Annotated in this window: 86 protein-coding genes, 3 pseudogenes and 2 riboswitches (1 of these 91 only partly in view); of the genes and pseudogenes, 40 read left to right on the plus strand and 49 right to left on the minus strand. The window is 59.5% G+C overall.

What is annotated here, in order from left to right; all coding sequences use genetic code 11:
* Both BLJAPNOD_RS34440 and BLJAPNOD_RS34445 read left to right on the plus strand, forming a co-directional pair.
* On the plus strand, positions 1–980 hold the 3' portion of the coding sequence (locus BLJAPNOD_RS34440) for a PLP-dependent aminotransferase family protein (protein ID WP_115423081.1). It extends 418 nt beyond the left edge of the window; 980 of the gene's 1,398 nt are visible here — the last part of the coding sequence; its start codon lies off the left edge, out of view; it ends in the stop codon at positions 978–980.
* 187 nt (positions 981–1,167) lie between these two features.
* Positions 1,168–1,578 (plus strand): DUF983 domain-containing protein, encoded by a 411-nt coding sequence (locus tag BLJAPNOD_RS34445; RefSeq protein ID WP_115423083.1) that lies wholly within the window; start codon positions 1,168–1,170, stop codon positions 1,576–1,578.
* A gap of 249 nt (positions 1,579–1,827) precedes the next feature.
* Here BLJAPNOD_RS34445 and BLJAPNOD_RS34450 read toward each other — a convergent pair whose 3' ends face one another.
* From BLJAPNOD_RS34450 to BLJAPNOD_RS34480, 7 genes are all read right to left on the minus strand, one after another.
* Positions 1,828–2,433 carry an alkylhydroperoxidase domain protein gene (locus BLJAPNOD_RS34450; protein WP_115423085.1) on the minus strand — a complete coding sequence of 202 codons (606 nt, stop codon included), beginning with the start codon at positions 2,431–2,433 and terminating at the stop codon, positions 1,828–1,830.
* Between the two features lie 19 nt (positions 2,434–2,452).
* Positions 2,453–3,070 carry a CMD domain protein gene (locus tag BLJAPNOD_RS34455; protein WP_077498957.1) on the minus strand — a complete coding sequence of 206 codons (618 nt, stop codon included), beginning with the start codon at positions 3,068–3,070 and terminating at the stop codon, positions 2,453–2,455.
* Between the two features lie 48 nt (positions 3,071–3,118).
* Positions 3,119–4,162: a putative FMN-dependent luciferase-like monooxygenase gene (locus BLJAPNOD_RS34460; RefSeq protein WP_115423087.1), complete on the minus strand. Its 1,044-nt coding sequence runs from the start codon at positions 4,160–4,162 to the stop codon at positions 3,119–3,121.
* A 29-nt stretch (positions 4,163–4,191) separates the two neighbouring features.
* Positions 4,192–5,841, minus strand: a complete 1,650-nt coding sequence (locus tag BLJAPNOD_RS34465) for an ABC transporter ATP-binding protein (protein ID WP_115423089.1) — start codon at positions 5,839–5,841, stop codon at positions 4,192–4,194.
* Positions 5,838–6,722 carry an ABC transporter permease gene (locus BLJAPNOD_RS34470; protein ID WP_115423091.1) on the minus strand — a complete coding sequence of 295 codons (885 nt, stop codon included), beginning with the start codon at positions 6,720–6,722 and terminating at the stop codon, positions 5,838–5,840. Before BLJAPNOD_RS34470 ends, BLJAPNOD_RS34465 begins: the two co-directional genes overlap by 4 nt.
* Positions 6,719–7,663, minus strand: a complete 945-nt coding sequence (locus tag BLJAPNOD_RS34475) for an ABC transporter permease (RefSeq protein WP_077498965.1) — start codon at positions 7,661–7,663, stop codon at positions 6,719–6,721. Before BLJAPNOD_RS34475 ends, BLJAPNOD_RS34470 begins: the two co-directional genes overlap by 4 nt.
* Positions 7,664–7,732: 69 nt before the next feature.
* Positions 7,733–9,373 carry a TIGR04028 family ABC transporter substrate-binding protein gene (locus BLJAPNOD_RS34480; protein WP_115423095.1) on the minus strand — a complete coding sequence of 547 codons (1,641 nt, stop codon included), beginning with the start codon at positions 9,371–9,373 and terminating at the stop codon, positions 7,733–7,735.
* A 310-nt stretch (positions 9,374–9,683) separates the two neighbouring features.
* Here BLJAPNOD_RS34480 and galE point away from each other — a divergent pair, with 310 nt between their 5' ends.
* On the plus strand, positions 9,684–10,670 hold the full coding sequence (galE, locus tag BLJAPNOD_RS34485) for a UDP-glucose 4-epimerase GalE (RefSeq protein ID WP_115423096.1): 987 nt from the start codon (positions 9,684–9,686) through the stop codon (positions 10,668–10,670).
* 39 nt (positions 10,671–10,709) lie between these two features.
* On the opposite strand, the gene BLJAPNOD_RS34490 is transcribed toward galE, so the two are convergent.
* The 4 genes from BLJAPNOD_RS34490 to BLJAPNOD_RS34505 form a co-directional block, all read right to left on the minus strand.
* Positions 10,710–11,711 (minus strand): acyltransferase, encoded by a 1,002-nt coding sequence (locus BLJAPNOD_RS34490; protein WP_077499081.1) that lies wholly within the window; start codon positions 11,709–11,711, stop codon positions 10,710–10,712.
* 14 nt (positions 11,712–11,725) lie between these two features.
* The gene (locus BLJAPNOD_RS34495) at positions 11,726–13,009 is read right to left on the minus strand and encodes an O-antigen ligase (protein WP_115423097.1); all 1,284 of its coding nucleotides are present in this window, start codon (positions 13,007–13,009) and stop codon (positions 11,726–11,728) included.
* A 110-nt stretch (positions 13,010–13,119) separates the two neighbouring features.
* Positions 13,120–14,391, minus strand: coding sequence for a polysaccharide biosynthesis/export family protein (locus tag BLJAPNOD_RS34500; RefSeq protein ID WP_115423098.1), 1,272 nt, complete (start codon positions 14,389–14,391; stop codon positions 13,120–13,122).
* A 76-nt stretch (positions 14,392–14,467) separates the two neighbouring features.
* Entirely contained in the window at positions 14,468–15,148 is a 681-nt protein-coding gene (locus BLJAPNOD_RS34505; RefSeq protein WP_077498975.1) for a sugar transferase, read from the minus strand.
* Positions 15,149–15,917: 769 nt separating this feature from the next.
* Here BLJAPNOD_RS34505 and BLJAPNOD_RS34510 point away from each other — a divergent pair.
* Together BLJAPNOD_RS34510 and BLJAPNOD_RS34515 are read left to right on the plus strand one after the other, a co-directional pair.
* A complete protein-coding gene (locus BLJAPNOD_RS34510) occupies positions 15,918–16,202 on the plus strand; it encodes an exopolysaccharide production repressor protein (RefSeq protein ID WP_077498977.1) in 285 nt (94 codons plus the stop codon).
* 154 nt (positions 16,203–16,356) lie between these two features.
* Complete coding sequence (locus BLJAPNOD_RS34515; RefSeq protein WP_115423198.1) at positions 16,357–17,370, plus strand: glycosyltransferase family 2 protein; 1,014 nt, start codon at positions 16,357–16,359, stop codon at positions 17,368–17,370.
* 45 nt (positions 17,371–17,415) lie between these two features.
* Here BLJAPNOD_RS34515 and BLJAPNOD_RS34520 read toward each other — a convergent pair whose 3' ends face one another.
* Entirely contained in the window at positions 17,416–18,366 is a 951-nt protein-coding gene (locus tag BLJAPNOD_RS34520) for a polysaccharide pyruvyl transferase family protein (protein WP_115423099.1), read from the minus strand.
* 83 nt (positions 18,367–18,449) lie between these two features.
* Positions 18,450–19,415 carry a glycosyltransferase family 2 protein gene (locus BLJAPNOD_RS34525; RefSeq protein WP_077498981.1) on the minus strand — a complete coding sequence of 322 codons (966 nt, stop codon included), beginning with the start codon at positions 19,413–19,415 and terminating at the stop codon, positions 18,450–18,452.
* A gap of 123 nt (positions 19,416–19,538) precedes the next feature.
* Here BLJAPNOD_RS34525 and BLJAPNOD_RS34530 point away from each other — a divergent pair, with 123 nt between their 5' ends.
* From BLJAPNOD_RS34530 to BLJAPNOD_RS34570, 9 genes are all read left to right on the plus strand, one after another.
* Positions 19,539–21,023: a lipopolysaccharide biosynthesis protein gene (locus tag BLJAPNOD_RS34530; RefSeq protein ID WP_115423199.1), complete on the plus strand. Its 1,485-nt coding sequence runs from the start codon at positions 19,539–19,541 to the stop codon at positions 21,021–21,023.
* A 410-nt stretch (positions 21,024–21,433) separates the two neighbouring features.
* Entirely contained in the window at positions 21,434–22,549 is a 1,116-nt protein-coding gene (locus tag BLJAPNOD_RS34535; RefSeq protein WP_115423100.1) for an acyltransferase, read from the plus strand.
* Positions 22,546–23,334 carry a glycoside hydrolase family 16 protein gene (locus BLJAPNOD_RS34540; RefSeq protein ID WP_077499087.1) on the plus strand — a complete coding sequence of 263 codons (789 nt, stop codon included), beginning with the start codon at positions 22,546–22,548 and terminating at the stop codon, positions 23,332–23,334. Before BLJAPNOD_RS34535 ends, BLJAPNOD_RS34540 begins: the two co-directional genes overlap by 4 nt.
* 105 nt (positions 23,335–23,439) lie before the next feature.
* A complete protein-coding gene (locus tag BLJAPNOD_RS34545; RefSeq protein WP_077499089.1) occupies positions 23,440–24,642 on the plus strand; it encodes a glycosyl transferase family 1 in 1,203 nt (400 codons plus the stop codon).
* Positions 24,639–25,637 carry a glycosyltransferase family 2 protein gene (locus BLJAPNOD_RS34550; protein ID WP_077498985.1) on the plus strand — a complete coding sequence of 333 codons (999 nt, stop codon included), beginning with the start codon at positions 24,639–24,641 and terminating at the stop codon, positions 25,635–25,637. Before BLJAPNOD_RS34545 ends, BLJAPNOD_RS34550 begins: the two co-directional genes overlap by 4 nt.
* Complete coding sequence (locus BLJAPNOD_RS34555; protein ID WP_115423102.1) at positions 25,634–26,581, plus strand: glycosyltransferase family 2 protein; 948 nt, start codon at positions 25,634–25,636, stop codon at positions 26,579–26,581. Before BLJAPNOD_RS34550 ends, BLJAPNOD_RS34555 begins: the two co-directional genes overlap by 4 nt.
* Complete coding sequence (locus BLJAPNOD_RS34560) at positions 26,578–27,594, plus strand: glycosyltransferase family 2 protein (protein WP_115423103.1); 1,017 nt, start codon at positions 26,578–26,580, stop codon at positions 27,592–27,594. The genes BLJAPNOD_RS34555 and BLJAPNOD_RS34560 overlap by 4 nt, the downstream gene beginning before the upstream one ends.
* Positions 27,595–27,598: 4 nt before the next feature.
* Positions 27,599–28,504 carry a UTP--glucose-1-phosphate uridylyltransferase gene (locus tag BLJAPNOD_RS34565; RefSeq protein WP_115423105.1) on the plus strand — a complete coding sequence of 302 codons (906 nt, stop codon included), beginning with the start codon at positions 27,599–27,601 and terminating at the stop codon, positions 28,502–28,504.
* 68 nt (positions 28,505–28,572) lie between these two features.
* Positions 28,573–30,930 carry a polysaccharide biosynthesis tyrosine autokinase gene (locus BLJAPNOD_RS34570; RefSeq protein ID WP_115423107.1) on the plus strand — a complete coding sequence of 786 codons (2,358 nt, stop codon included), beginning with the start codon at positions 28,573–28,575 and terminating at the stop codon, positions 30,928–30,930.
* A gap of 35 nt (positions 30,931–30,965) precedes the next feature.
* Here BLJAPNOD_RS34570 and BLJAPNOD_RS34575 read toward each other — a convergent pair whose 3' ends face one another.
* On the minus strand, positions 30,966–32,420 hold the full coding sequence (locus tag BLJAPNOD_RS34575) for a TrkH family potassium uptake protein (protein WP_115423108.1): 1,455 nt from the start codon (positions 32,418–32,420) through the stop codon (positions 30,966–30,968).
* Between the two features lie 271 nt (positions 32,421–32,691).
* Here BLJAPNOD_RS34575 and BLJAPNOD_RS34580 point away from each other — a divergent pair, with 271 nt between their 5' ends.
* A complete protein-coding gene (locus BLJAPNOD_RS34580) occupies positions 32,692–32,934 on the plus strand; it encodes a hypothetical protein (RefSeq protein WP_077498997.1) in 243 nt (80 codons plus the stop codon).
* Between the two features lie 251 nt (positions 32,935–33,185).
* Here BLJAPNOD_RS34580 and traA read toward each other — a convergent pair whose 3' ends face one another.
* Positions 33,186–37,775, minus strand: coding sequence for a Ti-type conjugative transfer relaxase TraA (gene traA, locus BLJAPNOD_RS34585; RefSeq protein WP_343215847.1), 4,590 nt, complete (start codon positions 37,773–37,775; stop codon positions 33,186–33,188).
* 164 nt (positions 37,776–37,939) lie between these two features.
* Here traA and BLJAPNOD_RS34590 point away from each other — a divergent pair, with 164 nt between their 5' ends.
* Genes BLJAPNOD_RS34590 through traG form a run of 3 tightly spaced genes read left to right on the plus strand, consistent with a single transcriptional unit; the run spans position 37,940 to position 40,388 of the window.
* Positions 37,940–38,185, plus strand: coding sequence for a TraC family protein (locus BLJAPNOD_RS34590; protein ID WP_244611207.1), 246 nt, complete (start codon positions 37,940–37,942; stop codon positions 38,183–38,185).
* A gap of 49 nt (positions 38,186–38,234) precedes the next feature.
* Positions 38,235–38,447 carry a conjugal transfer protein TraD gene (locus BLJAPNOD_RS34595; protein WP_115423111.1) on the plus strand — a complete coding sequence of 71 codons (213 nt, stop codon included), beginning with the start codon at positions 38,235–38,237 and terminating at the stop codon, positions 38,445–38,447.
* 18 nt (positions 38,448–38,465) lie between these two features.
* Positions 38,466–40,388 (plus strand): Ti-type conjugative transfer system protein TraG, encoded by a 1,923-nt coding sequence (traG, locus tag BLJAPNOD_RS34600; RefSeq protein ID WP_115423112.1) that lies wholly within the window; start codon positions 38,466–38,468, stop codon positions 40,386–40,388.
* Between the two features lie 9 nt (positions 40,389–40,397).
* Here traG and BLJAPNOD_RS35775 read toward each other — a convergent pair whose 3' ends face one another.
* The 14 genes from BLJAPNOD_RS35775 to BLJAPNOD_RS34675 all read right to left on the minus strand — a co-directional run bounded on the left by BLJAPNOD_RS35775 (position 40,398) and on the right by BLJAPNOD_RS34675 (position 52,061).
* Positions 40,398–40,544, minus strand: coding sequence for a hypothetical protein (locus BLJAPNOD_RS35775; protein ID WP_171986780.1), 147 nt, complete (start codon positions 40,542–40,544; stop codon positions 40,398–40,400).
* Between the two features lie 352 nt (positions 40,545–40,896).
* Positions 40,897–41,241, minus strand: coding sequence for a DUF2958 domain-containing protein (locus BLJAPNOD_RS34610; RefSeq protein WP_077499007.1), 345 nt, complete (start codon positions 41,239–41,241; stop codon positions 40,897–40,899).
* Positions 41,242–41,309: 68 nt separating this feature from the next.
* On the minus strand, positions 41,310–41,633 hold the full coding sequence (locus BLJAPNOD_RS34615; protein WP_115423114.1) for a DUF736 family protein: 324 nt from the start codon (positions 41,631–41,633) through the stop codon (positions 41,310–41,312).
* A gap of 510 nt (positions 41,634–42,143) precedes the next feature.
* Positions 42,144–42,353 (minus strand): dodecin, encoded by a 210-nt coding sequence (locus tag BLJAPNOD_RS34620; RefSeq protein WP_077499011.1) that lies wholly within the window; start codon positions 42,351–42,353, stop codon positions 42,144–42,146.
* A gap of 346 nt (positions 42,354–42,699) precedes the next feature.
* Positions 42,700–43,695, minus strand: coding sequence for a P-type DNA transfer ATPase VirB11 (gene virB11 / locus BLJAPNOD_RS34625; protein ID WP_115423116.1), 996 nt, complete (start codon positions 43,693–43,695; stop codon positions 42,700–42,702).
* A gap of 10 nt (positions 43,696–43,705) precedes the next feature.
* Positions 43,706–44,878: a type IV secretion system protein VirB10 gene (gene virB10 / locus BLJAPNOD_RS34630; RefSeq protein WP_115423117.1), complete on the minus strand. Its 1,173-nt coding sequence runs from the start codon at positions 44,876–44,878 to the stop codon at positions 43,706–43,708.
* Positions 44,875–45,735: a P-type conjugative transfer protein VirB9 gene (gene virB9, locus BLJAPNOD_RS34635; protein WP_115423119.1), complete on the minus strand. Its 861-nt coding sequence runs from the start codon at positions 45,733–45,735 to the stop codon at positions 44,875–44,877. The genes virB10 and virB9 overlap by 4 nt, the downstream gene beginning before the upstream one ends.
* A 29-nt stretch (positions 45,736–45,764) precedes the next feature.
* A complete protein-coding gene (locus BLJAPNOD_RS34640; RefSeq protein WP_077499019.1) occupies positions 45,765–46,436 on the minus strand; it encodes a virB8 family protein in 672 nt (223 codons plus the stop codon).
* 326 nt (positions 46,437–46,762) lie between these two features.
* Complete coding sequence (locus BLJAPNOD_RS34650; protein ID WP_115423121.1) at positions 46,763–47,683, minus strand: type IV secretion system protein; 921 nt, start codon at positions 47,681–47,683, stop codon at positions 46,763–46,765.
* A gap of 72 nt (positions 47,684–47,755) precedes the next feature.
* Positions 47,756–48,451, minus strand: coding sequence for a P-type DNA transfer protein VirB5 (gene virB5 / locus BLJAPNOD_RS34655; protein WP_115423122.1), 696 nt, complete (start codon positions 48,449–48,451; stop codon positions 47,756–47,758).
* Positions 48,448–50,814: a VirB4 family type IV secretion system protein gene (locus tag BLJAPNOD_RS34660; RefSeq protein WP_115423124.1), complete on the minus strand. Its 2,367-nt coding sequence runs from the start codon at positions 50,812–50,814 to the stop codon at positions 48,448–48,450. Before BLJAPNOD_RS34660 ends, virB5 begins: the two co-directional genes overlap by 4 nt.
* Complete coding sequence (locus tag BLJAPNOD_RS34665) at positions 50,807–51,154, minus strand: type IV secretion system protein VirB3 (RefSeq protein WP_077499027.1); 348 nt, start codon at positions 51,152–51,154, stop codon at positions 50,807–50,809. The genes BLJAPNOD_RS34660 and BLJAPNOD_RS34665 overlap by 8 nt, the downstream gene beginning before the upstream one ends.
* On the minus strand, positions 51,151–51,447 hold the full coding sequence (locus BLJAPNOD_RS34670; protein WP_115423125.1) for a TrbC/VirB2 family protein: 297 nt from the start codon (positions 51,445–51,447) through the stop codon (positions 51,151–51,153). Before BLJAPNOD_RS34670 ends, BLJAPNOD_RS34665 begins: the two co-directional genes overlap by 4 nt.
* Positions 51,444–52,061, minus strand: coding sequence for a type IV secretion system protein VirB1 (locus BLJAPNOD_RS34675; protein ID WP_343215845.1), 618 nt, complete (start codon positions 52,059–52,061; stop codon positions 51,444–51,446). Before BLJAPNOD_RS34675 ends, BLJAPNOD_RS34670 begins: the two co-directional genes overlap by 4 nt.
* Here BLJAPNOD_RS34675 and BLJAPNOD_RS35780 point away from each other — a divergent pair.
* Positions 52,039–52,266 carry a hypothetical protein gene (locus tag BLJAPNOD_RS35780; RefSeq protein WP_199566104.1) on the plus strand — a complete coding sequence of 76 codons (228 nt, stop codon included), beginning with the start codon at positions 52,039–52,041 and terminating at the stop codon, positions 52,264–52,266. The two genes, BLJAPNOD_RS34675 and BLJAPNOD_RS35780, sit on opposite strands and share 23 nt — an antisense overlap.
* Before the next feature lie 515 nt (positions 52,267–52,781).
* Entirely contained in the window at positions 52,782–53,078 is a 297-nt protein-coding gene (locus BLJAPNOD_RS34685) for a MarR family transcriptional regulator (protein WP_327795905.1), read from the plus strand.
* 11 nt (positions 53,079–53,089) lie between these two features.
* Here BLJAPNOD_RS34685 and BLJAPNOD_RS34690 read toward each other — a convergent pair whose 3' ends face one another.
* From BLJAPNOD_RS34690 to BLJAPNOD_RS34700, 3 genes are all read right to left on the minus strand, one after another.
* Entirely contained in the window at positions 53,090–53,485 is a 396-nt protein-coding gene (locus BLJAPNOD_RS34690) for a hypothetical protein (protein WP_115423130.1), read from the minus strand.
* Positions 53,472–54,749 (minus strand): aminotransferase class I/II-fold pyridoxal phosphate-dependent enzyme, encoded by a 1,278-nt coding sequence (locus BLJAPNOD_RS34695; protein WP_115423132.1) that lies wholly within the window; start codon positions 54,747–54,749, stop codon positions 53,472–53,474. The genes BLJAPNOD_RS34690 and BLJAPNOD_RS34695 overlap by 14 nt, the downstream gene beginning before the upstream one ends.
* Positions 54,750–54,935: 186 nt before the next feature.
* Positions 54,936–55,646 (minus strand): response regulator transcription factor, encoded by a 711-nt coding sequence (locus tag BLJAPNOD_RS34700; RefSeq protein WP_115423134.1) that lies wholly within the window; start codon positions 55,644–55,646, stop codon positions 54,936–54,938.
* A 588-nt stretch (positions 55,647–56,234) separates the two neighbouring features.
* On the opposite strand from BLJAPNOD_RS34700, the gene BLJAPNOD_RS34705 reads away from it, so the two are divergent.
* A complete protein-coding gene (locus BLJAPNOD_RS34705) occupies positions 56,235–56,468 on the plus strand; it encodes a hypothetical protein (RefSeq protein WP_115423135.1) in 234 nt (77 codons plus the stop codon).
* Positions 56,469–56,680: 212 nt separating this feature from the next.
* On the opposite strand, the gene BLJAPNOD_RS35530 is transcribed toward BLJAPNOD_RS34705, so the two are convergent.
* Complete coding sequence (locus BLJAPNOD_RS35530) at positions 56,681–57,028, minus strand: hypothetical protein (RefSeq protein WP_158556221.1); 348 nt, start codon at positions 57,026–57,028, stop codon at positions 56,681–56,683.
* A 222-nt stretch (positions 57,029–57,250) separates the two neighbouring features.
* Between BLJAPNOD_RS35530 and BLJAPNOD_RS34715 the strand changes: the two genes are divergently transcribed.
* Positions 57,251–57,439: a hypothetical protein gene (locus tag BLJAPNOD_RS34715; protein WP_077499047.1), complete on the plus strand. Its 189-nt coding sequence runs from the start codon at positions 57,251–57,253 to the stop codon at positions 57,437–57,439.
* 247 nt (positions 57,440–57,686) lie between these two features.
* Here BLJAPNOD_RS34715 and BLJAPNOD_RS36325 read toward each other — a convergent pair whose 3' ends face one another.
* The 6 genes from BLJAPNOD_RS36325 to BLJAPNOD_RS34750 form a co-directional block, all read right to left on the minus strand.
* Entirely contained in the window at positions 57,687–58,004 is a 318-nt protein-coding gene (locus BLJAPNOD_RS36325; RefSeq protein ID WP_077499049.1) for a hypothetical protein, read from the minus strand.
* A 268-nt stretch (positions 58,005–58,272) separates the two neighbouring features.
* Positions 58,273–58,968: a response regulator transcription factor gene (locus BLJAPNOD_RS34730; RefSeq protein WP_077499051.1), complete on the minus strand. Its 696-nt coding sequence runs from the start codon at positions 58,966–58,968 to the stop codon at positions 58,273–58,275.
* A gap of 38 nt (positions 58,969–59,006) precedes the next feature.
* On the minus strand, positions 59,007–59,777 hold the full coding sequence (locus tag BLJAPNOD_RS34735; protein WP_115423138.1) for an SDR family oxidoreductase: 771 nt from the start codon (positions 59,775–59,777) through the stop codon (positions 59,007–59,009).
* Positions 59,774–61,483 carry an acetolactate synthase catalytic subunit gene (locus BLJAPNOD_RS34740; RefSeq protein WP_115423140.1) on the minus strand — a complete coding sequence of 570 codons (1,710 nt, stop codon included), beginning with the start codon at positions 61,481–61,483 and terminating at the stop codon, positions 59,774–59,776. The genes BLJAPNOD_RS34735 and BLJAPNOD_RS34740 overlap by 4 nt, the downstream gene beginning before the upstream one ends.
* Positions 61,483–62,838, minus strand: a complete 1,356-nt coding sequence (locus BLJAPNOD_RS34745) for an aspartate aminotransferase family protein (RefSeq protein ID WP_115423142.1) — start codon at positions 62,836–62,838, stop codon at positions 61,483–61,485. The genes BLJAPNOD_RS34740 and BLJAPNOD_RS34745 overlap by 1 nt, the downstream gene beginning before the upstream one ends.
* Positions 62,839–62,940: 102 nt before the next feature.
* On the minus strand, positions 62,941–63,639 hold the full coding sequence (locus tag BLJAPNOD_RS34750) for a GntR family transcriptional regulator (protein WP_115423143.1): 699 nt from the start codon (positions 63,637–63,639) through the stop codon (positions 62,941–62,943).
* Between the two features lie 280 nt (positions 63,640–63,919).
* Here BLJAPNOD_RS34750 and BLJAPNOD_RS34755 point away from each other — a divergent pair, with 280 nt between their 5' ends.
* The 11 genes and pseudogenes from BLJAPNOD_RS34755 (at position 63,920) to BLJAPNOD_RS36335 (ending at position 72,815) form a co-directional block, all read left to right on the plus strand.
* Complete coding sequence (locus BLJAPNOD_RS34755; RefSeq protein ID WP_077499061.1) at positions 63,920–65,032, plus strand: ABC transporter ATP-binding protein; 1,113 nt, start codon at positions 63,920–63,922, stop codon at positions 65,030–65,032.
* Positions 65,029–65,928, plus strand: coding sequence for an ABC transporter permease (locus BLJAPNOD_RS34760; RefSeq protein WP_115423145.1), 900 nt, complete (start codon positions 65,029–65,031; stop codon positions 65,926–65,928). Before BLJAPNOD_RS34755 ends, BLJAPNOD_RS34760 begins: the two co-directional genes overlap by 4 nt.
* A gap of 85 nt (positions 65,929–66,013) precedes the next feature.
* Positions 66,014–66,781: an ABC transporter permease gene (locus tag BLJAPNOD_RS34765; protein WP_077499093.1), complete on the plus strand. Its 768-nt coding sequence runs from the start codon at positions 66,014–66,016 to the stop codon at positions 66,779–66,781.
* Positions 66,782–66,829: 48 nt separating this feature from the next.
* A complete protein-coding gene (locus tag BLJAPNOD_RS34770; protein WP_115423149.1) occupies positions 66,830–67,900 on the plus strand; it encodes an ABC transporter substrate-binding protein in 1,071 nt (356 codons plus the stop codon).
* Between the two features lie 480 nt (positions 67,901–68,380).
* On the plus strand, positions 68,381–68,557 hold the full coding sequence (locus BLJAPNOD_RS35785; RefSeq protein ID WP_199566100.1) for a hypothetical protein: 177 nt from the start codon (positions 68,381–68,383) through the stop codon (positions 68,555–68,557).
* A gap of 158 nt (positions 68,558–68,715) precedes the next feature.
* A riboswitch (TPP riboswitch) is annotated at positions 68,716–68,847 on the plus strand.
* Between the two features lie 221 nt (positions 68,848–69,068).
* A complete protein-coding gene (gene thiO / locus BLJAPNOD_RS34775) occupies positions 69,069–70,064 on the plus strand; it encodes a glycine oxidase ThiO (protein ID WP_115423150.1) in 996 nt (331 codons plus the stop codon).
* The gene (gene thiS / locus BLJAPNOD_RS34780) at positions 70,054–70,251 is read left to right on the plus strand and encodes a sulfur carrier protein ThiS (protein ID WP_115423152.1); all 198 of its coding nucleotides are present in this window, start codon (positions 70,054–70,056) and stop codon (positions 70,249–70,251) included. The genes thiO and thiS overlap by 11 nt, the downstream gene beginning before the upstream one ends.
* A 2-nt stretch (positions 70,252–70,253) precedes the next feature.
* Entirely contained in the window at positions 70,254–71,027 is a 774-nt protein-coding gene (locus tag BLJAPNOD_RS34785; protein ID WP_115423153.1) for a thiazole synthase, read from the plus strand.
* Entirely contained in the window at positions 71,024–71,641 is a 618-nt protein-coding gene (locus BLJAPNOD_RS34790; RefSeq protein WP_115423154.1) for a thiamine phosphate synthase, read from the plus strand. The genes BLJAPNOD_RS34785 and BLJAPNOD_RS34790 overlap by 4 nt, the downstream gene beginning before the upstream one ends.
* A gap of 213 nt (positions 71,642–71,854) precedes the next feature.
* Positions 71,855–72,125, plus strand: a pseudogene (locus tag BLJAPNOD_RS36330) (hypothetical protein).
* A 441-nt stretch (positions 72,126–72,566) separates the two neighbouring features.
* A complete protein-coding gene (locus BLJAPNOD_RS36335; protein ID WP_158556222.1) occupies positions 72,567–72,815 on the plus strand; it encodes a hypothetical protein in 249 nt (82 codons plus the stop codon).
* A gap of 43 nt (positions 72,816–72,858) precedes the next feature.
* Here the strand turns inward: BLJAPNOD_RS36335 and repC are convergent.
* Positions 72,859–73,059, minus strand: a pseudogene (repC, locus tag BLJAPNOD_RS36340) (replication initiation protein RepC); the annotation flags it as partial.
* A 486-nt stretch (positions 73,060–73,545) separates the two neighbouring features.
* Here repC and ugpB point away from each other — a divergent pair.
* The 4 genes from ugpB (at position 73,546) to BLJAPNOD_RS34825 (ending at position 77,728) form a co-directional block, all read left to right on the plus strand.
* On the plus strand, positions 73,546–74,865 hold the full coding sequence (gene ugpB, locus BLJAPNOD_RS34810; protein ID WP_115423157.1) for a sn-glycerol-3-phosphate ABC transporter substrate-binding protein UgpB: 1,320 nt from the start codon (positions 73,546–73,548) through the stop codon (positions 74,863–74,865).
* A 71-nt stretch (positions 74,866–74,936) separates the two neighbouring features.
* The gene (ugpA, locus tag BLJAPNOD_RS34815; RefSeq protein WP_115423158.1) at positions 74,937–75,818 is read left to right on the plus strand and encodes a sn-glycerol-3-phosphate ABC transporter permease UgpA; all 882 of its coding nucleotides are present in this window, start codon (positions 74,937–74,939) and stop codon (positions 75,816–75,818) included.
* A gap of 9 nt (positions 75,819–75,827) precedes the next feature.
* Positions 75,828–76,676: a sn-glycerol-3-phosphate ABC transporter permease UgpE gene (gene ugpE / locus BLJAPNOD_RS34820; protein WP_115423159.1), complete on the plus strand. Its 849-nt coding sequence runs from the start codon at positions 75,828–75,830 to the stop codon at positions 76,674–76,676.
* Positions 76,676–77,728 carry a sn-glycerol-3-phosphate import ATP-binding protein UgpC gene (locus BLJAPNOD_RS34825; protein ID WP_115423160.1) on the plus strand — a complete coding sequence of 351 codons (1,053 nt, stop codon included), beginning with the start codon at positions 76,676–76,678 and terminating at the stop codon, positions 77,726–77,728. Before ugpE ends, BLJAPNOD_RS34825 begins: the two co-directional genes overlap by 1 nt.
* 124 nt (positions 77,729–77,852) lie before the next feature.
* On the opposite strand, the gene BLJAPNOD_RS34830 is transcribed toward BLJAPNOD_RS34825, so the two are convergent.
* From BLJAPNOD_RS34830 to kdsA, 9 genes are all read right to left on the minus strand, one after another.
* Positions 77,853–78,782: a nucleotidyltransferase and HEPN domain-containing protein gene (locus BLJAPNOD_RS34830; RefSeq protein WP_115423161.1), complete on the minus strand. Its 930-nt coding sequence runs from the start codon at positions 78,780–78,782 to the stop codon at positions 77,853–77,855.
* A gap of 151 nt (positions 78,783–78,933) precedes the next feature.
* Positions 78,934–79,935: a TRAP transporter substrate-binding protein gene (locus tag BLJAPNOD_RS34835; protein WP_115423162.1), complete on the minus strand. Its 1,002-nt coding sequence runs from the start codon at positions 79,933–79,935 to the stop codon at positions 78,934–78,936.
* 21 nt (positions 79,936–79,956) lie between these two features.
* Positions 79,957–81,843 (minus strand): TRAP transporter large permease, encoded by a 1,887-nt coding sequence (locus BLJAPNOD_RS34840; protein ID WP_115423163.1) that lies wholly within the window; start codon positions 81,841–81,843, stop codon positions 79,957–79,959.
* Positions 81,833–82,642, minus strand: coding sequence for a bifunctional hydroxymethylpyrimidine kinase/phosphomethylpyrimidine kinase (gene thiD / locus BLJAPNOD_RS34845; protein WP_115423164.1), 810 nt, complete (start codon positions 82,640–82,642; stop codon positions 81,833–81,835). The genes BLJAPNOD_RS34840 and thiD overlap by 11 nt, the downstream gene beginning before the upstream one ends.
* The gene (gene thiE, locus BLJAPNOD_RS34850) at positions 82,639–83,301 is read right to left on the minus strand and encodes a thiamine phosphate synthase (protein WP_115423165.1); all 663 of its coding nucleotides are present in this window, start codon (positions 83,299–83,301) and stop codon (positions 82,639–82,641) included. Before thiE ends, thiD begins: the two co-directional genes overlap by 4 nt.
* Complete coding sequence (locus tag BLJAPNOD_RS34855) at positions 83,288–84,028, minus strand: hydroxyethylthiazole kinase (protein WP_115423166.1); 741 nt, start codon at positions 84,026–84,028, stop codon at positions 83,288–83,290. The genes thiE and BLJAPNOD_RS34855 overlap by 14 nt, the downstream gene beginning before the upstream one ends.
* Positions 84,025–84,906, minus strand: coding sequence for an ABC transporter substrate-binding protein (locus tag BLJAPNOD_RS34860; RefSeq protein ID WP_244611219.1), 882 nt, complete (start codon positions 84,904–84,906; stop codon positions 84,025–84,027). The genes BLJAPNOD_RS34855 and BLJAPNOD_RS34860 overlap by 4 nt, the downstream gene beginning before the upstream one ends.
* A 100-nt stretch (positions 84,907–85,006) precedes the next feature.
* The gene (locus tag BLJAPNOD_RS34865) at positions 85,007–85,750 is read right to left on the minus strand and encodes an ABC transporter permease (RefSeq protein ID WP_115423168.1); all 744 of its coding nucleotides are present in this window, start codon (positions 85,748–85,750) and stop codon (positions 85,007–85,009) included.
* Positions 85,751–85,890: 140 nt separating this feature from the next.
* Positions 85,891–85,993, minus strand: a riboswitch (TPP riboswitch).
* A gap of 291 nt (positions 85,994–86,284) precedes the next feature.
* Positions 86,285–87,139, minus strand: a complete 855-nt coding sequence (gene kdsA, locus BLJAPNOD_RS34870) for a 3-deoxy-8-phosphooctulonate synthase (RefSeq protein ID WP_115423169.1) — start codon at positions 87,137–87,139, stop codon at positions 86,285–86,287.
* Positions 87,140–87,609: 470 nt separating this feature from the next.
* Here kdsA and BLJAPNOD_RS34875 point away from each other — a divergent pair, with 470 nt between their 5' ends.
* The 3 genes and pseudogenes from BLJAPNOD_RS34875 to BLJAPNOD_RS34885 form a co-directional block, all read left to right on the plus strand.
* On the plus strand, positions 87,610–88,182 hold the full coding sequence (locus BLJAPNOD_RS34875) for a dTDP-4-dehydrorhamnose 3,5-epimerase family protein (RefSeq protein WP_244611208.1): 573 nt from the start codon (positions 87,610–87,612) through the stop codon (positions 88,180–88,182).
* Entirely contained in the window at positions 88,176–89,321 is a 1,146-nt protein-coding gene (locus BLJAPNOD_RS34880; protein ID WP_115423170.1) for a glycosyltransferase family A protein, read from the plus strand. Before BLJAPNOD_RS34875 ends, BLJAPNOD_RS34880 begins: the two co-directional genes overlap by 7 nt.
* Before the next feature lie 13 nt (positions 89,322–89,334).
* Positions 89,335–89,526 (plus strand): annotated as a pseudogene (locus BLJAPNOD_RS34885) (transposase domain-containing protein); the annotation flags it as partial.

Consider the following 89,526-nt stretch of genomic DNA (forward strand, 5'->3'; position numbering starts at 1 on the left):
CGGCGGGCGGCGCACAGCATAATCGGACGGTCGGCGCGACCTGGCTACGACCGCGCCTTGGTGACATCCCGGCCGAGCGGGTGCTCATCTGCGCTGGCGCACAAAGCGCTCTGCTGGCCGTCGTCAGCAGTCTTGCCGGGGCTGGTGAGGCGATCGCGGCGGAGGCCATTGCCTATCCCGGCTTGCGGGCGCTTGCCGCTCATCTCAGCATCGAACTCGTCGGTATTCCAATCGACGAAAATGGGATGATCCCGGAACAGCTTGAGGCGATCTGCAAAACAAGAAGATTAAGAGCGCTCTATTGCAACCCCACGCTCCACAATCCGACCACCTCGACGTTGCCGCTGGAGCGCCGCAAGGCGATCGTTGCCATTGCGCGGACCCATGGCTTGGCCATCATCGAAGACGATGCCTATGGCGCGATACCGGCCGCAGCCCCGTCACCCTTGGCATCCCTTGCACCGGATCTCGCCTACCACATCGCAGGCCTCGCCAAGTGCCTTTCGCCAGCACTGCGGATCGCCTATCTCGTCGTTCCCGATCGCCAAAGCTCCGTTCGCATGGAGGGCGCGATCCGTGCGACGAGCGGCATGGCGCCACCCTTCAACGCCGCAGTTGCGACACGCTGGATCGAAGACGGAACAGCAAGCGAAGTCCTCCGCGCCATTCGCCGGGAGGTGACGATCCGGCAGGCCATGGTCAGCCGGTTGCTGCCGAAGGACATTGTCCAGACGGACCAGGAAGGCTTTCACCTGTGGCTGCACCTGCCGCCACCGTGGACGCGTGGTGATTTTTCCGGCCGGCTCAGGGCGTCCGGCATCAGCGTCGTTGCCAGCGATGCCTTCGCGCTAGGCCCGGCGCCGGAGGCCGTGCGCCTTGGTCTTGGCGCGGCACGAACGCACGAAGAATTGCAGCGCAGCCTCATGACGATTGCGGATCTACTGCAGCAGACGCCAACGGCATCGAGCCTGGTCGTTTGAGGCGCTCCATCGGTGAACGGCGAAATTGTCGCAGTAATGTATGCATACAATAAATTGACAATGTACGGATTTGAGCGCACTAATTTGCGCAGGCCTGAGGCGGCACAGGACATTCGTTGACCGCACCCAGGCAACTCGGCTGGCGCACCGGCAAAGGCTGCGCCGCAGACGCCTGAAAGGAACGCATATGTCTACGGATCATGACTGGCCGCCCATCCCTCCCATGCAAACCGGATTGCGCGGCCGTTGTCCGCGTTGCGGCCAGGGGCATCTGTTTGAAGGCTTCCTGAAGATGCGCAAGACGTGCGAAGTCTGCGACCTCGACTACTCCTTCGCCGACCCCGCCGACGGACCAGCCTTCTTCGTCATTTGTTTTGGCTGCGTACCGAGCGTGCTGCTCGGTGTCTGGCTGGAGGTGCAATACAGCGCACCGCTGTGGATGCACCTGCTGGTGACCGGACCGTTCATGTTGCTGACGTGCATTCCGCCGCTTCGGCCGCTCAAGGGATGGTTGGTCTCAAGCCAGTTTTTCTACAAGGCGGAGGAAGGAAAGCTCGTGCGCAGACAGGTCGAGCCGCCGCTCGCTCCAACGCAATAGCCGTCGACGGCGTGACACTGGGGTCCAATTCGCCAGCCTCCTGGCGGCGCCCGATAGCGAATACCGACATGGCGCGGACAATGCCCGCGCCATATTCTGCTTGCCCCGAACGAGGTTGAGCAATGCTGCATGGCCTTACCCCCGAGGCCATGACCCGAATTTCGCGGCACTGGTTCTTAACCACGAAACTGCGGTGGTGCCATGCGCCGGTGCAGTGCATCATACCTGCGCCGACCTCTCAATCTCAGATCATTGCACTGCGGGCGTTGGCTCACCGAGCGAAAGCATCAAACGGTTCGCCCAGTTGAAGAAAGCGGCGCCGTGGATGACGTCGGCGATCTCAAGTTCATCGAGGCCGGCTGCGGACAGGCGCTCGATATGTTCGTCATCCAAAGTGGGTGGCGTCGCCGTCAGCGCCACCGAGGCCGCAATGATCGCGTTCCAGCGATCGCCGAGATCCACCTCCACGCCTTCGTCGAGCAACTTCTGCACATCGTCGCCGCGCTTGGAGTGGTGCGCGGCGAAACGCGAATGCACGGAGGCGCAGAAGATGCAGCCGTTCGACCGCGATGCAGCCGTTGCCGCAAGCTCGCGCTCGGCGCGCGGCAGGCCCGTTCGAGTGTTGTAGAAGATGTCCTTGTCCGTCTTCGTGCGGGCCTCAAGAACCTGGGGATCGCGAACGAGCAGACGGAAATAGGGTGACTTGGCGCGCGACGCCTCGACGAGGCCGGCAAGATGCGCCTCCGTCAGATCGTCTTCCGCAAGCGGCTTAAGCCACGGTGTCCAGCCGATCTCGGCCTGCGTGAACGCCACTGGCCGATTTTCGATCGCGGGCGTGATGATGTGGTCGGTCATGACAAACTCCTTGTGACGGTCAGGCGGCTGCGCGTCGGGCAGAAGCGGCCAGCAGGCTGAGCCCGGCGATCACCCGGATCTGGAATGCGACGAATGAAACGAGCTGCGACAGCGTCACGATACCGTCTGTCGTCCAGCCCGCATCGAGGAGCGCCTGCAGCGCCTTGGAGCTTGCATCACGGGGGCGGAAGACAAGCAGGTGCGCATGCTCGAGCGCAGCTGCAAGCTTTTCGCCAAGCGCCTCATGGCCGGCCTTAGAGACCTGGTAGATCAGGCCTTGCGCGTTCTCGACGCTCAACGGGCCGGCCGGATATTGGCCGTATGGCCCGACGGCCTGGGCTGCACCGATCTCGGCCTTCAGCACCTCGACCAACCAGCGGTTCTCCTCGCTGTCCCCAAGCGGGTTGACGTAGAACTCAAAGATATCGGGTTGCCGATGCAGGCCTGCGACGAAGCTGGCGATGGCCTGGCGTTCGACCAGCGAAACATCGCCGATCGTGTCGGGCACGAAAAGCGCAAGATAGCTTTTCTGCGCCTGCTCGCGCGTCTCCGGTCTCTGGGTGCGAATACGATCGAGCGATGAGCCCGGCTTGATGCCTGCGAGCAGGTCGATGATATCGGGTGTCGATGTGGTCACGTGAAGTCTCCTTCCTTGAATTGAGCGACGCCGCTGGCGTCGAGAATGTCAGCCGACGGCTCCAAGCCTGCGGGGGGCGAATTTCTCTTCCGGCGCCCACCCCAGCGCCGGCGCGACCTTGGTCGCGATCAGCTCTATGGAGCGCAGGATCAGCGGGTGCGGCGGATCGATGGAGTGAACCTGGAAGACGAGGTCTGTGACCCGATCGAGTGTCGTATCCGCACGCAGACTTTCGATGACGTCATCGGCTGTGCCGACATGGACGTCGAAAGCGGCGATCAAATCGGCGAGCGAGTTGCCCGCCGGCTTCAGACCTGATGCAATCAAGCGCTCAGCGCCACGGCGCAAACCGACCTCGGCCAGGCGCAACGCCTCATCGCGGCTGTCGGCCACGAACAGGCTACGCGAACCCAGAATTCGCGGCGCGCGGCCCACTGGCAATGCCGCGAGGTAGGCGTCGATGATCGGGTTCTGCAGCTCTGCGAGCGGCGCATTCGGGCGGTCCGCGGACCGAGGCTGGGTGCGCGACAGCATCAAGCCGTCGCCGGCGCGCCCTGCCCGCTCGCCGCCTGCGACGGAGAACGTCGCCTGCCAGATCCGGTCGAGCAGTTGCGGTGCAGTCGGATAAAGCTGGTCGCCGCCCGCGAGGCTGCGCCCGGCCCACGCGTCGAGAACAACGCGCAGGTGCCGGCTGAAAATATCACCGCGCTCGGCACTCTCAAGGCCGAACGCAGTGAAGGACGACGGTGTGCCGCCGGTGCCGAAGCCGATCTCGACACGCCCGCAGGAGAGAAGGTCAAGGACCGCCGCGTCCTCGGCAACCCGGATCGGGTTTTCGAGCGGCAGGGTGATGACGCCAGTGCCGAACCGGATCCGCGAGGTCTGCGCGGCGACATGCGCCAGGAAGACGAGCGGCGCCGGCAGACCACCCTCGTCGGCATGGAAGTGATGCTGGGCCACCCAGGCGGTATCGAAGCCGAAACGCTCGGCTGTGGCGATTTGCTCTGCCGCATAGTGATAGCGCGCGCCGGCGGGGACGTCGTCGAGGAGGCGTGTAAAGAACCCGAGGCGCTTGCGTAGCGTCTTTGTCATTGTCTGTCCTGTCATTCATTCCCGCGTCGTCAGACGAGGGCTGCTCTTTTTTGTCCGGGGATGGCGTTGATGAGTTCGCGGGTGTAGTCGCTGCCCGGGCGCTCGAAGACGTCCTCGACCGATCCTCCATCAACCAATCGGCCGTCCTTCAGCACGGACACCGTGTCCGAGATCTGCCGCACGACCGCGAGGTCATGGGACACGAACAGATAGGTCAGCCCGAGATCGCGCTGGAGTTCATCGAGAAGATCGAGGATGCGGGCCTGCACCGTCACATCGAGGGCCGAGACCGCCTCGTCGAGAACGACGACGTCAGGATCGAGCACGAGTGCGCGGGCGATCGCCACGCGCTGTCGCTGGCCGCCCGAAAGCGCATGTGGTCGGCGGTCGAGCGCCACTTCCGGCAGGCCGACGCGGCTGAGGATCGCCCGGACTTTCTCGTCGCGTGCCGGGCGGGCGAGCCTGCCAAAATTCAGGAGTGGTTCGGAAACGATGTCGAACACCGTCTGGCGTGGATCGAGGGAGCCGTACGGGTTTTGATAGACCAGCTGGATCTTGCGCCTGAACTGGCGCAGTGTTTCGCCACGGAGCTCAGACAGGTCGGTGCCATCGATCTCAATGCGCCCAGCCGTCGGCTTCTGGAACCCGACAATCGCGCGAATGGTCGTGGTCTTGCCGGAGCCGGATTCGCCAACGATGGCATGCGTTGTGCCACGACGGACGCGGAAACTGAGGTCATCGACGGCGCGAAACGATTTGCCGTTGCCATCCGTCCGCACGAAGTCCTGCACAAGCCCATCGACAATGACGACATCATTGTCCGAAGCCGCGGGCACCGCACGCGCGGTCGCAGGCGCCTTGCGCACGACGGCCGAGAACGACGGCGCGTCGGCGATCAATTGCCGGGTGTAGGCGCTGCGCGGTGCGGCAAGCACGACCTTGGTAGCTCCCGTTTCCTGGACACGCCCGCCTTGCAGGACGACGAGCCGGTCGGCTCGGTCCGCTGCCACACCGAGATCGTGCGTCACCAGCAGCACCGACGTCCCGTATTCCGTGCGCAATTCGTCGATCAGGTCGAGGATGCGCTTCTGTACCGTCACATCGAGCGCGCTGGTCGGCTCATCGGCGATGATGAGCTGCGGCTTAAGCGCGACGGCGATGGCAATCAGCACGCGCTGGCGCATGCCGCCCGAAAGCTCGTGCGGATATTGCCGCGCCCGGAGTGCGGGCTCGCTCAAACCGACGCGCTCCAGAAGCGAAATCACCTGGGCCTCCAGGTCGCGACCGCTTGCGACGCCATGGATGCGGAGAATCTCACCGACCTGCGCGCCGATCGTCTTGACGGGATTGAGCGAGCTTGCGGGATCCTGCGGTATCAGGCTGATCTTGGCGCCGCGCACCGCATCAAGCTGGCGATCCGACCAGCGCGAGATGTCCGTGCCGTTGAGCCTGATGCTGCCGCCGTCGATGCGGCCATTGGCATGGAGCAAGCCGATGATCGACTGCGCCGTCGTTGTCTTGCCAGAACCGGACTCGCCGACCAGCGCTACGACCTCACCGGGATCGATCCGGAAGGAGATCTCGTGCACGACGCCGCGATGCGCAGTGCCGTCATGATAGGCGATCGACAGGTTCTCGACCTCCAGCACTGGCGGATGGGGAACGTTGGAGCCGCTCATGCTGCCACCTTGCCGAAGGATTGGCTGACGCGGTTTGCAGCGAGAACCACCAGGACGACGATGACACCGGGTGCAGTGGTGAGCCACCAGGCCGTCGAGATGTAGTTGCGACCTTCGGCAATCAGCAGCCCCCACTCTGGCGTCGGTGGCGGAGCGCCATAGCCCAGGAACCCGAGCGTAGAGATCTGCAGCACGGCCGACCCGAACTGCAACGCCGCAATAGCCAGAACCGAGGTCAGGGAGTTCGGCAGCACGTGCCGCCAGAGGACCGCCGCGAATGTGCCGCCGCTGCCAAATGCCGCCTCGACATAGTCGCTGCGCCGGACACGAACGACTTCCGAACGCGACAGACGGGCGAAGCGCGCAACCGAGGTGACGCCAACGGCAATAGCCGCGTTGACCGTGCCGAAGCCGAGCAGGATGATGATGCTGAGCGAAAGCATGAGTGGCGGTATCGATAGCAAGACATCGACGAGACGCATGATGGCATCGTCAACCCGCCGCCGGACCGATCCCGCGATAACCCCAATGCTGGTGCCGACGACAAGACCGAGTGCCACGGCAACAAATGCGCCAGTCAGCGAATGTACCGCGCCATAAACGATGCGTGCGTAAACATCGCGCCCCAGCGCATCGGTGCCAAGCAGATGGCTCGCATCGGGCCGGCGCAACTGTTCGCCACCGACCCCTTCGAGCGGATTGTAGCTAGTGAAAAGCCACGGAGCGACGGCCCAGAGAAAAGCGATGGCGAGAACCAGCCAGGACAGTGCGAGACCCATTGGCAACCGTCGGATGAATTGGGGGAGCGAGAAGCGCCTGCCCGCCCGCTGTCCATGCCTAGACGCGATGGCGTCGTCGTGGATCGTATCGAACGTGGTCATGCCGTGGCTCCTGCTTTTGTACGAAGGCGGGGATCGAGCACAGGAAAGAGCAGATCCACGATGAGATTGATGGTGACGAAGGCGAGCGCCGAGAGCACGACGATCGCCTGGAGCACGGCGGCGTCCTGACTGCCGACGGCCCTTCCCGTGAGGCCGCCGATGCCATTGAGGCCGAACACCGTTTCGGTAACGACCGCACCAGCAATGAGTTCGCCGAAGAGGACGCCGGCGATCGTCAGCGTCGGCAGCAGCGCGTTCTTGGCGACATGCCGCAACAGCACCCAATGGCGAGTGGCACCCTTGGCGCGGGCAACAGCGACGAAGGGCCGTGTCAGCACGTCATCGATATTGCGCACCAGCACCTGGGCAAGCGGAGCGGAAATTGGCACCGCCAGCGTGATGACGGGAAGGATCAGCTCCTGCCAGGGACCGGGGTTGATCACCGGCACGAGCTTCAGCCGAAACGAGAAGATCTGGATCAGCATGATGCCGAGCCAGAAGGTCGGGATCGAGATGAAGAGCGACGGCACGGACTGGATCGCGCCACGCAACCAGGCGAAAGGCGTAAGGCTCGATAGGAAGGCGATGACGACGGCAAGGACCGCGGCCAACAGGAAGCCGAGCGACGCAAGTTTCAGTGTCGCCGGCAGATGAGCGGCAAGCATCGTGCTGACGGGAACGCCCACCTGAACGGAATAGCCGAAATTGCCGGTAAGGAACCGACCGATCGTCTGGATATATTGTACCCAGATGGCGCTGTCGGCAGCATAGGACGCGCGGATTTCGGCGATCTGTTGCGGGTTTAACCCAAGCTCCGGGTTCTGGAACTTGATGAGGATGGCGTCACCGGGCATGGCCTGCAGCAACACGAAGGAGATGGTGAAAGCCGCCCAAAGGACGAACAACGCCTGCCCCAGGCGATTGAGCAAGTATCCGGACATCAGCCGTTCCTCTGCTTGGTCTCATTGCGAAGACCGGCCACGGCAATGCGCGTGGCCGGTTGGACGGCATCAGTGGTCGGCGAGCCAGGTGCTGTAGAAGCTCGGGCGGCCAACCGCCTCGAAGGCGATGCCCTGGACATAGGGAGCACCGGCGAAGGCTTGCGGCTCCTCGAAGATCGGGATCGCATAGGCCTGGTCGACGACGTAGTCCTGAACCTCGCCGGCGATAGCAAACCGCTTCTCGCGATCCGGCTCCGAGGTCAGCGCCTCGAGCAGACCATTCAGCTTGTCATCGGCAAAACTCTGGACCTTGTCGCTCTGTCCGCCCTTCTGGCGCAGCACGTCACGGTTCTTCGGGTAGTACTGGCTCTTGATCACGTCAGGATCGGCGCGGCCGACCATGGCCGGGGAAACCGGCGTCTTCAACGGATCGAGATCGTCGACGATCCTGCTGCCGCTGTCTCCGGCAAGCACGGTCAGCTTGACGCCAAGCTTGCCCCATTGCTGGGCCACGAGCTGCAGGGTTTCCTTGTTCTGCGGTTGGGGCAGGGATTCGTACGCTGTCAGCACCAGTTCCTTGCCGTCCTTCTGGCGCAGGCCATTGGCGCCCACCGTCCAGCCGGCTTCATCGAGCAGCGCTTTCGCCTTTTCCGGATCGAAGGCGAGCTTCGCCGAAATGTCGCGGTAACCAAGCGCCGTCGACGCGATGATCGAGGTCGCCTGCGGGTAGTTTGCCGAAAACAGGGTCGTGACGATTTCCTTGGCGTCGGTCGCGTGCAGCAACGCCTTGCGCACCCGGACGTCGGCGACCAGCGGATTGTCGGGCCGGAAGACAACGCTGTTGTTCACGCCGCGCGTCGATGGCGCGTAGATCTGGTAATCCTGAGCCTCGACCTGCTTTTCGTCATAGGCCTGGACCTGCCGGATGAAATCGGCCTGACCTGCGAGCAGCGCGCCGATGCGCACGCTGTCTTCGCCAGTGATGATATATTTGATGCCGTCGAGATGGGCTCTCCCTTGATGGTCCAGCTTTGCCGGACCCCAGGCATACTCCTCGCGCGCCTTCAGGTTCAGCTCCTTGCCAATCGTTTCGCTGTCGACGACAAACGGACCGGAACCGATGATTTTGGTGGCGTCACCCAATTGTTCGAAGGGAAGCGCCAGCGTGCTTGCGGCGACGAGACCTGAACCGATGACCGAGGTACCCTGCAGGAAGCCCGGCGACGGCTTCTTGAAGTAGAACTTGACCGTCTGGGAATCGACGACCTCACTGCGCTCGTAATTGTTGATCACCTCCGACACCGGCTGTTTCAGTGCCTTGTTGCCGAGCCCGAAGACGTCGTAATTCTTGGCCACGGCTGCGGCATCGAGCGGCGTGCCGTCGGAGAAGGTGACACCCGGGCGGATCTTGAACGTGTACTCGGTCGCGTCAGCGTTGACCGTCCAGGATTCCGCGATCCAGGGCTCGATCTCAAGCGTCTTCGGGTTCTGATAGGTCAGCTTGTCGGTGATCTGGTTGAGAATGCCACCGTTCGGATAGAACCCGCCGGCCGGCGGGTAGAGATTGGTGTGGGCCTGCTGCTCGAGATAGATCAGCGTCCCACCCTTCACCGGGTCTCCTGCACCTTCTGCAAAAGCGCCAGGCAGGAAAAGGCCGGAGGCGGTCAGTGTCGCCAGCGTCAGCGCAAGCCGTTTCAGTTTCGTCGTCATGGGGAGCCTTCCTTCAAATGTCTGAAGGCTATCGTACGAGGAAGCGCCGGATCATCAACTAAATCTAGTAAATTAATATGCTATATGTTTCGAGCGAAGGGAAAGAAGCATCTCCGTGTCCGAGCCGATGGAGATATTTCTCCCGAGGCCGTCTCCCTGCCTTCTTTTTCTGGTCTTAAGCGACATGCGGATCAGGGCGCAGAAAGGGCGTATCTTATCGTGGGCGAAACGCTTCACGAGCCATTGACAATTCGAGCCCTATTCATTGAAAACTTTGCCAATTCCTTCCAAGCCCGAGATTGAGATATTCATGACAAATAACAAGGTTCTTGTCGTCGGCGGCGCCGGCTATATCGGCTCGCACACCTGCCTTCAGCTGGCCTCCAAGGGGTTCGAACCCGTGGTTTACGACAACCTGTCGAACGGCCATGAGGAATTCGTCAAATGGGGTGTCCTGGAAAAGGGTGACATCCGCGACCGGCAGCGGCTGGACGAGGTGCTGGCACGACACAAGCCGCGAGCGATCCTGCACTTCGCCGCGATGATCGAGGTCGGCGAATCCGTCAAGGATCCGGTCTCCTTCTACGACAACAACGTCATCGGTACCTTGACCCTGTTGTCGGCAGCACTCTCGGCCGGCATCGAGGCTTTCGTGTTTTCGTCCACCTGCGCCACCTATGGTCTGCCGGAAAGCGTACCGATCGACGAACAGCATCGCCAGGCGCCGATCAACCCCTATGGCCGCACAAAGTGGGTCTGCGAGCAGGCACTGAAGGACTACGGGCAATACAAGGGTCTGCGATCTGTCATCCTGCGCTATTTCAACGCCGCCGGAGCCGACCCGGAAGGGCGGATCGGCGAGTGGCACGAGCCTGAGACCCATGCGATCCCGCTGGCAATCGACGCCGCCCTCGGCCGCCGCGACGGCTTCAAGGTCTTCGGCACCGATTACGATACGCGCGACGGCACCTGCGTGCGTGACTACATCCACGTGCTCGATCTCGCCGACGCCCATGTGCGCGCCGTCGTATATCTGCTTGAAGGTGGCGACAGCGTCGAGCTCAATCTCGGCACCGGTACGGGCACGACGGTCAAGGAGCTTCTGAACGCCATTACCGAGGTCTCCGGACGCACGTTCGGCATCGACTATGTCGATCGCCGCGAGGGCGATTCGACCACGCTCGTCGCCAACAACGACAAGGCCCGCGAAGTGCTCGGCTGGGAGCCGCAGTATGACCTGGCGGCGATTACGCGCACGGCCTGGAACTGGCATTCCCGCCGAAACCAGGGTGCCTGAGATCAGGCACCTCGACTGACCGCATGCCTGGCTCAACGGTCAGGATGCCTGGCGTACCCGGTTCAGAGGCGATCTGGAGCGGGTACGTTGCGTGAGCGGGCGCTCGATCAGAAGATAGGCCACGATGCCGGCAATCGTGCCGGCAGCCAACGCGCACAGCAGCGTCAGAGCTGAATTCAGGGCCACCATCGCAGCAGCCTTGACGACGACCGATATGGCGAAGGTGTGCCAGAGGTAGATCGAATAGGAGGCGTCACCGAGCAAGGTCGGCAATGCCCATTTTCGAAACCAGCCGGCCGCTTCAAGTGCGAGCGTGCCAACCACAAGCATGACCGCCAGCGGGCCCAGTATCCTTTCGTCAAACGGCAGGCGCAGGACGGCAAGGGCCGCGAACCCCAGGAATGCACCGACGACAAGCACGATGCCGACACGTGGCCCGGCAATCCGGCCCCGCAGCCAGAACTCGGCGACAATCATGCCAGCGACAAATTCGAAAATGACCGGACGCGTGTAGGTCAGAAACAGAGCGTTCTGCGTATCGATGGCGAGCCCCGCCACGACCAGCGATAAGAAAAACACTGCCATCACCGCCAATCGGCGATGCCTGGGCAGCATCAGCGAGGCTGCGAAGACGGCATAGAAGAACATCTCGAAATTCAGCGTCCAGCCCTGCACGAGCACCGGCCAGATTTCGCCGCTGCTCGGCGAGCGCGCCGGGATGAACAGCAAGGATGCGACAACGTGTTCGACCGACAGGACGAGGTTGGGAAAGAGACCGGCAACGCCTCCAGCGATCATCACCATCGTTGCAAGCCAATAGATCGGCGCGATCCGGCGCAGCCGTTCCTTGAGGAAGGCAAGCGGTGCTACCGGGCGACGATCACTGATCACCCACATGATGAAGCCGCTGATGACGAAGAAGACGTCGACGCCAGCCGCACCGATCGCGAAATGGTATCCCGTCCGCTCGGCCGCGTGAAAGAGCACGACGCCGAGCGCGGCAGCCGCGCGCAGATACTGGATACCGTGGATGGTTTTCATCGGCGTAGCGGTCATCAGGACCTCAGCTGCGGGTGGTGGCTCGCCAGCACCCTGCCCTCGGCCAACCGACGCTCGCTGACGAACTGCCGGCCCTGCCTGATCGTAAGCCTGCCTGCTGCGAAGTAGAGCAGGAAAGAACCGACGTGATAGGGGTTCATGATGTCGATTTCGACGAACGCCCGCACAAGAAGCAGCATAGCCACGCCGAACAGCACCGAGGATTCGGTGTGATGGTCATAGGCAAGCAGGCGCATGATATGGCCGAAGACGGTCACCAGGAGTACGGTGCAAAGCAATACGAGGCCGATTGCACCCGTCTCCACCATCGCCTCGATGAAGGTGTTGTGGAAATGGAAGCCCGAGCGGGTGGCGATGAAGAACTCCTCCCACAACCGCTCCGGTTCGGAGAAGCCCTGGACCCAATAGGCCTGGTAGCCCACGCCCACGACCGGCGAGGAGAGCGCAGCCTCAATGCCCTGTTGCCAGAGATAGGTTCGACCGGTCAGCGTCGAATCCTTGCCGAAAAGGCCGAGAACGAGATCGACGCCACCACCATAAACAGCCGCAAGAGCCGCGACGCCACCGACGACGACTGCGGCTAAGAACAGGCCCTTGCGATGACCGGGCGACAGCATGCCGACGGCGCGCATGCCGAGCCAGCAACAGACGATAGCGACGGCCGTCAGGACCGACGTGGCCGATTGCGAGGAAAACAGCGAATAGGCCGATATCAGCCCGACGGCGCCTGCGGCGCCGAGCCAGAGCCCGCGCTCCCCAAGTGCAACAGGCGCAATGAAGGCAAAGTAGATCCCGAGGGACGCATAAAAACCAAGCTGGTTCTTCGAGGCGAAAGCCCCGACGAAGCTATAGGTGCCGTCGAGCGGATCGAGGTGGTAGACGCCAAACAGCAACGAATAGACGAGCACGATACCGACCCCGGCGAGAGCACCGCGGACGAGCGTACGGATGTCGATCGTCCGCATGGCGATCAAGGCACAGACGACATGGGAGAGATACTGCACCCCCGTCCTAACCGTTATCCCGGGCGCAGCCGACCAGAAGACCGACAGGCAGGCAAAGACGGCAAAGCCGAGAATCCAGATGTATCTGCCATAGTTGCCGAGCACCCTTCGATAATCGACGAGCACCAGCGGCAGCCACAGCCCATAGTAGACAAGGATCGACGCCTGCCCGAACCGTGAGGAATAGGCAAAGACGAAAAACGAAATCGCCAGCGCAAACGTGCCGTATGCCTGGTTTGAACCAGGAGAAACGAGGCTTGCCTTGGAAATCCTCATACCGATCCTTCAGAGCGTTTCTCGATTGAACGGCATCAAGGAAACGCTCTATCTCCTTGTTTCCAGGCATTTCTCATCGAAAAACCTGTTCGCCCTATTCCTACCAATGCTCAGCGCATCGCCAGATTGGCTTCGACCTTGATCACGTCGCCTGGCAGCACCGGCGTGTTCTCGTCGGCGGCGATTTCAAGCGCCTTGCCATCGTTCTCGCGGACAATCGAATAGCTGATGACAGCCTCCGACGTGTTGTCCTTGGATTGCGCGGCCTCGGCCGATTGCAGCAGCGCCTCGGTCATCAGGTCGCGACTGGTGCCCAGCTTGATCGCCAGCGTATCGAGTTCGGCCTCGGTGTTCTGCAGGTCCTGGGCAAGCTGGGCATCCCAGTCGTTGCGCAGGTTGGTGTCGTCCTGCGTCGCCTTGCTGACGTCCTGCTTCGCCTTCAGGGACGCGGTGTCGATATCGAGGACCGCACCCTGCAACTCGGCGACGCGCTGCTCCAGTGCGAGCTTTCGTGCAGCCAGCGCCAGCCCCTTTTCGGCGAGCCCCTCGATCTTGTCCCGGTCTTCGATCACCAGGTCCAGTTGGCGGTTCTGGGTTTCGGACTTTTTCGCCAGCGCCTCGATTTCGTTTTCGAGCAGGGACTTCAGATCGGCGAGCGATGCCAGCTGTCGCTTCTGCCTTTTGTCGCGCGAGACCATCAGTGCAGTCTCGCTATCGAGCAGGCCGGCGACGTCGGGCGCGTCCTTGAGCTCCTTCGGCAGCTCGATCTTGTCCTTGCCGGCGATCTCCGCCTGCAGGCGCGCGCGCCGGATCAACAGCCGGTTGCGCTCGGAGACCTGCACGCTCGAATCACCGCGGGCATTGATGTAGTCGCGGGCAAAACGCTGGCCGCTTTCCGAACGTCTCAATCCCCCGCCAAGGCTGACGGCCTTCAGCACCGTCAGGTTTGGTGCATACGGGTACTCGCCGGGCTTCTGCACTTCGCCAGCGAGATAGAGCGGACGATACTGGGCGAGCTCGACCGAAGCCGATGGCCGGTCGCGCAGGCCGAACAGCGTCTGCATCTTGAGGCCGATCGCCTCGCTCATCTCGGCAGTCGTCTTGCCTGCCGCCGGCAGGTCGCCGATGAAGGGAATGGAGACCATGCCGGATGCGCCGACGGTATAGTCGCCGCTGACCACCGACCAGTCACGCACCGCACCTTCGGCGGTTTGCCACTCGGCAACGCGGATCTTGAGTTTGTCCATCACGCCGAGATGGTATTCGTCGGCATGAGCCGGCAGCGTGCCGAACACGGTTATGGCCGCCAGCATGGCGACCTTGAGAGAATATGGTTTTCGCAGGGAGATCCGTGATCTCCCGTTGGCAACTTGATGTGTCATTGCGGTTTCCCGGTTGCTGGTCGCGCGCGCCGGCGTCCAACGACTGACGTCGTCAGGCTCCGTGGCGCAGCGTTCGTCAGTAGCTGCCGCGAGAAAAGCAGACTGCGGGGATCGTCTTGAAGACGATGGAGACGTCGCGGATCAGCGACCAATTCTGCACATAGTGCGTGTCGAAGGCGACGCGTGTTGCATAGGAAACGTCATTCCTGCCGCTGATCTGCCAAAGGCCCGTCAGGCCTGGGCGGGATTGCAGATAGAAGACGGCTGCAGCGTCATAGAGCTCGAGTTCGTCTTCCACGACAGGTCGCGGGCCGACGATGCTCATTTCACCGCGGATGATGTTGATCAACTGCGGCAGTTCGTCGAGGCTGAGCTTGCGCAGCACGCTGCCGACCACAGTCACCCGCGGGTCTTCCTGTAGTTTGCGTGTCGCTCTCCACTCCTCGTAGGCGGCGGGATTGTTGCGGAGGTGATCCTGCAAGAGGCGATCGCCGTCAGCCCGCATCGTGCGGAACTTCAGGCAGCGGAATGAGCGGCCGTTATGGCCGATACGGCGGTGGCCGTAGAAAACGGATCCGCCGTCTGAAAACTTGACGAGCATCATCAAGAGCAGGAAAAGCGGACTGAGAAAGACAAGAGCCAGCGAAGCGGTAAAGACGTCGAAGCCACGCTTCGAAATTCCTCCTACCGGACGATATGCTCCCGACTCTGCGGTACTGAAAAACGGCGAATTGGCCGATCGAGTCGCAGACTTCATAGAGAAGACTCCATTTACGTTGGCGATTGGTCGGTCCCCTTGGGGCGCACTCGTATCCAAGAATGAGTGTATGGTTAGGATTTGCTTTTTAAAGGCGAAAAGATGACCGGCACCGCGCGCACCTCCCGCAGACGTATATCATCGATTGCGAATATGTAATATTTCCTCGAGAACGAAGATCATCTATTCATGGGAGATTAAGTGTATTCCTGAAGATGTCGATGTAATTTCCGGATGGATCGAAATTACTCATGAAATAATCGACCTTACCTTGATATCAGGATGTTTGCTTTCGTCTTGCATCGGAAGATTTGGCCTCTCCGTAAATTGAAATCCCTCATTTTTGTCGACGCATCTTGCAGTGCAGCAATTTTTTGCATTGCACGCACGAAGCCACCACCGACGCGAATCTTGTAACAAAAGTTGATAGTGACAGCAGATCGAAGGCCAACCCCGAGACGAACGAAACAAGGCGAAACCACAGTGGGTGGAAAACGGGACGCTCGGTCCGCTCGTGGCCAGCCTCAATTCGGCCGGCACAAATCGATTCCTTCGGCCTGTCCCGAAAGCCAAATCAACGGAATTTGATTGGCGCCGGCCTGTTCTAAAGGCGACATAAACATTTTGGGGGCTATAGCGGCTTATATTGCATGTGCGGCTATTGTCGGTTGAACCGGGGCGTAACCGCCAATATATTGAAACTCTGTGGTGGGAAGGGCCTTGGCTCCGATGGAGACACCAACAACAGATCCGAAAGCTAGGTAGCGCGATGTTCGCACCCCGCGTCTTTGCGAGCATGATTGGCGCCTTGACGGTCTTTGGCATCGTCACTTACCTGCTGAACGGTTCCCTGACCTCGACCCTGATCCAGACCTTGATCTGCGCGGTGCTGATGCAGGTTGGCTATTTCCTGGCCGTCGTCTTCCTTGTGTGGAAGAAGGCGCGCGAACGCGACCGGCAGGCGGCCGAGAACGCACGCACGGCGACAGAAGAAAAGCAGGCCGGCAAGGTTTCGACCGGGCGCTTGAACAGGCCGGGCCACTTCAATCCCTGACGCGCCCAAGGCGGCTTCCGCTCGCGGCTAATGATACCAGCGACAAAAATGTCAACGTTTTGACGCGGTTGCGACACGATCCTGTTGCATCTTGCGGCGAGCCAGCGAAGCAACAGCGATGCCGGCCATGCCCGACGTAACGCTGGAGGCCACAATGACCGCAGCTGCAACGATGGACGTCTGTGTCATCATCGCCGCAAAAAATGCCGCCGAAACGATTGCAAGGGCCGTCGCTTCGGCGCTTGCCGAGCCTGAAACCGCCGAGGTCGTCGTCATCGACGACGGCTCGACCGACGGCACCGCGTCGTCTGCCTTATCGGCTGCCGATGATACAGGGCGGTTGAACATCGTGCGCTTCGAGAACAATCGCGGCCCGGCTGCAGCGCGCAACCACGCGATCGCAATCAGCCGCTCGCCGATCCTCGCCATCCTCGATGCCGACGATTTCTTTCTGCCCGGCAGGCTCGCCCGACTTCTCGATGTGCCCGACTGGGATTTCGTTGCCGACAACATTGCCTTCATGGACGAGGCGGCCGCCGCCAGCGCCGCGGCCGACGTCGGCCGGTTCCAACCGGAGCCACGCCTTCTCGATCTGACGGGATTCGTCGAGGGTAATATCTCACGCCGTGGGGTCCGACGCGGCGAGATCGGTTTTCTCAAGCCGCTCATGCGGCGCGAATTTCTGTCCGCCCACCAACTCTCCTACAATGAGAAGCTTCGGCTGGGTGAAGACTACGACCTCTACCTGCGGGCGCTTACCAAATGCGCGCGCTACAAGATCATCCATAGCTGCGGCTACGCCGCGATCGTGCGCGAAAATTCGCTGAGCGGCAGTCACCGCACGGAGGACCTGAAGAGGCTTTATGAGGCCGACCGGGTCATTCTCGCGAACAATCGATTGAGCGCAAAGGCGGCCGATGTCATCCGCCGGCACGAACGCCATATCCGTGGGCGCTACGAACATCGGCGCTTTCTCGACCTGAAACGCGAAGGCGGCCCGATCGCCGCCATCACCTATCTGCTCGGCAAGCCGAGCGCAGTTCCCGCGGTTGCCGGTGGTATCTTTGCCGACAAGACCGAGCGTATGCGACCGACCGAGCCACTTGCCGAACGCGGCAACTCGGGTCGACTGCGCTATCTGCTGCCGGCCTACGCTGAACCCAGCTGATCGCCTTCAACGGCGCCCGCATGGGGCGCCGTCGAATTTCTCCCTCTAGAGATAATCGCGACGGACCGTATCGAGAACGTCGCGGAACTTCGCCTTGCGTTCGGCAAGGATACGGTCTTCGCTCAGTTGCGGCTCGGCCCTGCCCGCCTGCCACAATGCGAGCGTCGACGGCGCCGCCAACAGCTGCTTGGCCGCACCACGCAGGAAGGTCTGCCTCGGCGGTGCCGCATCGACGATCAGATCGCCGTCGATCTGCCACCGGTTCGGGTCTTCGCCATCAGTCTCCTGCACTTCGAATCCCATGCCCCAGAATCGGGTCCCCTTGATCATCGCCTCAGCGCGGCTTGAAACCGGGACATGGCGCGGACGATAGGTGACCCCGACCGTCTGCGCCCAGTCATTCCACTTGAAACTGTTGATGCTGTCCGATGTCGAGACCGCTACCCACGGGACGCGAAATGCATCGGCCAGGATTGCGCCGTGCATCGATTCCGCCACGATCAGCTCGGATTGGGCGATCTCCCGGATCACGGCTCCTGCCTCGCCGCGCGGGTCGATGTAGTGAAGACCGACCGTGCCGCAGGTGATCGGCCACATGCCGGCGATCGCGCTTTCCCAATGGGGAACGAAACTGCGCTTGTGGATCTTCGGCAGGTTCCGGAATTCCGGCATCTCGGCAACCATGACCGCCGGATCGATGATGCCAAGTTCGGGCGAAACTCCGACCTTCTCGGCCGTCAGCGGGCCACGCACACAGCGAACATCCCATTCCGTCTTGTCGCGCATGTCCGGCAACGTCCCGTAGCCGAAGCCGCTGCCCAGCACGAGTTTTCGCATGCCGTCGGGCAATAACGCTCGGTTAAGCACCGTCCCGACGCCAACGAGCAGGATGTCGTCATGGCTGTCGCGGAAACCAGGCAAGAGGAAATCCCAGAGCCAAAGATTGAGGTCGTCTCCGAAATTTCCGTGATGTGATTCCCAATAATAGGGCTTCATGAGCGGTCCCTTCTCTCAAATGAGATGTATCCGGCGCCGCAAGCGGCGTCTCTGTTCCCTCCTCAGGGATGCTGTCTTTACGATCAGCGTTGCGGTGATAGTTTGCCGACGGCCAGTTGGAGGGCGCTTTGCAGCAATTTTGGATCGCGCCACACCCAGCGCGCCAGAAGCCTCAGCTGGGGGGCTTGCTTGCGACGCAACCGCCGCGCCTGGCTCCACAACGCCTGTCGGCGAGCCGTGTGCTGATAGGAGCGAATCGAGGCGATTTCCTGCGGCCGGCGCGAAAACCGGCTCTCGAGCGTTTCAAGCGCCACGAAAGTGTTGAACTGCTGCTGCAAGAATTCCGGCGAATCGTTGTCGATCGAATGGAAGATGTTGATGCCTTCGCCGCGCTCGGCACCGGCCGCATCGCAAAGCACCACGCGCCTGGCCGCAAGCACGCAGTCGCAGAAGAACAGCACGTCTTCGGCTGCCAGCCGCAAGGCCGCATCGAAGCGGATATTTTCGAACAGCGCGCGCCCGATGACCATGCAGGACAGATGGAGGAAGCTCCAATTCCTCAGCATCGCCTGGGACAGATCGGGAATTTCGACCACCAGCGGCCTCTCCTGCAACCGGATGCAGGTGTCGCTCTTCAGGAGGTCGGCAATGCCGAAGTGATAGTAGAAGGCATCGCCGCCCGAGATCGATGCCCAGTAGCAATCGGCACCGAAGCGCGTCAGGCTTTGATAGGCGTTCTTCAGGTGATCTGGCGTCCAGATGTCGTCGGAATCGAGGAACGCCACGTATTCCGCATCATGAGGAACATGGTCGAGCCCGGTGTTGCGTGCGCCGCCTGGCCCCTGGTTGGCCTGGCGCACAACGGTGATGCGTTCGCGCATGATTTCGCTGAGCGGCGCCAGCTCCTCATCGACAGGATAAGGTGACTGATCGTCGACAACCAAGACGTGAAAGTCCTGAAATGTCTGGGCGAAGACGGACTTTAGCGCCCGCCGAAGAATGCCCGGCTCCTTCTGATAGTAAGGGATAATAATCGTAAGCTTTGCCATCTTTTCGCCCCTGCGGTTTCTCTACAAAGAGTCTTGCGTGGTCACCTCCCACCGGGTCGCGGCCGTATATCTATTGCTTGTCCTTTGTCACTCATGCTTCAAAGGGCTCACGGGATGTTCGCCTTGCCCTCAACCGTCAATGTCAAATCCGTCACCCGCAACGTCGGCTGGAGCGTGCTCTCAAAGACAGGCACATTCGGGCTGAAATTTGTCACCGTGCCCATTCTTGCGCGCATCCTGACGCCGGAAGAGTTCGGAACGGTGGCCGTCGCGCTCACCGTCGTGCAGTTTCTGGCGATGATCGGAGGCGCGGGCCTCGCCTCCGCGCTGATCATTCAGCGCGACGAGGAAATGGAGCTCGTTCACTCGGCCTTCTGGGCGAATCTGGCCATTTCCATGGCTATGGCGCTTGGCCTTTTCGTCTTTGCCGCGCCGCTCGCAACGCTGCTCGGCGCGCCTGATGCCACTTATCTTCTGCAGATCATGAGCCTGCTTATTCCGCTGCAGCTTGGCGGCGATGTCGCCTATGCGCTTCTGGCCCGGCGAATGAATTTCAGCAAGGATGCGGCCTGGAGCATGATTTCGGAAACGGTCGGGGCACTCGTCGCCGTCGTCATGGCCCTTACCGGTTTCGGCGTCTGGTCGCTGCTCGGGCAATTGTTCATTTCGGCGCTGATTCGGCTCGCGGGCCTCTATGCGGTTTCCGGTTATGTGCCGAGGCTGGTGTTTTCGTTTCGCCGCGTCTTCGCCTTGAGCCGCTTCAGCCTCGGCATGATGGGCTCGGAAATCGCCAATTTCATTACCTTCCAATCGCCGATGGTGATCATCTCCCGCTATCTCGGTCTTTCCGATGCCGGCGCCTATTCTGCCGCCAACCGCTTTTCCAGCATTCCCAACCAGATCGTGCTTTCAGCCGTCATGGGCGTGCTTTTCCCCGCCTTCAGCCACATGGGCGAAGATCGCCAGCGCCGCTCCCAGGCGCTCATGCTGAGTACGCAGGTGACGACGGTGCTGCTTGCGCCGATGATGTTCGGGCTGTGGGCGCTCGCTAAACCAGCAATGCTCGTGCTCTTCGGCAGCCAATGGGCAGCGGCATGGCCGGTTCTTGGCCTCCTGGCGCTGTCCAAGGGTATTCTGACCCCCTGCAGCACCTACGTGCCCTATCTGAAGGGCATCGGCCAGGGGGCGGTTCTGTTCTGGTGGGCGGTGATCCGCGCGGTCGTCACCACCGGCGCCGTCGCCTATGGCGCCATCAACGGCTCGCTGATCGAGACGATGATCTCCCTTTGCATCGTCAACGTCCTGACGCTCGTCGGGTACTCCTGGGTGGTCTTTCGCGCTGACGGCATGCCGTTCTTCAGAGGTTTCTTCGTCTCGACCAGACCAATGTTTGCAGCCTTTGCCATGGCGCTTGCGGTGCGCTTGTTCCTGGAGCGCTTCGGTTCGCACATTCCCAATGCCATCATGCAGGTGCTCGTCGGCGCTGCGATTGGCGGCGTCATCTACCTCATTCTGATGGTCCTGACGGAGCGCAAACTGCTGGTAAAGCTGCAGCAAATGGTCCGTCAGCGCGGCGCAGCGGCACCGGCTCCAGAACCTGCGGAATGATAGGGGTTGGCGAACTGCGCAGTGCCTCACACTCGCCGCAATTCCCACCGTTGGAGGCAAAAAACCTCGAATTGACAATGGTCAACGAAAAAAATTCTGCCATTTTTGCTGGCAATTATCTGACAACAACTCAACCCAAGGATACGCTTCATTAGAATATGAGCATGTTGCGCAACATTCGACAAGCGGTGCGCTTTTGAGGATTGCAGCAGTCAATTCGCTTTCAATTTGCGGTGAATTCGAAATGTGGCGAATGCTGCATTGCAACAAATCATGGCCGATTCTTTTGCTGCAGCGCCATATTTTCAGCCACGCCCCTGCCCTAGCTTAAGTGATGCGGGCTCTAGTCTGCTCTGTTGAAACGGCGCCGAAAATGGCGCTGGCAGATAGGAGTGACGGATATCGTGGCTATGGACGCGAACATTTCCTCGCGGATCAATCTGATGCGCATCGTGCTGATCTCCGGCATCGTCTTCGTACATGTGCCGCATGATCCGCAGACGAGCCCATTCCTCGGCACCTATGGGTTCTGGGACTGGCTGCGCGTGTTTCTGGGCGACAGCCTGTTTCGCGTCGGCGTTCCATGCCTCAGCGCGATCTCCGGCTACCTCCTGTTCCGCCGCGGTCTGGAGACGTTCGATTACAGGAAGACGCTTCGAACCAAAGCGCGCACGGTGTTGCTTCCCTTCCTTCTGTGGAACCTCTCCTTTCTGGCACTCGTCTATCTCGCGCAGCTCAAGAATATCGGCTCCGGCTACCTTCCGGATGTGGTGAATGCCAGCCCGCGAGAATGGCTAAGCCTGGCTTTTGCGCTCGAGGGTCTGCCGATCAATGTCCCGCTTTACTTTCTCCGCGATCTTCTTTTGTGCATCCTGCTCTCGCCAGTGCTCGCCTGGCTGATCAAGCGCTATCCGCTGCAAGCGCTTGGCCTGCTGCTTGCTTATGCCGTGCTTCCGCTGCCGAACGGCATCTTCCTGAAGAAATCGATCCTGTTTGGCTTCTCAACCGGCATCTATCTGAGCCTGCACCGCATCGACGTGAAGCGGCTCGATCCCTATGCCCGATCGATCACCGGCGTCTTCCTCGCCGCTGCCGTGGCGTTGTCGATCGTTCTCTACCAGACGGGACCTGAGTTCCCAGTCTGGGTCGATATCCTGCGCAGCCTGACGGCCCTTTCCGGCATCGTCGGTTCCTGGGCCGTTTCGGCGCTTCTCATGCGCACCAAGTTCGCCGGACGGCTGGCGCGCACCGGCGGCCTCAGCTTCTGGATCTTCTGTGCCCACTACCCCCTGCTCATTCCTTTCTGGATGGTGTGGAACCGTACCGGTTTCACCGACTACCGCCTGTTCTACTTCGCGATCCCCTTCATCACGATTGCGCTTCTCGTTGCCGCGCATGCTTTTGCCAAGCGCCTCGCACCGGGTTTCACCGCCGTCCTGACCGGCAGCCGCACCGGCGCCTCCCGAGGCAATGCGCGCCCGGACACAGGACATCGCTCCGACTACTCCTCTCAGCAAAGGACCTGACCATGAGATCGATCAGACCTCACCGCCTCGCCCTGCTCACGATCCTCGTCGCCGGCATTGCCGGCTCGGCATACGCGCAGCAAGGCGCCGCCGGCACCTCGTTCCTCGACAATTTCGACACGCTCGATACTGCCCACTGGTATGTCTCCGATGGCTGGAACAACGGCCCGCACCAGAACTGCACCTGGTCAAAGGAACAGGCGGTGGTCGTCGACGGCATCCTTGAGCTCAAGTTCGAGGAAGGCAAGAAGGGCGAGCGCAACTATGCCTGCGGTGAAGTCCAGACCCGCAAGCGCTTCGGCTACGGCACCTATGAAGCCCGCATCAAGGCAGCCGACGGATCCGGTCTGAACTCGGCTTTCTTCACTTACATCGGTCCCGCCGACAAGAAGCCGCATGACGAGATCGACTTCGAGGTGCTCGGCAAGAACCCGGCCAAGGTGCAGCTCAACCAATATGTCTCGGCCAAGGGCGGTAACGAAAAGCTCGCAGACGTGCCCGGCGGCGCCAATCAGGGCTTCAACGACTACGCCTTCGTCTGGGAGAAGGAGCGGATCCGTTACTACGTCAATGGCGAACTGGTCCACGAGGTGACCGATCCCTCCAAGATCCCGACCAACGCGCAGAAGATCTTCTTCAGCCTGTGGGGCACCGACACGCTCAGCGATTGGATGGGCACCTTCAATTACAAGGGGCCGACGGCGCTGCAGATCGACCGGATCGCCTTCACCGCGCCCGGTGACAAGTGCCAGTTCGCCGAATCCGTCGCCTGCAAACTGGACTGAGGACACCACAGCACCGCCGCATCCGTGCATCGCGCCTCCAATGTCGCGATGCACGATTTCTTGAATGACGCTTGGCTCAGGCTGAGCAGAAAGACGGACGTTTTCATGCTGAAGATACTTTATCTGGCACAGGATCTGGCTGACCCCGCGGTGCGCCGTCGTGTCCTGATGCTGGAAACGGGGGGTGCACGCGTAACACTCGCTGGCTTTCGCCGGGGCGCAAACGCGCTGGCGGCGATCGAGGGCATCGACCCGATCGAACTCGGTACGACCCGCGATGGCCGCTTCGGCCAGCGGATCGCAGCGGTCGCCAAGGCATGTCTGTCCCTGTCGGCCAAGTTGCGTGCGGTCGACCGACCCGACGTGATCATCGCACGTAACCTCGACATGCTCGCCGTCGCCAACAAGGCAGTCGGCATGTTTGGCGGCGCTGTTCCTGTCGTCTATGAATGCCTCGACATCCACCGCCTACTTCTGCGCGACGATGTGGCCGGGCGTGCGGTGCGTGCCAGCGAAGCCTACCTCGGGCGCAATGCGCGGCTTTTGATCACCAGCTCGCCCGCCTTCGTCGAGCATTATTTCCGCCCGCTCTCCGGGCTGGAGACGCCGGTCATGCTGCTTGAGAACAAAGTGCTTGAGCTTGGCGAGCGCGGTGATCCGCCACTTGCAACAGTCACCACACCGCGACCGGACGGACCCTGGCGGATCGGCTGGTTCGGTGCGCTGCGCTGCCGCAAATCACTCGCCCTGCTTTCCGCCTTTTCCCGGCGTATGGACGGCCGCTTCGAAATCGTCCTTCGCGGCCGGCCGGCCTATTCCGAATTCGACGATTTCGACGGCTTCGTGCGAGATGAACCGCACATGACCTTCCACGGCCCGTACCGCAGCCCGGAGGACCTCGGCGCCATCTACGACGAGGTCGACTTCACCTGGGCGATCGATTTTTTCGAGGAAGGCCAGAACTCTCGATGGCTGCTTCCGAACCGCCTCTACGAGGGCTGCCGTTACGGTCGGGTTCCGATCGCCATGCGTGGGACGGAGACAGCGCGCTTTCTCGCAATCCGCGGTCTCGGCTTTCTGCTCGAGGAAGCCGAGCCGGACAATCTCGTTTCACTTCTCGGCGCCGTCGACGCTGGCAGCTACGCCGAAGCGTCTGATCGCGTGCGCGCCTGCAATTCCGACACCTGGGTCTTTGGTCGCAACGATTGCGAGAACCTCGTCAGGCGCCTTTCGGCAATCACCCCGACCGCTCCGGAGCCTGCAACGCCCCTTTCCCACGTCCGTCAAAACGAAGGTGGTTTGTCATGAACACAACAGATCTCACGTCGACGCGCAGCCTGATCGTCATCCCCTGCCTCAACGAGGCGGCCCATATCGAAACCCTGGTGGACAAGCTTCGTCCGTCGCTCAAGCCGCTCAACGCTGTCATCCTGATTGCCGACGGCGGCAGCACCGATGGTACACGCGAAATCGCGGCGCGGCTCGCACAGAACGATCCGGCCGTCCTGATGCTCGATAATCCCAGACGCATCCAGAGTGCCGCGATCAATCTGGCGGTCACTGAATTTGGCGGCTCCTTCGATTTTCTGATCCGAATCGATGCGCACGGCACCTATCCTGACGATTATTGCCAGCGGCTGGTCGAAGACGTGATCGCCACCGGCGCCGACTCCGTCGTCGTTGCCATGGAGACCGTCGGCTTCACGCCCTTTCAGAAGGCAACCGCATACGCCCAGAATTCCAAACTTGGAAACGGTGGCGCCAAACACCGGATCGGAGCCACAAGCCATTGGGCCGACCACGGCCATCACGCCCTGATGCGGATAGCAGCCTTCAAGGAAATCGGCGGTTACGACGAAAGCTTCAGCCACAACGAAGATGCCGAGTTCGACTATCGCTTCCGCAAGGCCGGCTACCGCATCTGGATGACCGACCGGACGAGCATGGTCTATTACCCGAGAGCGAAGGTCGGGCCGCTGTTCCGACAATATTTCAGCTATGGCCGAGGACGCGCCCGCAACGTGCTGAAGCACCGCGTCGTGCCGAGCCTCAGGCAATTGCTACCGCTTGCGGTCGCACCGGTGGCAATCGGCGCCTTGCTGGCCGTTATCAACTGGGTTGCCGCAGTCCCCGTGGTGCTCTGGGCCGCGGCCTGCATTGGCTACGGTGCCTGGATGGCACTCGGGCAGAAAAACCCGTACGGGCCGCTCGCTGCGATCTCGGCCATGGTGATGCATTTCGCCTGGTCGGCCGGGTTCTGGCGCGAGTTGCTCGACCTTCGCAACAGGCGGTTCGCACCATGATTGAGGCAGCTACCGAAAAGTCCGAGGATGTTCGGGTCGATATCGCGATCTGCACCTTTCGCCGGCCCGAGCTTGCCGAAACCCTGCGCTCTCTGGCGGCCATCAGGGTACCCGAAGGAACGGCGATCAGGATCATCGTCGCCGACAACGACGTCGAGCCAGGCGCTGCCGGGCTTGTCGACGCGTTGCGGCCGGAGGTTCCCTTCGAGATCGACTATGTGCATTGTCCTGCAAGCAACATCTCGGTCGCGCGCAACGCCTGCCTCGACACTGCCACGGGCGACTACCTTGCCTTCGTCGACGACGACGAAACCGTCTCGCGCGACTGGCTCGTGCGCCTGCTCGAAACAGCCATCGCTACTGGAGCAGAAGCAGTGCTCGGTCCGGTCCGCGCCGGGTACGACCTAGACGCGCCCTCCTGGATGCGTCGCGGCGATTTTCATTCGACGCGACCGGTCTGGGTCAGCGGCCAGATCGTGACGGGCTACACCTGCAATGTTCTGCTCGATCGCAAAAGCGCCTCCATCGCCGGCCGGCGTTTCAATCTGGCGCTTGGCAAGACCGGCGGTGAGGACACTGAGTTCTTCACCCATATGCACAAGGATGGCGGCCGCCTCGCCTATGCGCCGGATGCCCTCGTCTACGAGATCGTGCCGGAAAAGCGCGCCAGTTTCGAATGGCTGGCAAAACGGCGTTTTCGCTCGGGCCAGACCCATGGCCGCCTGTTGACGCAAGCCACGGCCGGCAGCGGCAAGGCAGCGGCAATCGTTCGCGCGGCTGCCAAGTCCGGGTACTGCGTTACCGCAAGCCTGCTTTTCGTCGCCTCGCCGGTGGTCCGCTCGCGCTATGCGCTGCGTGCCATCATGCACGCCGGCGTCGTCAGCGGCCTCTTCGGCGTACGCGAACTTGAGCAATACGGCGCCTCGGAAGTGGCAGCGCCATGACGAAAAGCAATCCCGACGTCAGCTTTGTCATCGCCGCCTACAAGGCGGCCGAAACGATCGCGCGCGCCATCGACAGCGCGCTCGCCCAGGAAGGCGTCGAAGTCGAGGTCATCGTCGTCGACGATGCATCGCCCGACGATACCGCTGCTGTCGTCGAAGCGATGACCGATCCACGTGTCCGGCTTATCCGGCTTCCCGCAAATCGTGGCCCGGGCGGCGCACGCAATGCTGGCCTCGACGCGGCGCGCGGCGACTGGGTCGCCATTCTAGATGCCGACGATACCGTTCGGCCCGCAAGACTTTCCCGAATGATCGCAAGGGCACGCAGCGAAAGCGCCGATATCGCCGTCGACAATCTGGAGGTCTTTAGTCTCGATGGCCGGCGCGAGCGGATGTTCGCCGACTCCATGCTTGAACGGACGCCAGTTCTCACTCTTGCCGCCTTCATCGGCTCCAACGTCCTTTTCCGCTCGACCTATAATTTCGGCTACATGAAGCCGGCCTTCGAGCGACGGTTTCTCGAGGAGAAGCGACTGCGCTTCAGGCAAGATATCCGCATCGGCGAGGACTATATCCTGCTGGCCTCCGCCCTTGCCGAAGGCGGGCGATGCGTCGTCGATCCATCCGCTGGCTACCGCTACCACATCCGTGAAGGCTCGATTTCGCGCGTGCTGGAACTGCGCCACGTCGATGCGATGATCGCCGCCGATGCCGATTTCCTCAGCACCCACGCCGTCAACGCAGGTGCAATGACAATGCAGCGCAAGCGCAGCCGCAGCCTTCAAGAGGCGCGCGCCTTCCTGACCCTCGTTGAACACATCAAATCCAGATCGCTGCGCGGCGCCGTCACCACGGCGCTCTCCAGCCCCCGCGCGCTGCGGCATCTCCGGATGCCGATCGCCGCGCGACTGCGCCGCCTGGTTGCGCCGCTGTCGCGCTTGAAGCCCGCCACAATGACAGTGGCGGCTGAACGATCCACCTCGGGCAAAAGCCCTCAAACGAAAAAAGGATAATGCCATGGACCGTATCAGAACTGTCAGAAAAGCAGTTATTCCGGTTGCCGGCAACGGCACGCGTTTCCTTCCCGCCACCAAGGCAGTGCCAAAAGAGATGCTGACGATCGTCGATCGCCCGGTCGTGCAATATGCTGTCGATGAGGCCCGCGAAGCCGGCATCGAGCATATCGTCTTCGTCACCAGCCGGAACAAGCAGGCGATCGAAGACCACTTCGACGACACGCCCGAACTGATTTCCTCGCTGACCCGCTCGGGCAAGAACGCCCAGATTTCCGAGCTTGAGAGCATGCTGCCGAAAGCCGGCTCCGTCAGCTTTACCCGGCAGCAGGCGCCGCTGGGCCTCGGCCATGCCGTCTGGTGCGCGCGCGACCTGATCGGCGACGAGCCTTTCGCGCTGCTCCTTCCCGACATGCTTTCCTATGGTGCGCGCGGCTGCATGGCCGGCCTGATGGACCTTTATCGTCAAACCGGCGGCAATGTCGTCGGCGTCGAACAATGCGCGCCCGAGGATGCCTCGAAATATGGCATCGTCGGCAAGGGAGCGAGTGTTCCGCATGGTTTCGAGGTCACCGAAATGGTCGAAAAGCCACGCGCAGGAGAAGCACCGTCCAACTTCTATCTCAATGGCCGCTACGTTCTCCAGCCCGATATCTTCGGCATTCTCGCCCGCCAGCAGCGCGGCGCCGGCAACGAGATCCAGCTGACCGACGGCATGCTGAAACTTTCGAAGGATCAGGCGTTCCACGCCCATCCCTATGATGGCCGGACCTTCGATTGCGGCTCCAAACATGGGTTCATCGAGGCGAATGTCGCCTTCGCCTTGACCCGGAAAGATATCGGCGACCTGGTCTACGAATCCGTCCGGGACATGGTTTTGTCTCACGAAGGCCGCATCCGCGCGGCATAAACCCGGCTCCGGCGCTCTGAACAAGGGCGCCGGCCGATTGACTGTATGGAAACGGACAGAGCGACCCAATGAAACAAAGAAGTCTACCGTTCAGTAGCGTCTTGCCCCGACAAGCCGAGGAATCCGATGGCTTCATCGACCTCGACCGGCTTTTTTCGGTGGTGGTTCGCCGCGGCAAGACAGTCGGGCTTTTCGTTGCCCTGTTCGTCGTGCTTGGCGGCATCTACCTGCTCTTTGCCACGCCGAACTATACCTCGATGACGCAGATCCTGCTCGACGAGAACCTCTCCAAATACGCTGAAGAAGAGGCTTCGCCGCAAAACAGCCAGTTGCTCGATACCCAGATAGCCAGCGCCGTCGAAATCCTGAAGTCGGGTGAACTGGCTCTGCGCGTCGTCGACAAGATCAACCTTGCCGATAACGACACCATCCTCAATCCGCCGCGCTCGCCTTTCGGCGTCGTCAAGGATTGGATGAAGACGATCACCGGCGTCTTTGGCGGAGGCCCTGAGGTCTCAGAAGAGGCCGCGCGCAGCGGACGGCGGCAGAAGGCAGCCGCGCTGATCCAGCAAGGCCTTGCGGTCGAACGTGTGTCGCGAAGCTCGGTCGTTGCCCTTTCCTACCGTTCGAGCGATCCGCAACTGGCAGCGCAAGTGGTGCGCGCCTATGCGGACGCCTATCTGACCGACCAGTTGAACGCCAACTTCGAGGCGACAGAACGGGCATCCGTGTGGCTGCAGGAGCGTCTCGCCGACCTCCGGCAACGGTCGCAGGTCGCTTCCCTTGAGGTCGAGCAATTCCGCACCGACAATGGGCTGACTTCAGCGCGGGGCGAACTGATGTCGGAGCAGCAGCTCTCTGACCTCAACAGCCAGCTCATCATTGCCCAGGCCGACACCGCCACAGCTTCTGCGCGCTACAAGCAGTTTCAGGCGATCGTCGAACAGGGTCCGGAAAAAGCGGTCGACAACGCCACAATCTCTTCGAAGGACGGCGATAATTCGGTGATCCGTGACCTCAGGACCCGCTACCTTTCGGTCGGCAAGCGCGAACAGGAAGTGGCGCAGAGTTTTGGCGCCGATCATCCGCAGGCGGTTTCGCTCAGGACAGAGAAGATCGACATCGGCCGCCAGATCTACCAGGAACTGCAGCAGCTGACGTCGAGCTATCGCAATGAATACGAAGTCGCCCGCTCACGTGAAGCCTCACTGCGCGAAAACATCGAGGGCACCACCGGTCGAAACTCCGATGCCAACCGCTCGCTCGTGCATCTGCGCGAACTTGAGCAGAAGTCTGCCGCTCTGAAGACGCTCTATGAATCCTATCTCGGTCGCTACGAGCAGGCCGCACAGCAGCGCTCTTTCCCGATCGCCAAGGCACGGGTGATTTCCGAAGCGGGCGTACCCGTCTCGCCGTCGAGCCCGAAGAAGACGATGATCCTGGCACTCTCGGCCGTGCTCGGCATGATGGCAGGCGGCGCCTTTGCAGCGTTTCAGGAGTTCCGTGAACGGACGTTCCGGCTTGAAGGCGACGTGCGCTCGATCCTCGGGCACCGGTCGCTCGGTTATGTCCCGCTGATCGGCCCGCGCCCGCTGACGGCAGCCGACCAGATGCGCGCCAGATTGGTGAAGGACAAGGGGCCGCCGCAACCGACGCCAGAACCGGTCCCCTTCGAGCGCGTCAGCCGCATCGTGCTCGATGCGCCGCGGTCCTCGTTTACAGAGACGTTCCGCAACGCCAAGCTCGCCTGCGACCAGATGCTGCATGGCAACGCCTGCCGGGTCGTCGGCATCGTCTCGGCGGTTCCCGATGAAGGCAAGTCGATCGTTGCGGCCAATTTCGCCGCCTTGCTCGCCGCCAGCGGCAAGCGCACGTTGCTGATCGATGCGGATATCCGCAAACCGGGCCTCAGCAAGATGATCACCCCGGCACCCAAGACCGGACTTGTCGAAGCACTGACAGGAGAGACGTCGTGGCCGGCCGGCATCAAGATCGACCATCAGACGAAGCTTGCGATCTTCCCGGTCGGCGGTGAGGCTACCAACCACTACCCACATGACAGCCACGACCTGCTCGCATCGCCGGCAATGGCGGACCTGATCGAGAACGCCCGCAAATCCTTCGACTATGTGATCGTCGACCTTGCAGCACTCGCGCCTGTCGTCGACGCCAAGGCGTTTTCGCCGCTTGCCGACGGCTTCCTCTTCGTCGCCGAATGGGGCCGCACGCCGTCGAGGCTGGTGCGCGACCTGCTCCATGCCGAACCTGAGATCAACGCCAAGATCCTCGGCGTGATCCTCAATAAGACGGACATGCGCGAACTGGCGAAATACAGCGATTTCGGCGCCGCCGAACACTATCGCCACCGTTTTGAGAAATACTACGTCGACAACGCCGCGACCCGTCGCGAAGCCGAGCCAGTCTGAACGACGAGAGCCCAATTGACTTGGGCTCTCCTGTATCACTCCTTCCAGAACAGCGGCGTCAGAACGACCAGAACGGTCAGGATCTCAAGACGTCCCAGCAGCATCATGATCGACAGGAGATAGAGCGCCGGATCGGTCAAGGTGGAGAAGTTTCCGGCCGGCCCGATGATCGGGCCGAGCCCTGCACCGACGTTTGAAAGAGCCGTGGCGATCGCCGACGCCGATGTCAGAAGATCGTAGCCGAAGGCACCCATGGCAAGGCTGCCGAAGGCCCAGATAATCATATAGGCAGTGAAGAACAGGAAGACGGTGCGCTGCACGTCAGCATCAACCAATGCCTTGCCATAGCGAACCGTGTGGATGGCATTGGGGAAGATGAGCTTGAAGAGCCCTGCCCGAATGGAATTGAAGATGATGATGAAGCGATAGGCTTTCATGCCGCCGGCCGTCGAACCGGAACATCCACCCATGAAGGTCGCCGCAAAGGCGAGTGCTACGATGAAATCCCCCCACAGCATGTAGTCATCACTGGCAAAGCCCGTCGTCGACAGGATCGACGAGACGGTGAAGAACGAATGCGCCAGCGCTTCATGGAAGGCGATGCCGTTTTCTAGGCGCTGGTAAAGGCTGGCCGCGATCGCCAGTACCGTTAGATAGGACAGGAACACGATGATCTGAGGGTCTTTCAGCGTGTCCAGCCGGCCGCGCACGATGAAGATGATCAGCACCGAGAACGGCAGACTGCTGACCGTCATGAAGAAGGTCGCCACCCACATGATCGGCAGGCTGTTGAAGTAGCCGAGCGAGGCGTCATGCGTGGAAAAGCCCCCAGTCGCGATCGTCGACATGGCATTGTTGATCGCATCAAAGCGGCTCATGCCAAGATAGCCGTATATGATCGCGCAGGTCACCGTCAGGACGATATAGATCAGGATAAAGGCGCGGGTAAAGGTGACGACGCGCGCGAACGGCTTCTCGGTTGTGTCGGACGATTCCATCTTGAAGAACGACAGCCCGCCGACGCGCAGATACGGCATGACGAACAGCCCGAGCGCCACAATCCCGATGCCGCCGAGCCAGTGCAGCAGCGAGCGCCAGACGAGGATACCGGGCGGCGCATGGTCCAGGCCGGCGATAACAGTGGAGCCCGTCGTGGTGATGCCTGACACCGATTCGAACAGCGCCTCGGCAAAATCGAGGTTGACCGAGGAAAGCCAGAAGGGAACGGCACCGACGAAGGAGACGACGAGCCACAGCAGGTTGACGAGCAGAAAGCCCATTTTCCGGTTGAATACCGGAGGCCCGCCCTGCGTTGCCGCCGCTGTGACAAGCGAAAGGCTGCCCATCAGGCAGGCCGAAACGGCGAAAACCTTCCAGTCGCGATGCCCATAATAAAGATCGACGAGCGCCGGAATGAACATTGCAAGCGAAAGATAGAGGCCGACCTTTGCGGCAATGTTGATGGCAGACTGGTAAATGGTCGCATTCAACGGTCAATCGCCCCGGTCTTGGCTGTCCTGGGCTCCGCTCGCACTGCGCGAGTCGGGGTCGCCGGCCATCATCATCGGCATTACCGGGCAGCGCCGACGAACGCAAGTTCGACATCACGCGGCGCCGATCCCGGCAAGTGTCGCACCATTCCAACAATCACTGTGGACCGGAGGCGTGATCACGTGATCGTGGTGCGACACGTCATCACCTTGACTCATTTCTGCGTGTAAAGCCTCATTGAACAGACGCCCTCGCAATCCTGAGTAAAAGATGACCCCCGCACGATTTACCCAATGCCTACTTGCCCTTCGCTGGACCCCAATCAATCTCGCGAGCGCGCTCCATTGCAATCTGGCGTGGATCGAGGCGATGGAAACGGGCGACGAAAAGGTGCCGGCAGAACTGGCGACCTGGCTCGAGGCGCTGGCAACGGCCCATGAGACATTGGGCATCCCGGTCGCCTATCGCGGCAAGGGGCTTGAGCCCGCGGCGAGCCGCGTTGCGCGCCGCTAGCAATCGTTGGCATTGAGTTTGGCTGCGGCGGACAGCATCGGCGCGAAGCTTGTGCGTTCGCCGATGGAGAGCTTCACGAGAGCAACATGGCCCGACGTTGTTAGACCTTGGGCCAGAACGCGGTTTGTCTTTAGGCCGCTCGGGCCTCCGTTGCGGGAGGCTGCCGTTTAACCGCAATATTGCGGGTCGGCATAGAGACAGTTTTCAACTCGATGTGGAAATCGACCTAAATGGCCAATTTACACACTCCTTCAATCTATAGCGGGCGCGCGGTGTTCGAGCGCGCGGCGCTGCCGGACGACGCATGCCTCCTCTGCTTGGTAGGCGCTAGTGGCCCGCTGAAGTCTGTATAAGTGATCGCGCATCGCCTCAAATGCCGCTCTTTGCGATTTCGGGACCAAGTTACACGCACCTCTCGCGCTATGGGCGAGTGCTCCCGGTCCGAACCGTGCATTAAGTGCCTTGCTGACGGCTGTGAACTCGGCACGGATCTCAGGACTAAGCGCCCGAACCCTCCGCACTAGGTGGTTCGCGTTCTTCGCCTTGTGTTCAGTCAAGCGATGGAGTTCTCTCTCAGCTTCTTTGGTCAACCCTGGAATAGCGACGGACATCCGGGTTCGTTCAGCGCTCACAGCCAACAACTCAGCCTCGTACGCGGCGGCGTAAGAGCGTCCCATGGCACGAATGCAGACGGCAGCGGTGTTGACGGCCTGCAATGCAACCCGACGTTCTCGTCCTGCTGCCAAGAGCCCATCCAACATCCTATTAGAGCCACGCAATGTGCCATAGGCGGCGGGGTCAGTGACAACGGCACTGACAATGCGTTCGGGATCAACCTTCATCGTTAGAATGCCTTCGATCGCCGCAACCGCAGCACCCGGATCACGCCAGATCCGAACCGCGTCTCGGCCGAACATCGCTTTCTCCTGTCTGTAATGCTCGGCTTGCACGGCCCTCAGCCGCGCCTCGTCCTCCACGCAGTTCTTGAATTCGGTTACAGCGGGCAATATTGGCAAGGGCGCGACGGGAGACTGTGGAGCAAATGCTGCCGGCACAATGAGTTGACCGCGCTCGCGTTTCTCGACTATGCGCTGCTCTGCTGCAAAGCGTCTAACGACCTCAAACAGCACAGTCAGTTCCGCCCTCTTCTCCTCGGACATGTTTTCCGGCATGCGTATCGTCGCATTGCGCTTAGCGAAGTCATCTGCCTTGTCGGAAAACGCAAGCCATCCGAACCGACGGGTCAGGGCCTCATCGATGGCCTTGACCTCATGGACGATTGAGCGATCCTCAGTGGCAATCCGGAACGCGGACCGATAGGCTTCATATCCCCCACAGTCCGCGGCTACTTCGATCTCTAGAAGCCGCGCTCTCGCGTTTTTGGAGAGTGGCGGAATAGCGAAGCCCATACACGCTCTGCGCATTCGCTCGCCGTTTAGAAAGCGCGCTTCTTGTCTGCGAAACTCCGCCGCATGGGCGCGTGCCAAAAGCGCGAGCTCTGACAAAGCTGATTGTGCTGCAACCCTCTCCTTCCGGGCAGCCTGGCCGTCGACAAGGTTCTGGCCGCCACGCAGGTTCCCAAGTTCTTTCGGCGAGCGAACAAGCCCATCTGCGATCAGCTGCGGATCCCCGACAGCATTCGAGGTTTGCGCGTTCAATCGCGCAAGCGCAACCGCCGGATCGCGGTAAATCCGCTTGAGTAGAGGCATGATGATCGCTTCCCGCTCCGCCCAAGCCGGGGATGCGAGATGGGCGAGACGTGCATCCTCCACGAGTGGGCGCGAGAACGAGATCGTTGCCGAGAGCAATTCTCTATCACCGTCCGCATCTATCTCAATTGTTTGCCGCTCGGCTGCACCGCATCTTGATCTAATGCGTTCGGAATGGTCAGGTGCGAGCTCAATCGCGACGTTGGCTCGTTGCCATAGCTGGACAACACGACGGCGCTGATCGGAGACCCAACTCAGCGAACTAATGGCTGTCTTCACCAGGTCCGAGCGCAAAATAGCCTCAATTCCGCGGCGCTGCGCGAAGTCTTCTACAAGTGAACGATATGTATCTTCAGTCACATAATCCAGCGTGGTCGTTTTTCCGCCAGAACGCGAGAGCCGTTCAACCAGTTCAGGAAACAGGGCCGGCAAACGGTTTTCCCTGGCAATCCGACGTTGTCGATCCCCGGCCCTCTCAATCAACTCCGCCGTCCAGACGTTGCGCTCGACCACACGCTCTTCGAAGCGCGTTCTGGCAGGTTCCTCACCGATAACCGCAACCTTGATCGTGACCTTTTCGGTTCCGTCCCTTCGAAGTATTACGGCGTCGCCGACTTTCACTCCGCTATCCTCTAGTGCCTTCGGTAGACTGACGCCCCACAGGCGATGCGTCACTCCATCTTCCAGACGCAGATCAGCAAAAGGACTTGGACCGACACCCTCGCGTGCGCGAAACTTTGCAAGACCTGTCTCGACGAGTTCGCCGGTAACGCCGTAGGTGTAATCGGCACGCGGCTGTCTTTCGTATGGCTGTCTCCGCTGGAAATCCTCCGACGCGGCATACAGATCTGCGCGACAACGGTGGCGGGTCATCGCGACGTACGTCAAATGCTGGTCCATCATGCCAGTGGCCAGCACGAAGGCGCGATCAAAAGTCGAACCTTGGCTTTTATGGATGGTCGCGGCGTAGCCGTAATCGACATTTCGATAGGTACTCTCGGCAAAAACGACATCGCGTCCATTGTCGAGCCGAACGGTGAGCGCCACCGATTCCCTACCGGCTACCGTCGGACGAACGGTCCCCAGCATGCCGTTCTTCACGTGTTGAACACCGAGGTTCGCGGCATGTGGCTCAACGAACCGGGCATTCTCGAGAAAGATGATACGGTCGCCAACCGCGAACTCTCGCATACCGCGCTCGGTCAAGAACGGCCTGCCGTCCAACAAAAATCCATCAGTCGAAAGCACTTCGCGAATAGAACGGTTCAGCACCTTTACGTTGTCATTGGTATGCGCGAGCACAGCCAATTCGTTGCCACGAAGCTGGCGACCTTCGGCTGCCGCTTTCGCTACCAATTCGTGGTGTGCAGTTGTCCAGTCTACGACAATTCGCTCGATGGCAGCCTGACGAGTCTCGGCGCTAACGATATGTCCGCGTTCGCCATAAGCGGCAAGCGCCTCTTTCACATCCCCACGGGCAAATTGCTTGGAGGCAGCACGCGCCCAGTCCTCTGTCTGCCGTCGAACACCAGCCAGTTCCACAGAGCTGATGCGCTCAACAATCGCCCGGAAAGCCGCGCCCGCCTGAATCGGCTGAAGTTGCATAGGATCACCAACGAGTACCGCCTTTGCGCCCGCTTCCTCAATATACTTCAGCAAACTCGCCATCTGTTGTGACGACACCATTCCGGCCTCGTCAACGATTAGGACATCTCCTTTTTCGAGAAGGTCGTTTCCTCGCTTCCAAGAATGCTCCCAGGAGGCGATTGTGCGAGCCCGAATGCCCGAGCTTTCCTCCAATCCTTCAGCAGCCTTGCCGGCGAGCGCCGCACCGACCACACACCGCCCTTCTGTTTCCCAGACAGTCCGGGCAGCACTCAACAATGTCGATTTACCGGCACCGGCCACACCTACGACCGCGGCAATGGCGCCGTCTGCGGTAATATGCCGGACGGCCACGATTTGCTCTGCGTCGAGCCGAACACCCGCGGCAGAGCGTTCGGGTGATGCAACTCCGGCATCAACGCTGGTGCTTGAGACACCAAAGCCGGTCATCTTCGACAACGTAGTTGCCAAGCGTGCCATTTCATACTCGGTTTTCACCAGACCGCGCGTAGTAAATACTGCCGGCTGCTCGACTTTGCTGGTTTCGCCATTTAGCCGCTGTGGCTGCAGTAAAACGAGATCGTCCGATGACATAAGTCTGGCGCGTACGTTGGCAAAGACAATCGGATCGTCGATATGGCGATGAATTGCGCGGGCGATGTCCCACTCGTTAAAGGTCGATCGCTCGTTGGCGAGTTGCTTGAGCAACAGAGCGGGATCATCCGTGATCCGGTCGGCAATCTCATAGCGCTTGGCCAATGCCGCCGGTGAAAAGTGAGTTTCGATGCCTTTGCGAACAAGCGCAGCACGATTCGGACCAAAATGCCGCTGCTCCAGACCGCGAAGTCCTTGTTCATCGTAGGAACGACCATCGAGGTGGAAATCATGGCCGGCAAGCGCCAGATGGCGGCTTGCGGTTTCCGCCCAGGCGACCTTCCACTTCTTCAGCACCTCCTTGTCGCCTGCCCATAGCCGATAAGCGATTTTTCCCTCAGGTCGGTCAGGCGTGCTGACGCGTACCGGTTGGCCGTCTTCACCGATGATCGCGACTTTCTTCGGCCCGAACCCCTCCACCGCCAAAGGGCGCAGCGTTACCATGATATGGATATGCGGGTTGCCGTCCTTGTCGTGATAAACCCAATCGGCGACCATTCCTCGCGATGTGAGGTTCTCCCGCACGAAGTCGCGCACAAGTTCTATGTTCTGCTCGCGACCTAACTCCACCGGAAGCGCTAGAATGATTTCGCGCGCAAGCTGCGCATCGCAGCGCGTCTCATAACGGTCGACCGCGTTCCAGAGCACTTTGCTCGCACTGGCGACCGTGCGCCCATCTATTGCGGCCCTCAGCCATGAGGGTGTCGCGTCGGGCAAAGCAAGCTCTTCATGCACCATCTCCGCACGCCCACCATGGTAGCGGAACTCCTTACCTATTTGTTCGTCCATCATCTTGGTGCGATGACGATAGGCAGCTGCAGAGATGATGCTGCGCCCGGCGCCCCGGCTGATCACTTGCACCCTCATAAACATGATAGCCAAATCAGGAGAAATCCTCTTCTAAGCGAGTCGCCACTGCGACGTATATTGCGCCATTAGGCCGAGTTGGCTGGCTTTGTGATCCACAATTCCGATAATCCTACCTCATCATCCAGAATTTGACTATTATATTTATACCACTATAATCGAGGTTTATGGTGACGAAGAAAGGACGAGACGTGCGTGCAAAAACAACCATCTCTGAAATAGACGCGCAGATTGAAACACTGCGGGCAAAACGCAAGAACCTGCTGATCAAAGCGAATGAGCGCTTCGCCCGGGTGGCGCAGAAAGCCGGCTTGGCTGAACTCGACATCCCGGACGGCGAACTCGACGCCATCTTGGCAGAGATCGTTGCCCGATTTCGCGAGCGGCACCGGCGGGCTGATGGTCCGACCGCTTAAACGGCTCAATCAACGGATCGTATTTCTCGAACGAAAGCGGCAAAGCAGGATGACGCAAGGGCACAAGCGCGAAATCCACGAGAAGACCATCCTTGGCGGATTAATCGTCAAGGCAGGCCTAAAGAATGCCGATCGGGCGTTCCTGCTCGGCGCACTCATTCAGGCGAGCCAGATTCCCGTCGGTACGGTTGAGCATGACCGGCTATCAGCTCTCGGCACCCAGGCTTTTCGGGCGGAGGCCCGCGCACGAATAAAGCCGTAAGAAATGGGGGCGGGCGGGATGGCGGCGAAGCGGCGGTTCAGCCCGATAAACCTGTTGGCACTCGTGCCGATTGCAGTGAGCATCGGGACACTGTTTATCACAACATACAAGTGGACGACCGTGGCAACGATCGTTGCGCCCGAATATGCCAATTGGTTTATGCGTGCGTCGCCGATCGCGAACCTCTTCTTTGGGCCGATTTCAGGACTCATTACTGTTGCTGTCTTGCCTCTGCATCGGCGCAGACCGATCGCGCTCGTCAGCGTCACTACGTTTCTCTGCATTGGCGTATTTTACGCGGTGCGGGAATACGCCCGCCTGTCCCCGTTCGTTCAGTCCGGAGTGATCACCTGGGCAACGGCCCTGTCCTACCTCGATCTCTATGCAGTCGCAGGCGCAACCGGCGGCTTTGCCATCGTGGCGATCTCGGCCCGTTTATCCATAGTTGTTGGAGGATCGGTCAAGCGCGCCCGCCGGGGCACCTTCGGCGACGCTGATTGGCTGTCGATGTCTGCCGCTGCTGCTCGGTTTCCACCAGATGGCGAGATCGTCATTGGCGAGCGCTATCGAGTCGACCTCGACACGATCCGCAGTATCCCCTTTCGGCCGGACGACTGTTCAACGTGGGGCAAAGGGGGCAAGGGGCCGCTGCTCACATTTCGGCAGGACTTCGATTCCACTCATATGCTGTTTTTCGCGGGCTCCGGCGGTTACAAAACCACGAGCAACGTTGTTCCGACAGCGTTGCGCTATTCAGGACCGCTGATTTGCCTCGACCCCTCGACCGAAGTAGCGCCTATGGTCGTTGGCCATCGCCGATCGAAGCTCAATCGAAACTGTATCGTACTTGGGCCATCCAATCCTGCTTGGGGCTTCAATGTTCTCGACTGGATCGAAACCTCGAGATCCAAAGAAGAGGATATCGTCGCGGTTGCTCACATGCTTTTATCGGAAAGCGCGCGGATCGAAACGTCGACGGGTTCATATTTCCAGAACCAGGCGCACAATCTTCTGACGGGTTTGCTGGCGCACGTCATGCTGTCTGCGGATTATGCCGGCCGTCGCGATCTTCGCAGCCTGCGCCAAATCGTTTCCGAGCCCGAACCGTCAGTTCTGGCAATGTTGCGCGACATTCAGGAAACATCGCAATCGGCCTTTGTCCGCGAGACGCTCGGCGTCTTTACCAATATGACGGAACAAACCTTCAGTGGCGTCTATTCCACCGCATCGAAGGATACACAATGGCTGTCGCTCGACGACTATGCAGCACTCGTCTGCGGGACAGCGTTCAAATCGGGCGATTTCGTCAAAGGCGGAATCGACGTCTTCCTGAACATTCCAGCCTCGATCCTGCGCAGCTATCCGGGCATTGCGCGCGTCATCGTCGGGTCACTGATCAATGCCATGATCCAGGCCGACGGGGCCTTCGATCGCCGCGCACTCTTCATGCTCGATGAGGTCGATCTGCTCGGCTACATGCGTGTGCTCGAGGATGCTCGTGACTACGGCCGGAAATACGGCATAACGCTCATGCTGATGTATCAATCAGTGGGTCAGCTGGAAAAGCACTTTGGCCGTGACGGCGCGACCTCCTGGATCGATGGATGCGCGTTTGCGTCCTATGCGGCAATCAAGGCGCTCGACACGGCCCGCAATGTTTCGGCTCAATGCGGTGAAATGACAGTTGAAGTCGAGGGGCGGTCCCGCAACATCGGTGGGAGCAGTTCCGACAAAGCGTCAAGGCGTTCAGAAAGTGTCAGTCTTCAGCGCAGGCCGCTGATTATGCCGCACGAAATCATCCAGTCGATGCGCAAGGACGAGCAGATCATCATTGTCCAGGGTCATAGACCTTTGCGTTGCGGACGGGCGATATATTTCCGCAGAAGCGACATGAATGCGGCGGTCGAACCCAATCGGTTCGTCAAGGCAGTGGCGACTTGAACATGTCGTCTATTCCGGAGGTGGGTCGTCGGCGCTGAGACGCAGGAGTTCCTGTTGTGCCGTTTCCAGTTCGACTTCGATCTGGTGGCGCTCCTCTGCGTCGGGGCAATTCTTCAGTTCGGCGCGCAGTTCGTCGATGTGCTGCTCGATCGTCATCGTAATCTCCTTTGATTTGTGAAAGATGACGCCGTCGGTCATGAGGGGCAGGAAGGGGTCAAGGCTCGCGGCACGCGACCGGCGGAGCCGGCGCGCGGAGGAACCGATTTTGTCGCTTGCGGCAAAATTGGAGGGGCCGTGCGGCCTTGAAGCGTTCCGGCCCCTCATGGCAGGCTGACGTTTCTGAGCAGACAGGGTGGGTTGGATATGCCACCCAGTTCATGCCGACGACTTGCTGGATGCCTTCTGACGTGACGCGATTGTCGCTTCACGTTGTAGCATCTTGCCAATGATGACAAAGAAACCGGGACCGTAGCCTGACAGCCACGATCCCTTGTGGCTATTTACCCAGCTAGGCGACAATCCGCCTGGCTGCAGTCGCGGCTCTGGCATAGGCAGAAATTGGCCGGTCCGCTTTAAAGGTGAGGTCCCGTTCGACGCGCAGGCCAAGGCGGCCGCGAACCGATTGGATCTCCGAGAGAAGGACGGAACCGAGCTCGGGGAACCCGACGCCAAGGTCGCAGAGCCCGAAGAGCAGATCCGGGTCCTTAGGGTCGGCAGAGGCGATCAACCAGGTGGCCGCGGCATCGGGCGTAAACAGCTTGACGACCGGATGTGGATCGAAGTCGGGATTGCGTTGGAAGAGCTGACCGTTGGTGATCAGGGACGTGCTGATTTCATCGGTAATGAGACGCATTGGTAATCTCCAGGATGATGGGTTGGACGGAGCGGCCCCGCGATCACCGCGGGGCCGGCGTGCGACGCTCAGGCTGGATCATTCCAGAGGATGACCTTGCGGTTCGTCTCGCCGCCAGGTGCAGGTGCGACATTACCGAAGATCACGCCGATCTCAGGGGCTTCAAGCTTGACCGAGAGGTATTCCTCGCCGGTGCGCTGCGAGTTCCGGTACCAGCCGGCCCCGATCTCGAAGCCAGTGCGGCGGTGGATGATGCGATAGTCGGGGGCGCCTTCGCTTGCCTTTTGGGCATTCGGAATGAGAGCGATTGGCGCGTTGACTTTGATGGTGGCGAAGAGACCTTCGAGGGTGCCGTCGGACTTTTCGCTGAGGGTTGCGATCGTGGTTGCCATGATGCTGTCTCCTTCGGTTGCTCGGGAACCATTCCCGATGGCGCCCGAAGAAGGGGCAGAGCCGCAAGTGTCACCGCAGCGAAGCGGAGGGAAACCCCTTGCGGGTTGACGCGGGATGCGGCCGGCCCCTTAGAAAGGCGACATCGAAAACGGGAATGGTTTCCGACGCGAGCGATCAGGGAGACGCGTGGTCCGTGCCGTGATCGACGCCGGCGGGCAAGAACCGGCAGCGCAGGTCGGATGAGGTGGGAATTTCAAAGCATTACAGCCGCAGATCATGCATGGTCGGGAGGCAGCCGCGCGCTTCGTCATCAGCAGAGACAGCCGGCCGAGGTTCGCAGGATCCGCCAAGCGCCACGTGTCGGAGACGCTCACGCCGATGAGGCACTTCCAGCTTGACCGTGAGGTATTGCTCGCCGCATGTGGTCGCTGGCGTCCGTGGCCCCACGAATTGCTGATCGACAAGCAGAGACAGCTTCGTGTGTCGGACGAGGCAATTTGCCGAGCGTGTCAATCGTCAATCCGAAATCCGACCTTCACAACCACCTGATAGTGCGCCACCGCGCCATCCTTGATCTGTCCCCGGATCTGATCCACCTCGAACCATTCCAGATTTCTCATGGTTTTCGACGCCCGCATAATCGCGGTCTCGATCGCCTCGGTCACCGAGACTTTCGAACTACCGATCAGTTCCACCTTTTTATAGACATGGTCGCTCACGTTGTCCTCCCAAGTTAAGTTAGACCAAGTTCGGCTTCAAAGGGCTCCGCGAGCCCGCCCGACGGGATTGCCCAATCAAACGCGTACCCTCACGCCGAACATGCTGCGTCAGGCGACTGCCCGCGTGGAAATTCACCGCTAAACACCAACGATCCGGCAATACCCAATTGTTGTCAAACAATGTGTGAGGCGAAGGCCGCCGCCCGGACAAGAAATCAATCGCCCCCCGTTGACCAGGCGTGCGCGGCGCCGTGCAGCTTAAAGGGATTGGACGTAAGGCCTGGTGATGATGGGGCTTGGAGATATGAGCAAAGACCGTTCCACCTGGCTGCTGTCGCAGAAGGATCTATACTGAGCGACTGAACCATATCTCCGTCACGCGGAACGTCCCCTCGACCCGTTTGCACTGGACGACCACATCGACCAACATCGTCAGGAGGCTGCGGATATCGTCGCGTACGAGCTCTTGCCCGCCGTCCGATTCCTTCACGAGGAGGGTCAGCTGTTCAAACGCGAGAGCCGGCGAGTCCGCGTGCACTGTGGTGATGGACCCAGGATGGCCAGAGTTGATATTTCGGATGTAATAAAAAGCCGTGCCGTCGCGCAGTTCCTGTAGCAGGACACGATCGGGACGCATTCGCAGGCTCGCCTCGAGCAGTTCCTTGGGGCCGATCTTCGCAAGGCCCTGCTCCCCTTTCGAATAGAACAACCGAACGTGGTTGGGTTGTGGGATGACCAGCTCGGCCGTATCTTCGATCGTGATGATGCGTTCTGTCATCGGGATGTGCTGGATCAGCGCCTTCGAGAGCGTGGTTTTGCCCGATCCGGTTGCCCCGGAAATTATGATGTTCTTCCGGGCGAGCACCGCCTGCTTCAAGAATGTCGCATAGTTCCCCGTCTGATAAAGCTCGATCAGCTTCCTGTCCTGGCGGTTCGGACGATCATCCGCCGCAGCGGTAACGGCAAAAAGCCCGGCGGCATCGAGGTCGCTTAACGACTGCGACACCGACGAGGGCTTGCGAATGGTGAAGCTTACCGTGCCTTTTGCCGTTGCCGGCGGGATAACGACCTGGACGCGCGCATCGTCGGGAAGGGTTGCCGAAAGGATTGGCCTCGCCTCGTCGATCGCCTGATGTGAATGGCTGGCAACAGTGCGCGCGAGGCGCATCAGCCTGTCGAACGTCAGTTCCGCAATCTCATGGCGCGACCAGCCATCCGGCCCCTCGGCCAGAACTTCGCCGGGCCGGTTGATGACGACTTCATAGAGAGCAGGGTTTTGCAACAACCCGGCGATCGGCGACAGGAGCTGGCGGACGACAGACGCATCGGGCGATCCCGTCACGCGCCCACTCTCATTTCGCTATCACGCGGTCGTATGTGCGGACATCCCCGAAGACCGCATGATCGAGAACCCGATTACCAGGATCGGTCACTCGCAAATCGTAGACCCCGGAAAAGTCGAGATCACGCGAAACGAAGATCGACACGCGCTCGCCCTGACGTTTGGTCAGTGTCGGTGGAATATTGATGGACTGCTCCACGGCGATCGCTGCCGCTTGACTGCCGGCGCTCGTCGTCGCCTCAGCTTCGACGTCCCTTTCCTGCAATCGGCTTGCTGCCCAACCGGTGGCGTCCCCGACGACGGATAGCAAGAGCGCGCTTCCAAAACGCTCCCACCAATGGGTATCGACATCGCCGTCAAACCCTGCTCGTCCGAGCGCATCGGTTGCGGGCGATGCTAAGGTGATGATAACGCCAGTCGGTGTTTTCGCCCGGCTCCAAAGAACGAAGAGCCGTTTTTGGCCGCGACGGAGGCCACCGCGGTATTCGCCTACAACCTGTGTGCCCTTCTCCATTAGCACCACACGGCCGTTATCGGAGAGAACGTCGCGATTGATCACACAGCTGGCGAAGCCCGGTTGGCTGGACGAGAGCGCCGTCTCGAGTATGCAAGGGATCGAGGTGCCCAACGCGACGATATAGTTGCGGTTGCCAAGATGTCCGGCACGGGCGCCTTCGAGCCGTGCGGGCTTTAGTAATCGCTCGAATCGCTGATGTTCGTTCTCGCTGACCTCACCGTCAAACGGGCCATTAAAGGGCAGGTAGGCCGATGACGGATCCGATGGTGAATGCTGATCCTGGGGGCGCTGATCCATCCCTTGTCGCACACTGAAGGCCATGACTGGTGACCGCTGGGCGGATTCCAGGAGCTCGTCCTTTTCTGGCTCCCGCGGCGGCTCATCGATCGATGGGGTCGGCAACTTGACTTCGAGCAATGGCTCAGCCTTCTTTGGTTCCTCCCTAACTGGCTCGAAGTCTGCCGTTTGGCGAATAACCAGCCGCTCCTCACGCCCGGCATTCGTGTCGCTGGTATCCAAACGCATCGACCAGAGCCCGAAGCCGATGAAGGCGAGCACGGCTGCGACTACGGCGCTGCGCCTTAAGGCCGGATTGCCCTCGATCTTTTGCGCGAACTGAGCATGCGCGCGTTCTCCCGGTATCGTCAGTTGAGGGTCTTCAGTCATTGCCGAGCGCCTTGCGCCGGCAATTTGGGCGGCAATTCGGCGGAAGTCCTGACGATCCGCTCCACCGATGGAGATGTGGTATGTGTATCTGGGTTGGCGCTGCCGAGGTTGTCGGCTTCGTTGAAGACGCAAAGCACCTCTTCGCCACGACGCAGGATAAACTTTCGGCTAACCGCATGAACCAGCACGAGTTGGCCGGAGACCGATTTCGCGACGAGACTTTCGGTTCCGTCAGAGTTCTCCAGGTAGATCGCCGGCATCTCCTGAACGGTGGCGAAAGAAAACGTCGTGACCTTGCCGTTATCGTAGACCGCGTCCGGTTCGAGCGCCGCAGCTCCTTGCACCGAGTATCGCCAGTTGCGCGGACCATACTGCTCGTGGATCGCCAGAACGGTATTTGCAGCGCCGGTTTTGGCAGCACGGTCGCGAGCCTGCGCTTCCAGGCGTCTGCGCACCGCCTCATCGCCAGGATATCGGTATTTTACATAAAAATAGGTGTTCTCGCCGGAAGCAACAGAGCCATCTCGCACTGTGAGCTCCATCTGATAGCTGCGCTTGGAACCGTCTCTTCTTGCCGTGACGACGGAGATGTTTGTGATCGGCTGGTTCTCGCGGGGTTTTAGGAACAGAATGTTGCCGGCCGGCGCGACCTCCCATGCCACCGAATTGCCCAGCGCCACATGCGCAATTTCCTCGTCGGCCGAGAACTCAACCTGCACCGAGGAACGCAACGTGCCGACGATGCGGGTGATGTCGTAGGGTTGGTAATTGACAAAGCGGACACGACTGTCTTGCCCGGCGCCACGAGGAATATCCAGCGCTCGCGCGGGAGGCAACGCGGCCGTGGCGAAGACCATGGCGGCAGATGCAAAAAATAAAACAGTCTTCAATTGATTGCCTCCGGGTCTGCTCGGTACTCGCTAACGACGAATCCAAGCGGGTTGACCAGCCGATTGGTCGAGGAGACTGCAGCGTTGATATAGGAGTAAGTGATGGACGCTACCCAGTGGGTGGTGCGCACATCGTCGCCACGGGTAACGGTCATGAGATAACGCACCGACACGACGTTTGCATTGATCATCGAGATTGACTTGATCGTGATTTTAGCCGTCGAACCGCGGCCGTAAACATTTTGCGGAGAGTTTGGATTGCTGCCGCGGTAGAACGTGGCGAAGCGCATCTGCTCCGACTGCGCCGACAAGAGGGAGACCGTGTCGAAGCTCTCTTTGGCCTCCGACCACACATAACCTTCGCGCGCCCTGACATATCGAGCGGCAAAGTACTTGGTCACGGCCTCATCGTAACTTCCGGCCTTCGACGTCAGGGCTGATACCACGTCGACAATCCCGGTCGAATTGTCGACCCGCACGACGAATGGCTCGACCGTCTTCAAGGGCGTGAGTGCGGCCACTGAAAAAATCGCGATACCGGCAATGCCGCCAGCGGCAATGGCGATCGACCATGCAATTCGGGCCGAACGCTCAAGGCTTATCAATCGATCCTGATCGAAACGGCGCGCCTTGTCGAAATACGCCTTGAGACCATCCGGGGTGATCATTGACGCAGCCCCGCGCATTTTCGATGGGAGGACCGTTCGTCATAATGCTCGAAGGCAGGGTGACCCCGATCTTCAAAGGAGTAACCGAGTGGTCCTGTCCCTCCCCGCATGCCGTCCTGCCATTGCCACATTGAACGGTTGAGTGGCCGTTTGGCGTATCCGTCGCATTTCGGGAGAGCAGATGACAGTGTGTTGCAGCCGCTGGCCAAAGCCAATGTGAGAAGCACGGAGATTGTTCGCAGCGTGTCGACCACCATCTTTTGTTCTTCCTTGTCTGAAGTGTCTCGGCAGGATTGAGGTGTCTTGCTGATAACGCTTTGGCCCGGTCACGATGTGTTGCCGGTTGGCAAGCGTCGCACGCCGGCGCGGAAGGTTCGCAGAACGGCGGCGGCGGCCGACGTGAGCGTGCTCTCATGGGCGTCGCGTGCCGCCGAGTATCCATAAGTCAGCGATGCACCGCCGGCTGCAAGGGAGGCTGCAACCCCCGGGAGCTGATAAAAGACATAGAGGCTTGCGATCCCGATCGCTCCGATCGCTATCGGTCGCATCAATACGTCGCCATAGGCTTCGACCGCGGTGAACGAGGTATCGAGGGTCGTAATCAACAACGAGCCGACCGCGACGACCAGGATTTGCAGAATGACGAAATTGACCAACTGGCCAATCCAGGCTTCGGTGAAGCGCCGCGTGCTCTGAAACAGGGCCAATGCAATGAAGATGGGACCGAGCGCCAGGATGATTGCGAGTGCGACGCGTGCGTAGAGGGAGACAATGTAGCCTATGGCAGCGACCACGAAGGTGGTGACGATCATCAACAAGCCGGCGAACGCCGTCGCGACATCAAGCGGCCAGGAGCCTCGTGACCAGATTTCGTTGGCAGATGCCTGGCCCTTGTCGAGCAGCGCGTCGAATGTCGATGCGCTTGGCACGGTGCCGGTATTCAGTGCCGTAGAGATTTCCCGGGGCAGGCCGGTGAAAAACACGTCTGTGACATAGGTTCTATAGTCCGAAGCATTGCGCACGAGCATCACCAGGATTGCGAGTTTGATCGCGCGGTATGCAAACTCCAAGACGGGCGCGTCGATAGAGCCTTTCAGAACCAGATAGCCGTAGAGGACGACATAAAGCACCAGAGCGACGGTCAAAGGCCCTGCCACCCATGAACTGATATTGGATGTTCCGGAAGAAATGAAACTCTCCAGAGGAGCCTCGAACTGATTGTCGAGGAAAGCAAAGACCTGATACATCCGCCCCCTACCCTCCAAGCCCCTTGTTGATCCGCGCGCGCCGGTCTCTGGCAATGATGCGTATCTGCCTTTTCATTTGAGCGCGGCTCCCATCGTGTCCAGCCGTTTGCGCCAGTCCTCGGCCTGGCGTTGCTGATCAACCTGGAGCTGCGCTTCCTGGATCATCCTAAGCGCCTGCATGCGCAGCGCGTCGGTCTCCAGGAAGGCAGTCTCGGCCAACAGCCTTGCCTGGAGGTCAGCGATGTCCTTGGCATTGCCAGCCTGCGCAATCCGTTCACGCAGCTGATCAATGCCGCCGATGCGCTTCGTCGCGGCGTCATAGATGTGCTGACCGAGGCTCATCTGACCGGCGTTACGGGTCTGTGTGCGCGCAAGCTCAGATGCGTAGAAGTCGTTTGCATTGGTCTGGTAGAAGCTGTTGTCGTTCAGGAATTTGGTGGCGGAATCGCCGTAAGCACCAGCACTTGCGCCCTTTAGCAAGCTTTCAATGGCGGAGAAGTTTTGGGGAAGCGCCTTTCGGATCGCCGGGTCGTTCAAGACATTTGCGATATCGGCCATGTCAGTCAGCTTGTTCAACGAGCCGTAAAGCTGCTGCGCCTGATCCAGCTGCGCCTTCATCGTCTCAAGCTGTTTGGCCAACTGGGCGATGCTCTCAATGTGCTTGGCAATCGCACTATTATCAATGACCGGGACGCCTTGAGCAGATGCCGCCAACGCGTAGAGGGACACGGCCGCCGCAACCATCGCGATAGTCTTCCTCGACGTCATCTCGTACTCCTCATTTGCTGGAATAACGGGAGCCAGGCGGCAGGTTCGTCTCCTACCTGCGCTCTGATGCGATCTGCGAGCTCGACATTTGCGGTGCGGCCGGACAAGACCGCGAGCTCGTCGTCGAAGCCTGCAAGATTGAGTTCTGCGACCACGCTGTTATGGCCTTGCTTGACGATAAAGCGTCTGCTCTCGTTGGAGAGCGAGCGCGATATCAGTTCAAACTCGCGTTCCGTGAGTTTGAACCCATCGACATAGTCGGCATAGCTCCCGCGCGCATTCGGCATGAATACCTGTGTCGGGCATTGCTCGATGATTGTGTGAGCAATCGGAGAATTGATCGCGTCGCGCGGGCTTTGCGTGGCAAAGAGCATCAATCCGTTCTGCTTGCGGATTGTCTTGAGCTTGTTTTGGGCTAAATCTCGAAAAGCCTCGTCAGCCAAGGCCTTCCAGAATTCGTCGATCACGATGATGATCCGCCGACCATCGATCAACTGCTCGACCCGATAAAACAAGTAGGCCATCAACGGCGTGCGAATTTCCTCATTGTCGAGAAAATCAGTCATGTCGTAACCGAGAAATTTTGCACCTATCCCGACGTCGTCGACATCGTTGTCGAACAGCCAGCCAAGTGGCCCTCCCCGCTCCCAGCGACGCAGTCTTGCTGCGATGCCTTCGGGGTCGGTGTTGTCGAGGAAAGCCCGTAATGCCCCAATGGTCCTCTCATGGGGTGACAGGTCGGCCAATCCGTCTATCGCGCCAGCAATATCGCGGGTATCGCTGACCGAGAGTGCACGGGAGTTCGAGACGACGAGTTTTGCGATCCACTGCGACAGAAAAACCTTGTTCTGCGGCGTGAGTTCAAGACCTTTGAGCGGCGCGCATCCGCTAGGGATACCGTTTTTCAGCGGCAGGTAAGTCCCACCTACTGCGCGCACGAAAAGGTCAGCCCCGCGATCCTTGTCGAAGAAGACAATGTGCGGATCATGCTTTTGCAATTGCGACAGCATGAAATTGACGATGACGGTTTTACCCGATCCCGTCGGACCGCACACGAAGGTGTTGCCAAGATCGCCATGGTGGAAGTTGAAATAGAACGGCGAGCCCGAAGCGGTCTTCAACATAGCGACGGCCGGTCCCCATTCGTTACCCTGCTTCTTGCCCACCGGATAGGAGTGAAACGGCGAAAGAGCCGCGAAATTCTTGGACGTGATCGCTCCGGATCGGGCTCGATGGCGGAAATTACCCGGTAGCTGAGCCCACCACGCCGCCTCAAGCCCGAGATCCTCGCGGGCAACGACCGCCCCACCATTGGTGAGATGCGAGCGCGATTTCGCGAGGTTATCCGCGAGTTCCTTTATGGATGCTGCATAGACCGCGAGCGTCAGATGATGTTCACCGAGGACAAAGCGGTTCGATTCCAGGTCGTCGAGAGCATCAACAAGCTCTTCCAGCTGTGAGCCTGCCTTATCGCCGGCGCTGACCATCTGGTTCTGCTTGCGCCCCATGATGACTTTGGCGTCGGCTTTGGAGAAAAACCCGAAGGATTGGCTGAGAACAAGTTCAAATGGCGCCGTCAGCAAACCATCGAGCATGCCAGTGCGGGTGCGGGCCGGATACTCCTTGAACCCGAACATGCCGGCAAAACGGTTTGCTGCCTCGTGGCGGATCTCGATAGTTTCCCGGCCGACGATGACCCGGTCCGAGTAGATGGCTGACGCGATGCGCCCTTGCGTAAGCGGGATCGGCTCACGCCTGCCGCCAATGAGTTGATGGAGCACCTCACTCGGCTCGGAAAAGAGAATGCCGTCGCGCTCATAAATTGACAGAACACGTGGTGTGAACCGCGCCAGGCCGGCGGTGACGTCGAGTGTGGCATCAACCAGCCGTTTCAGGGACTGTTGATCAAGCTCGAATCCTCTGGCGCGTGCCCTCCCGAGCCGAGTGAGCAGCGATGCGATCTGGCTGGCAGTATCACGGGCCGGATGCCATATCAGCGTCAGGTAGAGATCGTTGCGGAAGAGATCCTCGTCAACCATCCGGTCGCAGTATTTGCGATTGAGGCGGTCGGAGAAGGCATTCTCATAGGTCCCCGGCGGGTAATTGTTGTCGCGTCGGCGGATGATGTGTGTCCACAGCGCCAGTCTCTCGTCAGCGATGTTACGGTAGAGCGTGTTAAGATCACGGTGCAGAGCATTGATATCGAGGGGATCGGCGGTCTCGAAAGCTATGCCTTCAAGCGCAATGACCGTCATCATTGCTCTGGAATCAAGGCCAATGATGGTTTCGTCGACGTGTCGAACATAGGGGATGAAGGTTTCCGGTTGCAACTCGCGGGCTTTGGACTTGGCAAGTCTAGGCAAGGTTGAGGTCCCTCCCGTCGTAATGGCGATGAAGGCGCAATGGTGTGACAGTCGAACCACCCCAAAGGCAGACGTTGCGAGCCCTGCCTCGGGTCTCGACCCAAGCAAGCATGACCCTGAACATATTGTGGTCGTGTTTGACCAGTGCCTTGAAAAGGAGATGGAAAATCGCGCCAACGGCGGCATAAACAATCGAGCCGGCGAGGATGAACAAGGTCGTCGTCAGCATCATGTTGATCGCCATGGCCTCCATCGTCACGCCGGCAACCATGATGGGGCGTGTGCAAGCGAGGAACAGCGTGTCTTCTTCAATCACAATCGATCCTGGCACGGGCGTCATCCAACAATTGTGTTGACCAGTTCGGTGGCACCGAAGATGCCGCCGATACCGATGATCCAGAACCCTGCCTTGCGCAGGTCCATGTACCCGAACATCCAGGAGATGCAGATGACAATAATGGCAATGACTGCGAGCAATCGCGCGATGTTGCCAGTCAGCATGTCGACAATGTTCTGAAGCACATTCTCAATGCCGGCTGCTTGCGCAAAGGCCGGCTCAATCGTAGCCAGAACCAAAGTTGCCGCGACCATTACTGACGCAGCGGTCGTCTTGAGATGAGCACGCGACGTCATTTCAAACTCCCATTTTTTCTTCCAAAAACCAGGACCGAAGAGGCCCCCTTCGAAGCAAACACATCCCAGGCCTGTCCGGCCGCGGCTATGGGCCATTCCCGCGGCGGCTGTGCTTCTGCGTCCCGATCGAAGGGGAAGTCTTCACGGGGGCTCGCAGCCGTGCTGTCGCGCTCTCTTGGTTCATAAGAGGACAGATCTTGCTCGCTGGCATCATTCAGGGAGAGTTCGGCCAAGTGCCGCTTGAGCCGCTCCTTCTCCTTTTGAACCAGCCGGTCATACCCGACCATCTCGCCGGCGCTTGCATCACCTCGACCGAAGTAGCTGCGCAGCATGACGGTATCGAGCATTTCACCTTCATGGCCGGCGCGGATCGCCGCAGCCCGGTACTGCGACAGCAGTCGAGCTGTGGCCTTGAGGTTTTGGCAAGGGTCAAAAGCATCGGCGATGCTCATTCCCATGGTGGCAAGGTCAAACGGGCTTATGCCGCCAAGCCCGAGATCAACACTCTGCCCCTTGGCGATGAGCGCGGTGGCAGCCTGCGTCGCCTCACGCACATTGCCTGGGCGAGCGCCGGGCGGGTAATCGCTGTTGATGCGGATCGACAAGGGCGCCATTCCGCTTTCAAGGCTGGCTATAGCCGCCAGGAGTTCGCTCGGCATCGCCGGTGCGCAGGTCTCAGCCAATTCGACAAACGGGGCCGGCATCGGTTCAAAACCACACGCGCTGGGACATACGCCCATCAATCGTCACGTCGACGAAGCGCGGCCGTTCGCGCAGATGTGGCGGCTTCAGCTGAAATATCGTGCAGGTGCTCAGTGATTTGCAGCTTTGACCGCGAACGGGAATCGGCCGTAGTGATATACACGTCACCTCTCGGCCACGATCGTTCGTCCGCTGGAGCAACCGGTATCCCGCATCGCAATAGTGGGGCTCATAACCCGGACGGGACGCACGAAAACCGACGCCGTTGCAAACAGGAAAGGACCGCCCTTTTGCCAAATGTTTCCAAAGTCTATGGATTGGGGGACGGCATTCGGCAAACTCGGTGGGACCGCCTGGGTTTGACAGGCAAAGAAGAACTTCACAGGCCCAATTATCCGCATAGGACTTGGTCTCGCATACAGAATATATTGCCATCGACAAAGAGCCGGTTAGGACGATCTTAGGGATGCTCAAAAACATACGAAAACCTCGCCTAGTCGGCAGACGACCCCCTAAGGGGCGCCTTTCCAATTGTTTCAGTGCTGGCAAAAATGACAGGTAAACCCGTCTCGACCTCATTCGATACGCGCGTGCAGAGCATAACGTTTTCGACCCTCGCTATGAGCGAGATTATGGACAATCCGGTCGAAGGGGAGACCCCACAGGCTCGCCTGAAGCAGCTGGGAATGTTGAGCCTGCTTTACACCTTGCACCTGGCAAACATTCCGCTGACGCTTACGAACATCACGGAAAAGACAGGATTGACCCGGGGCGGTGCGGCGGAACCGATCGATCAGCTGGTTGGCCGCGGCCTTTTGACGGAGAGATGGTCCAAGAACGCCCTCGGACGAGGCAAAGCCCGCGAATTTGAGATATCGGATGCGCTTTTTGCAAGCCTGAAGGCGGCGAGCGTGGCCCGTGGGGAATGAACGGAAATTCGTCACAGTGAACGCCCTCCATCAGTTAAACCAGATGCTCGGCTTTGCCCTGGATCCCACGGCGACTGACGGCCGTTGTACCTGGCGGCGTGCCACAAAAGCATGGTTGGGAGTGCCGGGTGGATGTTGCTCAGCTCCACGGCCAGAATGTCTTCGATCGCAGTTCGCATGAGGACACCGCTTGCTTCAACGATGAGAGACAATCGTTTGCCGTGGGTGCGCATTGTGACGCGTCCTCCGGCAATGAATTTGACGAGATCGCCATCTTCCTTCTGGATCGCATCCCCCAGCGCGGGGCATTCGGCCAGGCGCCTGACAACGTAGGCCGCCCCAGGAACTTCAATGCACAACTCGCTGGCAGCGGTTGGCAGAGCGAACTTTGCGTCAGACGTCGCCATTTGAATCGACCTCCGCCTGCCCCAACTCGTCCAGCACCGCGGCGATCGCTGCACCGATTGCCTTGATGTCGCCCTCGCTATGCCCAGCCGTCGGACATATCCGCAATCCCGCGCGTCCTCTCGCAACCGTCGGAAAGAAGATGGCCGAGGTGTAAAAGCCCCTGTCCAACAAGGTTCGCGCCGCCGCGATTGCTCTCAGTTCGTCTCCAATCTCGACGGTCCTTATCGGCAATGACGAGCCTCTTTGCGCCGTAGGAACGAGGCAGTCGAAGAGCGCAATTCGCGACTGCAACTCAAGCTGCAGAGCTTTTAGTTCCGCAGTGCGATGGAGTGCTTGGGAGGCGCAGGCAGCCCCGATCGCCGCCACATTCAAGGATGCTGAAAATGCGTGGGCAATGGCGAACCTGCGAAAGAGCTGCTCCTGATGGGCAGTACCGAGCATGAGGAAGCCACCCGAGGCGCCAAAGCCCTTGCCCAGGGATGCTGCTATGATCGTGCGTTCGCCGAGCGCGTCACCAAATTGCGATCGGGCATAGCCTTCGCCATTGTCTCCGAAGATCGAGATGCCGTGGGCGTCGTCGATGTAGAGAAACAGGCCGTATTGTTCCTGCAGGCGCTTTAGGGGGGCGAGATCGATAGAGCCTCCCATGGAATAGACGCCGTCGCAAATGTAGGCGACCGCCGGATATTTCCTGCAGAGCGCCTCGAGCGCCTCGACGTCGTTGTGCCCAATCGTTTCGACCTGCGTTTCGCCCGCTAACGTTCCCTTGTGATAGGCAAGTGTTGCGTGCGCGAGGCGGTCGAAAACCATCACGGGCTTGACGCCGCCAGTCAGGTGACCAGAGGCGATCAAAGGCAGCGCACTCATGTTCGCGGCCAACACCGTGCTGAAAGCAATCACCCGCGCGCCGAACAATTCACCAAGCGCCGCTTCGAGTTCGCCGATGATCGCAAAATTGAGGCGCGTTCTTGCGCAAGACCAATGCAATGCACCGTAGCTAATCAGCGCCTCGATGGCCCCATCAATAATCTTGGGGTGGTTGTCCAGCCCCAGATAGGAGCACCGAACGAAATCGACGACCCGCCTCTCGCTGTCATATGGCAAAACGACCGCTCGACCGGTGGCGGGACGCGCATAGAGCGCCATGAGCCCGTGGAAATGTGCAGCGTCGAAGTGGCTCTGCGAGTGCCGAATGAGTCCGTCGGTATTCCGACTGGAGCTCTTGCTTGCGCCATTTGGCCTGATTTGAGCGTTTGTGGACATTTCGTATCTCCAGAACAAGAATTGACTGGAGAGTGGCCTGTGCGCTCGCCCTACTCAACGAAGCATTGCATAAATATTTCCAAAACATTTGCGAATAAATAAATAGATTGCGATAAATACACCTACACAGGAACACACGACACTATATTATACATTCATAATGAATTTCATGTTTGAAAGCAACCATCAACGCCGAGCCTGCCCGAGTTCGACCGCATAACCTGACGCCCTGACAGTGCGAATGAGATTGTGGCCGGTTAGACGCCGCAGCGAACGGCGCAGGTGGCCGATGTGCACATCGACGGTGCGTGAATGAACATAGTGGTCTGCCGGCCACGCGATATCGATCAGCTGCTGGCGTGAGAAGACGTTTCCAGGCGCCTGGAGAAGTCGGCTCAACAACTTGAACTCGATTGGTCCGAGCTGGAGCTCCCGGCCCTCATACATAACCAGGCGGCGGCCCAGCTGAATGGTTAGTTCTCCCACCGCCAATGTATCCGGCATGGAGGGTTTTTCGGGCGGCAGGCCGGCTTTCAGATTTGAAAGAGAGTGTAGATAATTCAATAGCCTACTTGGTAACACTGGGCGAACGAAATTCTCATCCACTCCGGCCTTTAACAGATCAAGATAGTACCGCTCGTCGCTCGCAGCGACCAGCGCGATCGTTGGGATTGCGGCGGTGATCTCGTCGGACCTGATCGTCGCGCATGCCTTTAAGGTCGATGCCGCATCAGCACCTGTGTCCAGGATAATCGCATCAGGCATCAAGGCCGCCGCTTTTTCGCCAACCTCCTCTTCACTCGTCAGCGCTGTGCGGAAGCCATCAACGTTCAGGATGTGCGTGAGGAGGAGATAGATGTCGACATTGCGCGGGCAGATAAGGATCAGAGGCTTCATCGCGCGGCCTCAGCGACCGTTTTTTGCTGACTTTCCATCTTCGCCTCCACATTTATGATATCACAAAATAACTTTCTATCATGTCGGCCACCACGTTTTACCCCCTATTTTTTATTATGAAATCGGTATTTATCGAACTTATTTCTTACGAAACTCAATCCATCCACACCACGTGATGCAACAAAATATGAAGTCGCTGGAAACCTTCGAATTCGCTTGCAGGTCTTCTGACTGGCCAAGCACGAGGCGGCTTTATGTCGGGCCAGCGTACCGATGACCGTCTGCAGCGATAGACAGAAATCTCTTATTGCGCCCAAGCTTGATCCCTCGCGTCACGAGGGATCTCCCGTCGACGGCGCGTGTGGCGCGAAGTCCCTGCTCCCATATGCACCTAAAAGGTGTTGCCAAGACCTGACCTTACCCCCTATCCTGAGGTCATCGATTGCAGACGAGGACAAGCGTTCGCTGTCGAACAGGATTGCCAGGGACGACACGATAAGAACCGCTCAGCGGCTTCTGTGGCTCACGGATTGAGTTCCAACGTCCGGCAACATCATCTTCACCTGCCGGACAGCAGGGAGGTTGAGCTTGTCCAAAATTCTCGTTAATTCGTCCGGCATCCACCATACGTCCGGCAGGGATAGTATCTGGAATAACTTCACAACCGAGGAAGCGGTAACCGCCGCGATCGGTCTTTATGGTCCGCAGGCCGCGACGGCCACTGCCTATTGCGCGCTGGACGCCTGGACTGAAGAGCGTGGCGATGACTACAAATTCTGGTTTGGCGTTTTTTCAACGCTGAAAGATCGACAGGCGACTTAGTGCGAGCGCAAAGCAAACTGGCGCGCATGCAGGAACGCCGCGTCGAACGATGTTGATGCAGAGGGAGGGCCGCGGTTCTCATCCAAATCAGTATGGCCCTCCAATGCCGCTTCCGACCGCAAATGAGAAGAACAAAATACTCGTTTACATACCGACGTAACTGCGAGACCTGCAGTCCGCTTGCCCTTGATGCTTTTAGAATGCCGCGTTGTTCAGGTGATGCGGGTGGAAAGTACTGTCAGGCATCCGACTGCCAGCACAACGGCTCCCTTTGAATTGAAAACAACGCGCCACGCTCCATATTTTAAAGTTGAACAATACACAGGAGGAGCGAGAATGAACCGGAATACAGCAATTGGCCTCGTTGTTGCAGCTGTGATCATTATCTTGGCGGTGATGCTCTTGAAGCCAGGCACGAATGATACGACAACAGAAACGGCAACCCCGCCGGCAACGACGACGGAACCGTCCACAACTCCGTCTACGACGACGCAGCCGTCCACAGCGACGCCGTCGACGACCGAGCCTTCGACAACGACCCCCTCGACGCAGCCATCCACGACCCAGCCTTCAACGACGCAGCCATCGACGACAGCACCGGCGCAATAACACGACGGCGGCCGCTTGATCCTGCAAACAGGAGAGCGGCCACACATTTGCCGAAGGGACGACAAAAGACGCGCTATCAATCTGAAATAGCTCAAAGTGGCTATGTCTTAGTTTATTCCCCGCTACATTAGGTTTTAGTAAGATGATCCGATGTAGATCGTAGGGAGGCAAAGATGGAGCGCGTAGAAAGCGAGAAACTTGTCGGGGAAGCAGCGACCAAGGTCTGGTCAGTGACCGACTTCTGCAAACGACATCGCCTCTGCTACGAGGAAGAGAAGCGACTGCGGTACCTATTTGGTCATTTCGCCACTGCCCGCGAGCTGCTCCACAACGCACAGCGCACGCCCAAGTGGCGGACCTGAGCAGGTTGCGAAGCAAGAATGGCTATTGGCGCAGCGCTAGTCTGCCCTGATGAACAGGGCACCCACGAGGCCGATCACAATAACACACTGCAGTATGAACATCGGCCATTCCTCTGACATCGCGGCATCCTCCTGCAAAAAGGATCCATACCAATTGCGGCAGAGTTAAAGTCACGTCGCTTTCCTGACGATTTGCAACGTCCGTATCCGGTCCTTTGGGGAACGGCGGCACTGCTGGCACCACCGTCTAGAAATTGAAGTAAATCGTGACGCCCGACCGACGATGGTAGCGGTAATGGTCACGGTAACCTCCGTAGTATCCGTAATGGCGGGGGTAGCACCTGCCATAGTAGCCGCAGGACCGCCAAGCATGACGTCTATCCCAGCGGCGGTCCCATCGACGATCCGCCCGCCAATGACGGTGACGCCAATGGTTGACCTGTTCAATGGTTGTGTTGGTCTGCACCTGTTCGGGCCTTGGCACGAAAATCGGAGCCGCGCTTACCGGAATTGCGAAAGACGCGGCCAAGCCAATTGCCGCGAGGGTGGACAAGAGCTTTTTCATCGCAAACTCCTCCTAACCAGCTATCACTTTGAGCCAATCAGGCTGAACCGCCGATGAACGGGAGCGCATGTACCATCGCATGGGGAGAGGCTGCGCGATTGCGGCCTCGAGCGATTTGGCACTGGTAGACCACGCGGCTGTGTTCATCGTCACTAAATGACGACGGCTCTTCAGACCCACGTCGAGCCGCGCCCCGAAAGCACGCCCGGATTCGCCTGCCGGAGCCCCACAATGGGCACGATCGGCACAGCACTCCAACATCCCACGGTCAACGGGATGGCAGATAGAGCGCGTAGCCTACCGAGCGAACGGTTCGAATGACGTCAGCCCCCTCGCGCTTCATCGCGCGCCTTATATGTCCAATGTGGATATCAACGGTTCGTGGTTCGACCTCTGCTTCGGGCGGCCAAGCAGCCGAGATGAGATCATCGCGGGTGTGGACAACGTCGGGCGCCCGCATCAGGCACTGCATCAGCCGAAACTGGAGAGCTGACAGAAGAACCGGGTGACCATTGCGCTCGACGCGAAGCCGATTGAGGTTCATTTCGATATCGGCGTAGCGCAATATCGCTGCCGATTTCGTGCCGGCTGGCGCCGCCGCATCGGCACGCAAACCGCGCAGAAATGCAAGCAGCCGCTGCGGATTGAACGGGCGACGCAGCCTGCAGTCCACCGTGGACGGGGCAAGCGAGCGACCGCGGTTGCCGTCGGCCGTCTGCTCGAGAGACACTATCTTTGTCTGGGGCGTTGTGGCGGCCTTGATTTGCGCACAGACCGCAGATGAATCCATGTCTGGACCAGAGCAGTCGATTATGACTGCCAGCGGTGGGGCTTGATGGACACGGCCCAGAAGCTCGCTCGAACGGCTGGTGTTTCCAGCCTCGAAACCTTCAAGCGTGAGGATGTGCTTAAGGAGAAGGTAAAGCTCCGCATCTTCTGTATGGATAAGGATTCGTCCGTTCATCACTCGCTCCATTGCGCAAGAAATTCCCGACTACAGGCTCACGCTGGCGCGAACTCCCCGCCATTGACGTCCAAGATTGCCCCGTTGACGAAGGCGGCTTCGTCGCCGGCGAGAAAACCGACGACCGCAGCGACTTCGTGGGGGTCGCCCATTCGGCCGGCGGGAATACGGGTGATAGCCGCTCGGTTGATTTGGTTGCCGCTCGCACCCGCCATGGCTGTAGCGATCCTACCCGGGGCAACGACGTTGACTGTGATGCCGTGGGCGGCATAGGGCCAGACGAGGGAACGCGCGAGACCGGCAATCGCTGCTTTAGAGGCAACATATGCACTGCCGGCGATGCGCGGAAGTGTTCGCCCGGCAACCGAGCCGATGAAGACGATACGTCCGAAGCCGTGACGCACCATGCCTGGCAGCACCGCCTGGCAGCAAAGCATCGCACCGGTCAGATTGACTGAGAGAACAAAGTTCCACTCGTCGAGCGACACCTCGCTGAAAGGCGTCGGACCGTCGGCGCCTTTTGGCGAGACGCCGGCGTTGCAAACGAGAACAGCAACATTTCCCCAGCCTTGCTCGAGCTCACGAAAGAATGTGGTGATTTGAGCTGGCTGCCCCAGATCGACCGTGCGCGCAAAGATGCGATCAGGACCGAATTCGCCGGCAAGGCAATCTTTGGCGTTCTCCATATGGCCTTCGTTTTGACCGAAGATCGCAACTCTGTACCCGCGTTGGAGAAGATATCGGGCTGTCGCCAGCCCAATACCTGCCGTGCCGCCAGTGACCACGGCGATCCTAGCGGCGTTTGTCATGCTGCCGCATCCATGTTGGCAAAGAGAGAAAGAGGAGGATGTGCTTCCGGGTCCGTCATGACCTCAATCAGCATGGGCGTCGGCGCCCGGATGCTGCGTTCAAGCAGATCGGTCAGATCACCGGGATCCTCAACGCGGGCCGCAGGGCAACCACAAGCTCTTGCGATCTGCACATGGTCGACGTCGGCGAAGTGGCAGGCCGTCGTGTAGCGACCGAACTTGACGGTCTCCGCATCCCGTTGAAAGCCAAGGATGCCGTTATTCAATAGGATCGTGATCACCGGAAGCTGCATGCGCACGATCGTTTCAAGCTCGGCCCAACTATGGGCGAAGCCGCCATCACCAACGAGGGCAATGACTGGATTTTGCGGCCGGGCAACCTTGGCTCCCATTGCGAGCGGCATACCCCAACCAAGGCCTGCGAGACCGCGCGGCGTGATAAAGCGCATGGCGCCCGGAGCACGCAACTGCCCGACAACCCACATCGAGGAATAGGAAGCGTCAGCGACGATCGTCATATCAGGGGTCAAAATGGACTGAAGTTCAGCCATTACTCGCTCTGGTCGGATGGGCCTGGAGGCCGCGGTCGCAACGTCCCGGCGATCACGTTCAAAGGCGGACCAGATCGCCGCTATGCGTTCTTCCAATCGCGCACGTTCGCGATGGCGACGGGCAAGGTCGACGCGACCAAGGGCCGTACGAAGGGCCGAAATCGTCTCGGCCGCGTCACCAACGAGACGGATAGCCTCATAATTCCGGCCGATCTCAATCGGGTCGACATCGATATGCACGACAGTCGCGGAATTTGGAATCTGCCGCCAATTGTCTGTTCCGTTCTGATTGGTTCGCGTACCGACCAGGATCACCAGGTCCGCCTCCTCAATCAGTGGCAGAGAATGGCGCCCGAGCGAGCGTGGGCCGGTTAATGACCCAAGGACACCGGCAGACAGGGGATGAAACTCGTCGACAACCCCCTTGCCCATATTGGTTGTGATCACGGGCAGGCTTGCTTCGTGCTGCAAGGCTGTCAATTCTTCCGAGGCGCCCGCCCCATGCACGCCGCCACCTGCAACGATGATAGGCGCCTTCGCCGATGCAATCAGGCGCGCCACCTCATTAAGCGCATCCTCCGGTGGGCGCGTGCGATCAAGTGGCCAGTGACCAAGGCATTTCGATCTTGGGCTGGCAGTTGGGGCGGCTTCAGCACGCAACAGATCGGCGGGCAGGAGCAGGACCGCAGGCCCCGGACGGCCAGACGCAGCGACGGTGAAGGCAGCATCCATATAGTCGTCAATTCGGCTTGGAACTTGAACGCGTCGGACCCATTTGGCGCAGGATTGGAAGAGTTCGATTTGGTCGAGATCCTGGAATGCATTTCTGTCCGTTTGATCGCGTTCAACATCTTGAACGAGCGCAACGATCGGAACGCTGGCCTTCAAGGCTTCCGCAAGTGGTGGGACAAGAAGCGTCGCGGCAGGACCGTTCTGTGCGGCAACGACGGCGACTTTGCCTGATATGCGGGCATATCCGTCGGCCATCGTCCCACCCATATTTTCCTGCCGATAGGCAATCTGTCTGATGCCGGCCGCCTCCGCCGCGAGAATGACCGCCGAGGGAAGGCTTTGGGCGAAGATGAATTCGACCTTGTGGCGGCAAAGGATACGGGCAATGCGCTCGGCGACAGTTTCAGTTGCGGTATCGGTCATTATTGCGCCCTCTCGTTGGCGGCGTGAACATCGAGGAAATCATCAAAGGCAGTAAGAACGCGGTCGATGTCGCTGTTGGTCATGGGTGTCGATAGGCAGGCTGCGGCGCCATGGGGAAGGAGGATGCCGTGTTGAAGGAAATGCCGTGCCAGTCCCTTCATCACGCGGCCCTCCGCATCACTCAACAACGCTTCTCGAAACTCGGTTGGCGCATGACGTTTGGGATGTATGCGAAACAGCGAAGCAGCCCCGGTGACAGAGAATGGTGCACCGGTCCGGTTGAGGCTGCTCAGAAGACCGCTGCGCAGCCGCTCTCCGAGCGCTTCCAAATGATCGAAGTTTTCCCGTGTCATTGCCTCCATCGCGACGCGACCGGCGACCATTGAGACGGGGTTGGCGGAAAACGTACCTCCCTGCGGCAAAAGCGGCCTTGCGTCTTCGGTACCGAAGACCCGCATGATCTCCTCGCGCCCGCCGATTGCCCCGATCGGAAAGCCACCGCCGATAATTTTGCCTGCGGTGACCAGATCGGGCGTCAAACCATAACGCGGTGACGCGCCTGAGTAGCTCTGCCTCAGATTGAGCACCTCATCGGCAATGATGAGGATGCCGTTCTTGCGGGCGGCCGAAGTGAGCGCCTCGATGAAGGCCGTCGTGGGATGAACAAGACCGGCGCGGCTCGGCATCGGATCGATCAACACGCAAGCGACACGGTCGCGCAAGGCGTATAGGCGTCGCTCCAGTCCTTCGACATCGTTGAAACGAATGAGATGGACGTCATCGGCGACACTTTCAGGCGTGCCACGATAGGCAGGCAGGGCCCTTGGTGTCGCTGCCCGGTCGTCTGGGTTCGAGGCCACGGCTTGTCCCGCCTCCGCCCAGTCATAGGCGCCGTGATAGGCCCCCTCGATTCTGACAATGCCGGGTCGACCTGTAAATGCGCGAGCGGCCTTGATCGCAAACATCACCGCTTCGGTGCCGCTGTTAACGAAGCGCACCTGCTGCATGGCAGGGATACGGTCGACCAGTAGCTCAGCAAGCCTGATCTCGTGTTGTGTCGGATTGGCAAAACACGTGCCCGTCCGCATGAGATCGCTGACGGCCCGGCAAACCGGTTCGAAACCGTGCCCGTGGATGAGCGTCGTGAAATTGTTGTTGAGATCGAGCAGACGATTTCCGTCGACATCAACCAGATAGGCGCCTTCTCCATACGCGACGTAAAATGGAATGGGGTCTTTCTCGACCGTTGCGCGGGTCACACCGCCGGGGAAGACCGGCATTGCGCGGCGGTACAGACGCGAGGATTTAGTCCGCGCAGGCAAAGCCTGTGCGGCATGACTTTCTTGAACTGGCATGGCTTGGTCTTTCTGAGCAACACGTTCGGCTCGCTGTCTGTACGAGCTTTACATTTTTGTTGCAACAAAAATATCAACCATCAGATCCATACAACAAATTATCTAGGATGCAGGAAGGGCCGCCTTCTCACGACAAGCCCGCTTCAGACGCCGATAACCGTCGCGAATATCATTCTCAATCGCCGCCCTGACGCTGGCGCCGTCCCGCTCCTGCAGCGCCTCCATAGCAACCTCATGGTTGTGAACACCAAAGCGCTCCTTTGCGAACTCAGGATAGAGGTTATGCAAGGAAGGGCCGATGCGCAGCCAAAGTGTTTCGATCATCAAGACAAGATGCGGCAATTTTGACAGGCGATAGATCGCAAAATGGAACTCCTTGTTATGCCAAAGAGCGTCCGCATATCGCCCGACGTCGAGCGCTGAATTAATCTGCTTTTGCAGCAATCTAAGAGCCTCGACATCATCGTCGGCAACATGCTCGCCAGCCTGTTGCGCTGCCAAGCCCTCGAGCGCCAAGCGAATAAGCGTGATCTCCTTGAGGGCGCCTGCGTCAAGGACAGGCACGACGACCGTCTTCGGGCCGGCATAGACGAGCGCAGCTTCGCTGGCCAATCGATTGATCGCATCACGCGCAGGAGTGGTACTCACATCCAGTTCCTGCGCAACAGCCCTCACCGTCAACTTATGGCCCGGACGGTATACGCCACGGATGATGCGCTCCTTCATCTGGCGATATGCGGCATCACCAAGGTTCTCTGCCGAACGATCAGGATTGGTCAGTTCTTTCACATGGGCCGCCATTCAGCCTCCTCATTCAGTTGACAATGCAATATTTTGATGCAACAAAATTGAAATGTGAAAGTTTCGCAAAGGTTTTGTCGCATCAACAATCCCTAGCAGCTTTCTTGATTAACGTCACGGGTGCCGCCTGCCAGCTTGGCGCGGATTCTTCATCAGCATTGCTTGTCCCGACGGCGCCAGAGGGTCGCTCGATGGACCTATCCGTACCTGGCCGCCTCGCGGCCTTCTATGAGGTTCGACGCCGTAGATCGTCGCCGGAACAGTTGAAAGGAAGTCAGAGTTGATTGGTCAATATTTGTCTCTTGTTGGGCTTGAGAAGCATTTCGGCAGTGTCAGGGCGGTCACGAGCCTGTCACTTGAGATCGGGGCGGGTGAGTTTGTTTCGCTTGTCGGTCCTTCCGGTTCCGGCAAGACGACGGCTTTAAACATGATCGCGGGATTTGAAGGACCGAGCGCCGGCAAGATCGTCATTGGGGGGCGCGATGTCACGCATGTTGCTCCCAACCGTCGTGGCATCGGCATGGTGTTCCAAAAGTACGCTTTGTTTCCGCATCTGACGGTTCGACAGAACATTGCTTTCCCGTTGCGCATGCAAAGGCAATCAAACAAGACGCGGATGACGACGCGGGTCGAGGAGATGCTCGAGCTCGTGCAGCTATCAAGCTTTGGCGAGCGCTACCCCCAGCAATTGTCCGGCGGCCAACAACAGCGCGTTGCCCTGGCGCGGGCGCTGGCATTCGAGCCGCCTGTTCTGTTGATGGATGAGCCACTTGGTGCGCTGGACAAGAAGCTGCGCGAGGCGATGCAGTTCGAGATCAAGAGCCTGCAAGAGCGGCTCGGCGCGACGGTTGTCTATGTAACGCATGATCAGGATGAGGCATTGACCATGTCGGACCGCGTCGCCGTCATGGCCGGCGGCGAGTTGAAGCAGTTCGGCACGCCGACGGAACTCTACCGGCATCCGAATTCCGCATTTGTCGCCGATTTCATCGGGCGTATGAACTTCATAGAAGGCAATTGCATCGAGAACGCAGGTGGCACGGCCGTGGTGCGTCTTTCAGACGACACAGTTCTCTCCATTCGCGCGCAAGGTCTGCCGGCAACCCCAAAGGCCGGACAAACCATAAAGCTCGCGATACGCCCAGAGCGGGTCCGCGTTGCCAGGCGCGGTGAAGGTGGTTCGGGTTGCCTTGCGGCGGTCGTTCAGGCCTGCGTCTTCGTCGGCTCGGTCCATATTCTCGTGGTTCGGCTGGAAAGCCGCCCGGACGTTTTGTTGCAGATACAGTTACCGGCCGAAGGAGGGCTGCCGTTTCAGGAGCGGGATGCGGTTGACCTCCTACTTGATGATGGCGCCATCCACTTGTTTGCGAACACGGAAAGGCACGCGGCATGAGCGGGCCTTGCGAAGTTCCGCAGCCGGCTTTTCCCCGCCAGCGACGGTCGACTGCGGCATCCGCGCGGTTTTATTCGCGTGGCGTTTCGGTGTGCTTGGCGGCGCCCCTCGTCGTGGCTCTGGCCATCGGGTTCGTCTATCCCGTCACCCGGCTTGTTGGCTTGAGTTTTGAGGGCGGAAGCCTTGAGCAATATCGGCGTCTTGTTGCCGAGCCGCTCTATCTCGGCGTGTTGGCGAGTACGGTCAAGGTTGCCTTCATTGTGACGATTGCTAGCCTTCTTCTCGGCTTTCCCGTCGCCTATCTGATGGCACGGTTGAGACATGGCATCGCCATGGTGGTTGCGGCCTGCGTCTTCATACCCTTGTGGACCTCGGTTCTGGTCAGATCCTATGCCTGGGTGGTGCTTCTCCAGCGCAACGGTATCGTCAATACGCTTCTAGCCGATGCCGGCATCACCGACGGGCCGTTGAAGCTGATCTACACGCAGGGTGCGGTGATCGTCGCAATGACGCATGTGTTGATGCCGTTCATGATCCTGCCGATCTATTCAACCCTGCAGACCTTGCCGCCCGACTATAACAGGGCTGCGCGGAATTTGGGAGCTGGCGCGTTTCGCGCGTTCATCAGCGTCACCTTGCCCCTGAGCCTGCCGGGTGTCTTTGCCGGCAGCATTCTGTGCTTCGTCCTAGCTCTGGGCTTTTACATAACACCGGCGTTGGTTGGCGGCCCTGGATCGATGCTGATGGCGACCCTGATCGGACAGCAGACGACTGTGCTGCTCGACTGGCCGTTTGCCGCAGCGCTGTCGACGGTGCTTTTGACCGTGACGCTGATCTTCGTTTTCCTGTTTCGAAAGACACTCTCGCTCAGCAAGGGATTGCACAGTGTCCACTGATCTCGCACCTCTACCCAATCGGCTGCCGCTGATCCGCGGCCACTACGCGGCGGCAACCTTTCACGCCTTTGCCAAGGCCTTCGGCATGATCGTTCTCGCGACCGTGATCGGTTGCGTCCTCTTCTTCTTGCTGCTGCCGACCCTCATCGTCATCCCCATGTCACTCAGTGAAACGGACTATATTCAGTTCCCGCCGAGCGGGTTGAGCCTCAAATGGTACCGGGCCTATTTCAGCGATCCGGACTGGATGGCGGCAACATGGTTCAGCCTTAAGATCGCACTTGCCACGACTGCGACCGCTACGATTATGGGCACGATGGCCGCCCTGGCGATCGTGCGCGGGCGTCTCCCCTTCAGTTCGGCGCTTCAGGCTCTTGCGCTAGGGCCGATGATCGTGCCGCACATTGTGCTTGGCGTCGCACTTTATCTGGTGTTTTCGCCGCTGCAGCTGACGGGCAACTTCTTCGGCTTTCTCATCGCCCATACGGTGCTTGCCACACCTTACGTGATGATCACAGTGACGGCGGCGCTGCAACGCTTCGACCCGGCGCTGGAACTGGCGGCGTTGAACTGCGGCGCCAACAGGCTGCAGGCTTTCGTCCTTGTGGTCTTGCCCAATATTGCACCGGGGGTAGCGGCCGGGGCGGTGTTTGCCTTTCTGGCTTCGTTCGATGAAGCCACGGTCGCGTTCTTCATCTCGGATATCGGCGGCAAGTCGATCGGTCGCAAGATGTTCGAAGATATCGACTTCAACCTCACGCCCGTCATCGCGGCTGTTTCGACGGTGCTGGTCGTGGTTTCCCTCATGTTGATGGGCGCCATTCACTTGGCCAATGCCCAAAAGCGCGGCTGAGCAAGTGCGCGATCCATTTCCCCTGCCAACCCTACAAAGGAAACTGCCATGATTTCATTTCCGCTGCGTTGGACGAGAGCTCACCGAGTGGTGGCGGCAAGCGCCTTGTTTCTTTTATCCTGCTCCTCGGCATCGCTTGCAACCGAGCAGGTTGTCATTGCTTCGACGGGCGGTGCCTACGACCGCGCGCTGAAGGCGGCCTGGTTCGATCCCTTCACAAAGGCGACCGGGATTGAGGTCGTGACGGTTGTTGCGACCAATGCTGAAATGCGGGCCAAAGTCGCGGCGATGGTGAAGACTGGGAATGTCACCTGGGATCTTTATCTCGACGGTGAGATCCAGGCGGCATCGACGGCCCACAAGGCGGTCACGGAGGACCTGACGGATTTCTGCAAACAGTTTGCCGGACGAAAAGATCTCGGCCCAAACGCCTGTGCTGCCGGCGGTGCGCTCTTGCAGTCGACGGCGACGTTGCTCGCCTATCGAACCGGCGATGGCGGACCGACACCTGAGACCTGGGCCGATATGTGGGATAGCAAGACCTTTTCCGGCGAGCGGGCATTTCCCAATTTCGACGACCCCTGGCGTGTGATGGCAGCGGCGCTGCTTGCCGATGGCGTCAGCCGAGAAGAGCTGTTTCCGCTCGACGTGGAACGGGCGCTGAAAAAACTCGACGAAATCCGGCCCGCGGTTTCAGTCTGGTGGAAAACCGGCGATCAGAGTGTGCAAGGCTTTCGCAATGGCGACTATTCGATTGGGCAGATTTGGCTGACGCGCGCCAAGGCGATGCAGAACGAAGGTTTGCCGATTGGATGGTCCTATAAGGCATCGTTTCTGGTCGGCGACCGCATTGCGCTCGTCAAAGGAGCAAAGAATCGTGACAACGCGCTAAAACTGATGGCGTTCTGGCTGAATTCGCCGGAGGCGCAGGCAATGGCTTGCGAAGTGCTTTCGTGCACGCCGCCAAGCACCGACGCAATCGCCTTGATGTCGGAGGACGTGCGCAAGACGATGCCGCATGCGAACGAGGTTCGGGACTTTATGGTTGTCCCCGACGCTGAATGGATCAACGCCAATGCGGCGCAATTGCTGCAACGCTGGAACGAGTGGCTTCGCTAGCCCATAACGATGAAAAAGCCGCAAGCATGAAACCGACAGCTCGGATCCTCCCGGGAAAGATCTGGGCTGTCGCGCAATCTGGCGGCGCGCCGGAGAGCTGATAAAGGCACGCGCAAGCCGGAATACCTCCCCGTCTCATCCCATATGGCTCCTTGCGGCGGCTGCTACCCCGGTCTCGCGACACTCCAAAAGACGCGCGATGCGGCCACAGGACACGTCACCTGCACAGCCGTGACGCCTTGATTATCGCGCCTGCGCGTCTCCATGCCAGAAATGCTCGACCTGACACGGCGAGTTTGGGTATCAGACTGATTTGTCTGCGACGACCCTGTGAACATTGTCGTCGCAGGTCGAAACGCCCAGACCAGCAGGATGCTCATCGAGACGAACAACAAAGAGTCGTCCTTTGCGCATGATGCAGCCATCCAGCGGAACAAAACCGGCGCGGGATAAGTTGGCCTTCCAAATGAGGAGACCAACATGAGCACGATACCGACTGAACCTATCCCGACGCCGCCCGCTCCCGACCTGCCCCCAGGTCTGCCGCCGGACATGCCGCAGCCTCCTATCGAGGAACCAGAGCCCGACGTCCTTCCCGACGAGATTCCCAACCCAAACCCGGATGAAAATGACGAGCCGCCGAAGCACCTGAAATAGCTTCGCCATGCAGGCGCCCTCCTTGCAGATCATGATGACGGCGTCAGGCATGACGATGCGTTCCTTGCGCTGACCGCTACAAAATCTGGCGACCTACGTTGTCAACATGACCACCAAAACGACACTTGACAAAGCAGGGCATTGGCCTTTGAACTCGGTTCATTCACCAGGGGGGTCCTGACAAGGGGCTGAGATATTGCTGGGCGGATCGGCTTTTTCGACCGCAGCGCAATGACCCGTTGAACCTGATCCAGTTCATGCTGGCGTAGGGACGGTGGGAACGACGGCGCTGCGACAGCTCCTTTGCGATCGCTTGGACGTGTCTCTATCTTTCCAGCTCCAGGATCTGGGTCTCCAAACGTTAAAGTTGGAGCCAGCGAATGGTTTTTTCATATGCCGCACACGAACCGTATCGCAGATATAGACGGCAACACCGACGTCCGTTAGCGCAGCGGCGAATGGGCAAATGACCCTACCGCGACACCCAAGTATCGGATCGAGCGGAAGGCGAATGCAACCGGTGGTCATTAAGGGAGCGGGAGTCGTCGGTCTCGTCACGGCCTACGAACTGGCGCGGCGCGGCATTGAGGTCGACATTGTCGAGCGGGCCGAACGCATTGGCGCCGGTGCATCCTGGTTTGCCGGTGGCATGTTGGCACCCTGGTGTGAGCGCGAAGGTGCCGACGAAAAAGTCGAACGCCTCGGTGCGACAGCCATTGAGTGGTGGCAGGCGGCGATGCCCGACAAAGTCACGCAGGAGGGCACACTTGTCGTCGCCGCCCCACGTGACACTCGCGAGCTCGATCGGTTTTCGACACGAACCACCGGGTACAGATGGCTTGATGCCGACCAGATAGCCGCACTGGAACCGGATCTGGCCGGCCGCTTCTCGCGTGCACTCTTCTTCCCGAAGGAAGCGCATCTCGATCCAAGAGAGGCGCTGTCATCACTCCATGACACTTTAGTGGCCATGGGCGCGCGTTTTCACTTCGGCCAGACGCGCGATGCCACCGTCGACCACCGTGTCTCTTGGTCTATCGATTGCACCGGGCGTGCCAGGCTCCCGGATGACGCGGCTCTGCGGGGCGTGCGGGGCGAGATGCTCTATCTGCGCACCGGCGACATTCAACTGTCACGTCCAGTGCGCTTCCTGCATCCACGACACCCCATCTATGTCGTTCCACGGCGTGAGCGCGTCTTCATGGTCGGGGCAACAATGATTGAGAGCGAATTGTCCGGTCCTATCGCGGCACGGTCACTGATGGAGCTCTTGAACGCCGCCTACGCCCTGCACCCGGCCTTCGGCGAGGCGCAGATTACTGAAACTGGAACTGGTATTCGCCCCGCCTACCCCGACAATCTGCCGAGGATCACGCGAACCGGCTCAATCTATTCCCTGAACGGCATGTATCGACACGGTTTCCTGCTCTCGCCGGCCCTAGCGCATGACGTTGCGGAACTTCTGCTCAACCCGGACCACAGATCGGAGTTCTATGATGAACCTTAACGTCAATGGCGAGGAGCAGGAGATCGCCTGCTCGACGCTCGCCGAACTGATGGCAGCACTCGACTATGAAGGAAGCTGGCTGGCGACCGCTGTCAACGGCGAACTCGTTCACGCGGCCGACCGCGATGGATGGCGCTTACGCGATCATGATCGCATCGAAATTCTCTCGCCGATGAAAGGTGGCTGAACATGCTGCAAGTCTACGACACGGAAATCACCTCTCGACTGCTCCTGGGCACAGCAGGCTATCCATCTCCAGCCGTGCTTTCGGCCGCCGTGCGAGCTTCAGGGACACAAATCATCACGGTCTCGTTGAGGAGAGAAACAGCCGGCGGCAAAGCGGGAGGTGCGTTTTTCGAACTGATCCGCGCGCTCGGGACGAGGATACTGCCGAACACGGCCGGCTGCCATACCACCAAGGAAGCCGTTCTCACTGCCCAGATGGCGCGCGAGGTTTTCAAGACGAACTGGATCAAGCTCGAAGTGATCGGCAATCATGACACATTGCAGCCGGATGTGTTCGCGCTGGTCGAAGCCGCACGGATCCTTTCAAATGAAGGCTTCGAGGTCTTTCCCTATACGACCGACGATCTGGTTGTTGCCGAGCGCCTGCTGGAAGCTGGTTGCCGCGTGCTGATGCCCTGGTGTGCTCCGATCGGTAGTGCCATGGGGCCGCAAAACCTGTCCGCCTTGAGGTCGATGCGCGCGCATTTCCCTGATGTGCCACTGATTGTCGATGCGGGCATCGGCCGCCCTTCGCATGCAACGACGGTGATGGAGCTCGGGTTCGATGCCGTGCTTCTGAACACGGCGGTGGCCGGCGCCGGAAATCCGGCCGTGATGGCGTCGGGTTTCGCCAAGGCGGTCGAGGCCGGTCGGTTGGCTTTCGAAGCCGGCATGCTCGAACCGAGAGACATGGCTGTCCCCTCCACCCCGGTGATCGGAAAGGCGGTCTTCTCATGAGGCTCGATCCCTTCTACCTCATTGTCGACAGCGCCCATTGGGTCGAACGCCTCGTTCCAATCGGGGTCAAACTGGTCCAGCTTCGCATCAAGGAAAGACCCGATAGCGAGGTTCGACGCGACATTCGCATTTCCAGGACCATATGCGACAGCCACGGTTGCCAACTTGTCGTCAACGACCATTGGCGCATGGCGATCGACGAGGGCTGCGATTTCGTTCATCTCGGTCAGGAAGATCTGGAGCAAGCTGACGTTGCCGCAATCCGTGGGGCCGGACTAAAGCTCGGCATCAGCACGCATGACGAGGCCGAGCTCGATAGGGCGCTCGCCGTTGCGCCCGACTATGTCGCTCTGGGACCGGTCTATCCGACCGTTCTCAAAACGATGAAATGGGCGCCGCAGGGGCTTGCCCGCCTCACCACATGGAAGAAGAAGATCGGATCGACCCCGCTGGTTGCGATCGGTGGACTGAACCTTGAACGCATTGATGGCGTCCTCACGCATGGCGCGGATTGTGCCGCGGTCGTCACCGACATTACACGTAGCCAGGATCCCGAGTGCAGAACAAGGCAATGGATCGCCGCAACCTCGCGATGGCGCATTGCGCCAGCTTGAACGAGATCTTCGTTTCCCGCCCGCGACCACGGCCGAGCACCGTCCCCAGATGAGCCTCACCCTCAGAAAAGCCGCAACATCGGAAAATCGGCCGAATATAGATGCCTCGAAGAGCCTCGCGAGGCTAACGTGTGATGGCGTAGTCACCGACGATCCTGTTTCGCAAGCATCGTCAAGGTACATAGAAACCTGAAGGTGCTGTGGTCGAGGAAGATGTCTATTGTTGCAGTAAAGGTTTTGTCGACTGTCAACGCCCCTTATGGGACGAAGCTTTCGGCTGAGCAATTGGCATCCAAGATTTCCGATCCTGCCAGCGCAGTCAATTTCGATGCGTCGGCGTTCTCCTTTTTTTTCCGAGGTAGACGAGAACCTTCAGATCTCGTTCCTCGGCGAAATGCACGTTGATCCGGCGATCGCTTCCGACTTAGCACGGAAGTTCTCGGCACTTGCCGGTTACCCGCTTCCTTTGGTGCGGGCGGCATAATTGGTTGAACACCCAGCCAACAGATGGGGAGACCTGTTTGACCACGCTGGCCGCATTATCGATCAGGCAAGCTCCCAACTCAGGATTGATCGACAATTGGACTTTTGGAGGCGGTACCGCCCTGATGCTCTAGATCGATCATCGCGAGAGCTTTGATGTCGACATCTTCATCGATGATCCGTAGCTTCTGCCATGCCTGAACCCGAAGACACAGGGCTACGCGCTCGACATCAATCCTGACGGCTATCAGTCCGATGGATCAAGAACATTGAAGATCGTCTTCGAGAATGTCGGCGAAATCGACTTTATCTGCGCGCCCAGCCTGACTGACAACCCGACGGTGAAAGCGGAGGTACGCGGTCGCGACGTCCTGCTTGAGACCCTGGCGAAATCATCGCAAAGGAAATATTTTACCGCGGGGCCACGATGCAGCCCCGCGACATGTTCGACATCGCCTGCGTCGTGAAGACTCACGGTGTCGAGTATCTCAATGAGGCCCTTACGCCCTTCGGAGACAAATGCGAGAAGGCTCTAAAAGTCGCTCGCCAGATGAACCCGCAGTTCGCGGAGACCATCATGACAAGACTTTTGTACCGTGAAGGCTTTTCCGAGATTCCACGCCTGGCACAGGCAATGACGATCAAACTCCTGGAAGCCATCTGCGCCCTTTCGACCGGCGCAAAAGTCTAGCATGAGCGCCCATCCAAGTCACAAACCGCCACTTAGGGCGCTACTAAGCCTCCCGGGCTGAAGCGCCATTTGCTCGCAACAACGCCATCAACACTGGCCCGAGCGAAAACTCCCCTCGCCGCGCCTTTGCCGTCAGATAGCACAGATAACCGCCGGCCGAGTTGATGTGGCCTGCCTTCTCGAGAATGCAGGCCATCGTTGCGGCGACGCTTTCCGGTCCGATCGCCTCACAAGCATCCTGATAGAAAAGACAAGTCCAAGGTCGCTTCCGATGCAGGCTTAACAGTACTGAGCCTGATGCCTTGCCGGCTGGGCATCTCTGCGAAACTGGCTCCGTGCGCGCGATGTGCCCACGCTGGCCTTGCTGCTCGACCAGAAAAGGATGAGCGTACCAGGCGGCGGCCGCCATCGCGGCCAGAGCCCGTTCGCGCGCGGCTTGACCGGTTAAAAGGGTCGCCGCAGGAGGTTCAGCGCAAGCGCCGGCCGCAGGCCGGGAACCGGGACCGACTACCCCCGGCAAGCCGCTCCGCACTTCTCAAGGCATTTCACGCTTCGCGAACGGGAGACCACGCCCCGGCTAAGTGGAATACGCGTTCTATTGTCATATTTTCGTTGCATATTCATTTCATTTCGTTTTTACTACTTTTTGGTTTCGCAACGAAGGTTGTGCAAGCTTCGATCGTGGAGGATCGATCTCGCCGGGCATGCCTTATGGCCCGGCTTTTGAGAAATGGGAGGAATCATGTTCAGACATTTGAACTGGACCGTCGTGGTCGCGTCCGCATTTTCAGCCGGCCTTGCTTCAAACGCATTGGCCGCCACTGAGCTTTCCTGGTGGCACGCCATGACCGGCGCCAACAACGAAGTTGTCGATAAACTCGCCAAGGAATTCAACGATAGCCAGAGCGCCTACAAGGTGGTTCCGGTCTTCAAGGGCACCTACCCGGAAACGTTGAACGCCGGCATCGCCGCGTTCCGCTCCAAGCAGGCGCCCGCCATCCTGCAGGTCTTCGATGCCGGCAGTGGGGTGATGCTCGGTGCCGAAGGCGCGATCCTGCCGGTGGCCGAGGTGCTGCAGAAGGGCGGTTACGAATTCAACAAGGATCAGTATCTGCCTGGCATCGTCGCCTACTATTCGAAGGCTGACGGCACGATGCTGTCCTTCCCCTACAATTCGTCGTCGCCGATCCTCTATTACAACAAGGATGCGTTCACGAAGGCCGGGCTCGATGCTGAGAAGCCGCCGAAGACCTGGCCCGAAGTATTTGACGCCGCCAAGAAGATCAAGGCGAGCGGCGCCTCGGCCTGCGGTTTCACCTCCACCTGGCTCACCTGGATCCAGACCGAGAACTTCGCCGCGTGGAACAATGTGCCCTACGGAACCAATGAAAACGGGCTGGCCGCTCCCGACGTCGAACTGAAGATCGACGCTCCGCTGTTCGTCCAGCATTTCCAGGCGATTGCCGATCTCGCAAAGGACGGCACGTTCCGCTACGGCGGCCGCACCTCGGAGGCCAAGCAGCTCTTCACATCCGGTGAGTGCGCCATTCTGACGGAATCCTCCGGCGGGCTCGGCGACATCATCAAGTCGGGCCTCAACTACGGCATTGGCCAGTTGCCCTATTATGAGGGCAATGGCCCGCAGAACACCATTCCCGGCGGCGCAAGCCTCTGGGTATTCGGCGGCAAATCCGACGATGAATACAAGGGCATCGCCGAGTTCTTCAATTTCCTGTCGAAGACGGAAATCCAGGCGCGCCTGCATCAGGTCTCGGGCTATCTGCCCGTCACCCTTGCCGCCTACGAGGAAACCAAGAAGTCGGGTTTCTATGAAAAGAACCCCGGCCGCGAGACGCCAATCCTGCAGATGATGGGCAAGGCACCGACAGAAAACTCCAAGGGCGTGCGGCTCGTCAATCTTCCGCAGGTTCGAGACATCCTCAACGAAGAGTTCGAAGCGATGCTTGCCGGGCAGAAGGATGCACAGGCAGCGCTGACTGAAGGCACCAAGAAGGCGAACGCCGCAATCGCGGCTGCCGTCGGAAACTAACGACCCAACAGCAGACCCACCCCGGCACCATCCGGGGTGGGTCATCTCCTCACGCAAAGAAGGGGGTCGCTTTGCAGCCTGTCGTCTTTCCGAATAAAATCCTGCCCTATCTCCTGCTCGCGCCGCAAATCGTGCTCACGGTCATCTTCTTCTTCTGGCCGGCAAGCCAGGCGCTTTATCAATCGGTGCTGCGTGAAGACCCCTTCGGCCTGAAGTCAGGCTTTGTCGGGCTCGCCAACTTTCGCGCCGTGCTTTCAAATCCGGACTATCTCCATTCCCTGGAAGTGACTGTCATCTTCAGCCTGTCAACGGCATTGCTGTCGATGGCGGTTGCCCTCCTGCTCGCGACTGCGGCGGACCGGGTGGTGCGCGGCAAAAACATCTACCGTACCCTGCTGATCTGGCCCTATGCCGTGGCGCCGGCAGTTGCCGGCATGCTGTGGCTCTTCATGTTCAATCCGGCGATGGGCACATTCGCCTATATGCTGCGGCGGAACGGCTTTGCCTGGGATCCGCTTTTGAACGGCAATCAGGCCATGGTGCTGGTCATCGTTGCGGCCGCCTGGAAGCAGATCAGCTATAATTTCCTGTTCTTCGTCGCCGGACTGCAGGCGATCCCGAAATCGCTGATCGAGGCTGCTTCGATCGACGGCGCGCGCGGCGCGCGGCGTTTCTGGACGATCGTCTTCCCGCTGCTGGCGCCCACAACCTTCTTCCTGCTCGTCGTCAACACGGTCTACGCCTTCTTCGACACGTTCGGCATTATCCATGCGGTGACCGGCGGCGGCCCGGCAAAGGCGACGGAAACCCTCGTCTACAAGGTCTACAATGACGGCTTCGTCAATCTCAACCTCGGCAGCTCTGCGGCGCAGTCGGTCATTCTCATGGTCATCGTGGTCGCATTGACGGCGTTCCAGTTCCGCTTCGTCGAGAAGCGGGTTCACTACTCATGAGGCGGTCAGATGATTGAAAAACGTCCCATCGCCAATTTCATCGGCCATCTGGTGTTGATCATCGGCGTCATCATCGTCGCCTTTCCGATCTACTATACCTTCATCGCGTCGAGCCGGACGTCGGTCGAGATCATCCGCCCGCCAATGCCCCTTACGCTGGGCGATCATATGACCGAGAACTACACGGAGGCGATGTCTGATGGCGTCGAGCGCGTGGTCGGCGTCAGCCTTGAGCGGCTCTTGTTCAATTCGACCGTCGTTGCGATTGCGATCGCCGTCGGAAAGATCGTCATCTCGTTCCTGTCGGCTTTCGCGATCGTGTTCTTTCGCTTTCCGCTGAAGATGTTTTTCTTCTGGATGATCTTCATCACGCTGATGCTGCCGGTCGAGGTGCGTATCCTGCCCACCTACAAAGTGATCGTCGACCTCGGCCTGATCGACACCTATGCCGGCCTGACGCTGCCGCTAATGGCGTCGGCAACCGCGACCTTTCTCTTCCGGCAATTCTTTCTAACCATCCCAGGCGAACTGGTGGAAGCGGCCCGCATCGACAATGCCGGCCCCTTTCGTTTCATGCGCGACATCCTGCTTCCGCTTTCGAAAACCAACATCGCCGCGCTGTTCGTCATCCTCTTCATCTACGGCTGGACGCAATATCTCTGGCCTTTGCTGGTGACCAACGACGCCAAAATGAACACCATCATTATCGGCCTGCGGCGCATGGTCGATTTCACCGATGCCTCGACCCCCTGGAACTACGTAATGGTGACGGCGATCCTTGCGATCATCCCGCCGATCCTCGTCGTCGTCCTGATGCAGCGCTGGTTCGTCAAAGGACTTGTGGAGACTGAGAAGTAATGGCTCAAATTACCCTAAACAACGTCCGCAAGATCTATGGCGGCAATATCGAGGCGATCAAGGGTGTATCCCTCCAGATCGATGATGGCGAACTCGTCGTTCTCGTCGGCCCTTCCGGATGCGGTAAGTCGACGCTTCTGCGCATGATCGCAGGTCTCGAAAGCATCAGCTCCGGCGAGATCGCCATTGGCGACCGAACGGTCAATCATCTGGAACCGGCCGAGCGCGACATCGCGATGGTGTTTCAGAACTACGCGCTCTACCCGCATATGACGGTGCATCAGAACCTCGCCTACGGGCTGAAGAACCGCAACACCCCGAAGGACGAGATCGAACGGCGTATCGCGAAGGCCGCCAAAACATTGGAGATCGAGCCCTATCTTCAGCGCAAACCTCGCCAGCTTTCCGGCGGCCAGCGCCAGCGCGTGGCCATGGGACGCGCGATCGTGCGTGAACCGGCCGCCTTCCTGTTCGATGAGCCGCTATCAAACCTAGACGCCAAGTTGCGCGGGCAGATGCGCATCGAAATCAAGCGCCTACAGCGGTCTCTTGGCACGACCAGCGTCTATGTCACCCACGACCAAATGGAGGCCATGACGCTTGCCGACAAGCTGGTGGTGGTCAATGGCGGCAAGATCGAGCAGGTCGGATCGCCAATCGAACTCTACGAAAAGCCAGCAACAACCTTTGTCGCGACCTTCATCGGCTCACCGTCGATGAACCTGCTCAAACATGCAGAAACCCTGGAGGGCTGGTCGATATCACCCAACGTGCCGAAACCAACAGGCGCATTCACCATCGGGATCCGACCGGAAGACCTCACAGTCTGCGAACCGGACGCAGCAGACTTTGATTTCACCGCAAAGGTCCGCATCGACAGCATCGAACTCGTCGGCGCCGAAAGCTATGTGCATGGCAAGTTTGCCAATGGTCAGGACCTGGTGTTCCGAGTTCCGGGACGTTCGGTCCGCCAAATCGACGATCACGTCACCGTGGGTGCGCTGGCCAAGGACCTGCATGTGTTCGATGATAGGGGCCGGCGCGTGGCCTAAAACCATGAGGACTTGACGGGCGGAGAACCGGCTAAGGTCGCTTCGCCCTTCAGCCCCAACGCCCTTCGATCGCGAAACTAACAAAGAATATCAAGAATGCAGTACAACAACCTGATATCGTTTTCTATTCTCCGAACCTTCTTGCACTTTCAACTTCTGCTTTGAGCCTTTCGAGGTGGTGACGGCAGGCTTTTTCCACGAGATCGATCAGTGTTTCGGTCCGGTCCAGGAGCCACACCAATGCTTCCTCGGTGATTTCATAGTGCTGCGAATAACGTGCTTTTACATAGGCTTCGTTGACAATATTAAACCATGAAACGAAACGCTGCTGATCAGCCCTCCAGACCTCAGCCAATTCCCTGTGCTGCTCTGCGGCGCGACCGCGCAGGAAATTCAGATTATGGGATGCAGGACTATAGTTCGTCAGGACCAAAAGAAGTGTGGCGTACGCTTGTTCGATCGACTGATGCAGGAGGAAGGCAGCTTCTTTGAACTTCCTTCGACCAACAAAGAATGAAGCCCCTTCAGAGAAGGTCTTGGCGTGTGGCAAACGGTCTTCGAAGTAATCTGTAGCGATCCGGAGGGCATCGACTTTGGAAAGCGGTTTCGGCAGAGCTAGTGGTTCGTCATCTAGTTCGTAGAGCACAATCCCGTCGTTTCGAATCTCGATAAAGAAGTACTGGCCCTCGTAGAGAGACGTATTCACCTCGCGGCGGGAGTGCACGATCAGGCTAGCGGGTGTTTCGATCCCGGACAGGTGCAGCAAGCGATCCTGCGCCTTCGCCCAATAACGCGTGAAATCCGTCAACTTGCTGTTGTTCACAACAACAAGGATATCGTAATCCGAGCGGTAGCCCTTTTTCGTGTGCGGCTCATCCACCCAATTTCCGCGTGCATAGGAGCCGAACAGAATGATCTTCAGTATGCGGCCACGTTTTTTGAAGTCGGCTGTGCCGTCCTTCAGTGCGTCCTCAAACTCTTCATGCAGCACCTCGACAACGCGTGCGAGCTCACGCTGCTTACGCTCAGGAAGATGAGCGATGCTCGATTTCATCGGCGCGTGGCTGTGTTGTGGACCCTGCATTCATCAACCTGTGGCATGCGATTCGCGACACTCTAAACCGCGGGCATGGCAGTGAAAACCCTAGCAATATTATGAAACAGCAGGAAGATTTCAGCTTTCGTGCCTTACCAGCCAAGCTATCCTAACCCATTGCCTGCACAGACTCGATTGCTTCCATGCCGCCGACCTTCGCGGCGTAGGCCGCCCAAACCTTTCGTGCGCCTGCGACCCAGTCTTCGCGATCTTCGGCGGCATGCAAGCGCGCACCGGCAGCCTTCGCCGTTTCGACAGAGGCAGCCTCATCGGCAACGATCAATGCGTTGAAATGCCGTGCGCCCTCTGTAGCTGCATCCCGAAAGACGTCCCGCACATCAGATGTCAGGCTGCTCCAGAAGGGTTTGGCAAAGACGATGGCGCCGGATGCCCAGATGTGGCCAGTCTCGATCACGTCAGGCACGACTTCGTATAGCTTGAATCCGGCATATGCCGACTTCGTCAGGTCCATGGCGTCGACGACGCCCGTTGCAAGCGCGTTGTATGTCTCGGTGATCGGCAGGCCGACCGGCACGGCGCCGAAGCTCTCCCATAGCGCCGCATGAAGCGGGCTCTGGATGACGCGCAATCTCTTTCCGGCAACATCGCCGGGGTGCATCAGGGGTTCCTTGGCGAGCAGATGCCGCGCACCGTAGTTGACATAATCTCCAACGATGAAGCCCTCACCCTCAAGCCTCACCTTCAGCACGTCACCAGCCTTCGAAGTGACTGCCGCGCGGACATGGTCGGCATCGCGGAAGAGAAACGGCATATCGAAGAGCTGGCTCTCGGGCACCCAGGCAGATAGGGCCGACAGAGTGGACAAGCTCCCCTGGATGGCGCCCAACCGCAGCCCCTCGTTGACATCTTTCTCGTCCCCAAGGGCCGCGTTCGGGACAATGTTGAAGGCAAACCACCCTGGAAGCGCGGCCTCGACGAGGTCGCGGATCTTGAGCCAGACCTTGGTTTCCGGTTTGTCTTCACCCATCAGCGACGCGATGAGCACGGGGCGTGCGGCGGAGGCCCGGCCCGTCAAAGCCGGGGTAGCAAGCGCTGCGGCACCGGTGGCAAGCAGGCTCAGGTTGAACACACGGCGATTGAGGCGAAGCATTTCGATGCCCTCCCTAAGGGTTCAAAAACAGGCAACGAGTGCTGCGGAAAAACTGAGAAGTCCAAGTGCCGATAACAGTGCGAGCAGATAGGGCCGCGACGCGGCAAACAGCGCGACCGCGGGCACGCCGGAAGCGTTGCCGACGGTCTGCACGAGGATGCCGACGGGTGGTGTCAAACCGCCAATCATCAGATTGACGACCAGGATGACGCCGAAATGAATTGGGTCGATGCCGGCAGAAACGGCTATCGGCAGCGTCAAGGGCGCGAACAGCAGGATCGCTGCGCCGATATCGAGGAAGAGCCCAACACCGAGCAAGAGGAGATTGAGCGCGGCAATCACAAGGAACGGATTGGACCCGAGCCAACTCGCTGCAGACGACAGGTGTGCCGCAACGCCATCAATCGCGATGAGAAATGCGAAGGGCGCTGCTGAACCGATCAACAGCAGGATCGCCGCGGTTTCGCGCGCCGATTGGCGGAAAGCGGCGCAGACCTCGTAAACGGCTGTCCGCTTCAAGAAAACTGCGATCAGGGTATAGGCGGCTGCAAGTGCTGCAGCTTCCGTGGGTGAGACCACACCGGCGCGAATACCGGCAACGACAATGACGCCGAGACCGAAGGCGGGCAGCGCCCGTACGCCGAACCGTCGGGACTCTTCGGCGGATGCCCTGGCGGTGCGCGCCGTCGTCGCGCCGTTTACGTGGATGGCAACGGCAAGCGCAGCTGCCATGAGCAGGCCCGCCACGAAGCCCCCGGCCAGAAGCTTGCCTGTCGACAGGTCCGCGGATGCCGCCAGAATCAGAAAGGCGATCGATGGCGGGATGATATTGTCGAGCACCGAGACGGCAGCAATCAGCGCGCCGGCGCGCGCAGGCGGCGTGCCGTGCGCTGTTAGCTGCGGCATGAAGGCGGCTGTGCCGAAGGCCGCATTGGCGATCGACGAGCCGGAGGCTCCGGAAAACAGAACGCCTGTCAAAAGCACGGTTTGACCGAGCCCGGCGCGACGGTGGCCGACAAGGGTGGCGGCAAAGCAAACCAGGTCACTGGCGATCCCTGAGGCTGTCAAAAGCGCGCCGGCGAGCAGGAAAAATGGGATGGCGGTCAGAAGATAACGCGACAGGCCGGACAATGTGGCCGCCGCCATCGCCTCTTCCGGCATCGGCGCGCCGAAAGCGACGGCGACATACCCCGCAGCGATGAAAGCATGGGGGAGCGGCGTTCCGGCGAGAATTGCCACAAGTGCAAGACAGCACAGCATGAAGCTCGGAGACACCTGGTCCAAAGGTGGCACAGCGCCGACCACCCAATGTAATCCCACAGCAATCGCAAGCATCGAGGCGAACGCGACAAGCCGGCCGTCCGCGACGTGGCGGAGCAGGATCGCGACAATCGCCAGCACTCCTCCGGCGCTCAGCATAGCCGGGCGCAGTCCCTCGGGAAGGACGAGCGAGGGCGAAACACCGCCGAGATCGAGCGCCGCCTTTCCGCTGCCGGATATCACGACGATGCAGGCTACCAGAGTGATGACGCCGGAAAATATAGTGCGCAGCTCTTGGGGCACGGACCGGTTTTCCGACGAGAAAGGATTCGTGCCTCTGTCGTCGACGATGAGCTCGCCGCGCGCGGATGGTCTTTGATCACGGCCATCACTAGGCGCTGACCGTCCCTCGAATAAATCGATCCGCAAGCCCTTCGCCGTCGAAGCGAGCGGTAGCCCAATCGAGGCAAGCGTTACCAGCAACCAACTTGCCGCTTCTTCCGCACCGGTAAAGCCGCTTGCAGCAAAATACCGAAGAGCGACGGAAGCCGTCACGGTCGCAAGCAGGGCCGCAAGCGTCAACGCCCCAGCAAGCTCGAGCGTTCGCTCCAGCCGCAGCGACAGAGCCTGCGGCATGCTAGCGAGCATCGGGCTGCCACCAGCGGTGGAAGTGATGGACCGGTCCCCGCCCCTGCCCGACTTTTAGATCTCCGGCGGCAACGATGGCACCGTGCAGATAATCCTTGGCAGCGATGACGGCATCCGCCAAGGAAAGCCCGCGCGCCAGCCCGGCGGCGATCGCCGCCGATAGAGTGCAGCCCGTACCGTGGTCATTCGTCGTTTCAATGCGCGGCGCCGTCAACCGAACAGGCTCTCGGCCATCAAAGAAGATATCCGTCGCCTCGGGGCCGCCCCCGTGCCCACCTTTGATGAGAACCGAGCGCGCGCCAGCTTTCAGAATGATCTCGGCCTGATGGGCAATCTCCGTCTCATCCGTCGCGATCGAACGCCCGGTCAGCAATGCCGCTTCCGGCAGGTTGGGCGTTGCGACCAGCGCCATTGGCAGCAACTCCTCGCGAAGCGCCGCAATGGCATCGGGGCGCAGCAGAGCGTCACCTGATGTGGCGACCATCACGGGATCGAGCACTGCCATCTTGCCGTATCGTCGAAGCCCCTTGGCGATTACGGCGATTGTTTCCTCGCGAGACACCATGCCGATCTTCACGACTCCAACAGCAAGGTCAGCAAACACCGCATCAATTTGAGCCTCGACAATCGCCGGCGAGATATCCTCGACCGCCGTCACACCTCTGGTGTTCTGTGCGGTGATCGCCGTGATCACGCTTGCGCCAAAAACGCCGAGCGCCGAGAAAGCTTTCAGGTCCGCCTGGATACCCGCACCGCCACCTGAATCGGAACCAGCAATGGTGACTGCAATAGCGGTCATCGTGCAGCCGTCTTCAACGCACGATCGACGCATGCCCGCAACTCACGACTGGCTGCCGCCGGATCCACTGCAGCAAAGATTGCAGAAATGACCGCGACTCCATCAGCCCCAACGGCGACGACTTCTCCGGCGCGCTGCGCATTTATCCCGGCGATGGCTCCAACCGGCAGATCCGGTTTAGCCGTGAGAAGCGTCCTGCGAAGCCTGGCGAACCCCTCCAGACCGACCGGGGGATCGGGGTTGTGTTTCGACAGCGTCTCGTAGACCCCACCGATACAGGCGTAATCAATCGGTGAACCAATGGCAGTCTGGGCATCCATTTCGTTCTTGACCGTCAAGCCGATGATCGCAGCATCGCCCATCATCGAGCGGGCCGTGGCCGCATCCATGTCGTCCCGCCCGAGATGGACGCCATCGGCGCCCGCCGCGAGCGCCACATCGACGCGATCGTTGATGACAAAAGGCACGCCGGTTCCGGCAAGCGCAGCACCGATCTCCCGCGCCTGTTCGATCATCTCTCGTGTCGAGCTCGTCTTGTCGCGATACTGGATGAGTGTCGCGCCACTGAGCGCAGCGGTACGCGCCAGGTCAGCTAAATTCCCTTTGTCCGCAAGTCGCGCATCGACGAGGGCATTCAGGCGATAATCAACCTTCGGCATAAGAAATCCTGGCATTGGCAATGATATCCTCAGGGCGGAGCGATGCGAGCGCATCGCGGAAGGCGGCCTCGAAGCTCCCGGGACCACTCGATCGTTCCGCGGCAATCTCCGCGGCGATACCGCTTGTTAGTAGCGCACCCGTGGCTGCCTTCAGGCGATCCGGCTCGACGGCCATGAAGGCCGCGATCAAGGCGCCCGAGAGGCACCCGGTGCCCGTGACTTGCGCCATGAGGGGGTGGCCGTTCTCAACCCGGGTCGCAAGTCGACCCAGAGTGAGTTCGTCGATAGGCCCCGTCTTGATTTTCAAGACACCGTTGGCCTCACCGACGATGTCCATCTCGCTTGCATTGCCGCGAACCACGGAAGGCCCGGATGCGATGAGTTCCCGGGCAAACGCAAGCCGCGATGGCGAATTATCGCAATGCACGGGATCAACGATCCACGGCTTGTGGGCGCCGCGCGCAACGGCTGTTGCCAGGCGGATCGCCGCGCGCCGCACTTCATCAAGCGTGCCGAGATTGACGACGAGCGCATCGGCGCGCCGGGCAAAGGCCTCGACCTCTTCTGTCGATGATGTCATGGAGGGGATCGCGCCAAGCGCCGCGAGGCCATCCGCCACGAACTTCTGCACCACCGTGTTCATCACGCAGTGTACACGGGGACGTTGTCGCCGGACACGCGCCAGCAATGCAGCAGCATTTTCCACGAATCCTGTTTCGCCCGTCATCGGATTTCCACCGCGATATCGTCGACATCAGGTGCCTGGCTGATCAGTCCGCTTTCAGCAAGGAACTTTCCAAACCGCTCGTAGCGGCCACGATCAAGTGCCGCCGGCCTTTTGGCGAAGCGCGGCAGGGTGTCGGTGAATGCTCTGCGGTTGAGCTCGTCATCGAGGTTTGGATAGGCCTTGACGAAAAGCTTCCAGGCTTCGTCAGGGTGGTTGGTGAGGAAAATTGCCCCCCTCTCCACCGCGGCAAGGAAGAGCGGCAAGCGCCCGTCGCCAACCTTTGCCTTGTCGGCAACGAAGACGAGCTCGTCATAAACCGGCACGCCATGCTCTTCGGGGAAGAATGACCGGCCTTCATGTCCCTCGATACGCATCTGTGTCTGCTCGAAATTCCTGAAGCCGCCGATCGTCGCATCGACCTTGCCAGCGATCAGCGACGGCGACAGGGCGAAGTTGACGTTGATGAGTTCGACGTCCTCCTTCTTCAGACCGGCCGAGGCAAGCATTCGGCCGAGCATCGCATCCTCGAAACCGGAGACGGAGAAGCCGATCTTCTTGCCCTTCAGATCGGCAAGGCTGCGGATCGGACCGTCGTCAAGGACGGTGACGGTGTTGAGCGGTGTCTCGACCAGAGTACCCACGCGAACGAGCGGCAGACCGGCGGCATGATCAAGGTAAAGGTTCGGCTGATAGTGTACGCCGATATCAGCCTGCCCTGCTGCAATGAGACGTGGCACGCTGGAGGGATCGGCCGGGGGGATGAGCTCGACATCGAGCCCCCCCTTTTCGAACAGGCCGAGTTCTTTGGCGACGACGATCGGGGCGTGGTCCGGATTGACGAACCACTCCAGCATCACTGTCAGTTTTTCTGCGGCCATTGCTGAGCCGGTTGAAAGGACGACGCCGAACGCAAAGCTGGCGGAAATCAGAAATTTGCGAATCATTATGTTATGAACTCTCCCAGTTGATCTCGGATATTCAGGTTTCTCGCGCCCAGTGCGCGAGTGGACGTGTTGCCTCATCGACGAGAAGCCTGAGGCCGACGGCGAGAACGGCAAGAATGGCCATCGCGGCGAAGACGACATCGGTCTGCATGCGGGCATTTGCCTGGACGATCACAAAGCCAAGGCCGGCCGAGGCGCCGACCCATTCGCCGACAACGGCGCCAAGCGGAGCCAAGGGCGCAGCGACACGCAGGCCCGTAACAAGCCCCGGCAACGCCAATGGCAACCGCACGAGCCGCAACGCCTGCCAATGGCTTGCCTTGGTGAGCGCCACGGCATCAAGGATCTGCGTATCGGTACGGCGCAAACCGTCCGAGAATGCCGAAACAACGGGAAAGAAGATGATGATGGCCGTCATCACGATCTTCGAGACCATGCCGAAGCCAAACCACAGCACCAGCAAGGGCGCTATGACGAAGACGGGAAAGGCTTGGAGGACAAGCACGAAGGGCCAGACGAGTTTTCCGAGCCGCGGAAAAGCCGCCAGGCCAATTGCTGTCGCCACACCGAACACCGAGCCGGCCGCGAGACCGGCCAGCATTTCGGCGATTGTCACAAGGCTCTGTTCAAGCAAAAATGCTCGCTGCCGTGCAAACACAGCCAGCACCTCAAGCGGCGTTGGCAGCAGATAGCCCGGTAGCGAAAAAACAAACACCGAGGCCTGCCAAAGGACAGCAAGTCCAACAAGGCTACGAACAAATGTGAAAGCTACGCGCATCGCCGGTCAACCGACGCGGCAACCCGGGCGAAACGCGGATCCGCCATCCGGCGGAAACTGGCAAAACACAGCATCGATCGATCTCCAGACAAAACATCACGGAGATCCAGGTGAAAGCGAAAACGCGATTAGTTTGCCGAATGCGGCTCTTTTCCCGTTCCTACGCCGGCATGACCCGGATCAGGTTCAAGGGTCCGGCTCACCGCCATCTCAGCACAGAATAGTGCTCCCCTCGGAATGAGGCATTTCTAATTGTTAAATGAACGATGTCAATAGTCGTGACGATTGTCATTGTGCGCCCGACGCTCATCTCTCGCGCCGCGGCAAATTGATGTGCTAGTAGATGGACATCCCGCTCCGATTTTACACTGCGCCTATATGGAGGCGCCAAGGCACTCCATTGCTTCAACGCCCTCAAGCAAAAATGATACGCAGGAAGTGCTCGCTGTTATAGCAAAATCCACCCTAAGCATTCAATCTATGCGCGTGCGTTTCATGCGTCGCGCAGGGCACCGGCTGCAACCAAGAGGCTCATCAACCACCTTTCACAACCGACTTCGCAACCGAGTCAAGGGCCAGCAGCTTTTCGAGCAGCCGCGGCATATCCTTCAGATGCACCATATTGGGGCCGTCCGACGGCGCGTTGTCGGGATCCTCGTGGGTTTCGACGAACAGGCCGGCGATGCCAACGGCAACGGCCGCACGCGACAGCGTCTCGACGAACTCGCGCTGGCCGCCGGTCGAGCCGCCCTGCCCGCCGGGCTGCTGCACCGAGTGGGTGGCGTCAAAGACGACGGGGGCACCGAGCGAAGCCATGATCGGCAGCGACCGCATGTCGGACACCAGCGTGTTGTAGCCGAAGGACGCGCCGCGTTCGCACAGAAGAATGTTGGGATTGCCACTTTCCGTGAACTTGGCGAGCACGTTCTTCATGTCCCAAGGCGCCAGGAACTGGCCCTTCTTGACGTTGATGGTGCGGCCGGTCTTGGCGGCGGCCACCAACAGGTCGGTCTGGCGCGACAGGAAGGCAGGGATCTGCAGAATGTCGACAGTCGGGGCGACCAGAGCGCACTGCTCCTCGGTGTGGACATCGGTCAGTACCGGGAAGCCGAACTCCTTCTTGAGATCGGCAAAGACCTCCATCGCCTTGTCGAGGCCAATGCCGCGCTTGCCCGAAAGCGACGTGCGGTTGGCCTTGTCGAAGGACGACTTGTAGACGAGGCCGATATCGAGCGACTTGCACAATTCGGCAAGCTTTCCCGCCATCATGAAGGCGTGCTCGCGGCTTTCCATCTGACAGGGGCCGGCGATCAGCGACAGGCGCTCCTTCTGCGAGAAGGCGACCTGCTTGGCACCTTCACCGACGACTACTCTGGCATTCGTTTCCATGTTAGGTACTTCCTCGAACGTTTCCGTAGCTAATATATGATAATTCGACATAGCCGATTCTGCCGAGACAGAGGCGAGAACTGGTTGTAATGTTTCAGGACAAACGGATGCAAGACCGACCCTCAATACATGCGCTCAATAGCCAGTACAGTCCGCTATCGCTTGCAGGTCGGTTGAAATGTCATGGTTTCGCAACGAGCTCGTCCAAGAGAATTGGGTAGTAGCGTATCTCGCCGCTTCGACCCGATTCAGCAACGGCGATCGCATTCCTTAGCCTTGCGATGATCTGTTCTTCCGTGAACCGTGAACGCTTCATTCGTCCGTCTCCTGGTTGTGACGGACTCTACCAAAATATGGAGGAAGTTCAGGGTCTCAGGTCAAGCCGACTAAAAAATCGGACCGCGCGTAGGATCTGATGACATGTCCGCAATCCCCATGCGATATAGGCCTCCAATATTGGGGGGACAATAATGCGTGATGACTCGCGACATGGTGGAAATGCGGATCTGCTGCAACAGACATTGGCCACTGCCGTGCAAGATCAGAGGACCGTCGACGAACAGCGGCAAAGCATAGCACCACTGCTGGACGGCATGTCGTTCTACAACAGCATCAGGCATGATGATGATCGCGGTAGCGTCACCGAAATATACGACCCCAGATGGGGGTGGCATCCGGATCCGCTCGTTTTCTCATATATTTTCACGATTCGACCGGGAATGGTCAAAGGGTGGGGTCTGCATAAGGAGCACGAAGATCGCTACTTCGTTTTGAGCGGAGAGTTGGAACTGGTGCTTTATGACCCTAGGCCGGACTCTGGCACATGCGGGAAGATATGCCGCGTATATCTCTCCGGCAGCCGGCCGCGCCTGATCAACGTACCGAAGTATGTTTGGCATGCCGACCACAACATCGGCACTTCCGACGTTGTCGTCATCAATTTCCCAACAATCCAGTACGACCATACCAGCCCGGATAAATATCGGCTCCCCATCGATACCGATCTGATTCCTTACAGCTTCGGTTCGGCAAAAGGATGGTGAGCGCACCTCGTATTTCGATACTCATGCCGACCCACAACCGTGTGGACGTGATTGGGATCGCTATCGAGTCTGTGCTTTCTCAAACCTTCGGTGATTTCGAACTCCTGGTTGTCGGCGATGGCTGCGTTCCTGGCACTGGAGATGTGGTTGCTGGGTTCAAGGATGATCGGATCCGCTTCTTCGATCTTCCTAAAGCGCCGCATTTTGGTTATGCGAACCGAAACATTGGTCTCCGCGAGGCTCGCGGACGGTTGATTGGGTTCGCTGCCGACGATGACATTCTGTTCCCCGACCATTTCGAGCTGCTCGCAGAATCTCTCGAGGGCGGGGCAGCAATGGCACATAGTCAAGCTCTCTGGGTTTCGACGGATGGTATAGCAGCACCATTCCTGACCAACCTCGAAATCCCGGATGAGCTCGAGGATTTCATGGAGCGAAGAAACACGATCCCAGCAAGTTGTTTTCTCTATAGAGCCGACAGCCTTCCATCGCTGGACGTTTGGCGCGAAGACCTTCCAATCGCGGCAGACTGGCGCTTGTGGCAGCGTATTATCCACGAGAATCCTAAACCCTCGGTGGTCCATTGTCGGCTGCCGACCTTGCTGCATTTCACTGCCAAACGGAAAAACAAACGTAATTCAGGTATGCCACAGCTTAGCGCGTTTCTGGACATGGCTGACAGCTCCGGCTGGTGGCCTGAGGAACTGCGTGTTCAAGTACCTGAGGGGCAGGTCGAGCAACAAGCCTATTTTGCCTGTTTGCACGCTGATCCCCAAGGTTGGACCGCCGCAATACGGCGTGCTGCTCGTGACCTTACCGCCCGTGTTGCGTGGGACAATGTGCAACTCTTCCGCCCGCAGTTGCAGGTTAGCGAGGCTCGATTGGCGGTCGTAAGTGCTAAGCTTGAAACAATGCGAGACGAGCTGGCATCGGCCGTTTCTCAAGCTGGATCGTTCGAGATCGATCTGCTCCATGCCATCGAGGAGCTTAACGCTGCGGACAAAGAAAAGCAGACATTATCTGAGCACCTGAGTGAGAGTTTGGCTGAGATTGAGCGTCTAACGGCCGAGGCCAAGGGTATGCAGGATTCGTTGTGGTGGCGCTTGCATCAGGCGATAACCCGTTTTTTGCGTCGGTAGTTCGGAAGCGACAGCTGATCGTGCCGCCATCATGCTCTCCGTCATCACGACTTGCCGCCTCAACGACGTCGACCCAAAGGCGTGGCTCGCCGATGTGTTGATGTGTTCGCCCGCATCGCCGATCCTCCCGTCTCCCGCCTGCACGAGCTACTGCCTTGTTGGGGTGGACGGCTCCCCACGGCATCGCAATGTGCCAGAATGAGTT

It is taken from the genome of Ensifer sp. M14 (assembly GCF_003355565.1).
Lineage (GTDB): Bacteria > Pseudomonadota > Alphaproteobacteria > Rhizobiales > Rhizobiaceae > Ensifer.

Excerpts from the sequence above, each read along its gene's own strand:
- BLJAPNOD_RS35785 (WP_199566100.1), top strand. The coding sequence starts at position 68,381 with ATGAGCACGATACCGACTGAACCTATCCCGACGCCGCCCGCTCCCGAC.
- BLJAPNOD_RS34700 (WP_115423134.1), bottom strand. The coding sequence starts at position 55,646 with ATGAAGCCTCTGATCCTTATCTGCCCGCGCAATGTCGACATCTATCTC.
- BLJAPNOD_RS35775 (WP_171986780.1), bottom strand. The coding sequence starts at position 40,544 with ATGACGATCGAGCAGCACATCGACGAACTGCGCGCCGAACTGAAGAAT.
- BLJAPNOD_RS34445 (WP_115423083.1), top strand. The coding sequence starts at position 1,168 with ATGTCTACGGATCATGACTGGCCGCCCATCCCTCCCATGCAAACCGGA.
- BLJAPNOD_RS34545 (WP_077499089.1), top strand. The coding sequence starts at position 23,440 with ATGCTGAAGATACTTTATCTGGCACAGGATCTGGCTGACCCCGCGGTG.
- BLJAPNOD_RS34690 (WP_115423130.1), bottom strand. The coding sequence starts at position 53,485 with ATGGCGACGTCTGACGCAAAGTTCGCTCTGCCAACCGCTGCCAGCGAG.
- BLJAPNOD_RS34505 (WP_077498975.1), bottom strand. The coding sequence starts at position 15,148 with ATGAAGTCTGCGACTCGATCGGCCAATTCGCCGTTTTTCAGTACCGCA.
- BLJAPNOD_RS34785 (WP_115423153.1), top strand. The coding sequence starts at position 70,254 with ATGCTGCAAGTCTACGACACGGAAATCACCTCTCGACTGCTCCTGGGC.
- BLJAPNOD_RS34650 (WP_115423121.1), bottom strand. The coding sequence starts at position 47,683 with ATGTATCAGGTCTTTGCTTTCCTCGACAATCAGTTCGAGGCTCCTCTG.
- BLJAPNOD_RS34450 (WP_115423085.1), bottom strand. The coding sequence starts at position 2,433 with ATGACCGACCACATCATCACGCCCGCGATCGAAAATCGGCCAGTGGCG.
- BLJAPNOD_RS34825 (WP_115423160.1), top strand. The coding sequence starts at position 76,676 with ATGGCTCAAATTACCCTAAACAACGTCCGCAAGATCTATGGCGGCAAT.
- BLJAPNOD_RS34475 (WP_077498965.1), bottom strand. The coding sequence starts at position 7,663 with ATGTCCGGATACTTGCTCAATCGCCTGGGGCAGGCGTTGTTCGTCCTT.
- BLJAPNOD_RS34465 (WP_115423089.1), bottom strand. The coding sequence starts at position 5,841 with ATGAGCGGCTCCAACGTTCCCCATCCGCCAGTGCTGGAGGTCGAGAAC.
- virB5 (WP_115423122.1), bottom strand. The coding sequence starts at position 48,451 with ATGACGTCGAGGAAGACTATCGCGATGGTTGCGGCGGCCGTGTCCCTC.
- BLJAPNOD_RS34760 (WP_115423145.1), top strand. The coding sequence starts at position 65,029 with ATGAGCGGGCCTTGCGAAGTTCCGCAGCCGGCTTTTCCCCGCCAGCGA.
- BLJAPNOD_RS34675 (WP_343215845.1), bottom strand. The coding sequence starts at position 52,061 with ATGGCGCCCTTGTCGATCCGCATCAACAGCGATTACCCGCCCGGCGCT.
- thiS (WP_115423152.1), top strand. The coding sequence starts at position 70,054 with ATGAACCTTAACGTCAATGGCGAGGAGCAGGAGATCGCCTGCTCGACG.
- BLJAPNOD_RS34740 (WP_115423140.1), bottom strand. The coding sequence starts at position 61,483 with ATGACCGATACCGCAACTGAAACTGTCGCCGAGCGCATTGCCCGTATC.
- BLJAPNOD_RS34595 (WP_115423111.1), top strand. The coding sequence starts at position 38,235 with ATGACGCAAGGGCACAAGCGCGAAATCCACGAGAAGACCATCCTTGGC.
- thiE (WP_115423165.1), bottom strand. The coding sequence starts at position 83,301 with ATGCCGAAGGTTGATTATCGCCTGAATGCCCTCGTCGATGCGCGACTT.
- BLJAPNOD_RS34730 (WP_077499051.1), bottom strand. The coding sequence starts at position 58,968 with ATGAACGGACGAATCCTTATCCATACAGAAGATGCGGAGCTTTACCTT.
- BLJAPNOD_RS34510 (WP_077498977.1), top strand. The coding sequence starts at position 15,918 with ATGTTCGCACCCCGCGTCTTTGCGAGCATGATTGGCGCCTTGACGGTC.
- BLJAPNOD_RS34640 (WP_077499019.1), bottom strand. The coding sequence starts at position 46,436 with ATGATCACCCCGGATGGTCTCAAGGCGTATTTCGACAAGGCGCGCCGT.
- BLJAPNOD_RS34495 (WP_115423097.1), bottom strand. The coding sequence starts at position 13,009 with ATGAGGATTTCCAAGGCAAGCCTCGTTTCTCCTGGTTCAAACCAGGCA.
- BLJAPNOD_RS34750 (WP_115423143.1), bottom strand. The coding sequence starts at position 63,639 with ATGGCGGCCCATGTGAAAGAACTGACCAATCCTGATCGTTCGGCAGAG.
- BLJAPNOD_RS34470 (WP_115423091.1), bottom strand. The coding sequence starts at position 6,722 with ATGACCACGTTCGATACGATCCACGACGACGCCATCGCGTCTAGGCAT.
- BLJAPNOD_RS34480 (WP_115423095.1), bottom strand. The coding sequence starts at position 9,373 with ATGACGACGAAACTGAAACGGCTTGCGCTGACGCTGGCGACACTGACC.
- BLJAPNOD_RS34500 (WP_115423098.1), bottom strand. The coding sequence starts at position 14,391 with ATGACACATCAAGTTGCCAACGGGAGATCACGGATCTCCCTGCGAAAA.
- BLJAPNOD_RS34560 (WP_115423103.1), top strand. The coding sequence starts at position 26,578 with ATGACGAAAAGCAATCCCGACGTCAGCTTTGTCATCGCCGCCTACAAG.
- BLJAPNOD_RS34520 (WP_115423099.1), bottom strand. The coding sequence starts at position 18,366 with ATGAAGCCCTATTATTGGGAATCACATCACGGAAATTTCGGAGACGAC.
- BLJAPNOD_RS36335 (WP_158556222.1), top strand. The coding sequence starts at position 72,567 with ATGTTCGACATCGCCTGCGTCGTGAAGACTCACGGTGTCGAGTATCTC.
- BLJAPNOD_RS34670 (WP_115423125.1), bottom strand. The coding sequence starts at position 51,447 with ATGACGTCGCGTGCTCATCTCAAGACGACCGCTGCGTCAGTAATGGTC.
- BLJAPNOD_RS34460 (WP_115423087.1), bottom strand. The coding sequence starts at position 4,162 with ATGACAAAGACGCTACGCAAGCGCCTCGGGTTCTTTACACGCCTCCTC.
- BLJAPNOD_RS34875 (WP_244611208.1), top strand. The coding sequence starts at position 87,610 with ATGCGTGATGACTCGCGACATGGTGGAAATGCGGATCTGCTGCAACAG.
- BLJAPNOD_RS34765 (WP_077499093.1), top strand. The coding sequence starts at position 66,014 with ATGATCGTTCTCGCGACCGTGATCGGTTGCGTCCTCTTCTTCTTGCTG.
- BLJAPNOD_RS34745 (WP_115423142.1), bottom strand. The coding sequence starts at position 62,838 with ATGCCAGTTCAAGAAAGTCATGCCGCACAGGCTTTGCCTGCGCGGACT.
- BLJAPNOD_RS34665 (WP_077499027.1), bottom strand. The coding sequence starts at position 51,154 with ATGACGCCCGTGCCAGGATCGATTGTGATTGAAGAAGACACGCTGTTC.
- BLJAPNOD_RS34770 (WP_115423149.1), top strand. The coding sequence starts at position 66,830 with ATGATTTCATTTCCGCTGCGTTGGACGAGAGCTCACCGAGTGGTGGCG.
- BLJAPNOD_RS34860 (WP_244611219.1), bottom strand. The coding sequence starts at position 84,906 with ATGGCCGCAGAAAAACTGACAGTGATGCTGGAGTGGTTCGTCAATCCG.
- BLJAPNOD_RS34565 (WP_115423105.1), top strand. The coding sequence starts at position 27,599 with ATGGACCGTATCAGAACTGTCAGAAAAGCAGTTATTCCGGTTGCCGGC.
- virB10 (WP_115423117.1), bottom strand. The coding sequence starts at position 44,878 with ATGACTGAAGACCCTCAACTGACGATACCGGGAGAACGCGCGCATGCT.
- BLJAPNOD_RS34835 (WP_115423162.1), bottom strand. The coding sequence starts at position 79,935 with ATGCTTCGCCTCAATCGCCGTGTGTTCAACCTGAGCCTGCTTGCCACC.
- BLJAPNOD_RS34790 (WP_115423154.1), top strand. The coding sequence starts at position 71,024 with ATGAGGCTCGATCCCTTCTACCTCATTGTCGACAGCGCCCATTGGGTC.
- BLJAPNOD_RS34695 (WP_115423132.1), bottom strand. The coding sequence starts at position 54,749 with ATGTCCACAAACGCTCAAATCAGGCCAAATGGCGCAAGCAAGAGCTCC.
- thiD (WP_115423164.1), bottom strand. The coding sequence starts at position 82,642 with ATGACCGCTATTGCAGTCACCATTGCTGGTTCCGATTCAGGTGGCGGT.
- ugpB (WP_115423157.1), top strand. The coding sequence starts at position 73,546 with ATGGGAGGAATCATGTTCAGACATTTGAACTGGACCGTCGTGGTCGCG.
- BLJAPNOD_RS34490 (WP_077499081.1), bottom strand. The coding sequence starts at position 11,711 with ATGAAAACCATCCACGGTATCCAGTATCTGCGCGCGGCTGCCGCGCTC.
- BLJAPNOD_RS34570 (WP_115423107.1), top strand. The coding sequence starts at position 28,573 with ATGAAACAAAGAAGTCTACCGTTCAGTAGCGTCTTGCCCCGACAAGCC.
- thiO (WP_115423150.1), top strand. The coding sequence starts at position 69,069 with ATGCAACCGGTGGTCATTAAGGGAGCGGGAGTCGTCGGTCTCGTCACG.
- BLJAPNOD_RS34865 (WP_115423168.1), bottom strand. The coding sequence starts at position 85,750 with ATGCGCGTAGCTTTCACATTTGTTCGTAGCCTTGTTGGACTTGCTGTC.
- BLJAPNOD_RS34550 (WP_077498985.1), top strand. The coding sequence starts at position 24,639 with ATGAACACAACAGATCTCACGTCGACGCGCAGCCTGATCGTCATCCCC.
- BLJAPNOD_RS35780 (WP_199566104.1), top strand. The coding sequence starts at position 52,039 with ATGCGGATCGACAAGGGCGCCATTCCGCTTTCAAGGCTGGCTATAGCC.
- BLJAPNOD_RS34840 (WP_115423163.1), bottom strand. The coding sequence starts at position 81,843 with ATGCTCGCTAGCATGCCGCAGGCTCTGTCGCTGCGGCTGGAGCGAACG.
- BLJAPNOD_RS34735 (WP_115423138.1), bottom strand. The coding sequence starts at position 59,777 with ATGACAAACGCCGCTAGGATCGCCGTGGTCACTGGCGGCACGGCAGGT.
- BLJAPNOD_RS34610 (WP_077499007.1), bottom strand. The coding sequence starts at position 41,241 with ATGCGTCTCATTACCGATGAAATCAGCACGTCCCTGATCACCAACGGT.
- kdsA (WP_115423169.1), bottom strand. The coding sequence starts at position 87,139 with ATGGAAACGAATGCCAGAGTAGTCGTCGGTGAAGGTGCCAAGCAGGTC.
- virB9 (WP_115423119.1), bottom strand. The coding sequence starts at position 45,735 with ATGGTCTTCGCCACGGCCGCGTTGCCTCCCGCGCGAGCGCTGGATATT.
- BLJAPNOD_RS34580 (WP_077498997.1), top strand. The coding sequence starts at position 32,692 with ATGACCCCCGCACGATTTACCCAATGCCTACTTGCCCTTCGCTGGACC.
- BLJAPNOD_RS34535 (WP_115423100.1), top strand. The coding sequence starts at position 21,434 with ATGGACGCGAACATTTCCTCGCGGATCAATCTGATGCGCATCGTGCTG.
- BLJAPNOD_RS34830 (WP_115423161.1), bottom strand. The coding sequence starts at position 78,782 with ATGAAATCGAGCATCGCTCATCTTCCTGAGCGTAAGCAGCGTGAGCTC.
- BLJAPNOD_RS34515 (WP_115423198.1), top strand. The coding sequence starts at position 16,357 with ATGACCGCAGCTGCAACGATGGACGTCTGTGTCATCATCGCCGCAAAA.
- BLJAPNOD_RS36325 (WP_077499049.1), bottom strand. The coding sequence starts at position 58,004 with ATGAAAAAGCTCTTGTCCACCCTCGCGGCAATTGGCTTGGCCGCGTCT.
- BLJAPNOD_RS34685 (WP_327795905.1), top strand. The coding sequence starts at position 52,782 with ATGGACAATCCGGTCGAAGGGGAGACCCCACAGGCTCGCCTGAAGCAG.
- BLJAPNOD_RS34555 (WP_115423102.1), top strand. The coding sequence starts at position 25,634 with ATGATTGAGGCAGCTACCGAAAAGTCCGAGGATGTTCGGGTCGATATC.
- BLJAPNOD_RS34715 (WP_077499047.1), top strand. The coding sequence starts at position 57,251 with ATGGAGCGCGTAGAAAGCGAGAAACTTGTCGGGGAAGCAGCGACCAAG.
- traA (WP_343215847.1), bottom strand. The coding sequence starts at position 37,775 with ATGTTTATGAGGGTGCAAGTGATCAGCCGGGGCGCCGGGCGCAGCATC.
- ugpE (WP_115423159.1), top strand. The coding sequence starts at position 75,828 with ATGATTGAAAAACGTCCCATCGCCAATTTCATCGGCCATCTGGTGTTG.
- traG (WP_115423112.1), top strand. The coding sequence starts at position 38,466 with ATGGCGGCGAAGCGGCGGTTCAGCCCGATAAACCTGTTGGCACTCGTG.
- BLJAPNOD_RS34525 (WP_077498981.1), bottom strand. The coding sequence starts at position 19,415 with ATGGCAAAGCTTACGATTATTATCCCTTACTATCAGAAGGAGCCGGGC.
- BLJAPNOD_RS34615 (WP_115423114.1), bottom strand. The coding sequence starts at position 41,633 with ATGGCAACCACGATCGCAACCCTCAGCGAAAAGTCCGACGGCACCCTC.
- galE (WP_115423096.1), top strand. The coding sequence starts at position 9,684 with ATGACAAATAACAAGGTTCTTGTCGTCGGCGGCGCCGGCTATATCGGC.
- BLJAPNOD_RS34855 (WP_115423166.1), bottom strand. The coding sequence starts at position 84,028 with ATGACGGGCGAAACAGGATTCGTGGAAAATGCTGCTGCATTGCTGGCG.
- BLJAPNOD_RS34880 (WP_115423170.1), top strand. The coding sequence starts at position 88,176 with ATGGTGAGCGCACCTCGTATTTCGATACTCATGCCGACCCACAACCGT.